Here is a 115,343-nt window from a genome sequence, read left to right as displayed (position 1 = left end):
AGATTCTGTTCAATAATCCGCCGGTCAATGCCATTACGCGGGAATTGATGGACAGTTTTCTGGCAATGCTCAGGCAGGCGGGACAAGACAGCGAAGTGCGGGCTGTCATCATTGGTAGTGCCATACCCGGACGGTTTTGCGCTGGTCAGGATTTGGGTGATTTCCTGAGAAGTTCTCCGACGCAATTTCATGAAGCGGTGCAAAAGCTTTACGTCGAGTTGTGCGATGTACAGTTCAATCTGGGCAAGCCATCGATTGCGGCGATTGCGGGTACGACGCGCGGCGGTGGCATGTCCGTGGCGATCACCTGCGACATGATTGTTGCAGCGGATACTGCCACCTTTGGCTATCCGGAATTGGATATCGGGTTGCTACCCGCTGTCCACTACACCCATTTGCACCGGCTGGTGGGACGCTATCGTGCATTCGATCTGCTGTTCACCGGTAGATCGTTTGATGCACAGGAAGCCTTACAACTGGGCTTGGTTAGCCGCATTGCTCCGGCCGCTGATTTGCTAAACGAAGCACGCAAGCTGGCAAAGGTGTTGGCGGACAAATCACCAGAGCTGATGAAGCTCGGGAAAACCGCGTTCACCCGCGCCATTGATGGCGATTACCGACAAGGCGTGGCGGCAGCGGTGAATCTCGCCTGTACCGTCTTTGGCACCGACGATGCGAAAGAAGGCCTGTCTGCATTTGTAGAGAAACGCAAACCAGTGTGGAAAAAGCCATCATCAGGTCGCTAAATAAGCAGCTAAACGACGACTGCTGATGCATTGTCAACGAGCTTAATGGTCGCCTGCATCAAGTACCCAACCCTTTTTAAGCCTTTGGTCTGCGACGGCAATTGGTCCATCTATAAGTTCTTCGAGCAAAGGCAAGCATGAAGCAAGCTGAAAATTCCTCCACCGGTGCTAAAGGCGCGCTTGATGGCGTGCGCGTCCTGGATCTGTCACGGGTTTTGGCAGGACCGTTGTCGGCGCAGGTGCTGGCCGACCTCGGCGCGGATGTGATCAAGGTCGAGCGTCCTGACAGCGGCGACGACTCGCGCCAATGGGCACCTCCTTTTGTGGCAGGTGCGCCGCAGACACCACTCGATGAATCGGCTTATTTCTGGTCCTGCAATCGCGGCAAACGCTCCATCGGCATCAATCTCGCCACGCAAAGCGGCCGTAAGCTGATTGCACGCCTTGCAGCCGAAAGTGATGTACTCATTGAAAATTATAAGGTTGGCACGCTGGAGCGTTACGGCTTAGGATATGCCGCTCTGTCAAAGATTAATCCCAAACTTATCTACTGCTCCATCACTGGCTTCGGTCAGACCGGCCCGTATAGTGCGCGGCCCGGATATGACACCATCGTGCAGGCCATGGGCGGATTGATGAGCCTGACCGGCAATCCGGACGGCACGCCGGGCGCTGGCCCGCGTAAGGCTGGTGTGGCGGTCTCAGACCTGATGACCGCCTTGTATTCTTCTGTCGCCATTTTGGCGGCCCTGAACGAGCGCCATAGTTCTGGCCTGGGTCAATACATCGACATGTCACTACTCGATGTACAGGTTTCGGCGCTGTCTAATCTCGGCATGAACTACCTGGCCACTGGCGATGTGCCACAACGTGCCGGCAATCGACTGGCATCGGTGTACCCGAGTGATAGCTTCGCCTGCAGTGATGGGGACCTGATGCTAATTGTAGGAAACGATGGGCAGTTTCGAAACTTTTGTAAGGCAATGGAAATGCCGGGTGTGGCCGAAGATCCCCGTTTCTGCAGAAACGAATTGCGTATGCGCAACGCAAATATCCTATCCGGACTGGTTTCCGCAGCAATGGCCAAACGCACAATGGCAGAATGCCAGGCCTTGCTGGATGCAGCCGGTGTTCCGGCAAGTCCGATCAATAATTTAAAACAGGTTTTTGCTAATCCACAGGTCATCGCCCGCGAGATGGTGCGCGACCTTAGCACGACGGATGGCCGTCAGGTGCGTGCGATAGCGAGCCCTATCCGGATGTCACGCACGCCGCCGACGTATCGCCGCGATCCGCCCAAGCTCGGTGAGCACAACGCTGAAGTTCTTCGTGACGTACTTGGATTGACAGAGCAGGAATGCGAGGACTTAAAGCTGGATGGGGCGATCTGACCGATATCTGGCATCAGGCTGCTGCCTGAGGCCAGATCAACGAATCAAACCGGTCCGGGACAAATCCGCATTCATTCTGCTTCGTTAGTCTACGCTGGCTCGCTCAAGCTATGTCAGCCGTGCCTGTAGCGATCACGATTGTATTGCGATCAGGTAGAAGACAGCGATAATGCAAAACGTCACTGTCTTTCCATATTTCAGTACGAATTGTTTCTCCGGGAAAAACCGGTGCCAGAAACCGAATTCCGAGTGTCTTTAAGGCATCCGCATTGTTTTCGCAACAGACGGCCATGATCGCTCTGGCTACGATTCCATACGTGCAAAGCCCATGCATTATGGGACGCGAGAACCCGGCTGCGCGTGCAGCTTGCGGGTCAGCATGTAGCGGATTCGGGTCTGCACTAAGCCTATAAATCAATGAAGCCTGTGGTAATGAGGCAATGTCGACGGAATAATCGGCGTCACGTTGCAGCCATGGAGCGGTGGCAGGTGACTTCGACAATGGCGAAGGCGCAGATGCTACGGGACTGTGCAAATTGGCTGAATTTGTCGAAAATCCACCATCCGCCCGACACACCGTCCGATGCTCAATAGACGCTAAAAGAACACCGGTATCATCGTTATAAATATCACGCTCAAAGATAAGTAAGGCACCTTTTTCCGGCCCCTTATCAATCAAATCAACGACGCGGCTTTGGCCACGGACGTTTCCTTTTGCAGGAAGCGGCGCATGAAAAATGACTTTGTGTTCGCCATGCACCGCTTTTGAGGCATCGATACCGGTGCGGGGATCGGTGATCCAAAAGCCTGGATAACACAACGTCGTTGCCAAAGTAGGAACCGCCTGCATCCCTTTTTCATATACAAACCGTAGCTCGTCAGGACTATTCGGCTGGCTGCCATACCCTAATGCCAACGCATACAGGATGGCGTCCTTTTCCGAGTAAGTCTGCCGCACCACTGGCGAGGACCAATTTTTTACGAAATCAACGTTGATCGCCATGACAACTCACTTTCAGACCGGGTCCCAATCGAACACATCTTGCGAACGGTCCAGCTTATAAAAGCTTGGACGCATTGCCGGGATCACGCGGTCGGCGAGCGTCTGTGGCGTCCAGCCTTCTTCGGTGTGCATGGATCGCAACGGACGACTTTGGCTCATGAGAAATATCTCGTTCGCACGCACCGCAAACACCTGACCCGACACATCGACGGCATCATCGCTGGCCAGATAGACAGCCAGTGGTGCAATCTTTGCGGTATCCATGCGCTGCAACCGCGCTACGCGTGCCTTCTGTTCCTCTGTCTCAGTTGGCATTCCATCGATCATGCGGCTCCACGCGAAGGGAGCAATGCAATTGGAGCGCACATTAAACCTTGCCATATCCATGGCTATCGATTTAGACAGTGCAGCCAGACCTAGCTTGGCTGCAGAATAATTTGCTTGGCCAAGATTGCCGATCAGGCCCGAGGTTGACACCATATGAATATAAGAACCCGACTGCTGGCTTTTGAAATACGGTGCCGCGGCGCGCGATACAAAAAATGGTCCATTTAGATGAACGTCAATGACCGCGAGCCATTCTTCCTTGCTCATGTTGAAGAAAAACTTATCACGCAAAATACCAGCGTTATTGATGACGCAGTCAATCTTGCCGTAGGTATCCACCGCCTGCTGCACCATGGCATTCGCACCGTCCCAATCGGCAACGCTGTCACCGTTGGCAATGGCCTCGCCGCCAGCGGCAACAATCTCGTCGACTACCGATATTGCACGTGACAAGTCACGGCCCTCGCCTTTAACGGTTGCACCGAGGTCATTCACGACGACCTTCGCACCTTCACGGCCCAGTGCCAATGCAAAGTCGCGACCAATGCCGCCGCCTGCGCCTGTTACCAGTACTACTTTATCTTTAACAAAAATACCTGCTTGCATGTCGCGATCTCCTTCTGTTTTTTTATCTTTTAATTTATCTTCTGAAGACCGCCGCTTACTCCGGCTCAGCATCCGGATTCATATGCGCCGTGGCACGCGCTTCGATCGAATGCCATATCTCTTCAGACATCGGGTTGCGCGACTCTTCGAGGATGTGTCCGACCAGTCCAACAGCGCGACCCATTACGCCCAGACCACGACAAATTTTCCAGTCAAATCCCATTTCGCAGCACAATGCGCCAATGGCACCGGTCGCGTTAACCGGCAAAAGCTTACCGCTACGCTGGGCTGCCTCCTCGGCAATCGCTACAATTAGCTTAAGATAAGGACCATCAAAACCGGTCTCGCGGGCTAGTTCCATGAGTCGTGGCGTACGTGGATCAATGGGTTTATGAAACGGGTGTCCAATCCCTGGCACGATACGCTTTTGCGCACGGAACGACGTCACTGCTGTGACTGCTAGCGCTGCAAAGTCAGCCTCTGCATCGGGCACGGGCATGCTTTCTGAAAGCATTTTTGCCGCGCCTTCTATACTGCCCACAAACACGGACCCCAGACCATTCAAACCCGCCGCGACAGCGCCTTGCAGCGATTCCGGTGCGCCCAGATAAGTCATGCGAGCGACGATCGAACTTGGCGTAAGACCATGTTCTACCAGCGAGACCACCATCGCATTGAACATCCGCGATTCATTGGGATTAGGTATGCGGCCGGTCAGCTCCAGAAAGCCCATATCGCCCAGATTGAGATTTCCCAGAATCTCGGAAACAAAGTCTTTACCAAACAAGGTAATGCTGCTGGCGTTACTCCACCCGATATTGGTGCTGATTGCCTTCTTCTTCCTGCTCATGCTGTTCCGATCTGGGTGTAGGTTGACAATATTGAGGGTCAAATGATGCTATCAGAACCATAGAGTGGTCACAAATCAAATAATCTTACCGATACTTCAAAAAAGACGAGTAATGGATAAGGCTAATTACCACCTGTAAAGTTGCGTACGTCCCAAAATAACTATTCAAGATAACTGAGCAATCCCTAACATAATTTGATTGGACGTAGCCGCAGCCTATTTTTAACATGCATCATCGTCGCGCTAATGCGACACCTATGATCCAAGGATGACATGGCTAATAAACAAATGGCGTTGGTTGCATTCCTACAGGCGCAGAACTGCTCGAATCTGGTCGCCTCTTGGCGCCACCCTGAAACCAATGCCGGATATCTGACACCTGAGTACTATCAAGACATCGCACGCACGCTGGAAGCGGGGAAATTTCATCTCGCGTTTTTCGATGACCGACTCGCAATGCCAGATGTCTATGGCGATAGCCATGCCGACACGGTGCGTAACGGCGTGCGGGCGGTAAAACTGGACCCGGTAGTTGTGCTCACCGCGATGGGTCTGGCGACCAAACAGTTAGGACTCGGTGCGACTTATTCAACGACTTATTACGAACCGTTTCATGTCGCTCGTGTGTTTTCCACACTGGATGCCATGACGCGCGGCCGGGTGGCCTGGAATGTCGTTACTTCGCTCAACGATTCAGAAGCCAACAACTTCGGCGTGAGCAAGCATCAGGAACACGATTTGCGTTATGACCGTGCCGATGAATTTCTTGAGGTTGTGCTTGGTCACTGGGATACGTGGCATGAAGGGGCGCTGGTCGGTGACAAGGCAGCGAATCTGTTTGCCGATCCGGACAAAGTGCGCCGCCTCGACCATCATGGAGAATTTTTCAACTCGCGTGGACCGTTCACCGTACCACGTTCAGAGCAAGGGCATCCGGTATTGATACAAGCTGGCCAAAGTGGGCGCGGTAGTGAATTTGCTGCACGCTGGGGCGAGCTGGTATTCGTCATTCAGCCCAATATCGAGGTTGCGCGCAAACGGTATCAGGAATTCAAAGCAAAACTTGCCGCGCATGGCCGGGACCCGGACAGCGTGAGGGTTGCTCCCGCAATTTATGCCGTGGTCGCATCCAGTAAAGCCGAAGCCGAAGACCGGCGTGCTGCAATTGATGCGCTGGTGCAACCGATCGATTCGCTGGCACTATTATCCGAAGTGCTGAATTTCGATTTCTCAAGCAAGCGGCCGGATGACCAATTTACCGATGATGAACTTTCATCGATTTCGGGATTGCGCGCCATTTTGGATCGGGTCATTCTGGCGAGTGGCAAAAAGAATCCAACGCTAGCGGAATTCCTCAAATTTAGTGGCCGTGGAACCACCAAGGAATTGCCAACCTTCGTGGGCAGCCCAACGGATGTCGCCGACCAGCTCGAAGAATGGTTCACTGGCGGTGCATGTGATGGTTTCGTACTAGCCGCTACGCACATGCCAGGAACCTACAGAGAATTCGTGCAGCTGGTGGTACCAGAACTGCAACGTCGCGGATTGTTCCAAAAGGAGTACGCAGGCACGACGTTGAGGGAAAATCTAGGCTTGTCGCGCCCTAACTCTGGTGACTGGAAAAAGATGTATCGCTAGATTCTGCGCTCAGCAATCGTGACCGCAATTGCGGTCACGTGAAGTGCGTATTCCGTATCCGCATATTGCCGCATTTTGTGCTTCTTACAAAGCCACACCTTCGGGCAAGCTGGTAAATTTTCCACGAAAATAAACAAGCGGTTCGTCTTCCGGGCCCTTGCTGCAAGCACGTACGCGCCCAATGAAAATCGAATGCGTCTCGTACTGATGTTCATTGATCAGTTCGCAATCGAGACTCGCCAACGTATCGGCGAGTACCGGTGCGCCGGTCTGCAACGTGGACCAGGTTCCGAATGCAAAACGCGCTTCGGCTTTCAAACCGGTCCCACCCGAAAAGCAATCCGCGATATCTTCCTGTTGCGCCGACAGAAAGTTGACCGAAAAATGGCCCGCACTTTTAATCAGGGCGTGTGCACTGGCGTTTTTATTGACGCACACCAGAACCATCGGAGGCGTATCGGACACGGAGCAAACGGCGGTGGCGGTCATGCCAGTGCGGCCACCGTCGGCACCGGCCGCGATCACCGCAACGGCACCAACCTGCTGTCTCATCGCCTGACGAAAAATGGTAGAGTCCATCGCATACCTTTCAAACTGGGTTAATGCATCCATGTTAGAAAAGTGCATTCAATAAGTCTAATCAAATTATGTAAGGCATTCATTAGCTTAATTGAATAATTCGAAATCCCGCCGCGATCTACCGGATACTGAAAACACACTGAACACCAAGACGACATGGATGTTTGTAATGATTACTTAGCGTTCGCGTCATCCATCGGAAGCATGCGTTCGACGAACGACACCAACCGGGTGGCCGCAGGAGAAAGCGTGTGCGCGTTGATCGAGATGATACCGATTTCACGACTGATTTCCGGCTCGACGATCCGCAATGCGCGCAGTGTCGAACGCTTAGGAAGAGAAATTTTCGGCAACAGAGCAACCCCTAATCCCACCTCCGCCATTGCGATCAGTGTCGTCACTTGCATCATTTCAAATTTTGTTTCAAGGTCAGGAAAGCGCGATTGCAACACCATATCAATATGCCCGCGCAAAGCCGAACCAGCACTTAACTTCAGCAGTGGCAACTTCCCTAACTCTTCAACTGTGATGCGAGTCTTGCGCGTGGTTTTGTAATTAGGTGGAACCAGCGCAAAGTATTCATCCTCAAGAATCGATTGAAAATTAAAGCCATTCATTTTTTCGGTTTTCGGACCAATCCCGAAGTCGACATCACGGCGTCTCACGGCCTCCATTAACTCTTTTGCGGCAAGCTCTCGCAACGTAATCACGATCCCTGGATAAGCCTCCGCAAAGGCAGCTAAGATCGCGGGTAAACGCGTACTAGCCACGGTGGGGACGCATCCAAACGTGATTTGGCCAGTTTGAATATCCACGGCGCTTTTCAATTGCATCAGTCCCGCTTCGATTTCTGCCAGCGATTTTCTCACGCTAATGACCAAATGCTCACCTTCACGCGTCAATTCGACGCGTCGCGTAGTGCGATGGAACAACACCACGCCGAGCTGACTCTCCAGCTGCTTGATTTGCATGCTGATAGCAGGCAGTGATCGATTCGCACGTTCGGCCGCTTCGCGGAAACTGCTATGGTCAGCGACCAGCAGAAATGAGTGAAGCAGCTTCAAATTAATATTCATTTTTTCTTATTAATGTCTCGGATTAGCACTATTGTAATTGATACTGAAGTTTTAGATGACCTGCGTGATAAGAGTCTTTAGTTGGCGGAAACAGTGATTTATGCGCCTGTTCCTAATCCACGCCTCGATCCATCCCATTGTTAAGAAAATCTTCAGAATCGATCAGTTAATTGCGCTTGTCTAAGCAAGTCGGCTGTTCGTACACTTGCAATGAGATTCCGGACCGGTATTTTGTTGCACTTGTCCGCCTGTTCACATTGCACTGCTAACCGCCGCTGAGTGACGCTATGGCAGCTTTTACGCATCGGCCGGAATCAATTTCAAACCCAGTGCCTTCATCGATTCGAGGAAAATATGTCTGCAACTATCATCCAGCCCAGAACCAAACGGCTGCAACGCTCTGAACTGGCTGTTCCCGCCACGTCCGAACGATTCTTTGTAAAGGCGGCAAATAGTGCAGTCGATACCTTATTCCTCGATCTGGAAGATGCGGTGGCCGATCATCGCAAGGATGAAGCCAGAAAAAATGCAATTGTGGCCCTGAATAACATCGACTGGCGTAACAAGACCGTGGCGGTGCGCATAAATGGTCTCGATACCCCATGGGCATTGCGCGATTTGATCGATATAGTGACGCACTGTCCACGCCTGGATATGATATTGCTGCCGAAAGCTGGTTCTGCATTTGATGTCCAGTTTGTAGCGCAAATCCTGACCGCAATCGAACGTGAACAGAACCGCGCCAAACGCGTCGGTATCGAAGTATTGATCGAAACATCACAAGGTGTCGCCCATGCCGAAGAGATCGCGGCCTCCTCCGACCGGCTTGAGGCGATGATTTTTGGGGTCGGCGATTACACCGTCGATATGCGCACTAACGATGTGGTGTTTGGCACGTCTAGTCCAAATTATACGGTCCTTACCGCGCCCGATCAGAATGGCTTGCGTCAGCGCCACTGGAACGACCAATGGCATTTTGCTCTAGCGCGCATCGCCAACGCCTGCCGTGCCTACGGTTTGCGGGCGATCGATGGGCCTTATGCAGACTTTGGCGATGTTGAGGGTTATCGGGCATCTGCCGTGCGCGCGACAGCGCTGGGCTTTGAAGGTAAATGGGCTATCCATCCAAGCCAGGTCGACATCGCAAACGAGGTGTTTTCTCCTGCCGCTTCCCAATTATCCTGGGCCTCCAACGTGCTTGAAGAGCTTGCGCTGTCAGCGGCCCAAGGCAATGGTGCTTTCGGCTCGAAAGGCGTATTGATCGATCTGGCGCATGCAAAATTAGCGCGTTCGATCCAGCAACGTGCGGCTTATATTATTGAGCAGGCCTCTCCTGCAGTGAACGTCGCACGATGAATACCGTAAGCAACGCTGGGGCTAACAGTCAATCGCAACCGATGCAAGGCATACGCGTGCTCGACATCGCCACGTTTCTCGCCGCCCCTTTCACCGGCACGATATTGGCGGATTTTGGCGCGGAAGTGATCAAAATCGAACAACCGGGCACTGGCGATCCGCTGCGCAAATTCGGCACCCCGACCGAATGCGGGGATACGTTGATCTGGCTCAGTGAAGCGCGTAACAAACGCTTTGCAACAGTCGATTTACGGATTCCCGAGGGTCGGGACCTGTTCCTGAAACTGGTCGAACAATCCGACGTTATTTTGGAGAACTTTCGTCCCGGGACGATGGAAAAATGGGGCCTCGGATTTGAGGTTCTGCGTGCGGTAAATCCACGCATTGTGCTACTGCGTGTAAGCGCCTATGGCCAGACCGGACCGTACCGCGAGCGGCCGGGTTTCGCTCGCGTCGCACATGGATTCAGCGGACTGGCCGAACTGGCTGGCATGGCCGACGGTCCGCCTGTGGTACCCGGTTCTACCTCGTTAGCGGATTACATCAGCGGCATGTGGGGCGCGATTGGCGTTCTACTGACATTGCGCACGGTCGAGCAGTCCGGCATCGGACAGGTTATCGATGTCTCTTTGTATGAATCGGTATTTCGCCTGCTCGACGAACTGGCACCGGCGTATGCAAAATTCGGCCACGTGCGCACGCGCATGGGTGCGGATGTCGGGCACGTTGTACCGCATGGCCACTGGCAGACCAAAGAAGGTAAGTGGGTGGCACTGGCCTGTTCAAGCGACAAGATATTCGAACGTCTGGCAATCCTGATGAAACAACCTGAGTTGGCGCGGCCGGATCGTTATGCGACCAACCCCCAAAGGCTTGCCGGACGCGGCGAGATCAACGCCACCATTGCACGCTGGATCGGCGACCACAGCTTGAAAGACGTGATAGCGCGATGCGACGGGGCGGGCGTGCCTTGCGGTCCGGTAATGGGTATTGATGACATCTTTTCAGATCCGCAATACGCTGCCCGGGGCGATTTGGTCACCGTTAATGACGCCCGCGTCGGGGAAATCGTGGTGCCAGTGTCGGTACCGATGTTGTCGGAGACGCCGGCAGTTTTGCGTCACCTCGGTGGCGCTTTGGGTGCTGATACAGACACCATCTTGCGCACTTTGCTCGGACTCGACGCGCGAGCGATTGCCATGCTGCGCGAACAGCGGGCGATTTGAACGTGACTTTGAACGTAATGGCGAAGTGCACAAACGTAATATTTAATTTATCGACGAAAGAATAAAAGATGGAATCTTCCATGCAAGCTGACCAAACTAGCGTCAGTATTGCCGCGCATCCTGCCACGGCATTATTTGCAGGTGAAAAGTCTGTACCGGTCATCGCGTCCTGCGAACACTATGCTGGCAGCGAAAAGCTGATGGTCAAAGCGCTGCAATTGCAGCAAGACTATGGACCGGTATTCGACGTCACCTGTGATTGTGAAGATGGCGCCGCTGCGGGAGAGGAACAAAAGCACGCTCACATGGCCGCCAGCCTCATCAATTCGGCGGCCAATCGCCATGGCATGGTCGGTGCACGCATCCATGATCCGTCATCACCGTTCTGGCGCGATGATATTGATATTCTTATCGGTGAGGCCGGTGAGAGGCTGGCCTATCTGACTTTGCCGAAAGTAGGCAGCACCGGTGATGCATCCGAGATGATCGACTATATCGAACAACGCCGTGCTGCGGTTGGCTTGCATCGTGATATTCCCATCCATATTCTGATCGAAACGCACGGCGCTTTGCGCGATGTATTTGGTATCGCCGCGTTGCCCGGCTTGCAGGTGCTGGATTTTGGGCTGATGGATTTCGTCAGTGGACATCAGGGCGCTATCCCGTTTTCTGCAATGCGAAGCCCGGAGCAATTCGAACACGCGCTGGTAGTACGTGCCAAATGCGATATCGTCGCCGCTGCTTTGTCGTATGGCGTAGTGCCAGCCCACAATGTGTCGTTGTCGATACGCGACCCCGCAGCAACGGGACAGGATGCCCACCGCGCTCGCCACGAATTCGGTTTTTTGCGCATGTGGAGCGTACATCCCGGACAAATCATGCCGATCGTGACGGCTATGCGTCCAGCATCGTCGGAGGTGCAGAAAGCCAGTGATATTTTGCTCGCCGCCAGCGACGTCGCGTGGGGACCAATCAGCCATGAAAATGAATTACATGACCGCGCAACCTACCGTTATTTCTGGACCGTGCTTCAGCGCGCCCGGGCCAGCGGGCTTCCGTTGCGACAGGAAATCATTGACCGATTCTTTTCCTGACGATCCGATGTGCTTTTAAGGTTGAGGATCGGTTGTATCAGTCACTGAGCGGATTTTGTCAGAGCGGTGCTTGCGTTGATCAATTCGGCTTTCTGCATCGTTCGCCAGCATCTGAGACGACATAGACACTAGGCGCAGCAAGCGGTCCGTATCTGCAACATCCAGCATTGGCGTTGTATCGCTACCTCTATCCATCGTACTGAAATACGCGAGATCAACGCAGGTCTGAATGCCTAGGCAGACATCCGTGGTCATCGCAATAAATTGTGCGTGTGGATCGGCTCTAAGGTGGAGCGGTAACCATGAAAATGCTTGATGGAGTGCCTCGGGAGCAGTTGACGAGGTGGGTTGGGTTGGGTTGGGTTGGGTTGGCATGTCTGCTTCTTGGATAATGTTTACTCCGCGCCCTGCTTCCAATTAGGGTGGGCGGCAAATAGCGGAGTTAGAAGACCAGTATCCAAAGCAACGGGCAGGCCGAAGTCTCACCACTATTGCCACCCGTAAAAGGCGCAACAAGTTGAACGTACGTTAAATGACCCTTTCGCGGTCTGTGCGCTTTGGATATATCAGGCTTCTAAACCTGTTCCCTTTCTCTATAGGGCCAAGAGATTATGGACATCACGCGCTATTTGGTGAAGGTTGATTGTCGCGCGATGACTTTCATACAATGATCCATCGCAGAGCTTGTGCGATACGGGCTTTTACCGATAGCGGTGACGAAACTTCAATCAGGATCATATCTTGCCCACGTTGTTCCTCATCCCGCTGTGCATGGTGACAACATTGGCCTTGATTGTGCTGCAAAGCATTTTTATAAGATACCTTTAAGATACTTAAAGAGTATCTATTAAGTAGCATAACGGTATTTAGTATAATGATGATGCTCATCATTCACAGGGAGGCCAAAATGGTTAAAGAAGTACAAATGTCAATCAAAATGGAGTCCGCATTACGGGACCAGTTTATGGCTGTCGCGGCAGATCGTCATCGTCCTGCCGCCCAAATTATTCGGGATTTGATGCGTCTTTACATTGCTGACTATGAAACCCCAAATGCGTTGACCGCTGAAACGCTACGTAAAAGCCAAAGAGGCGAAGATATCTTTAGCGCGGCCGATGCGACCGATCTGTTTAAACAGCTAGGTATTTAATGCGGCTGCCAAAGTATTCCGGACAATTCAAACTAGACGTAAAACAAGCGGAAAAGCGCGGCAAGGATATGCAAAAGCTACGCGATGTCATTACTTTGATTCTTTCGGGAGATACCCTTCCGCGAGAACTGGGTGACAATCCTCTAAAAGGTGAATGGAAGCCAAACCGTGACCTTCATATAGAGCCGGATTGGGTATTGATTTACACCCCAAACGCTGAGGCGGTTTACTTCGAGCGTACCGGCACGCATTCCGACATTTTTAGTAAGTAATGATCTTTGTGAATGCGACCCTTCTGTAGGTCGAGGTCACAATAGCAAATTCCTTGAAATATTCGAAAACGAAGACCTTTCTGCAAGAAAATCAAAACAGATTCGTAAATAATTTTATGTTCCAAAAAATAGGCTGACTCTGACCGTGAGGCACTATTGATAGGACCACCACTTCTGAATATTTGTAGTTAAACCTGCTCAAACATAGCGGAAAGCCGATCCCTGCAATTAAGGGGTAAATTAGTTGATGGCAACAGATACCCGCAATCAAAGCCCCAGACAAATCGCCCCAACCGCAACAATCACGCACGCAAACCAGCGCTTGCCATTGACTGCTTCCCCCAGAAACACGCGCCCCATCAGCACGGCGAACACCACGCTGGTCTCGCGCAATGCCGATACCGCGCCCATCGCACCGGACTGCATGGCCCAGATCACGATGCCATACGCCGCGATTGACACCAGGCCGCCAGCGACAGACGAACTGACCGACATGGGTGCCGTCCGTAATGGCGTCCAGATCGCCGCAAGCCCCCGCTTTGCGACGAACAGCACCGGCATCATCCAATAGAACAGGAACATCGCCGCAGTATAGGCGACCGCGTGGCCGTCGGATAAGCGCACGCCGATGCCGTCGATCACGGTGTAGAGTGCGATCGTCGCGCCAGTTGTCAGCGCGGCCAGCACACCCGCGCGCGACACGTGACGCCCTTGCAGCGCGAGCGCGATGATGCCGCCCGATATCATCACAATCCCGAGAACGTGCAAAGGGCCAATGGCCTCGTGTGCGAACAGCGCCGCGCCAAGCGTAACAAGCAATGGCGACGAGCCGCGCGCAATTGGATACGCTTGCGCCAGATCACCGTGGCGATATGACCGCACAAGGCTGACGTTGTAGGCGATATGCACAAGCCCCGATGCGACGATGTACGGCCACGCTGCGACGGGCGGCCATGGCATGAACAGGACGACAACCGTGGAGACCGCTCCGATGGCGATGCTCATCCACGTCATGGACAGGAACCGGTCACGGTTGCCGTGCAACATCGCGTTCCAGCTCGCGTGCAGCAAAGCAGCAAAGAGGACGAGACCACCGGTATAACTGAGCATGCGGGTTCCTGAAAAAAAGAGCGCGCTGGCGGGTGCGCCAGCCGTAAAAGTGCCATCAATTAGCGCGAGATAGCTGCGAATGAGCCGCGAACGCAAGGATGTCCCTCCGCTTTCTTTCGCCATCTCATCGCTATTTACGCCGATTAGGCGTGATGTAAGTAGGATATCTATCTTGCAGCAAGCTGACAAACCAGATAAATTGGACGTTCACGTTAAAAAAACTATCCTGAATGAAGCGAATATTGCCTCCACTCAATGCATTGCGTGCCTTTGAGGCCGCAGGTCGGCTCGGTAGCTTCAAGGAGGCAGCTACGGAATTGCATGTGACGCAAGGTGCGATAAGTCAGCACGTGCGCCTGCTGGAAGAGTGGCTTAGCGCACCATTGTTTGAACGACACAACCGGCGCGTGGTGCTCACTCCGGCGGCGAAGACCTATTTAGCGGAAATCGGCCCCTTGTTCGAGCAGCTTTCACGGTCAACCGCACAATATGGCTTTCCCACAACAGCCTCCCGCACACTATCCGTGAATGCATCCGCGACATTCACGCTGCGCTGGCTGGTGCCGAGACTGGCCAAGTTCCGCGCTGAGCATGTCGACGTGGACGTTAGGGTAGAAACGTCGAACGAGTCAGTGGAGAGTCTAAAAGATATCTACGACATCATCATCCGCGGCGGTCCGGATACCTTTTATGGCTACGCAATGCGACCTTTTCTGTCCGAGGAGAGAATGCCGGTTTGCAGTCCGGCACTTTTGCAGCGACTGCCGCTATGCATGCCAGAGGATTTGCGGCAGCATACGTTGCTGCACACGTCGAGTCTTCCCCGGCTGTGGCCGGACTGGTTAGTGAGCGCACAGATACCGGCGCTCAAGCCCGCCGCCACGCTGACCTTCGACCACTTCTATCTGACATTACAAGCTGCCATCGATGGAATAGGCATCGCAATGGGACCGACGGCGCTAGTCTCAGACGATCTCGCCGCTGGCCGACTTGTCGCGCCGTTCACCGGCCCGCGTTTGCCATCGCGCAGCTATTGCACCTATGTTCCGGATGGGAAATCCGCAGATGATCTTGTTATGTTGTTCCGCTCATGGCTTGAGAGTGAAGGGGCGGCGTTGTGAATGGAGATGGACCAAAAGTAGGACCATCGGTCAATCATCACTTTTGATCACTAACCACCTTCAGCCAAAAGAGAAGCGTATAGGAACATATGCCAGCAGAGAAAAATTCGATCAGCAGTAATCAAGCACTGCCACAACCGCGTGTATCGTCACGGTTGCCACCTATGCTTGCATTAAACGCCAAGACGCCAGAGGACGCTATCGCCAAAAAGCAGGCGCAAGAACGCAAGGATGCGCTGGTTCGCGGAATCACTTCAGTACAAGAAGTGCGTGACGCGATACGGCGCATCGGACGCGCGCTTCCGTCTATTTCCGCGGTGCCTCGAATTGGCATACTTGATACTGCGGCGTTTCGCAGGCGTGCCGCACAAGGCTTACCATTTGTGATCACGGGACTTGTCCGAAGGTGGCCTCTGTCCACTCTCACACCGCAAACGCTGCGCGACCACTTTGGCGACTTGCCAGTGCGCGCGAGGGTGGGCGACTATGTCAATACTGCATTCGCGTCTGATCGGGCCATGCAGGATATGTCTATGCTTGCGTATCTTGATCTTGTCGCCACTGACCCGCAGGATCTGCCGCCTTATTTGGGTAATTTGGAGTTACGCGCGTTAAACAAGCTGTGCTACTGGCCGACATATTTTGGCAAGATGGGTCCACCTCGCTTTTGGCTTGGCCCTTCAGGAACGGTGACACCGCTGCATTGCGACTACGACGATAATATTTTTGCGCAGATATGGGGCACCAAACGAATTTTTCTATCCCCGCCTCATCACGATGAATTTCTTTATACCAGCGAGGCGAATGCCATCCTGTTTGGCTCGCCGTTTAACCCAGAAGCACCGGATTTCGACACATTTCCGCTAGCGCGTAAGGCGACAATGATCGAATGCATTGTCGATGCTGGCGAGCTCCTGTATGTGCCAGCCGGGTGGTATCACCAGGTTCGCTCGCTGACGTTTTCGCTTTCCGCCAATCGCTGGGCCCGTGCTCTGCCGTTTGCACTGAACGGCGACCCATCCCTTCTGCGCCAGACCTGATAGCAAAATACTGTCAGCAGACTGTTGCACGCCCTACCATTGCGCGAGCCATTTTCTTAGGTTCGTGCGGGTATTTCCTGCGGCGTCTGTGGGAAATACAGGCTAAAACGGATCAGTCCCGCCGCCGAACAACTCACCTCGGCCCTGCCGCCATGCACCAGCATGATGGCACGCACAATCGCCAATCCCAGACCGTTCGATTCCGTGAATTCACTGCGCGATTTGTCGCCGCGATAGAAACGGTCGAACAAGCGGTCTAGCTGTTCTTGCGGGATCGGGTCTCCCTGATTTTCCACTTCAACGCATGTGCCCTGTGCCTGTGGCTTGGCGCTTAACCGCACGGTGCTTCCCGGCTGCGCATAGCGTACCGCGTTCACCGCCAGGTTGCTGACCGCGCGGCGCCACATCACCGGACTGACTTGCAGCTCGCCGCTGGCGTCCACCACCAGTCTGATATCGCGCTCTTCAGCCATACCCTCAAAATACTCGGCGATCTTGTGCAGTTCATCGGTCAATACCAGCGGTGTTTTTTCGACAGCGAGACCGGCATGGTCGGCATGCGCGAGGAACAGGATGTTTTCCACAATACGGCTGAGGCGCTGTAGCTCTTCCAGATTCGATTCCAGCACCTGCTGGTATTCACTGACACTGCGTACCTTGTTCAGGGTCACCTGAGTCAGTCCCATCATGGCGCCGATCGGCGTACGAATCTCGTGCGCGAGGTCGGCAGAAAACTGCGACAGGTGTTCATAGCCGTCGGAAAGCCGATCCAGCATGGCATTGAAGGATGCAGCTAGCCGCCGCAACTCTTGCGGCGCGTCCTCTTCGCGCAGGCGTACCGCGATATTGGTCGGACTGACTTCGGCGGCGCGCGCTGCCATCGACGTCAACGGCCGGAAGCCGCGCTTCAGCACCAGGAAAGAGAGCAGCGCTGCCAGCAACACCGATGTTGCAGCGGCACCAATCACCTGCCAATAGTATCGAGAAAGCATATGCGATTCTTGCGTCATCACATGGGCACCGACGATCACTACTTTGGTGCCATCACTCCCCACTTCGGCCTCGGCCGAGATCCAGCGCACACGCACGCCATCGGCGCGTTCACCTGTTTGCAGTACTGCTAATTTTAAGGGTTGATTCAAGCCCACCGGCAACATTGGCGGCGGCGTCATGTTATCCGGATTGACACGTACGAACGGTGCCTGACCCGGATAGGCGAACATCAGCACATCGCTCTCGCTGCCCAGCATGGTTTCAAACAATGTTGGCCGATCTTCCATCTGCTTGACGTTATAGAGATCGTGCAGCAACGTGCGGAAATGCTCTACCCTGCCAATCAGCGAATAATCGGCGCGGGTTTCCAGCGCGTGGCGGGCCGACGAATACAAGTACATGCCGAGACTGGTAACAATAGCGCAGGCAATCAGCGCGAACAGAAAAGAGACACGTGCGGTCAGTGAGCGGGTACGCCAGAGATTCATGGATTTTCAGAAAACATATAGCCGATACTACGCACCGTATGGATCAGTTTGTGGTCAAAGGGATTGTCGATCTTTGCGCGTAGCCGCTTAATGGCGACATCGACCACATTGGTGTCGCTATCGAAATTCATGTCCCACACTTCGGAAGCAATGACGGTGCGCGACAAGGCCTCGTCCTGGCGTTTAACTAGCAGATGCAACAGAAGAAATTCCTTGTTGGTGAGAACAATATCGATGCCCTGACGCGTGACCTTGCGCCGCAACAGATCAAGCTGCAAATCGGCAACCTGAAAAAAATCCAGCGCATGCGCCTCACGCACCACGCCGCGACGCAGCAAAGTGCGAATTCGCAGCAGCAGTTCGGTAAACGAAAATGGCTTGACCAAATAATCGTCGGCGCCCAACTCTAGCCCGCGTATACGGTCGTTTACATGGTCGCGCGCGGTCAGGAAGATGACCGGCAAATCACGGCGAGCGCGGATCGCAGTCATGATCTTCCAGCCGTCGGTACCGGGCAACATAACGTCCAGCACGACCAGGTCGTAGGAATTCTCCAGTGCCATGTGTAAACCGTCGCTGCCATTGCGAATCAAATCGACCGCATAACCTGATTCGCGCAGGCCTTTTTTGAGGTAGTCGCCGGTCTTTGGGTCGTCTTCGATGACGAGGATAGCCATGCTCATTCCTTGATGGTGATGAGACTATTCTATCAATTCGCACGCCACGAATAATGACAATATTGTCATTCAACTGTCACCGATAAGACACTTCGGCACGCCTACTATGAACTTCCCAGCAACTACCGAGACTATTCCCATGACAACTGCACAATTTTTACGTCGGCTTGTTCCCGCCCTGGCCGCAACGACTTTGCTCGCCTATGGCAGCGTTGCCATCGCCCAGACTACCGCTACGGCAGCGCCGGTGCGGGTGCGCGCCACCATTCAAAAAGTGACCGCCGATACTCTCGAAGTCAGCACCAAAGCCGGTAAGAAACTGACCTTGAAACTGGCACCTGACGTGGCGGTGATGTCGGTTAGCCATGCCGCCATCACTGATATTAAATCTGACAGTTTCATCGGCAGCGCCGCCATACCGCTACCTGACGGCACGCTGAAGGCGCTGGAAGTAACCGTCTTTCCGGCTGGCATGAAGTCGGGCGAAGGTCATTACGCCTGGGATTTGGGTAAGAAAAGCACGATGACCAACGGTACGGTCGGCGACGTCGTCGTCACCAGCGGCCGCACCATCACCGTCAAGTATCCCGATGGTGAAAAGAAAATCGTCGTACCAGCCGACGTCCCAATCGTGAGCCTAAACAAGGCTGACCGCAGCTTGCTGGTTGCTGGCGCCCATGGCGTATTTGTTGTTACCAAAGCCGCCGATGGTAGCGAAGTAGTAAGTCGCGCCCTGGTTGGAATCAACGGCGTAGTGCCGCCGATGTAAAGCTGTATCGCGGGAAGTCGGCGGTCCGGCGGTCCGGCGGTCCGGCGACCCGCCGACCCGGCAGCCGGGCTGGCCAGCTGACCGTAACGATTTTTGATAAGGTGTATTCATGGCGACTGCCGATAACCCCCGCCGCATCATTCATCCGTTGCTGGTGCGCATAGTGCACTGGATCAACGCCTTCGCCATCGTCTGTATGGTAATGAGCGGCTGGGCGATTTACAACGCCTCGCCGCTGTTCGGCTTTGGTTTTCCGCATTGGGCCACTCTCGGTGGATGGCTGGGCGGCGCGATCGCGTGGCATCTGGCGGCGATGTGGCTGTTGGGTGTGAACGGCCTGATCTATCTTGGCTACGGCCTGCTCGCTGGTCATTTCCGCCGTCATTTCCTGCCGCTACGATTCAGTGCCCTGCTGCGCGATGTAAAAGATGCGTTGACCTTAAAGCTGGCGCATCAGCCAGGCGTCTATAACACCGTGCAACGTCTAATGTATATCGGCGTGTTGCTGCTTGGCGTGCTGGTGGTAGCGTCCGGTTTATCGATCTGGAAACCGGTGCAGTTGGATGGTCTGGTCGACCTATTCGGCGGCTATGACATTGCACGCCGCGTGCACTTCATCGCCATGGCCGGTATCGTCGGCTTCGTGGTGGTGCATCTGGCGCTGGTGCTGATCGTGCCGAGCACGCTGCTGCCCATGCTAACCGGACGGGCACCCCGCCACTCCAGCAAAAAACTTATCAAGCAGGAGCAGCAATGATGAGCGAGAAAAAAAACAAACTGCTGAAAAACAGTGAGCTACAACCTGAACTGGTGCAACTGCAGCGCCGTCTGTTCCTGCGTTCGGGTTTGTCACTGGGCGCGTTATCGCTACTAAGCGGCTGCAACCTGCAGGATGGCGATCAGGTCGACAAGGTATTGTGGGCAATGTCACGCTGGAATGATCGTGTGCAAAGTATGTTGTTTCGCGCCAATCATCTGGCGCAAACCTATCCGGCCAGCATGATCACCAAGCCGTTTCCATTCAATGCTTTTTATGACGCAGATTCCGCACCGGAGATCGATGGTGATACCTATAAGCTGGAAGTCTCTGGACTAGTGCGTAACAAGGACAACTGGAACCTGGCGCAATTAAGGGCATTACCACAGGAGTCGCAGATCACGCGCCATATTTGCATCGAAGGCTGGAGCGCCATCGGCCAGTGGGGCGGCGTGCCGTTTCGCACTTTCCTGGCCCATATCGGTGCTGATACGACGGCAAAATATGTCGGCTTTAAATGTGCCGACCGCTACTACTCCAGCATCGACATGGCAACCGCATTGCATCCGCAAACTTTGCTGGCATTAGATTTTGGCACTTCACCGCTACCAACCGAGTATGGCTATCCGTTAAAACTGCGGGTGCCGACCAAACTCGGCTTCAAGAACCCCAAGCACATTGCAGCGATCTTCGTCACCAACGAGTATCCCGGCGGCTATTGGGAAGACCAAGGGTACAACTGGTACAGCGGTTCTTAGCCTGTCACCATCGTACCAGTTCAGCGAGACTTGCCCTAGGTGGAAGGGGCAAGCTTGTCTTCAGTGCGGAGGTCGAAATCGCTGGCGTCATGACGCTCGAGTAGTTGGTCGGAGGGTTCGCCCCACGCGCGGTTAACCTTGCGTCCGCGCACGACAGCTGGACGCAATGCAATCTCATCGGCCCAGCGCAATACATGCTTGTACGCATGCACGCTGAGGAACTCACCGGCCTCGTAAAGTTGACCTTTGACCAGCGCGCCGTACCATGGCCATACCGCCATATCAGCGATCGTATAGTCGTCGCCCGTCAGGAAGCGGTGCTCTGACAGTTGGCGATCCAACACATCAAGCTGACGTTTCACTTCCATCGCGTAGCGGTTGATAGGGTACTCGAACTTTTCAGGTGCGTAAGCATAAAAATGACCAAAGCCTCCGCCTAAAAAAGGCGCACTGCCCATTTGCCAGAATAGCCAGGACAAGCATTCGGCCCGCGCCGCGCCGCTGCTGGGCAGGAAGGCACTAAACTTCTCGGCCAGATACTGAAGAATGGCGCCGGACTCAAACACCCGCACCGGTGTTTCACTGCTATGATCCATCAGAGCCGGGATCTTGGAGTTGGGGTTAGCCCCAACAAATCCACTGCCGAACTGATCACCATCATTGATACGAATCAGCCAGGCGTCGTATTCCGCACCGGCGTGGCCCAAGGCCAGCAACTCTTCAAGCATGATCGTCACCTTGACGCCATTGGGTGTGGCGAGCGAATAAAGCTGCAACGGATGGCGTCCCACTGACAGGTCCTTGTCGTGCGTGGCACCAGCGACAGGGCGGTTGATGCTGGCAAACTTGCCGCCGCTTTCCTGATCCCAGGACCAAACTTTGGGTGGGATGTATAAATTTGCATTGCTCATTAGATAGCCTTTATAAGATCGCGCAGTTGGGGCGCGGAATACTGTTTAGTGTACCCAGAAGTGAAGACCCTCTCCCTTGGCGGTCAATTAGTCGAGCTGTGCCTCGTTCAGCCTCATTTGATCGAATACCCCGGTTTTTGGACTAAGTATTTTTTTTCGGCGAACTCGGGGCCTTCAAAATAATCAACAATGTGCCAAAAATCATCGTCAGGATGAGCGCTCAAGTGATCGTTGAAGCTGCCGGATTCAGGACCATCATTCATCAACTACATATCTGAAGCTAAAAAGGTTTAAGCAATTTTTGGAGCTGGGTGAAGTGATTCCAAACAGTAAACTTCGCCGACATCAACGGTATCGGGATTAGATAGTGCCCCGAATAGCGTAGTTAAATATCAATAAATTAATATTTTTCACATCACACACTTCCATCAATAAACCGAATTTGGGTTTGACTTTATCAAATTTTACGATCTTTTCATCATCTGTGATGTTACCCACCGGCCGCGACGGATCGTTAGCGACTTGTGGCGATTGGCCGGTAAAGACTGGAAGCAGCCTCACCGTTTATATTGATCATCATCAGATTTATCTAAAAGTGGTCATTCATGATGCTGTCAATGATGAAATAATTATTTCATACTCAACACTTCATCTTTATACTTAGCTTGCAACTTTTGCAACTAACGCCTGAATTCCGACTCCACCGCGCAAGCTTTATTAATCTTGGGATTGACTTTCGTGATTCAAGAAAGTGCGGTGCACGCCGTTCGCGTCTCCCATAAGGAACGATTTAGATGACTTTTCCAATCCAACTAACTGCGCAAATTAGTAGCCATAATGGTGAAATTGCTAGAACTTTAACCCTTCATAAAGGCCTGACGGTTCTTTTAGGCCCAAATGGTTCAGGTAAAACGCATCTTCTTCGAGGGCTAAAAAAGAGTTTTGGAAGCCATTTGATAGGCAAAAAGGTTCGTTTTTTATCTGCGGGCCGAATGGGCATGTTGGAACAATTCCGGTCAGACTACGACGGTCATCGTGGTGGCAGTCCTGGATATGATCAAGCCGTATATGGAAACAAAGGCGACTCCCACCGCCGCCATCAAATGGAGACCTTAAATGGTGACTTCCAAACTCTTGCCGCGCGATCAGATATTCTTATAAAAATCCAAGAACGCCTTAAGAAGCTTTTTAAGCGAGATATATTGATTGATTGGGATGGAGGAAGCCTAAAGATTCTGTTCTCTCATTTGGATAATCAATCTCAGCCCTACTCATCAGGACGGGAGGCATCGGGCTTGATGCATTTGGTAGGCATACTTTCCGCACTTTATGATGATGAAGTCGGCGTTCTGCTATTAGACGAACCAGAAGTTTCGTTACATCCCCAGTTACAAGCATTTCTTCTTAAAGAAATTATCAGCGTTGCTGGCTACCCTTCAGATAGTGGCAATAAGAAAATTGTTGTAATTGCGACGCATTCTACTGAAATGGTTCAATTAGCATGTCCTGATGACTTGCTATCGCTTGTATTTTGTTATGACCTCAACTCAGACCCTGTTCAACTGCCCGCAGGCGCAGGAGAACTTAGTAATACAAAAATTCGGGGATTAATTGCTCGCCTCGGACAAGAGCATAAACTATCATTGTTTTGCAAACGTCCGCTTTTAGTCGAAGGGCCTTCAGACGTCATGGTCTGTAGCGCTCTTTCAAGCAAGGCCGGAATTCATTTAGAGGCGGCTGGCTCGCAACTTCTTCCAGTAATTGGTAAGGGGCAGATGCCCATTGTCACAAAATTATTTCGTCTCTTAGGCAAGGAGCCCGTTGCTCTGGCTGATGCAGATGGAATTGCCGATGGCCTTACTTTGGTCAATCAATTCCTTACTGATAGCCGAGTGGCTGATCAAGATGCAGCTAAACACGGCTTCGCCTCAGCTAATGCCATGGCGACCGCAATTTACAATGACTTCTGCAAGCTTGTACTAGAGAGATGGGCTGAGATATCAGAAAAAGCAGAATTACATTCATATTGGGTCAACAAAAAAAATGGCGAAGATAATACTGCTAAACGTCGAGCTGTATTTTGTAGCCTTTTTTTATACCCTGATAGCGAGTTATCTACGTTATCGACAGACAACGCATGGAGCACTATTAAGCAAAGAATTTCTACTTTATTGGATATGCTAGAGAATTCTGGATTATTTATTTTAAGGAGAGGTTCTATTGAATCTTATTATCAGACATCAGATCAATTCACATCGTTAGGAAAGCCAAGTGCCGCAGCTGAGGAAATAGAATTCATCAGCCAACTTGATAAAAATCATATTCAAGAAAAATATGCCGATATTCTTAGATGCTTACAGTTTGCGGCTAACACGGAATCAATTTGTGAGGCAGACGCCTTGAGAGACCTTTTGCTTTCTGTTGCGGCACCGGCACATGCAAGATTAAAGGGAGGGGATCAGGCGAGTAACCCCAACGTTTTAGCTAGATCAATATTGGGCGATCGTTCAAAAATATTTGAGCTTGCCATCGAAGGTGACACTTTAGTCATCGACGTTGCCAGCAAAATATTAAACATCACTGGCTTCCCGCTTAAAATTAGCAAAGATGAGGACATCGTTAAACTCATTAGTGCGACACTAGCAAACAATGCATAGGTTAATCCGCCACCCATACAAATGGTAATTGTCGGTAACTAACGATTACTTTAATAATTCAAATCTTTTGATGTATATAGATCTGACCGGAAATGTTTGCTGCAATCGAATGTCGGCTTAAGGGTATTGATCTTCGATCTTAAAAAATACGAAAGTCTGCAATCGCTGCATTGCCGCCGCTCGGGACACTTTGGAGAATCCTCAAACCAGTTCGGTCTGAAGTAAAAAAGCCCGCGCACCGCGAAAGGGATGCACGAGCTTTTAAAAAGAAAAAATTCCTGCTGATTAAGCCTTACAGCCCTTCAGAAAAGGCCGACACGGATCAACGAATCTATACGGGGAGAACTTTCTTAATTGCAACTTTTCCAGTTTATGCATCCCAAACTGCCAACTTATGGGTATAGCTAAAAACATCAAACGTCAATATTCCCAGCCTGCAAAGCATTCATCTCAATAAACGCACGACGTGGTTCCACGTCATCGCCCATCAACGTCATAAAGATTTGATCGGCGGCAATCGCGTCGTCGATCTGGACTTTTAGCAAGCGGCGTACGGTTGGGTCCATGGTGGTTTCCCATAGTTGGCTTGGGTTCATTTCGCCCAGCCCTTTATAGCGCTGCTTGCTGACGCCGCGCTCGGCTTCGTCGCGCAGCCATGCCATGGCTTGATGGAAGTCGGTGATGGCGAATTCTTTGACTTTTTCGCCGGTTCCGCGACGGACCATTGCGCCCGGGCCAATGAGGCCTTTGAATGTGGCAGCGGCGTTGCATAGAACTTTGTAGTCCGAACTGGCGACAAAATCGCTATCGATGATGCTGGCTTTGACATTGCCGTGATACATGCGCTGGATACGTAACTGATGTTTTTCTGTTAGCTCGTCGGACCTGACGACGACTGTGACCGCAGGATCGCCGATTTCTTTGGTGAGCGCCTGCGCTGAAATTTCAGCATTTTCTACGGTGTCGAGTTGGAGCGTGACGCCGGTCATGATGGCGGTCAGGGCCGCACCGTCAATGGCGCGGGTCAGGCGCGTGATGATGGCGTTGGCGGTGTTGTATTGACGGACCAATTCTGTCAGGGCTGGGCCGCTGATTGGATCGGTGCCGGTACTTGGAATCAACGATGCATCGTTTAAGGCGACTTGCATCATGTACTGGACTTCTTCAACGTCATCTTTCAGATAACGTTCGTCTTTGCCGTGCTTGACCTTGTACAACGGCGGTTGCGCGATGTAGATGTGACCGCGCTCGACCAGTTGTGGCATTTGCCGATAGAACAATGTCAGCAGCAAGGTACGGATGTGGGCGCCATCGACGTCCGCATCGGTCATGATAATGATGCGGTGATAACGCAGTTTGTCGGCGTTGAATTCGTCTGGTCCGATACTCGTGCCTAAGGTGGCGATCAGGGTGGTGATCTGTTCCGACGAAAGCATTTTTTCGAAGCGTGCTTTTTCGACGTTCAGGACTTTACCGCGCAATGGCAGAATCGCTTGAAATTTACGGTCGCGGCCTTGCTTGGCTGATCCGCCCGCTGAGTCACCCTCGACGATATAAAGTTCGCAGAGTGCTGGATCTTTTTCCTGGCAATCGGCCAGTTTGGATGACAAGCCGAGTCCGTCCATGACGCCTTTACGACGTGTCAGTTCACGCGCTTTACGCGCAGCATCACGCGCGCGAGCGGCTTCGACAATTTTGCCGCAAATAATTTTGGCGTCGTTTGGTTTTTCTTGCAAATAGTCGTTGAGTGTTCTGGCGACGATTTCTTCTACAGGCAAACGGACTTCGCTGGAGACCAGTTTATCTTTGGTTTGCGAGCTGAATTTTGGCTCTGGCACCTTGACCGATAAGACGCAAGTTAAGCCTTCGCGCATATCGTCGCCGCTGGTTTCAACTTTGGCGCGTTTGGCGAAATCGTGTTCTTCGATATACTTGTTGAGCACGCGCGTCATTGCTGCGCGTAATCCGGTCAAATGGGTTCCGCCATCGCGTTGCGGAATGTTATTGGTGAAGCATAAGACTTGCTCGTTGTAGGCGTCGTTCCATTGCATGGAAACATCGACTGTTACGCCCTCTTTTTCGCCGGTTGCCTGAAAAATCGTTGGATGTAATACGCTCTTGTTTTTATTGATGTATTCCACAAAACCACGCGTACCACCTTCGAAGGCAAAGAGTTCTTCCTTACCGGAACGTTGGTCGGTTAACTTGATGCGTACGCCATTATTCAAGAACGATAATTCGCGGATACGCTTGGCTAGAATTTCATAGTGAAATTCAACGTGCGTGAAAATTTCTTCGTCGGCCCAAAAGTGAACTTCGGTGCCACGTTTGTCGGTGTCGCCAATGACTTTGATCGGCGATACGATCATGCCATTGATGGTTTCGATTTCACGATCTTGTGGGACGCCACGGACAAACTCCATGTAATGCACTTTGCCATCCCGACGAATCGTGAGCTTCAATAGCTTCGATAAACCGTTGACGCAAGAGACACCCACGCCATGTAAACCGCCAGAAACTTTGTAAGAGTTCTGATCGAATTTGCCACCCGCGTGTAACTCGGTCATGACGATCTCTGCGGCGCTGCGCTTAGGCTCGTGCTTGTCGTCAAACTTGATGCCGGTTGGTACGCCACGACCATTGTCGGTGACGGAAATCGAATTATCAGAGTGAATCGTGACGTTGATTTCGGTGCAATGACCGGCTAACGATTCATCAATCGAGTTATCTAATACCTCAAATACCAGATGATGCAAGCCGGTGCCGTCTGAAGTGTCGCCGATGTACATCCCCGGACGTTTTCGTACTGCTTCCAGACCTTCGAGGATCTGAATTGAGGACGCGCCGTACGTATCTGGTACCGGCTGATTGGTGTTGTCTTGTGGGATTGATGACATGGCTACCTTCTGAATAGACTGCTACAAAAACGTGAATCCAAGCGGAAATCCGCAACGTGCAGATTTCTTAAATGTGGCAAAGGGGCCGAAGCCCCAACGTCACGATGGCATTACTTTGACGATTTTTTGCGACCCGATATAACTTGCGATGCGACTTGTGATATGACGCGATATCGCATCATTTCACATAATGCTAAGTGGCACGACGCCACAATATCCTTTGCAGACACTAAATCCGCATTGGCATCACGACATACTTAAAATCAACATTTTCCGGGACAGTGATCAGCGCGGATGAATTAGCGTCACCGAGGGCAATATTAACGTTCTCGCCCTTCAAATTGTTCAATACGTCGAGCAAATACGTGACATTGAAACCAATGTCCACACTGTCTCCGCCGTAGTCGATTTCTAGCTCTTCAATCGCCTCTTCCTGATCGGCATTGGTTGAGCTGATTTTGAGACTGCCTGGTGTGACAACCCAACGCACGCCCTTGAACTTGTCGCTGGTCATAATTGCAGCGCGTTGCAACGAGCGCAGCAGACGATCGCGGCCGATGGTGAAATCGTTCTTATAACCTTTTGGCACCACGCGGGTATAGTCAGGAAATTTACCTTCAACCAATTTCGAGATCAACTCAATGTCAGCGAACGATAATTTGACCTGATTGTTGGCGATTTCCAACTGAACCGGCTCATCGGTTTCGTCCAGCAGGCGTTGCAACTCAATGATGGTTTTGCGTGGAATGATGACTTCCTGACGGGCAAACTCTTGCTCTGTCGCGACCTGGCAAAACGCCAGACGGTGACCGTCGGTGGCGACAGCGATGACATTATTGCCATCCAGCACCAATAGTAAACCGTTGAGGTAATACCGAATATCTTGCTGCGCCATCGAAAAATGGACCATGTTGAAGAGATGCTTCAAGGTCTTTTGCGGCAACGTGACGGTGGCGTTGTAATGCTCAGCTTGGGCGACGGTCGGAAACTCTTCAGCTGCCAACGTTTGCAATGCAAATCGGGACTTGCCGGATTGCACTGTCATCCGCTTATTGCTCAGTGTCAGCGAGACTTCACCGGACTCCGGCAATGCGCGCAGAATATCGAGAAGTTTACGTGCAGCAACAGTCGTTGCGACAACTTCTGAGCCAGTGCCAACATTTGCATTGGTCGTAATTTGCACTTCAATGTCAGTAGACAGAAAAGAGACTTTTTCGCCGTCCTTGCGAATGAGGATATTGGCCAGAATCGGCAATGTGTGCCGACGCTCGACAATACCACTCACGATCTGCAGTGGCCGGAGAAGAGTATCTCGGTTAGTTTTGACCAATTGCATAGCTATATCCTTATTATCTAAAATTCAACAAATATCGCTTCATTTTAACCATTCTGAGTGGCCTTGAACCAACCTAACAATGTAACTTACTTCGACTACTTATGAATGACATCAATAAGAAAAGTATCGGAGACTTGTACATTATCATCCGGTTTATGGTGCTATTTTACGTTTCCGACAGGAAATTCACCCACACTTATCGATTTAAAATCGCACTTTTGCATTTTTTCAATGAGATTGGAGCAGTATTTCGCACTGTAAAAAAACCACACTTGCGCGGACTCTACCATCACTAATCTCCAGGTTATCCACAGGCTGAAAGGCACAAATGTGGATAACTCGCCAACTGCATCATTATTCGTAGCCCTAACCTTTTAAGGTTTGCTCTAAAACGTGCAGTTCGTGGTTGCATTCGGGGTTTTTGGTCCGGTCGCCGGCGATTTTGCGTACGGCGTGCAATACAGTGGTGTGATCCCGGCCACCGAAAAGTTCGCCAATTTCTGGCAAACTTTTTTGCGTAAGCTCTTTTGCCAGATACATTGCAATCTGACGTGGCCGCGCAATGTTCGCAGGGCGCTTTTTGGAATACATGTCGGCGACCTTGATGTTAAAGAAATCCGCGACCGTCTTTTGAATATTTTCGACAGAAATTTGGCGATTTTGTACGGAAAGCAAGTCTTTCAACGCGTCTTTGACGATGTCAATGGTGATGTCTTTGCCATGAAAACGTGAGTACGCCAAAATCTTGCGCAGCGCTCCCTCTAGTTCACGGACGTTTGAGCGCAGATGTTTTGCAACAAAAAAAGCAACGTCATCCGAGAAGGTAACGCCTTCAGATGCCGCCTTCTTAAGCAAGATAGCGACACGCATTTCTAATTCCGGTGGCTCAATGGCTACCGTCAAACCGGAGTCAAAGCGCGAAATCAAGCGATCATCCATGCCTGTGATTTCTTTTGGGTAGGTATCACTGGTGATAATGATTTGTTTCTTTGCTGCAATCAATGCTTCGAAGGCGTAAAAGAATTCTTCCTGCGTGCGACTCTTGCCGCCGAAGAATTGAATATCATCAATCAACAACAAATCGAGAGAATGATAGTAACGCTTGAAGTCGTCAAAACCCTTACGTTGGTAAGCGGTCACTACGTCGCGAACGTATTGCTCAGCGTGGATGTAGCGAATCTTGGACGAGGGATTATCCGCTAGAAGCTGGTTGCCGATCGCATGAATCAGATGCGTTTTACCAAGACCGACACCACCATATAAAAACAATGGATTATAGGAAACACCCGGATTATTCGCCACCTGGATCGCTGCGGCACGGGCCAGCTGATTGGCTTTGCCGGTTACGAAACTATCGAAACTTAACTCCGTGTTAATCCGCGATTGGTCGCGACGCGCTATGACGGCGCTCGATTCTGCCTGCGCTTCAGGCATACGATCAAAGTGGTTGCTGCTGCCACCATGTCCAAATGTCGGCGACGAATTCGGATGCGCACCGTCCAGCGCTACCGGCATCGTCGAAACACTTGGTTTGCGGGCAACATTGGTGCGCGGGTCCAGCATGAACTGAACATCAATAGGCGCCTCCCAAAATTCTGCCGCCAACGTCGTGATGCGACTGGCGAATTGTGTTTTGACCCAATCAAGCTTAAATCGATTTGGCGCTGCGATACGTAGCTTGCCATCCTCATAATCAATCGGGGATAACGGTTTTATCCACGCACTAAATTGTTGAGGCGTCAACTCCTGCTCCAACTGAGCGGAGCAACTTTGCCAGAAATTTTCCATGAATCGTCTAAGTGAAAGAATGTGGAAGGAAGATCATTGCGCTCCAGGCCGGACCTTTTAATACCTGCTTTGGATCCTAGCCACAACCATGATCGGGACTTCTGTTCTATACGAACCAATATTTACGTTGGTAAATGTCGGTTCCTGTGTGGCTCTTTTTGCTCTATCGACGGCTGCTTTTACTAAGCGCGCAGTAAATAAGCGAGTGATTAAGTCAGATTCAGCCCATTATAGGGTTCTGAAATATCGCCAATAGAGAGAGCGCATGCCACAATAAGCTTCTATTCTACCCTTGCTGAGGAAAGTTATCCACAGGCACGGCGTTTACTTTCTGCGTTGTCGGGTCAACGCGTTGCGCATCAAAAATACGCTAAGTGATTGACAAACAAGCAGAAAATGCGTTCTAATCCAAGGTTCACCGCACGTTGAATTGCGAGATTGCAAACTTAACTGCTCGAATTGACTGCTCCGACACTGCGTTAAAACAGTAATTCGGTTCGGACCAGCTCGAACGGCTGGCAACGCGCAAAGTGTAAAGATCCGATTTCCGATTTATTTCTGCTGATTAGCGAGACCATAATGAAACGTACTTACCAACCTTCCGTCGTACGTCGTAAACGTACCCACGGCTTCCGCGCACGTATGGCAACCCGTGGCGGCCGCGCTGTGCTGAATGCACGTCGCGCCAAAGGCCGCAAACGTCTAGCAGCTTAAGCCGTATTCTCGGCGCAGCTTGCGTGACAGGCGACCGTTCAGAGAACTCTTCATCGAGTTCTATACTGAGCTTTCCCCGTGACCGACGCATCGTTAAAACGGATGAATTTTCATCCGTTTTTCGTTTGCGCCCAGTCTATAGGACTGCCCATTTTGTTTTGTACACACGCGTCAATCCCTTGCCTGATGCTAAGGCGCGATTAGGCGTAGTTGCCGCAAAACGACTGGCACCGAGAGCTGTTACGCGTAACACCGTTAAACGGGTTACGCGTGAGTTGTTTCGCCTGACATCTTTGCCGCCCATCGACTGTATTGTGCGTTTATCCAAACCGGTAAACACCAAAGCAGGTCCTGCCACGACTGCAAATCTGAAGCGGGAGTTGCGGAGCGAATTAGTCAAATTATTCGCCTCACAATGTATTGTCACCGCCGCTTAATAAATAGGCGACGGACGATAGACGATGGGCACGCGATGCGCATCTTAAGATTCAAAAGTGCTACAAAATAAGATGCCGAAAGAGATGCGGAAAGCAATCATGAAAGCGACTTTACTGTTCCTGTTGCGATGTTACAAATTGGGAATAAGCCCATTTTTGGGCCAGAACTGTCGTTTTTATCCAAGCTGTTCCGATTACGCTGCCGAAGCAATTCGTACACATGGTGCCTTAAAGGGCAGCATTCTGGCCGCCTGTCGGCTGGGAAAATGTCATCCATGGCACGCTGGTGGAATCGATCCGGTACCGTCCTCTCCGTCTGCATCCGCCGCATCCTGTGCATCCTCTGCCAAACCCTCTGCAACTTCCGCTGAACGACCATGCGGATGCAGCCATTCCTGAATCTTAGAGAACTACTCTTATGGATATCAAACGTACCGTCCTGTGGGTTGTATTTTCCCTGTCGCTGCTGTTCCTTTGGGATAACTGGCAACGTCATAATGGCAACGCGTCAATGTTTTTTCCGAACGCGAATCCGACAGCACCTGCTGCGGGCGCTGCCGGTGCTGCCGGCTCCACACCGGTTGCTGGTGCAACGACTCCTGGCGCGGCTGGCAATGACGTGCCACAAACTGCCGGTGTTGCCGGAACCGCTTCATCAGCTAGCGCTGTGCCTGATACGGCAGCCGCTTCAAAAGGCGAAACGATCACCATCACTACCGATGTTGTCAAAGCCGAAATCGACACAATTGGTGGTCAATTAAAGCGCCTCGAGTTGCTCAAACAACGCGACACGGTTGATCCTACCAAGAATCTAGTGTTGTTCGATTCAAGCCCTACGCGCACTTACCTGGCCGACACTGGTTTAATCGGTGGCAACTTCCCCAACCACAAATCAACTTTTGTTGCTTTGCCCGGTGCCCGGTCGTTGGATAATGGTAACCAGGTTCAACTGGTGCTGGAGTCCACGCAGGGTGGCGTCAAGCTGACAAAAACCTTTACATTTAAACGCGGCGATTATGCGATTGATGTGAAACACACGATCACCAACGAAAGCACTGCAGCAATCACGCCTTCGTTGTATCTGCAATTGGTACGTGACGGTAACAAGCCCGAGGGCGAGCAACGCTTCGTCAACACCTTCACTGGTGCGGCAGTCTATACCGAAGCGAACAAGTTTCAGAAATTTGCTTTCGAAAAGATAGAGGAGAAGAAAGCAGAGCATGCAACCAAGTCTAACGACGGCTGGTTCGCTATCATGCAGCACTATTTTGTTTCAGCATTTATTCCACCAGAAAACGCACCACGCGAAATTTTCACCAAAAAAGTTGCTACGAATCTGTATGCAATTGGTAACGTTCTGCCACTCGGCACGATTGCACCGGGTGCCAGCGTCACCATGGATTCACGCTTGTTCTCCGGACCTGAAGAATCGGCTGTGCTTGAGGCCACTGCCCCAGGCCTGGAACTGGTGAAAGACTATGGCTGGCTGACGATCATCGCTAAACCGATTTTCTGGTTGATGACGAAGATCCATAAAGTCCTGGGCAATTGGGGTTGGACCATTATCGCGTTGACAATCATGATCAAGCTGTTGTTCTTCCCGCTGTCGGCGGCAAGTTATCGCAGTATGGCAAAAATGAAAAAAGTCACGCCGAAAATGACGGCCATCCGCGAACGTCATAAAGGCGAGCCGCAAAAAATGAATCAGGAAATGATGCAGTTGTATAAAACCGAGAAGATCAATCCACTCGGCGGCTGTCTCCCGATCGTGATTCAGATTCCGGTATTCATTTCTCTATATTGGGTATTGCTCGCCAGTGTGGAAATGCGAAATGCGCCGTGGCTCGGCTGGATTCATGATTTGGCTGCACCAGATCCTTTCTACATTTTGCCGGTTGTGATGGCCATTTCCATGTTCATCCAAACCAAGCTGAATCCGAAACCGCCTGATCCAATGCAAGCTAAAGTGATGATGTTCATGCCGCTGATTTTCTCGGTTATGTTCTTCTTCTTCCCATCGGGTCTGGTGCTCTACTGGATCACCAACAATGTGCTGTCAATTGCGCAGCAATGGGTGATTACCAAAAACATGGAAAGCAAGAGCTAAACCAAAGCAGCGGTACGCTGAGCATGATTGTTAGCGACACACTGTCGTAAAAAAGCCCGTGAATATTGATTCACGGGCTTTTTTGTTTCTGCGAACCACTATCGGCCAAGTATCAAACGTACAATCCATCAATGTCACTAAATTCCTCTCCTATCGCTGCAATTGCTACCGCCCCTGGCCGCGGTGGTATCGGCGTCGTCCGCATCTCCGGCAAACAATTGGGCACAATCATACAAGCCGTCTGCGGCGTGGACGAAGCCCAATTGATGCCACGTCACGCCACCTATCTACCATTCAAAAATGCCGAAGGCGGTATTATTGATCAAGGGCTGGCGATCTATTTTAAAGCGCCACACTCTTATACCGGCGAAGACGTGCTGGAATTGCAAGGTCACGGCGGACCGGTCGTGATGCAGATGTTGCTGGCGCGTTGCCTCGAAGCGGGCCAGGAAATTGATCTGCGCATGGCGGAACCGGGCGAATTTACACAACGCGCCTTTCTGAACGATAAGCTTGATTTAGCGCAGGCAGAAGCTGTTGCCGACCTGATCGAAGCATCCACAGAAGCGGCGGCCAAATCGGCATCCGAATCGCTCTCTGGTGCTTTTTCCAAAGTCATTCATAGTCTGGTGGAGCAGGTTATCAACCTGCGAATGTTGGTCGAAGCGACGCTCGATTTTCCTGAAGAAGAAATCGATTTCCTCGAAAAATCCAATGCACGCGGCCAGTTAGAAAATATCCGTAGCACGCTTGATAATGTCTTCAGTCAGGCCGCCCAAGGCGCATTGCTGCGCGATGGGTTGAATATCGTGCTGGCGGGTCAGCCTAACGTGGGTAAGTCATCACTACTCAACGCGTTGGCTGGCTCGGACGTGGCCATCGTCACACCAATCGCCGGAACCACGCGCGATAAGGTGACAGAAACCATCCAACTCGAAGGCATACCGCTCAACATTATCGATACCGCCGGTATCCGTGATGCAGAAGAGGCCAACGATGAAGTCGAGCGCATTGGTATCGAACGTACCTGGACGGCGGTCGAAAAAGCCGATGTCATTCTGCATATGCTGGACGCCAATCACGGCCCGGCTTTGGCTGACGAGCGAATTGTCGCGCGTTTCCCTCAGGCCGTACCTGTGATTCGAATCTGGAACAAAATCGATGAGTCGGGACATCGTCCGGCAGTCGATCTGATGGGCGATACAACGCACATTTACCTCTCTGCAACAGATAATCTGGGCATGGATCTGCTGCGCATAGAACTACTTCGCATTGCTGGCTGGCAACAAACCGGCGAGTCGCGCTATCTAGCCCGCGAGCGCCACCTGATCGCGCTCAAAGCCGCCCGCGAACATCTGAAGTTCGCCTCGGAACACGCTACTTTAGACAACGCTGTCAGTGATCAATCGCTGGATTTATTTGCCGAAGAGTTGCGATTGGCACAAGATAAACTGAACAGTATCACCGGCGCCTTCACGCCTGACGATTTGTTAGGCGTTATTTTTTCACGATTTTGTATTGGTAAGTAATTGTTCAAGGTTGCCGTAAATCTCGCTTCCTGGACTATAGTTCCGCCGCTTTTCCAATGCTCACCAACATCACCTCTGCGTCCGTAGCAGAAAGGATGAGTTCGTCGTCTTGTGTCGTCAGCAAAACAGCATCGCCGGGTGCCAATCGTGATATGACTTGCGTTGGATGGTCGATATTTAGCCCACCTCGCATTACATACACAACGTTAATCTGATCAAGATGAGGGGCGGGAACGCGAAGCTGACCTGACACCGCGAGACAGATTAACTTGTGCGTGGGCTGTTGTCGTCGGGTCATGACATTAAAATCAGTCGCTGGCCCCGCAGTGAGCGACGAATCCACCTGCTCTTCCCATCAAATTCAAAAATCGGTGCCTTGGCCATCACCACAACAATGTCCGCCACCTCGCGCGCAAAACCCATTTCGTGCGTGACGACCAGCATTGTCATGCCTTCATTAGCGAGCGCCTTCATGACTTGCAACACTTCTCCGACTAATTCTGGATCAAGCGCTGACGTTGGCTCATCGAACAGGATGACTTCAGGCTTCATGTCTAATGCGCGGGCTATCGCAACCCGTTGTTTCTGACCGCCCGATAAGGTCGCAGGCATCGCGTCGGCCTTGTGCGCAAGGCCGACTTTTGCTAATAGTTCACGGGCTAACGTTTAGGCGCTGTGGTTATCCATGCCGTTGAATTTTGCGCGGCCCAACCGTTACGTTTCCCCGTAGGGATAAATGCGGGAACAGATTAAACGATTGAAACACCATCCCGACTTGCTCTCTGAGATGGTTCAGATCATGGTTCGAAAGCATCTGGCTATCGCGCAACAGTTTTTTGCCGCAGATTTCAATATCGCCCTCTCTGCTACTTCCAAACCGTTGCAGCAGCGCAGTAAGGTACTTTTCCCTGAGCCGCTCGGCCCGATGATGACGATCACCTGAGAGGGCTTCACTTCAAGATTGATGCCATGCAAAATACGATTGCCTGAGAATGATTTGGCTAAACCATTTAGTTTGATGATGGATGTCATTGCACTGCCCCTCCAGCTCTTAGATGACGTTCAATCTTTTGCAAGGCCACGATGGTGAGACTGGTTAGCACCAGATATACCAGCGCGATTGCCAAATACACTTCCAGCGAACGATACGAGACGCTGATAATTTTTTGCCCTTCGTGCATCAGGTCGGCGATCGTCAGCAGCGACACTAGCGCCGAGTTCTTGATCAATGCGATGAACTCGTTACCCAAAGGGGGAATCATGCGCACGACGGCTTGTGGCAGAATAATGGTGCGCATTGCCGTGGCGGAAGACATGCCAAGCGAACGGGCGGCTTCCATTTGCCCCTTTTCAATCGATTGAATCGCGCCGCGAACAATTTCCGAAATATAGGCGCCAGAATAAATGCCCAGCCCTAAAATGCCGCAAGCAAAGGCCGGTAGCAGGATATTAAGCTCAGGCAAACCAAAGAACAGCAGAAACAATTGAACCAGCAATGGCGTGCCCCGAATGACCGTGACATAGGTTGTGCATAATCCATAGCGGAGTCGTTTGCTCCGATCAAGTCGCCCCATTCCGACCAATAACCCAAGTACACAACCCATCAGCAGCGACACTGCCGTAATTTCGATCGTGACCAATGCGCCACGCGCCAAATCAGTCCACCCGCTCAGCACTGGTAAAAAATCAAGGCTCAATGGAATTTCTCCTGTATTTCAGTCTGCATTTCATTTGTTATAAATTTGTTTGGCTTGCTGTTATTGCTTGCTGGGCATAACCAACCATTTTTTGACCAATTTGTCATAACTGCCATCCAGCTTCGATTTCTTGAGTGCAGCGTTCAACGCCAGCGTCAATTCCGGCAAGTCTTTCCGCACCGCGAAACCATACAATTCGACGCTGACCTGCTTATCGATGACCTTCAAACTCGGACGTACTTTGACGTATTCCAACGCGGCCGGTTTTCCTGTGACCGCTGCATCGGCGCGTCCGATTTCGACCAGATTAAACATCTCCTGATTTTTCTCGACTTCAACGCGCTGCGCCTGCGGATAGTATTCCTTGAGATAGTTCACCGATTTCGTCCCTACCTGAACCGCGACTTTCTTGCCTTTCAGATCGTCTGGTTTAAGAATGCGGTTGTCGCCGCTCTTGACCACCATGACTAACCCGCCAGGATAGTAAGGGTCCGTCAAATCGACTACTTTACGTCGTTCACTAGTGATATAAATCGCCGAGGCGGCAACATCGAAGCGTTTAGAAATCAATCCCGGAATCAGGCCTTTAAAGTCGATGTCGGTCCATTCGACTTTCTTACCCATTATCTTGGCCAGCGTTTCTATTAATTCGATGTCGAAGCCGGTTCTTTTTCCGTCCTTGAAAAATTCAAAAGGAGGAAAAGTCGAATCGGTAACGACACGAATAACAGCTGGCGATTGGGCGCTAGCCAACGTTGGTACGATAAAATTAACTGCGAATAAAAGTGCGATAAAGAAGCGACGATGATGCATTTTTTTCCCCTATAGAAATACCTGTCAATACAACTTTAAGCGCTCGCTGATCGCGATCGCGGTATTGACCGTCAACCCCAATCAATTTTTGTTGCTGGTCCGCGGCGCGGATGGCAGGCGACATCAATGTGATCGTGCCGACCATGTGATCTGACTTGCTAAAAATGGGCGTACTAATACCCCAAACGCCCATATCGCCCTCTCCTTCACTTACGGCATATCCCTGAGCGCGTATTGTCGATAACTCATCACGTAACCGGCTCTCTTCTTTTGGTTGACTAGATAACTGCACAGCAATGACTTCATCGACTATCGACAGCGGCAAATGCGCCAGCAAAGCTTTGGCGGAGGCACTGCGCAGCAAAGGTTGAGAGCGCCCTTTAGAAAAAGAAGAGCGCAGGGATTGCAGGCTCTCCACCATGTCGAGACACACGACCTGATTATTGACGGCAACCATCAGCCCAACACTTTCGTCACACAGTTTCATCAACTTCTCCATCTCGGTTCGCGCATTGATGACGAGATAAGAGGTGAGATTGAAGCCCCATGCAAGTTGCACACTGAGTGGACCGGGAGCGTAAAGATTGTCTTGCTCTTGTATTAATTCCCATTTTTTTAGAGGAAGTAGCAGGCGGTATAGCGCCCTTTGCGGTAGTTTTGTTGCTTCCTTCAATTCCTTGACGGTAATCGGTTTTCCGTGCCATGCAATGACTGACAGCACCATTAATGGCCGCTCACGCGTCGCCGCAGCTTTCGGCGATGAAGTGGACGGTTGATTGTCAGGGCCAGGGAGGAAAGTTTCACTCATGCACTAATCATTGACCAAAATTCTCAACTTTCAAAATATTATTCCCAAATAATGGGAGCGCCATATTCCTCAGATCAAAACATCGGCATCAACAAGCGCGCTTCAGCATATTTTGTGTAAGAAAAATAATGAAAAACACTATTACAAGCTTGAGGTATTGGGAAATTTGCTGCGATAAGCCAGTGACTTGCTGGCGATGGCCGGTAATTAAACGACCAACCAATAACGATTAGCGTTTTGGTACTGTACGCAAAAGCGTCAGATTGGCCTCGAACGATCGGTCAGGCGAATTGGCGTTGGCCTTTGGCGTGTTGTATTCCAGCTTTAAGTTGTTATCGGTAGAAATCCATTTCTCACGCTGCACGCTGAAGCGGTTCAACAATGTATCCACCATATTTGGCGATAACAACAGGTCATCGGCAATACTGGCAAAGTGCCGCCCGGCCAATTCACGCACTGACTGGAGCTGCGGTGAAGTGTCGAGCGCAGCCGTGATGGCCGGTGATGCGTGTGACCGGGCAGCATCGTTGGTAGCGATTAAGATCCCCTGACCACCCACTACGTATAGCGACACGTAAGAAAATTCAGCGCGGAGCGTGGCGATGATGGTTAGCAAATCGGTCGACGCCATGTGGTGCAGTTGTACCCATTGCTGCAGAACGCCTTCAGGACGTAACCGTGAGCGCGCCAGTTGATAAAACTCACGGTTATAGAGCGACGCCGCGCCAGCGAACCAGATCGAGGTAATTTCAATACTAATAACGTCATACTTTCTGGGCGTTAGCAATAATAAATTACGACCGTCGGTAATGTGCGTCTGGACCCGCGCCAAATACGACACGCCACCGTTAACACCCGAAAAATAGCGATTAGCCATTGCCACGACATCACGGCTAAGTTCTGCGATATCGATGTGCGCAAATCCGGCGTCATGTAAAACCCGGCTCGTGGCACCAGTGCCGTAACCAATGACAAGGGCGTTGTTTCGCAAATTCTGATGTAACAAAGGTAAGGCAGCAAAGCCTATTTGGGCCTGGACTTCGCCCTTCTTCGCATCGTTTCCCTGAAATTTTCCATTGGTCAGCAATGTGGTCACCACGCCACCATTTATGGCATGGTTGGCGTGACGGGTTACCATGGTTAAGCCGCCATCAATACTTTCAGCGTGATCAATTACAGTGCCCCAGTTTTGCGCGGTAAAGTAGACGTTGGCACCTTTACTCAACGTGTTGTAATCCAGCCGACTCGGGCTGATCAAGATCAGCACGATAACGACCGCCAAGCCCGATCCTAAACGCTGTCGCGTTCTATGTGTGGCAACAGATACGGTGACCACCGCCGCAATCAGGAGCGCACTTCCAGCGACTATTTTGCTCACTACCAAGCCGCCAAGCCATGGCAACAAAACGAAACCGAACAATAAAACGCCCGCGATGTTACCAAGCGTATTGAGCGCCGCGCTCAGCCCGAGCATGGTGATACCACGCCGTGAGGACGTGGACGAAGTAGCAAGGTCCATCGCCAGTGTATAACTTGCGCCAATGCAGACCGTGGGAGGAATCATGACCAGCGCGCACACCAATCCCCGTACGATCTCACGCGATTCAAAAGAAGCGAATGCCGGAATCTGACCAAACCCAATAAACCATACGGGAATCATGTCCCAACCCCACGCTCCCAGCGAAACCGTCGCTGCTAATGCAATCTGGGTCACGGCAAGCCATGCCGGGCGATCAGTGCCAGAGCGTTCCAGTAACCGTCGTCCGCATTCACCGCCGATTGCCAGGCCGACAAGAAAAGTCGCCAACATCAGACCAAATGCATACACACTGTTACCCGCGACGATGGATAGCAAATGCACGTACACCACCTCAAGCCCGAGGGAAAGTACGCCACCGAGACCCAACGCCACTAACGCACCGGCAAGGATGCCTGAACCGACAGGGACAATGTCTTGATGCTCGCCGGCTTTTGCAGGATGCGTTACATCACTGTTTGGTGTGTTAACAATGGGTAGAGCACGAGATGCCGTATGCAGCTTTTTTGCGAGTTCGAGTGCCGCCAGTGCCACCAACAGATTCAAGATAGCGGCGATGATTGTTGTCATGCGCACCCCAAAAAATGGAATAACCGCGTAACTGGTCAACAGCGCGCCGAGTGCTGCACCTGTCGTGTTGCAAGCGTAAAGCCAGGCCACCGCTTTACCCAAACGGTTACCTAGGGGATTCAGCGCCTGCGCCAATAAAGGAAGCGTGATACCCATCAACACTGTGGGTACCAATAACACCCCCGCACCGAGTCCTACGCGAAGCACTAACAAGCTCGGTGCCTCCGGTGATAAATCGGTAGCCAGCGCCACATAAATCCATTGAATGAAAGAAAATAGTGTTGGTGTGGCGACACAATAAACCCCAATTGCCAACTCGACCAAGGCGTATACCAACACGGGGCGCTTTACCCGCGCAGCAAGTGCGCCTCCAACCAGAGAGCCAATTGCCATGCCGCCCAAAAAAGTTGCCAACACGGTAAAGGTCGCCGCCGCAGTGCTGCCGAACACGAGCGCCAACTCTTTGGCAAAAAGCACCTGATACACCAGCGCGGCTGCACCGGAGATAAAAAACATCAAGCCCATCCGGCGCGACAATCGAAAGTTCAAGTTGGCTGTCATGAAACTGCGTGCATCCTATAGTTGGAAATATCGACGTCGGAGTGTTCCCAACATCATGATCACCGACTTTGCTCTTTTTTCTCGATACAAAAGAGGGAAGGCAAAGTGATAATGCCACAGCAACACGCATTCCTCGCGAGCTTGATTGGATCGCCCTCTTCTTATTCCCCTTACTCCCAAATCTGGAGCAAGAATACGACTACAGCACAGGACTAATAGGGTCGGAACCGCGCTGATTATCCAAGATGGGATGCCGTGATTCTTTGCATCACCCCCCGTAATTACGTACGAACAACTGAGAAAGATGTTTATTTTTAGGAAGCTTAATTGGTGTTTTTCGAAGATTCTGACGCACGATGTTATCCTATCGCTATGGCAAAGATGTTGAACCGCATGGACGGACTATTGTTCCGGATCAACTATCCCTGATAAACAATGCAGGAATAAACGACTAATTTATCGAAAGCAGAAAAATGAAAAAACTTTTTGCAGCTTGCATTGCAGTACTCCTATTAGCCAGTTGCACGACCGGAAACGATTGGCAATCTCAACCGAACGACAGTGGCCTGAGATTTACGGCCAAGGCGCGCTCATACGACGACGTATGGACCGCAGCGATCCGTAGCGTGACACGCAACCTCACAATAATGGATGAAAGCAAGGCTCAGGGCCGCATTCGCGCTCAAAGTAGTTCCGGGTTGATGAGTGGCACAGAAGTGATCAGCGTGACGATATCGCCAGCCGGACGCAATGTGCCTTCTTATTTGATTGAAGTACGAAGCAGTCGGTCGAAAAGCTTGATTTCCGGCCCCGATCAGACCCGTAATATTGTCGCCAGCATCAAAGCCGAATTGGGTGATATGGCTAGCGAAGCACCGGTATCAATCAAGGATTCTCTCAGCCCATCGGAAGAAATCATCACGATGCCGCTACCTGACCGCTCCAGTCAACCAAACACGACCAGTGCAACAAGTACAGTAACTTCAGGCGAAATGGGGGCGCAAGTGGAACGGTTAGCACGTCAGAGCGGCTGCGAGCCGACAATGAGTGCTAAATTAATCGCCAGGACAACGGGTGTTGAGACATATCAAACTTCCTGTCAAAATGGACAACAGGCGCTGTTCAAATGTGAAATGCGCCAATGTCGACGATTGGACTAATTCCAGCTTCAGCTCAACCTAAAGGGGAACCGATTATGAAGGCTACATTCGCTATTTTAGTACTGTGCTCCCTGCTGACTGGTTGTTCAGCGGCCCATTTTCGGTGCGACGATCCCGATGCCCGCCCGGCTTCGTGTAAATAGATAGAAAGTCCGCACTTTATGACTGGTGAAATGGCGTCTTCTTATTCGCATAGCGGGTGTAAGTATCAGCGAGGATGCGTGGGTCGCACCAAAAGACATCGCATGCTTTAAAACGTTGACGTTAAATTTTTAATAACGATCTGGAGTCAATAAATCATTCGCTTAGAGGTTCAAGCCATTTTGATCCCGCATTGCTAGCGGTATTTAGTCGAACGATAAGAGGGAAGAAGTGGGGAGGTGTTTCACCTCCCTGAGAAATTTCTCTACTCCCATTTTCATAGTTTATTTTCAGCAATCTGAATAGTGCATGATCACATGTGACACATTTCCACTACTCAAGCAATTGTGCCGACTATCGCTGTAATGTGGCGTAACGAAAGACTCTTTTAATACCTGCTATTTGCGCCAGCCTTAGACAGCATATCGACTGCTCTTCGCATGATTTTATTTAGCGATGTTTAAGTTTCGTCTTTAACCAGCGCACTCAGCTATCGGCTATGAACCATTTAATTGCTGCCAGCTTCGAGGACCACCGTCGCCGTGGCGATCATCGAACCGCCTTAATACGGCTTCACGCACGGAATCTGAAAGACTGGGATATTTATCACCCTGCTCAATGGCAGCGTATTCCTTGCCAGCTTTTGAAAGATCATCTGAAATGTGAAAGCCAGCAACAAAATCCTGCTCCCATTGCTCGGTAACCTTCTGCACCAGGGCTACGCGTCCGGGATGACTTAAAAGTCCGAACTCGTCGGCCCCGGCATTAATTTTTTGTACGGTCTCGGTCAATCCCTCTTCGGTCGGCGGAGCCTTTGTAAACTCATTGACTGCATGTGAACCACTAGTTTTCGACATTTCACTCTCCTTAAATAAATGGCGCGATGGGAACGCCACTTTTCCAAAAAAACTGTACAGCGATTCGATAAAGCTATTACGTTCCTAGGTTATGAAACCTAATACTAGTGAGCGTCGGGATTGTCGAGATTAAAATAAAATATCTTTTATCCAATACATTACTTTCGACGATTCCCCGTCACTCTACAACAAAGTTAGCTTTCAACTTGTCCGACAGGCAGTGTAAAAAATCGTTCCTGCATTTCTTCCAACCCGAGAGTCTGCAACACTTCTTGCAACCGTTGTATGGGTCGAGCACGCGGTAAATCTTTGTAAGTCGCGATAATTAATTCATTTTTCATGGAATGCTCCCAACCGACAAGCTCTGTCACGTTGACCTGGTATCCATGCGCTTCCAGTTGAAGACACCGTAAAACGTTCGTCACCTGGCTTCCAAATTCACGTGTGTGTAATGGATGCCGCCAAATTTCTGTAAGCGCTTCCTTGCCGAGAGATTTGCCCTTATTTTTCTTCAATACCGCGGCCACTTCGGCCTGGCAACAAGGCACAAGCACCATGAAGCGGGCCTTCTTTTTTAAGCCGAACTGTATTGCATCATCTGTCGCAGTATTACATGCGTGTAATGCGGTCACCACGTCAACGCGCTCGGGGAGCAATCCCGACTCGGTTGAGTCAGCCACGGACAAGTTAAGGAACGACATTCCAGGAAATGCCAATTTGCGTGCTAATTCTTGCGATTTTATAACGAGCTCTTCACGCGTCTCAATGCCGTAAATATGCGAGCCGTCCTTCAACGTCTTAAAAAATAAGTCATACAAAATAAATCCAAGATAGGACTTACCGGCGCCATGATCCACCAGTTGAACACTCGCATGCTCACGTTGGATTTCTTGCAATAAAGGCTCGATAAACTGATAGAGGTGATACACCTGCTTGAGTTTGCGACGACTATCCTGATTCAACTTGCCGTCGCGGGTCAAGATGTGCAACTCTTTTAACAGTTCAATGGATTGACCAGGTCGAATCTCATGCTTGGACTGCGACTGTGATTGACTATTCGATGCGGAATCTTGCTTGATACTATTCATTTAATTCTGATTTCCTGGCTGCTCGATACGACGATTGGACGGTGATAAGACCAAGTATAGCGATTTCAGCGAGGGTGAGAGCCAATTTACGCGTCGCCCACCTAGTTGCTTAATTAGTTGCCCACTTTATCGCTTACTTATCCGCTTGCTTATCTACAGTCGCAATCAGTGATCAAGCCTCCGGCACAGGAATTTTTTAAGCTGACACGAACTTGCCTAACTTAACTTATAGACAACCAAAATTCATACCGCATCAATAAAAAATCGTCGGTTAGCAATACATTAAATGAAGTTGTCAGGGGTTATCCCGCCACTTGAATAGCGTCCCAGTTCCACGTCATTACGCAGACCAACTTTTCGCATCGCAGAGGTTTTTTGTAAGGCAATGGTTTTCACACTTTTGTTCAAGCGTAGCGCTATCTCCTGCATTGTATGGCCATCGGCATACATTCTTAATACTTCCGTTTCGCGCTTTGTTGGCATTTGCCCAACCGGACCACCACGCAAAATCTCGCGCACTGATTTACCGATATAGCGCGTGCTATTCGCGGTCCCCTCGATTGCATCCCGGATAGATGAAATTTCATCATTCATATGCAATACAGCGTCAGCGCCGCTTTTTATAATTTGATACAACACGGCTGGCATCATATTCATCGTAAGAACGATTAAACATATCTGCGGATGATGCCGCTTAATGTAGGAAAGTAGTGTCAAACCATCACTCATACGGCGCATCGGCATTGAGATGTCGGTGATTAAAATATCGCATTCAGTATCCTTTAATCGCGCCAGTAACTGATCAGTCGAATTAGCAATTGCGGCCACCGAAAGATCTGCACAGCGATCAATATAGCCACGCACGCCGGCAATAATGACGGGATGATCGTCGGCTAAAATTATCTGTTGTTGTCGCAGTCGGATCTTTCGCATGCTTTCTCCTTAAAATCAAACATTGAAAATCAAAGATCGCTTCGATTTTCCAAATAAATATCAAATGGATAATTTTGTGACTATCCGTTTTAATATTGATTTCCTAGGAACTAAGGTTAGCTATAGATGCGCCTCCGAGATATGAGAACTTTCCCAAAATGAGGGTAACAATTCTGATAATGATGCTTAAGCGGGCAATTTTAAGAAATTTCCGGCCTACTTTGACAACATTTCATACCAAAACGAGACGGTGGCGGGATGAAGCAAGGTACATTCAGTATCGCTTACGCATTTAATCCGGCGGAAAATTGGGATAGGTTGGATGCGAAACGAACGGATAACCGGTGCTCAAGTAAATTGAAGAGTCGATTGAACACTGCATTTTGATATTAATACGACATCATTTATACTCGTTAGATGTCCACCGGATCGACTTCCAGCGACCATTTGGCGCGCGTCTTGATGGTCCGCAAGACAGCCATCCAATCAGTAAGAAAAGCTTGTAAGCCCGGTCTTGAAGGGCATTCAATCAAGAGCTGCGCCCGATCCACATTAGCAACACGCGTCATCGTCATGGGGATCGGATCATTCATCGTAATACCGCCATGCTCCAGGCAGGTTGCGGCCTCTTGCAAAAACGCTATCGCTGTTTCAAGCTCCTTTGCCTCAGCGCGTAATAGCGCTTGATAAATATACGGCGGCAAATGCGCTTGTTGCCGCTCAGCCAAAAGAGAGCTGGCAAAGTGATCATAATCATGCGCGATCACCGCCGAATACAAAGGATGCTGCGGATAACGCGTCTGAATCAACACCTCACTGACGCTGCCACCCTCTTTTTGTGCTGCCCTACCGGCGCGACCGGCAACCTGCATTAGCTGGGCAAACAAGCGCTCACTGGCGCGATAATCATGGGAGAACAAGGCCGTGTCAGGATTCAAAATTCCGACAAGGGTCAGATTTTTGAAATCATGCCCTTTAGCGACCATTTGCGTACCGATCAAAATATCGACCTCGCCCCGATGCACGCTATCGAAGGCGCTTTGAGCGCTGCCTTTGCGACGCGTTGAATCAGCATCAATCCGCAAAACCCGCGCTTCCGGAAACATCGCCTGCAAACCCTCTTCCAGACGTTGCGTCCCGCGCCCCAATGGTTGCAAATCAACATTGCCACAGGTCGGGCAAGACTTGGGGATGCGCAACTCGAGGCTGCAATGATGGCAGCGTAGTCGATGTTCAGGCTTGTGCAACACCATATACGCAGTGCAGCGCGTGCAGTTGCTGACCCAGCCGCAAGCATCACAGGCAATCACCGGTGCGTAACCACGTCGGTTGAGGAATAACAGCGATTGCTCACCACGTTGCAAGCGCAGCTTTAAAGCGCTGATCAACGTAGAGGTCAGACCCTCAATCGGTTTGTCGTGCTCCATATTCACCAGTTTCACAGCCGGCAAAACAGCATTCTTCACTGCGCGTTCACGTAATTCAAGTTTTCGATAGCGCCCTGACTGCGCGTGATGCCAGGTTTCCAGCGAGGGTGTCGCCGAGCCTAGAACGATAGGAATTTTTAACTGGTGTGCACGCCAGACAGCCAGATCGCGAGCCGAGTAACGCAAGCCTTCCTGCTGTTTATAGGATGGATCATGCTCCTCATCAATAACGATCAGGCGTAAATGCGGCAACGACGCCAGCACCGCAAGTCGGGTCCCGAGAATGATGCGGGCTTGCCCTAAATGAGCAGCGAGCCAGTGTCGCATGCGCTCGCCTTCGGCCAGTCCGCTATGCAATGTTGCGACCATGACACCAGGAAATCGCGCACGGATATTGCCCTCTAATTGCGGCGTCAAATTGATTTCAGGAACCAGGATTAAAATTTGGGCAGGATTGTTCTCACCATTACCATGCGACAATATTTTTTCTGCCGCCTGCAAATACACCTCGGTTTTGCCACTGCCGGTAACGCCATACAACAATGTTGGCGCAAAGCCGGTAGCACTGGCAATTGCGTCGGCGGCGCGTTGTTGCGCTGGGTTCAACGGCGGAACATCGATTGGCGTGGCATCGTGCGCAACGCTGACCTGATGTAGTTTCTTTAAGCCGCGGTCAAGCGCAACTGTGGTTAAAGCGCGCAAATTTTTCGGCAAACCCGGCAACGCCACCTCTCCCAATGGACGCTGATAATAATCGGCCGCAAATTGACATAAAGCCAACCAATGAGGCGACAGCGCCGGCAACTGATATCGTACGGCTTGCACATCCTTTAATTTCGCGGCTGGAACCTCACTATGCGCGCTGCTGCCAACGATCATCCCAACCACCTCACGTCGACCGAACGAGAGTTGCACAAGTTGACCTATCTGCGGGCGGGCGTCTGCATCACTCGTTGACTGCCAGCGATAGTCAAAACTGCTGTCAAGGGGGGTGTCAAGGACAACCTGAAGAATGCATTGTTTCACGAAGTTAATGTGAATCCTGAGGAAAGAAGCTAACTGCCGGTTTCATAAGCGCTTTTAAAACTATCCACAGGTTCTGTGGATAACTTTGTGGATAACATCCACTTGACAGCCGCAAACGCAGTATATACGCGGGACTCGATGAATTGCCCAAACTGAGTGCACTAAAAATGACCTTAAAAATCAATGACTTACAAAGTCCTCGATTCACAAAAAATATATTTTTATATTTTTTCCCAACATCCACCGCAACCGATAATTTGTGCACAAGTCCACTATGTTCGCAATAAAAAAGAACCGAACTGAATAAAATTGCAAGCACGAATAGCGCATATCAATATCAACCTCAAAAAAACTTGATGGCTAACACCGCGACCATCGCATCCAGATATCTTTTCGGTCTTGTGTACTTACCTCATGCAAAACATGAGGAAACGCGTTAAGTACTGGTTTCATAAGCACTTTTTTTTAGTCACGCAGTGCCTGTGGATAACTTTGTGGGTAACCCTTCTAAAAAAGGTCCTAGCGTCATATCCCGCGCCAGTTCTCACAAATAATCGAAAGTAATTGCAAAAAAAAACTTCTTATAATTCAATGACTTACAATTTTAAAAATACGGCAAATTAAAAATATTGATACGCAAAATTTCTGCGATGCAACAAATAATTATTGTGCATAACTAGTCTAATTCGACGCTAAATCTGTGTTAAGGAAAAATATTTCTAGCGTAAAACAGCACCAAACCGGAGCGCTGACTATCGCTAGCCACTAAACCAATATCCTGATCGGGCAATTTAGTCGTTCACAATGTACAAGGAAAGAATGACTGGTTCGCGTAAAAAAGGCGTTCGAAATTTTCAATCCCACACACCCTTGTCTTGACGCTACTTATCAGCGCATCTTACGACTCATCTCGTGCACCGCCTCGACCATCACGGCGACTGATTCCGGCGGTGTGAACTGGGAAATACCATGACCGAGATTGAATACATGTCCATGCCCAGCAGAAGGCGGTCCATAAACCGATAACAAACGACCCACCTCAGCGCGAATCTGTTCAGGATTCGAGAACAGGACCACCGGATCAAGATTGCCTTGTAGCGCTACTTTATGTCCTACGCGAGCGCGCGCCTCGGCCAAATTGACGGTCCAGTCCAGTCCGACCGCATCAGCCCCGATATCCGCGATCTGCTCAAGCCACAAGCCGCCGCCTTTGGTAAAGACGATTGCAGGAATAGGCACACCATCTTTTTCCCGCTTTAACTGACTCATCACCTGACGCATGTAATTTAATGAAAACGACTGGTATGCACCATCTGCAAGCGCGCCACCCCATGTATCAAAAATCATCACAGCCTGCGCACCGGCGTCAATTTGGGCGTTCAGATAGGTTGCCACAGCAGCAGCGTTGATCGCGAGAATGTGGTGCATCAGATCAGGGCGGTTGTACAACATCGTTTTAACCGTGCGGAAATCATCCGAACCGCCGCCCTCAACCATATAACACGCCAGCGTCCACGGACTGCCAGAGAAACCGATAAGTGGAACCTTGCCGTCCAATTCCGTCCGAATTTGCGTCACAGCGTTGAAAACGTAGTCAAGACTGCCCATCTCGGGAGCAGACAATGCCATCACCGCTTTTTCATCCCGTAACGGACGTTCGAACTTTGGCCCTTCGCCATCGGCAAAGAACAATCCCAAACCCATTGCGTCCGGCACTGTCAAAATATCGGAAAATAGAATCGCAGCATCGAGAGGAAACCGATCCAGCGGCTGCATCGTGACCTCGGTGGCATAGTCGGGATTCTTTGCCAGGCCCAGAAAAGACCCTGCGCGCGCGCGCGTTGCGCGGTATTCAGGCAAATAGCGTCCCGCCTGACGCATCAGCCACAACGGCGTGTAATCCGTTGGTTGACGCAACAATGCACGTAGGAATGTGTCGTTCTTAAGAGGGGCAAATTGGGGCATCGAAGGCAATCTCAAGCTTTTGGAATGCGGCATTATCTCATTCTAATCACAGCCTGCGGCATTGATGCTGAGGTTTTCTGATACGTTCACTGACCAGCTAGAAAGGGGATGACCGTCAAATGCTGGCTAAACTAGTCGCCAGCAGTCATTGCCAAACCACTTGTGCGTCCAATAGATGCTGACCACAGCGTAAGGGCGAGCGCCATTAACACCATGACAACGCCGGCATATGGCAACACCGTTAATTGAAAACCGGCCCCAATCGCCATGCCGCCAACCCAGGCACCTGTCGCATTGCCAAGATTGAATGCACCTTGATTCAACGTGGCCGCAAGATTGGGGGCTTCGCTGGCACGATCCACGACTAACACCTGCAACGGCGGTACGATGGCGAAAGCCAGTACACCCCATATGAAAATCGTCACTACCGCTGCAACCGGCGTATGCATGGTGACGGAAAACACGGTCAGCACAATCGCCAGCGCAATCAAAAATCCAATCAAAGAGGGCAACAAACGCCAGTCTGCCAATTTGCCGCCCAGCGCGCTTCCAACGGTTAAGCCAACACCAAAAATCAACAACACCAGCGTTACCGCATGCGGTGTTAAGCCTGTGACATCTTCCAGTATGGGCGTAATGTAGGTGAACACCGAGAACAAACTAGCCGACGCCAGCGCGCTAATTGCCAGCACCATTAATACCTGGCGATCAGCAAGAACCCTAAACTCTTGAAGCAAACTACTTTTTTGCATAACGATCTGCTTTGGCAGCCATGCTGCCAGTGCGATCACCGCCAAGATCCCGATGACCGTTACCGCCCAGAAAGTTGACCGCCAACCCAACAACTGGCCGAGAGCGGTGCCGAAAGGCACGCCCAACACGTTGGCGAGAGTTAGTCCCGCAAACATTAACGCAATCGCCTGCGCCCGCCGATTCGGGGCAACTAGGCCAGCGGCCACAACGGAACCAATACCGAAAAACGCGCCATGACAAAACGCAGTGACTACGCGCGCGACCATTAACACTGTGTAATTTGGCGATAACGCGCACAACACATTGCCGACAATGAACAAACCCATGAGGCTTAACAATGCGTTACGGCGCGGCATGTTAGCGGTAACAATGGCGATAATAGGTGCGCCGATAGTGACCCCAAGCGCGTAGCCGGTGACCAGCATTCCGGCAGCCGGAATCGATACCCCCAGATCCCGTGCCACGTTGGGCAGCAATCCCATAATGACGAACTCAGTGGTACCGATACCAAAAGCGGCAACGGCCAGGGCGAATAAAGGCAAGGACATCATGTGAGGATCAATCTGGAAACGGGGTCACAATGATAAGTAACGCAACTGGAAACAATGATCGCGACCGCCGAAGGCACACCAGGAAATTGGTGTAAGGCACGATTATAGCAACGCAAAAAGATTTCTGCTGCGCACGAAAATATCATTTATGGAGTGGTGCTATATCAACGACATGACCTTGATAAAATGAATCAAAAAAGGATCGACAAATCGATCCCATTTTTTCCGGATTATTAGGATACGTATTTCAACGAATCACATTCCGCCCATGCACAAATACTTGATGACCTGATAGTCTTCGATACCGTATTTCGAACCTTCGCGGCCCAGACCGGATTGCTTGACGCCACCAAATGGCGCGACTTCGGTAGAAATCAGACCAGTATTGATACCGACTATGCCACTCTCAAGCGCTTCCGCCACCCGCCAGATACGGCCGATATCGCGTGAATAAAAATAGCTGGCCAATCCGAATTCGGTATCGTTGGCCATCGCCACCACTTCGTCGTCAGTGGTAAAGCGAAACAAGGGTGCCATCGGGCCAAACGTTTCTTCGCGCGCCACCACCATATCGGAAGTAACATCGGCCAAAATAGTTGGCTCAAAAAAACTATGTCCCAACGAATGACGCTTGCCACCCGCAAGGATGCGCGCGCCCTTGCTCAAGGCATCCGCAATGTGATGCTCGACTTTTTCAACTGCTTTTTGATCAATCAACGGCCCTTGGGTCACGCCCTCTTGCTGACCGTCCCCGACTTTCAACTTGGCAACTGCCGCTACCAGTTTTTCAGCGAATGCATCGTACACGCCAGCTTGCACGTACAAGCGGTTGGCGCAGACGCAGGTCTGTCCGGCATTGCGGTATTTGGACGCCATTGCGCCCTCGACAGCGGCATCCAGATCAGCGTCGTCGAAGACGATGAATGGTGCGTTCCCACCCAGTTCCAACGATAGTTTCTTAATGGTTGGCGCACATTGCTCCATCAACAAACGTCCGACGCCGGTTGAACCGGTGAACGTCAGCTTACGCACAATCGGATTGCTGGTCATTTCTGCACCGATGACACGGGCAGCGCCTGTGACAACGCTAAACACACCCGCTGGAACACCGGCGCGCTCCGCCAGTACTGCCAGCGCCAACGCTGAAAAAGGTGTGGATTCCGCAGGTTTCAGCACCATCGGACATCCTGCAGCAAGCGCAGGGCCAACTTTGCGGGTAATCATCGCTGCGGGAAAATTCCAAGGCGTAATCGCCGCGCAAACGCCAATCGGCTCCTTGATCACAACAATACGATTATTTGGCGAGGTCGATGGAATGGTGTCACCGCCAGCGCGTTTACCCTCTTCAGCAAACCATTCAATAAAAGAGGCTGCATAAGTGATTTCACCCTTGGCTTCAGCCAGCGGCTTGCCTTGTTCCAATGTCATGATCAGCGCCAGATCATCCGCATTCGCCAACATCAGATCATTCCATTTACGCAAAACCACGCTGCGCTCTTTGGCCGTTTTACGACGCCATGATTTCCAGGCCGCGTTAGCGGCAGCAATCGCACGTCTGGTTTCGGTCGTACCCATTAGAGGAACCGTGCCGATAGTCTCGCCGGTAGCGGGATTAGTGACAGGAAAAGTCTCACCGTTATCGGCATCGGACCAGACACCGTTGATATAAGCTTGCTGGCGAAATAAAGAAGCGTCTTTTAATTGCAACATAATGAACTCCTGTCAGGAAATGCAGGTGCGTTGCCAGCCGCAATATTAAACATTGCGATCACAACAGCACAAAAGAATAACGTTACCACGACCTTACGTAACGAGTTGGGTCACACCAATTTGCGCAGTAGACAATGCAAAGAGTCAAATAGGAATCGCACAACGCGCTAAAATAGTTTGCATGGTTTTAATTGGCAAGGAACCAGTTGTTTATCTCGCTTTTTTTCTACTTCTTACCTGTCAACGATATGCCCATCACTCCGGAGAGTTTGTGAAAAAAACGTATTTTTACGCACTGACGACATTTACTGCAATGGTTGCCATCTAGCTGTCAGCGTCCGCATTGGCTGCGTCCGATACGCCTCCATCACGTCTCGATCAAGTTCTGCAGACCGGCAAACTACGCGTATGCATGACTGGCGACTATAAGCCATTCACGTTTTACAAAACCGACCAGACCTTCGAAGGAATAGATGTTGATCTGGCGCAATCATTAGCAAAAACTCTAGGGGTTCAGGCCCAATTCGTCAAGACATCCTGGTCAACACTCACCAACGACTTTCTGGAAAAATGCGATATTGCGATGGGCGGCGTTTCAGTCACATTTGATCGGCAGAAAAAAGTCTCGTTTTCAGTCCCTCACATGGTCGATGGCAAATCTGCGATTGCACGCTGTACAGATGTGGCGAAATTTCAGTCGCTGGCGGCAATAGACGTTCCCGGGACACGCGCTATTGTCAATCCTGGTGGAACCAATGAGCGCTTTGCCAAGACCCACTTCAAGCAAGCCCAACTCATCGCGCATCCTGACAATGTCACTATTTTTGATCAAATCGTCGCGGGAAAAGCGGACATCATGGTAACCGACGCCAGCGAGACTTTATGGCAGTCAAAATTACATCCTGAGTTGTGTGCAATTAATCCCGACAAGCCACTCCAGTTTGCCGAAAAAGCGTTCATGCTGCCGCGTGGCGACGTGCCATTTAAAGAGTTTGTCGATACCTGGATGCATCAATTGAAAGCCACTGGCGACTACGATCAGATATCAAATCACTGGCTCAAATAGAACATTTTTTGCCCTGCACAGACTTATTTTGAGAACTGCTACGGACAAGGTAATGCTTAAAAAAAACCGCCTTACTCTGCTCCGTTGGCTGTCGCCACTTCCGACGTTTTTTTACTCCGATATTGTAGACGTGGGGCCACCGCGGCAGCTAACTGGCGCCCCCAAGTCGCAGCACCGATGACCGACGGATGCATCCCATCAAACGCCAGCAAAGCGGGATCGGTCATATTTTTTAAAGTCGGCACGCGTGTCACGTTCATGTGCGGCGACAATTCGACAACGATTTTCTCAGTCGCAATATCCAATTCTTGCGCTTTAAGGCCAAGCACAAAGCGTAACGGTTGCGGCAATGCGGGAAATAAATGAAGCGGCGGTACGCCAGCCACGACGATTAGACGCGGTGATAAATGCAGTTGTAGTTGCAACAAAAGATATTTCAACTCAGCCGCGTAACGACGCCGCGATCGAAACGCTGTGCTGTCATTAACGCCAAATGCTATGAGCACCACATCGACATGTTGCAGCGCCGTTCTTTCGGTAATGCGAGGTAATAAGATTTTGATGGCGCTATGCAACGTCGCCCCATTCTTTCCCATCGCCTGCCATGCAACCGGACGCTCCAACCGTATCGCCAAGGCAGCAGCGAACTGACCAGTAATCGCCTCATAGTGCGTTGCAACGCCGACGCCAGCCACCGGTGATTCACCAAAAGACAGTAACTGCAAGGCTGGTGGTCCCGGCTCCGACTGGTTGCTGGCAAATACTTCTGACTTTGCCAAGCCAGTGGTCGGACCGACCGCCTCTGGCAAACGCGGCGTAATCTTGCGCGTACGTCGGCCTTGAAAAATCAGCCAAGGCAACAGCGGCAGCGCTACTAATTCGGGTAACCATCGTCGCACCTGGATCCTCCTGAAAGCAACACCCTACACGATTTTGAGGCCAACCAACGCTGGATTGGCTGCGGGTGGCTTAAGTTTCAATGTTTGTAACGTCTCAAGCACGATACTCGCTATCGCCACATTACGGTGGGTCTTGGAGTTGGCTGGAATCACATACCACGGCGCGTGATCGGCATCAGTTGCCTGAATAGCGCGAGAAAATAAATCCTGATATGTATCCCAGCTTTTCCGCTCCTCCATATCTTGCAGATCAAATTTCCAGTTTTTTGCCGGATCATCAATACGCTCTTGCAATCTACTAGCCTGTTCGTCCTTCGAGATGTGCAACAAAAATTTAATAATGGTCGTGCCGGTCTCAGACAACATCCGTTCAAAATCGCGAATATGCGTATAACGCCGTTCGCATTCGGCATCATCAATCCAGTCGTGCACCCGCGTTATTAAAACATCCTCATAATGACTACGGTTAAACACCGCTATTTCGCCGGATGGCGGCACTTGCTGATGGACGCGCCATAGATAATCATGCGCTTTTTCAATCGGACTTGGTGCTTTAAAGCCAACAATATTTATGCCCTCAGGATTGACCTCGCTGAACACACCTTTAACCGTTCCATCTTTTCCGCTGGTATCAATTCCCTGCAAAACAACCAGCAATTTGTGATGTTGACCGGCATACAGCAAATCTTGTTGCAGGCCGATTTCAGTCGCCAACGACAGTATCTTCTGCTTGTCTTTATCCTTGTCACCGCTAGAAAGCGGCTTTTTGCTGGCATCCCCATCTTTAAGCTTAGTCTTTTTACCAGCGCGAAATTCACTCTGAGCGGACATCGAATACTCCTTTATTACGCCATATTCATTTTATATAAACGAGCAGCACACTTCAGACTGCCGCATTTCATTCCGAATCCGGCGGTCATCCAACCATAATCGTTGATTTAAGGAAAACATCCAGGTCTTTAATAAAGGCCCGATACCAACAGTAAATTAATTTTTTGATATTCTGAAAAAATTACAATACGCCGTGTAAATTACCCAAGGCATGCTCGATCTTAATACAACGATCCATCACAACGGTTAATCCAGCCTTGATGGCTTTGTCGGCGGCATCCTGATTAACGATGCCAAGTTGCATCCAGATGGTACTCGCCCCGATCATGATAGCTTCACCAACAACGGGGGGAATATCATTCGCTTTGCGAAAACAATCAACAATATCGATCTTTAAATTGTCCATGGTTAAAGCGCCCGCAGCAGCATAAAGATCTTTATAGCAGAGCTCTCCAAGGATGTGAGTACCTACATACATAGGATTGACCGGAATAATCCGATAACCATGCTCTTGCATATAGCGGGCTACACCATAACTCGGGCGATCAGGTCGATTGGACATGCCGACTATCGCAATGATGGGTTCGGAAGACAGGAATAACGATATGGGTGCTGCTGGCATGGAGGATTTTCCTCTTCAGGTTAGCGCGCTGATGGCATCGAATGCTGCTACTTTGGTGCAACAACTTTAATACGGCGTGAATCCAGCGTTAATCGGGATTTCTCGTTATATCTCGGCATATCTCGGTATATCTCGGTATATCTCGGTATATCTCGGTATATTTTAGACAAGACAGTGATGACCCTATCTTACTTGAGTCTGCTCTTATCTGTATCGGGATAGAAACACGAAGTCTATTTCGCGCCCGATAAATACTTACCGCTCATTAGCAACCACATTGCGTGCAAGGCACGGGCAACAAAAAAGCAGCCGAAGCTGCTTGTTTGCTACCATCGTCCAAATCGGAACAATCTCTTGTACCGATTGCTGAATTAACGGCCTTTTGAACGCAATCTATGGATCGCTGCCAACTGCGCAATTGCTGTCGTCAATTCTGACTGGGCTTTTGCATAATCGATCTTCGATTCCTGATTGGTTAATGCTTCTTCTGCCAAACGCTTGGCTTCTGTCGCTTTCGCCTCATCCAGATCGGCACCGCGAATCGCAGTATCGGCCAGAATGGTGACGGTATCAGGCTGCACTTCCAGCAGGCCACCAGCAACGAAAACGAATTCGTCTTCCGCCTGACCTGGCACCTTGATGCGTACCGCACCCGGCTTGATACGCGTGATCAGCGGCGTATGACGAGGATAAATCCCCAACTCGCCTGACTCACCCGGCAACGCGACGAATTCAGCCTCGCCAGAAAAGATAAGCTCTTCTGCCGAAACCACGTCAACGTGAATAGTGTTTGCCATGTTAGACCCTTATGTATAGAAGTTGCACAAAATCAGCCCGGCGGCGTTGTGCTGTCCTCGCCGTACTAGCGTACTGTCTACGTCCGCGCGTCTTGCCGGGACAATTTTGCGTCAGTCCTCATTTACCCGTTCAATCAAACTGTCATAACAGATGCCAACTACGTTACTTACACGCTTACACTGCCCAGACATCGACCTTACGGTCAATCCCTGTGCTCGAGTAACGTCACGCAACCAACATCGCTATGCTTTAGTTGATTTTCTTGGCTTTTTCGATTGCTTCTTCAATTGTACCGACCATATAGAACGCTTGTTCCGGCAGGTGATCGAGTTCGCCGCTAGCGATCATTTTGAAGCCCTTGATCGTATCTTTTAGCGAAACGTATTTACCTGGTGCACCGGTAAATACTTCAGCAACGTGGAACGGCTGCGATAGGAAACGTTGCATTTTACGTGCACGTGCTACCAACAGTTTGTCTTCCGGTGCCAACTCATCCATACCTAGAATCGCAATAATGTCGCGCAATTCTTTGTAGCGTTGCAGAATACCTTGCACAGCACGTGCTGTGTCGTAGTGTTCCTGACCAACCACGAGTGGATCCAACTGACGCGAAGTAGAATCAAGCGGATCAACCGCTGGATAAATACCTAACGAAGCGATATCACGTGACAACACAACGGTGGAGTCCAAGTGAGCAAACGTCGTTGCTGGCGAAGGATCGGTCAAGTCATCGGCAGGAACATACACCGCTTGAATTGATGTGATCGAACCAGTTTTAGTCGACGTAATACGCTCTTGCAAACGGCCCATTTCTTCAGCCAGTGTCGGTTGATAACCCACAGCAGAAGGCATACGACCCAACAACGCAGATACTTCGGTACCAGCCAATGTGTAACGATAGATGTTATCGACGAAGAACAACACGTCTTTACCTTCGTCACGGAAGCCTTCGGCAATCGTCAGACCAGTCAACGCAACGCGCAGACGGTTACCCGGCGGCTCATTCATCTGACCGTAGACCATGGCAACCTTAGAGTTCTCTGGATTTTCCAGATCGACCACTTTTGCATCAGCCATTTCGTGATAAAAGTCGTTACCCTCACGAGTACGCTCACCAACACCGGCAAACACGGACAAACCACTGTGCGCTTTAGCGATGTTGTTAATCAATTCCATCATGTTGACGGTCTTACCAACACCAGCGCCACCGAACAAACCAACTTTACCACCCTTGGCAAACGGGCAAACCAAGTCAATAACCTTGATACCTGTTTCCAACAACTCTTGCGATGGCGACAAATCGTCATACGCAGGAGCTTTACGGTGAATAGAAGCTGTTGTCGCGTGACTTACCGGACCGCATTCATCAATAGGATTACCGAGTACGTCCATGATGCGACCAAGTGTTGCTTTACCGGTAGGAACCATAATTGGCTTACCAGTATTCTTGATCATCATGCCGCGGCGCAGACCATCAGAGGTGCCCAACGCAATAGTACGAACGATACCGTCGCCTAGTTGCTGTTGTACTTCCAGTGTCAGTTCCGAACCTTCCATCTTCAAGGCATCGTAAATCTTAGGCATCGCGTCACGTGGAAATTCAACGTCCACAACAGCGCCGATACACTGAACGATTTTGCCATCAGCCATTTTCGTTCCTTCAATATATAAAATTAAATTCAGTTGAACGCTTGCGCGTTATGGTCGTTGCGTGCGGCGACCTCTAAAAACCTGTTACACGAACCAATGTCGAACCTGCGATCCTCACCGTGCCCATTGCGGCTTCCGGATTTGTTGCATCGACGACCTGGCTTTGATTCGTTCACTGCGGCTTTTTGAGGAGCCCTTAAAATCGTTGACTGTGTGACCTAAACTGCCGCCGCACCGGAAACGATTTCCGACAATTCCTTAGTAATCGCAGCCTGACGAGTCTTGTTGTAAATCAACTTCAACTCACCAATCACGTTACCGGCATTGTCGCTTGCCGACTTCATTGCGACCATCCGCGCTGATTGCTCAGACGCCATGTTCTCTGCAACCGCTTGATAAATCAGCGTTTCTACATAGCGCAATAACAAATCGTCAATAACACTTTGTACGTCCGGTTCATAGATGTAATCCCACGCGTGGGCACCATCATTGTCGGCCGCGAGACGTTCGTTTGACAGAGGCAGCAATTGCTCTAGTCGCGGTTCTTGTCTCATCGTGTTAATGAATTTGGTGTACACCAGGTACACCGCATCCAGACGACCTTCTTCGTATGCATCAAGCAATACCTTGACCGGGCCAATTAACTTGTCCAGATGCGGCGTATCACCGAGTTGCACCACGTGCGATATGACTTTTGCGCCAACCCGGTTCAGAAAACCCAGGCCTTTATTACCAATTGCGACTGCTTGAATCTGATTACCCGCTGCTTCCAGTTCACGCATTTTGGCAGTAACAAGACGCAAGGAGTTGGTATTCATACCGCCGCACAAACCTTTATCGGTTGTGACAACGATAAAACCAACCGTCTTGGCATTGTCCTGCTTAGTCATGAACGGATGCGTGTATTCCGGATTCGCTTGCGACAAGTTAGAAGCAATATGACGAATCTTCTCACTATAGGGACGAGCCGCCAGCATCCGTTCCTGCGCTTTACGCATTTTGGACGCCGCGACCATTTCCATCGCCTTCGTGATCTTTTTCGTATTTTCTACGCTTTTGATCTTGCCGCGTATCTCTTTGCCTGTAGCCATGAGTTATTACTCCTTATAGCCCCAGAGAATTAATACGCGTCGGATTTTTTGAAATCAGCAACTGCAGCAGACAACGCAGCTTCAGCATCTTTGTCGAGTTGCTTGGTTTCTTCGATCTTTTGCAACAATGGCGCGTGGCTAGTTTTCATGAAGTCATGCAAAGCTGCTTCGAATGCCAGCAATTTCTTCACTTCAACATCATCCAGAAAACCCTTGTTGACCGCGAACAACGTTACTGCCATTAACGAGATCGGCAATGGCGAGTATTGTGCTTGCTTCAACAGTTCAGTCACACGTGCGCCACGATCCAGCTGTTTGCGGGTTGCCGCATCCAGATCAGAAGCAAACTGCGCAAACGCAGCCAATTCACGATACTGTGCCAAGTCGGTACGAATACCACCGGACAGGTTCTTGATAACTTTAGTCTGAGCAGCACCACCAACGCGCGATACCGAAATACCAGCGTTAATCGCAGGACGGATACCAGCGTTGAACAACGACGTTTCCAGGAAAATCTGGCCGTCAGTGATCGAAATAACGTTGGTTGGAACGAAAGCAGAAACGTCGCCAGCTTGTGTTTCAATGATTGGCAAAGCAGTCAATGAACCAGTCTTGCCCTTGACTTCACCTTTGGTGAAAGCCTCGACATAAGCTGGATTCACGCGTGCTGCGCGCTCTAGCAAACGGCTGTGGAGATAGAACACATCGCCAGGATACGCTTCACGACCCGGTGGACGACGCAGCAACAACGATACCTGACGGTATGCAACAGCTTGCTTTGACAAATCATCATAGACGATCAGTGCATCTTCACCACGGTCACGGAAGTATTCACCCATGGCGCAGCCAGAGTAAGGCGAGACGAATTGCATCGCGGCCGACTCAGAAGCCGACGCTGCGACAACGATTGTGTATTCCATCGCGCCGTGTGCTTCCAGCGAGCGTACGATGTTTTTGATCGATGATGCTTTTTGACCAATCGCAACATAAATACATGTAACGTTTTGACCCTTTTGATTGATGATGGCATCAATCGCAACAGCAGTCTTACCAGTTTGACGGTCGCCAATGATCAGTTCACGTTGACCGCGACCAATCGGGACCATCGAGTCAATTGACTTGATACCGGTTTGCATCGGCTCAGAAACTGACTGACGGGCAATAACGCCTGGTGCAATCTTTTCGATTGGCGCTGTCAACTTAGCGTTGACCGGGCCTTTGCCGTCAATTGGCTGACCCAGCGCATTGACAACACGACCACGTAGTTCAGGACCGATCGGCACTTCCAGAATACGACCAGTACATTTGACTGTATCGCCTTCAGAAATGTGCTCGAAGTCGCCCAAAATAACGGCGCCGACAGAATCACGTTCCAGATTCAGTGCCAGACCAAATGTATTGCCTGGGAATTCCAGCATCTCGCCTTGCATCACGTCAGACAGACCATGGATACGGCAGATACCGTCGGACACGGAGATAACCGTGCCCTGATTTCGAATCTCAGCGGTATCGCCAAGGCCTTGAATCCGGCTCTTGATCAGTTCGCTGATTTCAGACGCGTTGAGTTGCATACTAACTCCTAAAATTTTTCTCTTTGGCTTACGCTAAGGACTCGGGCCACTCAGTTTGACGCAATTGATGCAGTTGCTATAGTTTAGCTACCGCGGCTGTTACCGCAATAGACTTTTTCGGAACCTGCTGCGCCTCGCGAATAATGCGTTGCGCGGTGCTCACAATCCTCATGGTCTAAGACCGTTCCGGTTGCTCCACTCCGTGCGCCCTATCTTCACGACGCTCGCTAAGGCTCAGTAAAAAGTCTGCTGTCTTATGCCGTTAACGCGACATTTAACTGTTGCAGCTTGGCGCGTACCGATGTGTCCAGCACTTCATCGCCAACCACCACGCGCACTCCACCAATTAACGTACTGTCAACCTTGACAGAAGGGTTGAGCTTGCGACCGAATTTCTTTTCCAACGTGACCAGCAGTTCTTGCACTTGTGCAGCAGACAGCTCAAAAGCACTGGCGATTTCAACATCGGCGGCACCTTCCTCGGCATTTTTCAGCACGTGGAATTGTTCAGCGATTTCTGGCAATGCTATCAAACGGCCATTGGCAACCAATGTGGTGACGAAGTTTTTGGCTTCGACAGACAATGGTGACGTCAATAACGAAAGAAAGATGTCAGTAACTTGCTGATGTGTCACCGCAGGATTACGCGCCAGGGTAAGCACATCAGGATGGGCGGCAACTTGCGCCATCTCAATAATCAAACCAGACCACGCAGCCAAATCTTGCGTTTTGGCTACACGGAACAGCGCATCTGCGTAAGGGCGGGCAATCGTTGCGATTTCAGCCATGATTACAGCTCTGTTTTCAGTTGATCCAACAAGTCGGCATGTGCCGCTGCATTGACTTCACGCTTCAAGATCTGTTCTGCACCTTTGACGGCCAGAGTAGCAACTTCGCCGCGCAAACCTTCACGCGCTTTGGTTACTTGCTGATCTGCATCGGCTTTGGCATTCGTGATAATACGCGCCGCTTCGTCTGAAGCCGTTTTTTTGGCTTCATCAATAATTAGCTGCGCACGCTTTTCGGCTTCGCCAATACGCTTCTGACCTTCGTCACGCGCTGTCGCCAGTTCTGCCTGTACCCGCTTTTCAGCGGCTGCCAGATCTGCCTTGCCGCGATCAGCGGCTGCTAGGCCGTCCGCAATCTTCTTGGTGCGCTCATCGAGCGCTTTCATCAACGGCGGCCACACGAATTTCATCGTGAAGCCGGCGAGGATAAAGAAGACCACGAACTGCGCAAACAATGTTGCATTTAAGTTCACGGTAATTTCCTTCTCAGAATAACGTGTGCTGAAATAATTTCAGCAAAATGAGAATCGGCTATGTTGCCCGAATTACTTAGGGACGAATGGATTTGCGAAAGCGAACAACATGGCGATACCAACACCGATCAGGAACGCAGCGTCGATCAAACCAGCTAGCAAGAACATTTTAGTTTGCAAAGTGTTCATCAGTTCTGGCTGGCGTGCGGATGCCTCAAGGTATTTACCGCCCATGATAGCGATACCGATACAAGCACCGATTGCGCCCAAACCAATAATCAAACCACAAGCCAAAGCAACAAAAGAGAGATCCGTCATGACAATTCCTTCAAAGTTAAAGTTAATACAAAAGGCAAATCAAAAAAATAAAAACTACAAAACCTACCAACCGATGTGGATCCCCGCTCGTGACGCTTGGCTAAATGCCTGCGCGCCTAGAGCGGATTTACCATCCAAAGCTTAATGTTTTTCGTGCGCCTGGCCGATGTAGACCAACGTCAGCATCATAAAAATAAATGCTTGTAGCAACACGATCAAGATATGGAAAATCGCCCAAATCGAACCGGCAATTACGTGTCCGACGAAACCAAAAGTGGTCGCCGCAGAACCCAGCAATGCAATCAACAGGAACAACAATTCGCCGGCATACATATTGCCGAACAGTCGCATCCCCAGAGATACGGTTTTTGCAGCGAATTCAATCAGGTTCAAAAGTAGGTTAAACGGGGCAAGCCAAATACCGAACGGTGCAGCCAGCAATTCGTGCACAAAGCCGCCAACGCCCTTGATCTTGACGCTGTAATACAACATCAGAACCAGAACGCCCAACGCGATACCCATTGTGCCGTTCAAATCGGCAGTTGGTACGGCGCGATGGTGGGAAATAATGCCATCCAGACCAACCAGTTTAAAGAAGCTCGAAAACATATCGACCGGCAAGAAGTCGAGCGAGTTCATCAAAGCAACCCAAACGAATACGGTCAATGCAAGTGGCGCGATAAAACTGCGATCACCGTGGACGATTTCTTTCGATTGGTTTTCTACCATCTCAACCATCATCTCGACGAAAGCCTGAAAACGTCCAGGTACACCGGCGGTCGCGTTACGCGCTGCCAGAAACATCAGCACGCAGCCAACGACACCCGCAAAAACGGACCAAAAAACGGTGTCGATATTAATGATTGAAAAGTCCACAATCTTGGATTGGTGACCGGTGGCAAGATGTCCGAGGTGATGGACAATATATTCGGAGGGGGTAAGTTGTGCGTCGAGTACAGCTGCAGTCATGATTGGCGTCTAAATAGTAAGATAAAGTAACTTTTCAGCACCACGATGAAGCTGACGACAAAAGCCAGCCAATTAACACCGTGGTACAACCATACAACTGCGCCCAAGAGCGCAACCGTCGTAGCAATTTTGATAAATTCACCGATAAAAAAAGATATCGGATCAGCGCCGCCAGGTTTCCGCGCGCTGAAAAAAAGTCGTAATGCAAATAATCCGTTCGGTACCGCGCAACACAATCCACCGAGCAGTGCAGAAATAAATCCCGTCATACCGCCCAATAATCCTGCTACACCGGCCACAAACACAGTGACAATAAATTGCAAGAGCACAATACGCAACATATTGATCCCATGTTATTCAATGCCGTGCGTCAGAAAGGTGCGCTTACGGCAATTTTAGAAACCCGCGGATTATACGATCAGCGTGTTGTTTTCGTCAAACTTTTGCAAAAGAATCATGAGCTTATATGATTCTATACAACAGATTGCATGCGACCAACTTGCGCCAACCACGTCCGACCTTGTTGCCAATCACGCAACCCGCTCGCCGCGTTTAGGTGACCAAGTGCACCAATATTGTGAAACGTGGCCTTCCAGTCGGCCGAAAAACTTTGTATTTTGGTTATTTCACACCAAGAATCGTTGTCCGATCCAACGACGATGGTATCAAACGGCAACGCCATCCTTGGCATCGGCCCGAAGTCACGTACCGAGGCTGGGAAGTCGGCGCGCTCCACGTCCGGCGGCGCGACCAGCAGCGCACCTTTGACCATTGCTGCACTCCCTTGGCAATTACCATGCTCCGCTACCCACCACGCCACCAGTGCACATCCCAGACTGTGTGCAGCTAAAACCACGGGACCGTTCGATGCCTGAATTGCTGCGTCCAGAGTATTAACCCAATCTTGACGGCATGGGGTGTCCCAATCTTGCTGCTGCACGCGTTGAGCAGTTGGCAACATCTGCTCCCAATATGTTTGCCAGTGACCATCGCCAGAATTATTAAGTCCCGGCAACAGAAGAATGGTTGGCGCTGCGGCAGCTGATACGGCGGATGGCACGGGCATAATAAAGCCACTTCTTTATCAAGACTAGAATGCAGGATATTAAATGGTAAACACGCAATACGACGATCACTATATCCAAGAGGCACCGAAGATACCGAAGATACCGAAGATATTTTTATTCGGGGCCTCTCAACCGTGCAATTAATCCATCCAGCGTATCAAGATCGGAGAAATCGATAATCAATTGGCCGCGATTCTTTGCGCCGGTCTTGATTGCCACCGTCGTGGCAAGCATATCCGACAGTTCTTCTTCCAGCCGTGCGATATCGCGAGATTTTTCCTTGCCTTTGCCGACCGGTCGCGCAATAGCATTCTGTTCGGCTGTCGTGCGCGTAACCAGTTTTTCCGCGTCTCGCACCGACATCCGCTTGGCCACGACCTGATTCGCCAACGTAATCTGTGTAGCGGCGTCGACAGCCAGCAATGCACGCGCATGGCCCATGTCAATGTCGCCCGCCATCAGCATGGTTTGAACCGGCTTGGCGAGATTGAGCAAACGCAGCAGATTAGAGACCGCACTGCGTGATCGGCCTACCGACAGCGCCGCCTTTTCATGGGTGAAATCAAAATCGGTAATCAGACGATGGATACCTTGCGCCTCTTCTAGTGGATTCAAATCCTCTCGCTGGATGTTTTCGATCAACGCCATGGCTGCGGTGGTCTGATCGTCGACATCTTTGACCAATACCGGCACTTCGGTCAGACCAGCAATTTGCGCCGCACGAAAACGTCGTTCACCGGCAATAATCTCATAATGCTGCGCACCATTGCGCAAGGCAATTGGCCGCACCAAAATCGGCTGCAGCAAACCTTGTTCTTTTATCGATGCGGCCAGTTCGGTCAGTGCGCCTTCGTCCATGCGGGTACGCGGCTGATACTTACCGGCCTGCATCACCAGAACCGGCAGCACCGAGGGCGCGCCTGCGATGGTTGGCACCGCTTCGGTAATATCAGTGGAACCGCCTAGCAACGCATCCAGACCGCGCCCCAAACCTTTTGATTTTTTCGTAACCATATTAATTTACCTTGCCAATCACATTGTTTTGATGCGCTCGACCATCTCGGCACCAAACGCAATATAAGCTTGCGCACCTTTGGAGGCGGGATCAAAGCAAACACCGGGCATCCCATACGATGGCGCTTCGGCCAGACGCACATTGCGCGGAATTACCGTTTTAAAAACTTTATCGCCAAAGTGTTGCTCAAGCTCTGCCGACACCTGCTGCGACAACGTCATACGCGGATCAAACATCACGCGCAACAAACCGATTATTTTTAAATCGGTATTCAAATTGGCATGCACTTTTTTGATGGTATTCACCAAGTCCGACAGCCCTTCGAGGGCATAGTATTCGCACTGCATCGGGATAATTACACCGTTTGCTGCGCACAGTCCATTTAACGTCAACAACGATAGTGCCGGTGGACAATCAATCAGAATAAAATCATAGTCATCCGCAATGCTGGCAATCGCATCCTTGAGACGCTTTTCACGATTTTCCAGCTCAACCATTTCGACTTCGGCACCAGCTAACTCGCGATTGGCGGGCAGCACATCAAAATTGCCGGTTTCCGACACAACGCGAACACTTTTGATATCAGCCATCCCGAGTAATACCTCGTAGATCGATCCTTTTAGCGTGCCTTTGTTGATGCCGGCACCCATTGTTGCATTGCCTTGCGGATCGAGGTCAGCCAACAATACACGCTGATTTAGTTGCGCCAGGCCAGCGGCTAGGTTCACAGCAGTGGTGGTCTTGCCAACTCCGCCTTTTTGATTGGCGACGCAGAAAATTTTTGCCATAAGGTGATATTTTTTTAGTATGTAGTGCGTTAAGGCTTGCGCAAAATTGTTCCGACAACGCACTTGTAAAATTGCATTAACTTGGATCACCTATAAAAAACATCCAGGCCCGGTCAAGGTAACAATCCGACTATCGTTGCTGGAGCAATTTTGCGTACGTCCACAAAATGTATTTAATTCGTCGTGATTTTAATGCCAAAACCTATCAGAAAAATCCCTGCCGCTTTGGAAGCGAACGCAGCGAGAAGGCGGTGACGCGCCAAATGTTTAGCCGCTGCATTTCCCAATACCACAAGTAGACTACCGTAAATCAAGCTGCAACTGGAAATGATTGCACCCATCGTCAGAAAAGTAATGCTGCCACGTTGTGAGACCGGATCAATAAACAACGGAAAAAAAGCCATATAAAAAATGATCGCCTTTGGGTTGATCAAGGTCACGAAAAACCCGCGACGCCAATCCACGGTATGGGAAAAAGAAACACCGGCATCGACAGTCACTTTTCTACTTTCGGGCTCGCCCTTCCCTTTTGCGCGCAATAATTTAATGCCAAGATAGACAAGATAGATGGCCCCAATAGCTTGCACGCCTTTGAATAACAGCAGATTCGCGTGCAACAATGCCGCAACCCCGATCGCCGCCAAAAACATCAGTACCGCATCGCCCACCATCATCCCGATCAAGGCAGCAAATCCGCCACGCAAACCATTCTTGGCAGCGCTCGTCAGAATGCAAAACGTCCCTGGTCCCGGCAACATCAAAAACACCGCCATCGCAGCAATTAAATGCCACACTTCAGTGATACCAAGTAGGTGAAAATAAGCGTTCATAAAGAGCTCAGTCTTGCTTGGTTTTAACGAGTTGGCTCACGTCGAACCCTTGCCTCGCAACCTTCTGAATCGCGGCCTGATAACTGAATTCTGGCAAGCTGGGTGATCGCGAAAGTATCCATAAATAATTACGCCCGGGTTCACCCACTACCGCATAAGAATAATCGGGTGCCAAATCCAATACCCAATAATCACCCCAAACAAACGGCAACCATGACAACCACGCTGGCGCAAAGCGCACTTTTAATTTGGAATTGGTAGCGCTACCTGAACTATCTGCGAGACGAGCAACCCCAATGGCTTCATCCACCGAGCCGTCATTTTTTTGACAGCGATTTATCACGTCAATACGCCCGTCCACGCGCGTGCGATATTCAGCGGTAACGTTACCGGCACAGGACTTTTGAAAGCGATTCGGAAAACGTGCAATCTCATACCACTTACCGGCGTACCGATTTAAATCGATGGACGGCACCGCCACCACATTTTGGGCGAGGGTTACTGAAGGTGTTAATATGGCAAAAAATGAAAAAGATATTGAAAATATAATATTTCTCATCATCCTATCGCTCGCTTAATGGTAATCAAATGACGTTCGGCGTCCAGCCCCGGCACCGCGATCCGACGTACCTCGGCGACTTCCCATCCTGCTGGTAGCCGCTCAATCTCTGCGGCTGGTTGCAGACCCTTAAGGGCGATAAACTGACCACCGTCTGCCAATAAATGCGCCGACCAGTTGATAAAGTCAGACAGTTCAGCAAAGGCGCGCGATGTAATGACATCAAACTTATGTGGTACTTCAAGCTCTTCAACTCTGGCAGTGTGAACACGGACATTTTTTAGTCCCATTTCTGCCTTAACTTGCGTCAAAAATGCCGTTTTTTTATGTACCGTATCGATCATGGAAACGCGCATATCCGGCTGCGATGTCATCGCCCAAATCGCCAATATCATCCCAGGCAAGCCACCGCCGGCCCCAACATCCAGCACGTTTTGTGCACCAGAAAAGGCAGGAACCACCGCCAGTGAATCCAGCAAGTGATGCGTCATCATCTGATCCGGCGCGCGAATTGACGTCAGGTTATAGGTTTTGTTCCACTTCGCCAGCATCGCCAGATAGGTCAACAATTGCGCTTGCTGAAGGCCATTGAGCGCTATGCCCAAAGTCTTCGCTCCATCACGCAAAGTGGCGGCGAGCGCGCCGCAAGCGCTGGTATCTACTTCACTCATCCTGACAATCCTTCAGTATCTCGACCATGTTGCGGCAATAATGCATAGCGATTAAGCGTGAACCAAGCATGAACCAAGCACGAATCAAGCATTAATTCAGCCTTGATTAAGCCATAAGTCCTAAGCCGCCTGATCACTTTTATCAGCTAGCTTGTCCATTTTTTTCATGGTGCCTTTTTTTACGTGTACCAGCAACAAGGACAACGCGGCTGGCGTCACACCGGCAATGCGTGAAGCCTGGCCGAAGGTTTCCGGACGATGCTGATGCAATTTTTGGCGCACTTCCATCGACAGAGACTGCACTTGCATGTAATCAAAGTCTGTTGGAAATTTAAGATTTTCACTATGCTCGTGGCGCTCTACTTCACGCGCCTGACGGTCAATGTATCCAGCATATTTAAGTTGAATTTCGACCTGCTCTTTGACCGTACCATCCGCAACGCCGGGCCCACCCAAGACCTGACCGTCAATGCCCGTCAGCGTCATTAATGCATCGTAAGAGACGTTGGGACGACGCAGCAAATCTGATAGCGCGTACTCGCGCTGAATTGCCACTCCAACAACTCTCTCAGCTTCTGCATCGGATAAAATGCGTGGGTTCACCCACGTGGAACGCAGCCGCTCCATTTCAAGCGCGACGGCTTCGCGTTTTTTCTCGAATTGCTCCCATTGCGCATCACCAACACAACCCAACCGGCGGCCAATCTCAGTCAAACGTAAATCGGCATTGTCCTCACGCAGACTTAAGCGATATTCGGCACGGCTGGTGAACATACGATACGGCTCAAGTACACCTTGCGTAATCAAATCGTCGACCAGCACGCCTAGATAAGCCTCATCCCGTCTTGGGGTCCAGGCATCACGCTCTTGCGTCTGCAAAGCCGCGTTTAAGCCCGCCAGCATGCCTTGGGCGGCCGCCTCTTCGTAGCCTGTTGTGCCATTGATCTGACCGGCAAAGTAGAGTCCGTTGATGAGTTTTGTTTCCAATGATGCTTTAAGGCCGCGTGGATCGAAATAGTCATATTCGATGGCGTAACCGGGACGCAAAATGTGGGCATTTTCCAGTCCCTTCATTGATCGGACCAATGCCAGCTGTACGTCAAACGGCAAACTTGTAGAAATCCCATTCGGATAATATTCATTGGTCGTCAAGCCTTCTGGCTCCAGAAAAATCTGGTGCGAGTCCTTACCTGCAAAGCGATGAATTTTATCTTCGATCGATGGGCAATATCGCGGGCCGACACCCTCAATGACTCCGGTGTACATCGGGCTACGATCAAGGCCAGCACGAATAATGTCATGCGTCTGCAAATTGGTGTGCGTAATCCAGCAAGGCATCTGAGCTGGGTGCATTGCCGCGTTACCCATCACCGAAAACACCGGAACGGGATCCAGATCGCCTGGTTGCGGCTGCATGACCGAAAAATCGATTGTGCGGCCATCAATCCGTGGCGGCGTACCGGTTTTTAGCCGGCCTTGCGGCAGCTTCAATTCTTTCAAGCGAGCTGATAGTGAAATCGCAGGAGGATCACCCGCCCTGCCCGCCGCATAGTTATTTAAGCCAACGTGAATTTTTCCATCGAGAAACGTTCCGGTGGTCAGAACCACAGCACGACTAAGGAAGCGAATACCAACTTGCGTGACCGCACCTATCACACGATCGCCTTCAACGATCAGATCATCAACAGCCTGCTGGAATAGCCATAGATTCGGCTGATTCTCGAGCCGCGAACGTATCGCCTGTTTGTATAGTATGCGGTCTGCCTGAGCACGCGTGGCGCGCACTGCTGGGCCTTTGGATGAATTTAATATCCTGAACTGAATACCAGCCTCATCGGTCGCGATCGCCATCGCCCCACCCATTGCATCAACCTCTTTTACGAGGTGGCCTTTACCAATGCCACCAATGGAGGGATTGCATGACATCTGACCCAAAGTCTCGATATTATGGGTTAGCAGCAAGGTTTTTTGACCCATACGCGCAGAGGCCAAGGCAGCTTCGGTACCGGCATGACCGCCACCGACAACGATTACATCAAAATTTGTAGGAAAGAGCATAATGCGCCTCGATGAGAGGGTGAACAGAGGCGTGATTATAAATCCATTTCACGTTGACCGCCCACTTGTTGACTCGGTTGTGGTAAAGCAGCCGTGTTCGCACGACACTTGAGCTTTTACCACAATTCAAACATTAGTAAGTAACAAACTTATTCGAGAGATATGTTCAAACGATTCGCGAAAATATGTAAAGGCGGATTTACGGATGGTTCCACGTGAAACAATTGCGACTCGTTTTGACGTTCACTATCTTAAACCAAACAAATCTTTCGTTTTTGAAACCCCGTTGTTCCACGTGAAACCATTTATTATTTTAAAAACGCATCGTAAGCTGTTTTTAATATTAAGACCGATACCACCACCAAAAATAATTTACGAACAAATCCACTGCCGTGCTTTATGGCCAATCGCGTACCCACTAGCGAACCTGCGACATTACAGATCGCCATTAGCAACGCGAGTTGCCAAAGAATATGTCCGCTGTAGCCAAACCAAAGCAATGCCGCAAAATTGGTCGCGACGTTCACAACCTTTGATACAGCAGAGGCAGCGAGGAAGTCAAATCCAAAAAACCGCACAAATAAGAAAATCAGGAAGCTACCTGTGCCAGGACCAAAAAGACCGTCATAAAATCCGATTCCACAACCAATCAGTATCGCAATGACCAATTCTTTAGATCCATTATGGCGGGGCGCATGAATACTGCCGAAATCCTTCTTGGCAAAGGTGTATGCCGCAACCGCTAGCAAAATAAATGGCAGACTTTTACGGATCGCATCCGTCGGTATATGAGTGACCGTATATGCACCCAGAAATGCAAATACAAAAGCGGCACCTGCTGCGGGCAACGCTGCCCGCCAGGCCAAACGAACTCTTCGCCCATAGTTGATGGCAGCAGCAGTCGTGCCAAAGATACCGGCCAACTTGTTGGTTCCAAGTACCGTCGCTGGCACGGTGTTAGGCAACATGGAAAATAAAGCCGGGATTTGGATCAATCCTCCTCCACCCACCACGGCGTCAATTAATCCAGCGAGAAATCCGGCTATGGCGAGAAGCCCAAAGTTAAATATTAAGTCAGGCATGTTCAATCCCTATTGTGGCCGCGATTTGTCGCATGATACGGATATAAGATGATCCAGTACACGGCACGTAAATGTAAATGTAAATGTAAATGTAAAAAATCTTTACCAGGTCACAGCCCACAATTTTACCTATACACAACAATAACCGCCCTTCTTTACTACCCGTTCGCTAAAAGTTGATGTCGCAAACAGACAGTCACATACACCAACCTGATCGACTTAACTTCAGGCCGCCACGGACAACGGAAACCTTGCAAATAGGAATTATTCTCATCTATAATGATTCTTCATTAGTCTTGTAGCGACTTCCTGCTCACGCAAGCTTCCATTCCCGCAACTTATCTAAGCCAGCCGCAACATACCGTCGCCAGCCAATAAGCTTTTTATTGACCTTGGAGTACGTATGTTTGCCTCTTCATCCCAGCTTCCTTTATCGAAGCCTACCGCCGCCATGCGCGCGGGCACAAGCCCTTCTACTCGCGCTGTTATTCGCTTTATCGCTTTCGTTGCCACTGTTTACTCGTTACCGAGCTCAGCGCAGTCGCTGCAAACAAGCCCCGCCACAACATCAACGCTAGCCGCCTATAACTCTCATCCCGATCTTGCTCTGGAAGAAATATCAGTAACAGCTTCACGATCCGCAAAGCCTTTATCCAGAACGCCGAGCAGTATTTCAGTCATAAATGCCGCCGCCATGGAAGAGCAGCAAGCCAAGGATATTAAGGATTTGCTACGATACGAACCCGGTGTTACGGTTCGACGCGGGCCTTACCGCCCCGCATCCGCAGCCACTGCTGGCGGTCGTGGCGGCAACGAAGGCATCAATATTCGCGGGCTAGAAGGCAATCGTATCTTGCTAATGGAAGATGGCATTCGTTTGCCGAGTGCATTTTCCTTCGGCCCTTTAGAGGCCGGGCGCGGCGACTATGGCGAGATGGATCTCTACAAACGGGTGGAAATATTGCGCGGACCCGCCTCGTCCATGTACGGTAGCGATGGCCTGACCGGTGCGGTCAACTTCATCATCGAAGACCCCGGCGACTTTCTTGATATCTTCAAAAAACCAACATATTTTTCTATCAAACCATCCTACAATTCCATTGATGGCAGTATCTCTACTACGGCGGTAGCGGCGTTCGACGGTGAACGCTTTGAAGCCATGTTAATCGCCAATAAAAGACAGGACCATGAAGTCACAAACCAGGGCCAACGTCATATCCTCGGGCCGAATCGTGATGCCGCAACTCCTCAAGACAGTGACAGCAATTCATTACTCGGCAAAGTGGTCTTCACAGCAAGTCCACGCGACAAATTGACCCTTACCCTTACCCATCAAGAAGGGAAGACTACTTCAGACGTCTTGTTAGCCATTACGCCGACCACTTTGGCCCTGCGCGCAAAAGACAGCGTCGAACGCAATCGTGTCAGCTTTGATTACGAATTCAGCGATAACAAAGAAAATGGCAGTTGGCTGCTCCAGAACGCCCACGTGAAATTCTATTATCAAGACGCCAACAATCATCAAACTTCGTATGAACAGCGCAGACCTACTGCTGATCGGACCCGCGACAATATCTATAAAGAGAACACAATCGGCGGTTCGGCCCAGGCAAAAAGTGGATTCAGCACGGGCAGCCTGCAGCATAACTTAATCTAGGGCGTCGACACCAGCATGGCCCGCATCAGCGGTGCGCGTAACGGTACCGTACCGGGCGTTGGAGAGGCTCCTTTTCCAAACAAAGCCTTCCCTGACACGGACTACGGATTGTTTGGCGTTTTTTGCAAGATGAGATTGCACTCACTCCATATGATGGTTTGACGCTGGTACCTGGATTGCGCTTTGATTCCTATCGGCTAACACCCAAAAGCAACGATCCGGCTTACACCGGTCACGCCACGCCCGCAAGCGGCAACACCATCTCGCCGAGACTGGCTTTGATGCTTGAAATTAATCCATCACTCGTACCCTACATTCAGTACGCACGCGGCTTCCGCACTCCGACGCCAGATCAGGTCAACAATAGCTTCGGAAATCCGATGTTCGGTTATGCCACTGTCGGCAATCCTGATCTAACACCTGAAACCAGCACTACGATAGAGATTGGGTTGCGCGGCAAAATCTATGGCGACTTAGGCAACGTGCTGCGTTACAGCACGGCCGCATTCACTGGCCGGTATCAAAACTTTATCTCACAGGAAATTGTCAGCGGCAGCGGTCGTCCCTACGTCGATCCTTACATTTTTCAATACATCAATCGCGGTGAGGCCCGAATTAGCGGATTGGAAGGAAGACTCGATTGGCAGTTTCCGAACAGCATCGGTATCAAAACCGGTATGGCTTACACCAAAGGTTCGACGCGGTCCAACGGCCAAAGCAATCCGCTCGACACCGTCAATCCCTTCATGGCGGTGCTCGGATTGCGCTACGAACCAAGCGAACGTTGGTTTGTGCAGGCAGACATCAACTATCAGTGCGGCAAGCGCCGTAAAGATATTTCTACGCCGACCTATTTCGCGCCACCCTCCTCTACTATCGCCGACCTGCGCGCCGGATTGAACTTCAGCAAATTTGCCACGCTGTACGCAGGAGTAAGCAATTTATTCGATAGCAAATATTGGAATTGGTCAGATGTACGCGGCTTAGCAGAAAGTTCCAATGTGAAAGACGCCTATACCGCACCCGGTCGCAATTTCACTGTCGGACTTAAATTGCAATACTAAAAAGAAAAATAATCATGCGCGACTCCATTCAATCCAAGCAGACTACGACAGCGTTTTTAAACGCCGACACATCTCAGGCAGAAGTGATTTCCAATCATCTGCAATAACTGCAATAAAAATTACGTCATCGCGAAGCGGCAGCGGCCATCGGTGTTGCCAGGTTCCAGGCGGCATCGAACGGTATGACTGACAAGCATCAATTTTTCAGCATACTGCGTGATGTTGGTCTGAGCCGCACGCAAGCATACCGTCTGGCAGCGCGGCAAACTGCACGTCAGGTCGACAATGGCGCATTAAAAGTAATCTTAACCGCCGCCGCTGTCAGCGCGTTACCGATTATGATTTTCGTCGGTAATAACGGGATGATTCAAATCCATTCTGTCCCTATTTCAAAGGTCAAAATAATGGGAACCTGGACGATGGAACGATACTGGTACAGGATGCGCCCACCATTACCATGACCTCGGAGACGGTCGAGACTTGTCTCGGAATCCAGGTTGAAGTCATAAAGCAAACGGGCAAACCGCCTTTTGCGATACCCATCAAATACCGATAAAAAAATCATCGACACAAGCTGGTAGCAGCAAACTGACGACCGCACATATCGTAACAATATATCGTGACAATAACAGAGCAAACAGAAACTAAAAAAGCCCGCGCAACTACTCTGCGCGGGCTTTAAACGGTGCAACAGTTTTGTCACCAAAGCTGTTCTGAAACTGTTTAATTATCAGCCACCCGGCGCTTAAACAACGCTCCGATTTCACCGACAATCCCGCGCCGGAACACCAGCACGCAGACAATAAATATAAAGCCAGTCACAATCGTCACCGATTCACCTAAACCATTAAACCAGTCGACATGCGTCACTACGGCCAACCAACTGCCGATATCACCCAGCTTATTTTCAAGCACAATGATAATCACAGCGCCGACAATAGGCCCCGTCAGCGTACCAAGGCCACCAACCAACGTCATCAATATCACAAGGCCAGACATGGTCCAGTGCACGTCTGTAAGCGTCTCAAAGCCCAACACAAGCGTTTTGGTTGCACCCGCCAGCCCAGTAAGTCCCGCCGATAAAACAAACGCCAGTAATTTGTACCTGTTCACATCGTAGCCAAGTGAAATCGCACGCGGCTCGTTTTCCTTGATGGCCTTCAGCACCTGACCAAAAGGTGAATTAATCGTCCGTACGATCAACGCAAATCCAAGTACCGCAATCGCCAGCACAACGTAATATAAAGTTAAGTCGCTATCAAGACTGATCAAGCCTAGTAACTTGCCACGTGGCACGCCTTGCAGACCATCTTCACCGCCAGTAAACGGTGCTTGCAGGCAAACGAAATATGCCATCTGTGCCAGCGCAAGGGTGATCATCGTGAAATAAATACCTTGTCGCCGAATCGCCAGACTACCCATTACCAAGCCAATCAATGCGCCCGTCAAGGTGCCAAGTATCAGCCCTACTTCTGTTGGCAAGCCCAATTTCGTCAACGTATAACCAGCAACATAACCGGCACCGCCGAAGAACGCAGCATGACCGAACGACAGCAAACCAGTAAAACCAATCAGCAAATTGAAAGCACATGCAAACAATGCAAAGCACAATACTTTCATCAAAAATACGGGATAGATACCAAACGGCGCGGCCAGCGCGGCGATCAATATCACACCATAGAGAACTTTTTTATTCATGCTGACCATCCTTGCATACGATTAGCGTCGTTGATAACTTGTTTGTTATAGCGTTTTTTTACCGAGAGGTAATAGCGCACGGAATAGCTCATTTTCTATTTTTCCTTGCCGAACAAACCAGCAGGACGAATCATCAAAACGATTGCCATGACAATAAAGACCACGGTAGCCGATGCTTCGGGATAAAAAACACGCGTCAGACCTTCAATGACACCCAACGCTAATCCAGTAATGATAGAGCCCATGATTGAACCCATGCCGCCAATCACTACCACCGCGAAAACAACGATAATAAGATTGGAACCCATCAACGGAGAGACTTGAATGACCGGCGCCGCCAGCACGCCGGCAAAGGCAGCCAACGCACCACCGAAACCGTAGGTGAGTGTCACCATCAATGGCACGTTGATACCAAAAGCCTCAACCAGTTTTGGGTTCTCCGTACCAGCACGCAAATAGGCGCCAAGCTTAGTTTTTTCGATGACAAACCAGGTCGCAAAACAAACGACTAGCGACGCAAATACGACCCACGCACGGTAGTTTGGCAATATCATAAATCCGATATCAGTCGCACCGCTCAGCAAGTCAGGGACCGAATACGGTTGACCGGAAACCCCGTAAAACGAGCGAAAAATACCTTCTACCATCAACGTAATACCGAAGGTCAGCAACAGACCATAAAGATGGTCAAGTTTGTACAGCCAGCGCAACATGGTTTTTTCGATGATGATGCCGAAAACACCAACGATCAACGGTGCCAGACCGAGCATGACCCAATAGTTCAGATTAAAATAAGACAATCCGATCCAGGCCAAAAATGCGCCCATCATGTACAACGCACCGTGCGCAAAATTAATTACATTAAGTAAGCCAAAGATTACCGCCAGGCCGAGCGATAACATGGCGTAAAAAGAACCATTGACCAAGCCCAGCAGTAGCTGACTCATCAAGGCTTGCAGAGGGATGCCGAACAATTCCATGGCAATGTCATCATAAAATCACACTCAATTCGGTCCTGAATTTTCGTCAAATTAATCGAGAATATACCTGACAACAGGTTACTTACCGATTACTTCAGCTAACAGTATCCTTGCTGACGCCTAAGCTCACTTTAAGCATGACGGCAGAAGAATTTTGGACAGAACTGGAATAGTGATGAATCATAAAAAAATACTCAGGCATATGTTTCACGACGCATATTGCGTCAGGCAAACGACATGCCGTGAGTGACGGACTTAGTTGTAATTCAGTTGCAGCTTATTCAGCGACAAAGAGCATCGTATTAACAAATATCAAAAATCCTGCTACCTGCTAATATCAACTACATCAATTATTTCCAAGTCGCGCATTTAGAATCTGCTTTAGACATAAATGCTTTTTCCGCAGGGATTGTTTGAATTTTATTGAGATAATCCCATGGATACTTTGACTCTGCCGGTGCCTTAACCTGATACAAGGTCATGTCATGCACCACGCGTCCGTCAGGGCGCAAGTAGGCGCCTTTGGTGTACATGTCGTTAAATTTTGTCTTGCGCAACTGTGCCATCACTTTTTCACCATCATCGGTACCGATGGCTTTCACTGCATTCAGATATTGCGTGGCCGCAGAATAGTCGGCTGCTTGCAAGCTCGATGGCTCTTTTTTCATTTTTGAAAAATATCGCTTGGCCCAGGCACGTGATTCATCGTTTTGATCCCAATACCAACTATCGGTCAAATACATTCCCTGGGTCTGCTTCAATGTCAGCGAATGAATATCATTGATAAAGACCAGTAAACCTGCCAGTTTGGCAGTCTTGGTAATACCAAATTCGTTTGCTGCTTTGACCGCATTAATGGTGTCGCCACCGGCGTTTGCCAATCCAATAATTTGCGCTTTGGATGCTTGTGCCTGCAACAGGAATGAAGAAAAATCAGATGCATTTAACGGATGCTTGACTGCACCTAAAACAGTTCCGCCTGATGCCTTCACCACGGCTGTTGTATCTTTTTCCAGCGAGTTTCCAAACGCATAATCAGCGGTCAGAAAATACCAGCTTTTACCGCCTTGCTTGACGACTGCAGAACCTGTTCCATTAGCCAATGCATAGGTGTCATACGCGTAATGCACCGTGTAAGGCGTGCACTCTTCGTTAGTCAAACGTGTGCTACCCGCGCCGATTTCAAAAAATGGCTTCTTCTTTTCAGCAGCAATTTTTGCCATCGCCAGCGCAGTGCCGGAATTGGTCCCACCGATCAACATATCCAGGCCTTGCTGATCAAACCATTCGCGCGCTTTGCTTGATGCAATGTCCGCTTTATTTTGATGGTCGGCCACGATTAATTCGATTTTTTTGCCGTTAATGCTTCCACCCATATCAGCGATAGCCATTCTGATTGCTTCTGCACCGCCAGGGCCATCAATATCCGAATACACACTCGACATATCGGTAATAAAGCCAATCTTGATTGTATCGCCAGATATCTGTGCCGTGGCAGATCCAGCGACGCCAAACGCCAGTGTGGAAAATACTGCGAGTGATACTGCTTTCAATTTAATCTTCAATTTGCTCTCCATTTTTACCTGACAATCACGCATTTAGTGTGATCAGCTTATGTATTAGTATTATTTTTACTTTATTGTTTTTGCTTTATTATTTTTGTTTTTTTGTATTGACTACTATTTTTTAAACACCCAGTAACGTATTCAATACGGGCATTTTTTCTTGTAATTGTGAGGCACCAAATGTTTCCACTATCTGTCCATGTTCCATCACATAAAAGCGATCAGCTAACGGCGCTGCGAATCGAAAGTTCTGTTCCACCATAACGATGGTGTAACCCTTCTCTTTCAACAATAAAATCATACGCGCTAGAGTTTGAACAATCACCGGTGCAAGGCCCTCAGAAATTTCATCAAGCAACAGCAGCCGCGCGCCCGTACGCAAAATACGCGCCACCGCTAACATCTGCTGTTCACCACCAGACAACCGGGTTCCCTGACTATTTTTACGCTCCTCCAAATTAGGAAACATGTCGTAAATTTCTGCTATTGACATACCTTTGTCAGTTTTCGAAACAGACGGCGGCAAGAGCAAGTTTTCTTCGGTAGAAAGCGAAGAAAATATACCGCGTTCCTCAGGACAATAACCCAGACCAAGATGCGCAATTTTATGCGTTGGTAAGGAGATAGTTTCAACACCACCGACCTTTATAGACCCTTTACGCGTACCTGTTAATCCCATGATCGCGCGCATCGTAGTCGTCCGACCAGCACCGTTACGGCCCAGTAAAGTCACTACTTCGCCGGCATTTACCGTCAAATTCACGCTGTGTAAAATATGTGATTCGCCGTACCAAGCATGCAGATCGGTAATGCAAAGCGCAGGTGGTTTAACCGAATTACTGGATTTTTCCACTGTATTTTCAGAACCTTGCTGAGACATAACAGACGGCATTAATGCGCTCCTTCGAGTGTGCTTGCTTCAGTACCCATATACGCTTCCATTACAAGTGGATTAGTTGACACGGTTTTGTAGTCGCCTTCTGCCAAAATCGCGCCGCGCTGCAAGACGCTGATTTTGTCGCAAATACCGGCAACTACGCTCATATTGTGCTCAACCATCAGGATGGTTCTACCTGCCGAAACTTTCTTAATCAACGCTGTAACCCGATCCACGTCTTCATGTCCCATTCCCTGCGTCGGCTCATCAAGCAACATTAGTTCCGGATTCATACTTAGTGTTGTCGCAATTTCCAATGCCCGCTTACGACCATAAGGAAGATCAACGGTTAAGGTATCAGCGAATTCCGTCAAATCAACTTCTGCCAGCAGCTCCATTGCACGATCCCGTAACTGGGAAAGACTTTTGCTACTTTTCCAAAAGTGGAAAGAGGTGCCTAAATTGCGTTGCAAACCGATGCGAACATTTTCCATCACCGACAAATGCGGAAACACGGCTGAAATCTGAAAAGAACGAATAATCCCTTGTCGCGCAATTTGTGCAGGCGCAGAAAGGGTGATATCACGATTATTGAACAAAATTTGTCCGGTCGTCGGAATCAAAAATTTAGTTAGCAGATTAAAACAGGTCGTTTTGCCAGCACCATTAGGACCGATCAAAGCATGAATATGGCCGCGCTCAACTTGTAAATTGACATCACTTACCGCCGTAAAGCCTTTAAATTCTTTAGTCAGGCTTTTCGTTTCTAAGATGAAATCGCTCATCCTGTCTCCTTAGGGTTTTTCTTTGCGCCGTGACAAGCCATCGGTACAAATTTTTTATTAGGTTGATAGCAACTGAAACTGGTTTGACGGATAGTACAGAGGACCAGAACACTGAGCAATACGTATAAGTACTAAACTCAAATCAACAACATTTTATGGTAATTTAAGCCACAGAAAATCGCGTGGTTACCAAGATGTTGGTTAAACTGTCGGTAACCCTGATTTGGCAAATCTAGCCGTAAGCCCGATCTATTCAGAAACCTTCTCCAAAATAAATTTAGCCGCCATTTCGGCAATCATAATAGTTGGTGAATTCGTATTTCCTGAAGTAATCGTTGGCATTATTGAAGCGTCTGCTACACGCAGTCTATTTACGCCAATTACACGTAATTTACTATCAACTACCGCTAATTTGTCTGTTACTTTACCCATCATGCAAGTACCGACGGGGTGAAAAATAGTCGTACCCACGTTGCCCGCAGCGCGAATCAGGTCTTCTTCGGTTTGAAAATCGTTACCCGGCATAAACTCTGCTGGTGCATATTTTCGCAATGCGGGGGCCGCAGCAATCTTTCTTGTTAACACTACAGAAGCCGCGGCTACTTTACGGTCAAGCTCGGTAGAAAGGTAATTTAACGTGATTTTCGGGGCAACCATAGGATCACCCGACGCGACCCGAATATGACCACGAGACGTTGGTCGCAAATTACAAACGCTGGCGGTAAATGCAGGAAAATTATGCAGAGGATCGCCGAATTTTTCCAATGATAATGGCTGCACGTGGTACTGCAAATTAGGTGTTTCCTGGGTGGAATCGGATTTAGCAAACGCACCTAACTGCGATGGCGCCATCGACATTGGACCGCTGCGTGACAGCAAATATTCAAATCCAATTTTCATTTTCCCGACCCAATTGCTCGCCATCATGTTGAGCGTCTTCACGCCCGAGACTTTAAATCCCATGCGAATCTGCAAGTGATCCTGTAAATTCTCTCCAACACCCGGCAAATCATGCACAACCGGAATATGGTTTTGCTGCAAGAGCGTGGCTGGACCAATTCCCGAAAATTGTAAAATATGCGGCGAACCAATTGCTCCAGCACACAATAGAACTTCTTTAGCTGCTTCTGCCGACCATTCTTTGCCACCGCCTAAAAATTCAATACCTGTGCATTCCAAACCATTTTCACCGGCATTAATTTGAAGCCGTTTTACATGACAACCGGTCATGATTTCTAGATTTCCGCGGGTCGCTGCGGTACGTAAAAATGCTTTTGACGCATTCCATCGAATTCCACGCTTTTGATTGACATCAAAATAACCTACACCCTCGTTATTACCCTGATTGAAGTCATCCACTTTTGGGATACCCGTCTCAGCGGCGGCATCCCGAAAAGCATCCAGAATTTGCCATGACAATCGCTGTTTTTCCACTCTCCACTCTCCGCCCACTCCGTGAAAAGCGCTTGCTCCATTGTAGTGATCTTCACTTTTCTTAAAAAGTGGCAAAACATTTTCCCAACGCCAGGACGTATCACCAGTAATTGACGCCCATTGATCATAATCACGGGCTTGGCCTCGCATATAAATCATGCCGTTAATGGAAGAAGATCCACCAAGCACCTTTCCGCGTGGATAAATCAGGCTGCGATTGTTCAGTCCAGAATCAGGCTCAGTCCGATACAACCAATCGGTACGTGGATTATTAATGCAATAAAGATAACCTACCGGGATATGTATCCAAATGTAGTCGTCTTTTGCTCCCGCTTCAATCAATAGCACATTGACATTGGGGTTTCGTGTCAATCGATTAGCTAATACACAACCCGCAGTTCCTGCTCCAACAATAATGTAGTCGTACTTTCCTGCTACTTCCATTTGTCATCCTCATTTATAAGCTTGGTCGCTTAGTCTTTAAGACTCGTCCATCAGTTTTGTTGGCGGGCTTTTTATAAGTGGATATTAATTATTTTAATAATATGTTGCAATTAAGAAATATTATTTTAACGACAAGTCAAAGAGACTAATTTGACTCGACCATCAATTTGTAAAATCACATTCATACGATTTGGCAGGCCATCAAGTGTCATGTTTAAAAATCACTAACTTTTCACCTAAAAGAACGTGGGCTCATATCCAGTTTATTCATAAATGCTTATTTATCCACTTTGTTGCTTACTAGGAGCTTACCGACAACAAAAATATAGGCAAGCTATCCTTCTATTGGCAATAAGAAATGATTCCTTAAAGGAATAAATTGTTTTTTACAAACGGAATAAATGCTCGTTTTTGTTTTAAACGTTGCCAAAAAAAGTCGCTTTTACTCTTTTTTTCCTTATGTTTTTAATCTATAGATTTATATATATAAATAGTAGTAGTAGTTAACACCCTACTTTTCTGTGTACAAGTCAGAAATCTCATTTAAAAACAATGACTTAGGATAAGGATAAGTCCCTCTTAAACAATGTATTCATTAACCATAACTGGTGGATAAAAAAATGTTTATTAAGATTTAGTAGGTTGTACCCAACTTATTCATCTCGATATCCAAAGACTTATCCACAGACCTTAAAGCACTGGACCGATATAAGTTGATTCGCTTTCATGCGCTATTACGAATTCACTTAACTTTAATCTTGCCAGACATTTTTTGAACAGACGTTTTTGTCTAATCTTCGTCTTATATCGCTTACTTCAAAGTCGTATTAGTGTTTACTTGTTTATATATATAAATAGTAATAGTAGTTAACGACCACCTTTTCTGTGGATAACGTCAATTTTCTTTTTGTAAACAGCAACGTAGAACAAGGATAACGTCAGAGTAAACGCTGTACTACTTGAGAGCATCTGTTGAATAACAATTGCATATACCAAGAAACCCTCATTTTCCACAATTTATTCACTTGTTATCCACAGCTTTATTCAGAAAATTGCTTTTTTAATCCGGTATTAACCTGAAAAAATGTTTTTTTGATGTCGCTAAAGCAAATTTTATTCTTTTATCCCTTTTTCTACCTCTTTCAAAGCTAGAACAAAGCCATCTAGCGTTTAACTTGCACGGGCTACAGACCGATCAAAGCCAAGCTTTAAGCATATTTGCGAGTAAAACACATTTAAACAAACAGCTTACAAACAACTATTTGCAGAATTAAATTCTCAATAGGTCAGTTAAACGGATTTAACTGAGTGAAACACCTGGTTTTTGCTCTATTTTTTTGAAAAAATCTTTTTTATCTCTTTAGTTAACGATTTATAGATATAAATAGTAGTAATAGTTAACGACGACATTTTTTGTGGATAACAGCATAAATCTGTTTGTAAACATACTGTTAAAGAGTGAATAAAGCTTGAGTAAACGTTGTATGAGTAAAGGATAGTTGCTGAATAAAAAAGAAATGCGTCAACAATAACGAGATATCCCCATTAATAGATCGACATATCCACAGCCTTATCCACATTACTTCTATTCATTTAAAATATTAAGCACGACATCAGCCAGCACATCTGGTTAGTTCGCGTACGGCATATTGCATGTCAATTTGGGCTTTACCCAATGAGGCAATTAGTGCATAAAATCACCTAAGGCGATTCACATTTGGTGCAAATTTGCGAAGTAAGGAATCAAAATAAGGAGTCGAAATAGGAATGAAGCGCTATAGAAGCCAGAATGAACGCTCTAAGCATCCGGGACGAACGATACAATCGCTTTTTGCACCTCAAGAAGCGATTGTCGAGCATTACCTGACCTTGAATTGCGCTCCGAATAGGAAAGCGCCTGACCGTCCGAAGGAAGCGCTTGGCGCGGAGGGTGTTTGCTGCAATTTTTGAAGGCGCTTAATGGAATGATTAGCGACTGCTATTGATAAGCCGAGTAAAACATGCTTAGACATCTAGTGAGAGTCTAGTTGTAAGTTTCAATGTGCTGACGGAGGTATCACAGGTTTAAGTTTGACTTCTGCAAGTAACGACGCGCAATCTGTCTGCTGGGTAGAGCCGATATTCACCAGTGGCAAGATCGCTGCGACCGGAAATAGGACGCCAAGCGCAATCGCGCTGCCAGCCTTTAATGCCAGTACACCCTTATCAACCCCTACATCTGGGTTTTTGAAGGTCCCAGCGACGTATAGAGGCGATCTGAAGGAAATTATGCGTAGACCTTTGCTTTTTGGTTTGACATTCAGCGCCATAACCTCGGTCTTCAGATTAATCTGACCATTGACGGTAATCATTGCATCATCCGTATCCAGTAGGAATGTTCGTGTCTGCATGACGCCATTGACAATCACAAAGTCGCTAGCCAGGCAATTGAGCTTTACCTGTTTATCGCCGAAGAGTTTAGACAGGACAACATTACCGACGTTCAGACCGGCTGCCTCCAGTATGAATTTACTCAGGGTTCCTTGGTTAATCAACGTTTTGAGTTCGCCGTTAGACGTCGCCATTAGCGCTGCAACAGAATTGCCCGTACCCATCAAGGCAGCATCACCATTGATCTCACCAAGGCTGGCGCGGGCTGACTCAAGGGTTGGGAAAAGACGATTAATTTTCAGGTGCCGAGCTGAAAGCGTTATTTTGGCCTTCATAACTTTACCGCTACCGTCCAGCCTGATGGTTGAAATCAGGTTTCCACCCGCTATACCGAAATCTAACGGCGTCAGTGATAGTTGGCTGTCTTTTAAATGGATATTCGTTTTGAGGTCTTGAATAGGCAGGGCCTCAGACCGGATGATTTTTTTAGCGGTAAATTTTACATCAGCATCGATACTGCCCCAACGAGATGTATCAAACTGCTCCGTCGGAAGCACTTTGTCGGCGGGTTGATTTGGTGCTACGCCTCGGTTAGCTTTACTTGCATTGGAATCTGCTCCGATTAACGGACCCAGGTCGACCAGGCGCAACTGATTTGATACCAATGTGCCCTTCAATAATGGTCTTGGATCTCGTGCCATATAATCGAGTGTCCCGGATAAATCGCTTGAGCCGACGTGACCGTTAAAATTCTCGTAACGCCACTCGCCGCCGCTAGGCTTGACGTTGCCGATCAAGCGTCCTTCTGTGGAAAACGGAGGTGTTGCTGGCAATAAAATACCAGTCAACGGATACAAATCAGCCATACTTGTTGCGGATAGTGTTAAACGCAAATCGAGCGCGGCCAGATCGCTCGGTTTGGTTAAACTTCCTTTGATCGCGATGATGGTTTTTCCGATGTGCACGTCCGCTTCTAGTGGATAGGGCGCATTCACATTCTCCAGCGATAATACTGCGCCGGCTTTGCCTTTACCGCTGACTGCTGCTTTGTTAAAACTACCTTTTACACTCCAACCTAACCCATAACCCTCTTTTGTAGTGGTCGGCAGAGTCGCAATATGCGCGTCGATATCAATTTTTTTTATTGGACTCAGCAACCGTATCGTGCCTTGCGTTAACACCACTTTTTGCAGGTTTACTTTCCATTGGCTCGGCCCTGTTGAAGGAAAGGTCCAGTTATTCTTACCATCCGCAGATTGTTCAAGCATGACGACCGGCGTATCGAGTTGCAGGTTCGGAATGATGATGCGTTTTTCAAGTAGCGGTAGCGGCTGTAACGTAAAGGTGACCTGACCCACTTCAACCATATGCAGACCGGTTTTTGCCCAATCGGGGTTGGCCAGCACAATATTTTGCGCCGTAAGTTGTGGCCACGGAATCCATTTGTGCCAACTGGTTTCTTCTGTTTGCGGATTAAACCAATGTAATGACAAATCACCGTTAATTGCAAAGGGGCGGCCTTCAGCATCGCTAACGCGCTGATTTAGCCATGGGCGTGCCAGATTCCAATCGAAAGTCAGCATAAAAACCACGCATAACGCCAGCAGAATAAATAAGCCGCCGAGACACCATGAAAAAATTTTTAACAGGCGAAATTTGGTAGTAGTCATATCAATATGGGGATAAACATATGGGGTTAGACATGCTGCAAATTTCAATCGGAGAGTAAATCGTTAGCGTGGACTTATCACGTGAAAACTAGTCACTTGGTCGATGTGCACACATCAAACTCTCAGGCAGCGAATGCAATATATCTTTCAGCACTACCATGTTAAAAGCATGGTTTTTTGCGGTGCCGTCGTGCGATGTTAGGTAGTAAAAAGAGTATTTTGAGTCTTTATTCAGCCTATTTAACCAGATTAATAGCTTGAAGAAAAGCAATGTTTACGCATGAACCTATTACGATAATATCGGATGTCTACGAATTTATACATGCCTAAATCAGAGATTAGTGTCAGATGGCGTCGCTAAAGTGATTCATAAAAAGATGATTAGCATCGATTCACGCCGCTTAGGTGCATAGCCAGTAAAACAGCGCGGCAATAAAGTTCACGTTTAAAGATGAATGTCACCAATGCCTAATATCGACGTTCTGTGCAATTTCACAAATAAAAAAGGCCATCGCTTTAAACGATGGCCCCGCGAGCACGCAATAAAGCCAGAAGAGGTTGAAGCCTTAAGCTTCTAACGTCATCAAACTGGCATTTCCTCCCGCTGCGGTAGTATTCACGCATAGGGCGCGTTCGGCCACTAATCTCCACAATGGAATTGGTGCATATTCCGATGTTTCAAGTACTGGCACAAGAGCACCTTCGCGGGCAGCCAATAACGGATACAGTCGCTCCAGATCGGCACCATCAACCAGGGCAAAATGTAACGCGATAGTATTTTTATCGGCACGGTCAGTCGTATTGCTAACCGTGTCAATGATACGAATAGTGTCGTGTACAGCTTTTGGTAATCCGCTTGGTATTAAAGCATATGATGCCGCTTCGATGATTGGTGTGTTGCCGGTAGCAAGTACGGCTGCGAGCTGATTTAACATGACTGCGACCGTCCGTGCACTGCATAACACCGCACCGCGGGGTGCGAACGACAGCGTATTACGCTCACCCGTTGGTCCCGGCAAGACCATCGATGTTCCAAGCCAGCTATGATGAATATATTCCTGACCTAACGCGGCAATACGTTGATGGCCGTGCGTTTTTGCCCAGCCCAATAAGGATTGCAATGCTGACGTGCCTTCTTGAACAATCGTATTGGCCTCGTGAATGGTATGCGCGCCTAAATTAGCTTCGGCGTTGCGCTGCAGACGTTTCAGGTATAACGGGCCACCCGCTTTTGGACCTGTCCCTGATTTACCTTCTCCACCGAACGGTTGCACGCCCACTACTGCGCCAACAATATTCCGATTGACGTAAATATTACCGACATGTGCACTGCGTGAAATGAAATCGATAGTTTCATCAATGCGCGAATGCACCCCAAGCGTGAGCCCATAACCGCTCTCATTAATCGCATTAATGAGCTGCGGTAACTGTTCGCGGGCATAGCGCAAAACATGTAATACCGGACCGAAAACTTCGTGTTTCAATTCACCCAGCGAACCAATTTCAATCAAAGTTGGGGATACAAATGTGCCATGGTTTTCTGCCTCAGATAATGGCAATTGAAAGAAGTCTTTTGCTGTCACCTTCATCTTATCAATATGCACCAATAATTTTTCTTGCGCTTCAGCATCAATAACTGGGCCGATATCGGTAATCAGACGATCGGGATTGCCAATACACAATTCTTGCATTGCACCTTTCAGCATATGGATTGTTTTGTCTGCGATATCATTTTGCAAACATAAAACGCGCAAGGCAGAACAGCGTTGGCCAGCGCTATCAAAAGCCGAACTCAGCACGTCAACCACGACCTGTTCCGGAAGTGCACTGGAGTCCACAATCAATACATTTTGACCGCCGGTTTCAGCAATGAATGGCAGATCAACTTTTTCCTTCGTTGCGCGATCTGCAAGCGTGCGATTAATCAATTGCGCAACTTCCGTTGACCCAGTAAAAATAACGCCTTTTACACGTGGATCAGCGGTTAATCTGGCACCCACGGTATCACCACGACCCGGCAATAATTGCAGGGCAGCACGTGGAATACCAGCTCGATGCAACAATTCTACTGCTCGTGTGGCGATCAATGGCGTTTGCTCAGCCGGTTTAGCAAGTACGACATTTCCTGCTGCCAGCGACGCGCTGATTTCACCAACAAAAATTGCTAATGGGAAATTCCATGGACTGATGCACACTACTGGACCAAGCGCCAACGCGTTTTGCGTATGACGAATTTGGGCGGCGTAATAACGTAAAAAATCAACCGCTTCACGCACTTCAGCAACGCCATTGGGTAACGATTTTCCAGCTTCACGGATAGCCAGCGCAATCAATTCAAACTGATTTTCTTCAAACAAATCGGCAGCTCGCATTAACACCTCTGCCCGATCTGCGGGCTTCCTTGTTTGCCAGTCCATGGCGTAAGATGTTGCTACATGCAGAGCGGTTTCAATGTCATCAGCGCTAGCCTCGACTACGGTACCAACGATATCGCGATGATCGGCCGGATTCAAAATTTTCTGGGCTTCGCGTGTTGCCGTAACTGTAGTTTCCTCACCAACTTGATCGACGGCAAGTAAAGGTTTGGCTTGCCATTGATTGCTGCGGAATTGCTGAAATGCGGTATCGATGTCACGCAAAACATCTTCGTTGCTGAGATCAACACCAGCCGAATTTTTTCTTTCAGCGCCATACAATGCACGCGGCAATACGATATTGGCATGCGGTTCACCGCCGAGCTTACGGGATTCTTCCAATGGATCAGCAATCAGCATATCGATGGAAACATTTTCGTCCACGATTTGATTAACAAACGACGAGTTCGCACCATTTTCCAGCAAGCGACGCACCAGATAAGCCAGCAGTGTCTGATGCGATCCGACGGGCGCATAAATTCGGCATGGTTTGTTCAGATTTTGTTTTCCCACGACTTGATCATAGAGCGTCTCACCCATACCGTGCAGGCATTGAAATTCATAATCGTTAATCCCTTTTTCTTCTGCCCAGCAATAAATAGTCGCCAATGTCCGCGCGTTATGTGTGGCGAATTGTGGGTAAAGTACATCCGTTGCAGCTAATAATTGTTGGGCGCACGCAAGGTAGGAAACATCGGTATAGACCTTGCGGGTGTAGACCGGATAGCCGGGCATGCCATCGACTTGCGCACGTTTAATCTCAGCGTCCCAGTACGCGCCCTTAACTAGTCGTACCATAAACTTTTGACCGCTGCGGCGCGCCAGATCAGCCAGATAATCGATGACGAACGGGCAGCGCTTTTGATAACCTTGTACGACGTAGCCAATACCCTCAAAACCGGCAAGGTCAGGATCGAAAGCCAACGCTTCCATTAAGTCCAGAGAAAGTTCAAGTCGATCAGCTTCTTCGGCATCAATATTCAAACCAATGTCGTATTGCTTGGCTAACAGCAACAGCTTTTTTAGGCGTGGCAGTAATTCAGTCAGCGTGCGATGCTTTTGAGCACGTGAATAGCGTGGATGCAGGGCGGATAATTTTACCGAAATCCCTGGACCATCTTTGATCCCACGACCATTCGAGGCGCGGCCGATAGCGTGAATCGCTGTTTCATAGGAAACATAATACGCAGCCGCATCTTCTTCGGTTAATGCGGCTTCACCCAACATATCGTATGAGTAGCGATAACCGCGTTTTTCATTGTCGCGGCTGTTGACGAGCGCTTCGGCGATGGTTTGCCCCGTGACAAATTGGTTGCCCAGCATTCGCATAGCGACGTCTACACCCTTGCGGATTAGCGGTTCACCGCCTTTGCTGATGAGTTTGGTCAGCGCCGAACCGAGACCGCGCTCGCTATTGGTGCTGACTAATTTGCCAGTGATCAGAAGGCCCCAGGTGGCTGCATTGACGAACATTGATGGCGATTCGCCCAGATGACGACGCCAGTCACCTTTGCTGATTTTGTCGGCGATTAATCGGTCTGCGGTCTGATGATCGGGAATGCGTAATAACGCTTCAGCAAGGCACATTAGCGCCACGCCCTCTTCTGACGACAATGAAAATTCATGCATTAACGCGTCTACACCCGACGCACGTGTACGTTTGTCGCGCACCGATTGCACCAGTTTGCTCGCCAGTTGGGCACTCGCCACTCTTGCGCTCGAACTATCTTCCACCTGGCCCAGCAACCATTGCACCGCAAGCGATTCATCACGGCGATAGGCGGCGGTGATCGCTGAACGCAAAGGCGATGGATTGCGAATCACTTCAGCATGAAATTCGGTGAAGGGGATTGCGCCCAGCGAGGAAGTCAACGTGGATTGCGTCGGCATGGTATTTTCTCAAAATAGGTAAAAAAACAATAAAATAAGGGAGGAACGGGTAGAATTGCTGAATAATGCTAAGTGCAGGCGAATCGTTCGATTGTAGGCGGCATCACGATGGATTTATTCTGGTAATACAGGTCTCTATCAAAATTTTGTTATTAATGCGAAAATTTAACCGAATAAAATTCTTCCGGAAACAAGCAAAATGCTAGATAAAATAAGCAAAAAAATTCTATCCGAATTGCAAAACGATGGCCGGATTAGCAATGTAGACTTGTCAGGGCGCGTCAATTTATCACCAGCGGCTTGTCTCGAGCGCGTACGTAAATTGCAGGATGCTGGTTACATCATGCATTACACGGCTCAACTCAATCCCCAACTGCTGGATGTCGCGTTGCTCGTGTTTATTGAAGTGGTCTTGGATCGTACGACCCCGGAGGTGTTTGATGCCTTTAGCAAAAGCGTACAGGTAATCCCAGAGGTTTTAGAGTGCCATATGGTCGCCGGCGGCTTTGATTATCTGGTTAAGGCGCGGGTAAAAGACATGAACGCTTATCGCGAGTTTTTGGGGAAATCGTTATTACAGCTGAAAGGTGTGCGTGAAACCCATACTTACGCAGTGATGGAAGAAGTAAAACATACCACAAAGTTGCCAATTCGATAGTCTTGATACTCTCAGAACTTACGCTAAAACGCCCTGGCGGGGGGCTTTCCCAAAGCACCCACGCTGGCGATTTTTCAGGTGCTTCCTCTAATTGCCAGTTCAAAGCCGAGATCTATTCGGGCTTTTTCTATCGGTTTGCCTTTTAACGTTTTCAGTAAGAGTTCGGCGGCGACGTAACCGATGTCGTAGCGTGGCGTGACGATTGTGGTAATTGCCGGAATGGATTGGGCGGCCCACGGCAGATCATTAAAACCAACGATGGCCATTTGCGCTGGCACTGCAATGCCACGGCGCTGACATTCAAATAGCACCCCAAGGGCCAAGTCATCGTTGCAACAAAATACCGCGTCGCAATTCGGGGTCTGCGCCAGAATTTTGGCGAGTAACTGCGCGCCAAGTTCGATGGTCGAAGGTACTGGCAACAGAATTTCCAGATTCGGATTCAGTCCAGCTTCCATCAAACCTTTTCTAAAACCTTCGCGCCGTTTCATTGACCTGGGATCTAGCTGGGCTGCCATAAACGCGGGACGTTGATAGCCGCGCTCGATGAAATGTCTGGCAACACTGTAGCCCGCTTTTTTTTGCGAAAAGCCGACGGTCAGATCATGACTGCTTTTGCTAAGATCGTACATTCGGACTGCCGGAATATTATTGGATGCCAACATCACTCGCGCAGATTCTTGCTGCTCAATACCTGTGAGCAAAAAACCGTCTGGCGCATGCGCCATATAGGTTGCGATCAGTTCACTTTCTTTATCGGCAGAGTAGCGACTCTCTCCAATTAAAAATTGATAACCTGCTTGTCCGAGGCAATCGCGAATTCCACTGAGCGTATCGATAAAAACCGCATTGGTCAACGACGGTACGATGACACCGATTACGTGCGACTTCGATGACGCCAACGTGCTTGCGGCCTGGTTCGGCACATAACCTAGTTTTTTGATTACGGTGGTAATGCGATCACGTAAATTTTGCTGGACAGAAGCAGGAGATTTGATTGATCGCGACACCGTCATTGGGCTGACATTCGCAGCCTTTGCCACGTCCGTAATGGTCACTCTGCCGGTGGAACGTCCGCGACGTGCGAGGTTGATTTTTGCACTCACCGCTTCCGTATCCTGTTTTGTGGTTTGTTTTGTCGCTTGTTTTTTTGTACTCAAGATACTATTTTTTTCGTTTTTACCTATTATCAGGGTTTCTGCTTTAGTCATATAGTGCGTTCTATTTCTGTGAATTGACCGGTCCGCGCTAACAAGTTTTTTACTTAAAAGTTGATCTTACGCGCTTTAGCACTGGCTTTATCGTCTATTTTCGAGTGTTGTGATGTTGTTGTAATTTTCAGGATTAGATAAATTTTAATACCTGACCAAGAAACGCTTATCGGGGTCATTGAGCGAGATCGGTTTTGTTTTTTATAAGATTCTCTGGAAAGCAAATTAACAGAGAAAATAACCAAACTATTTTCGGACACAATTTGACAGAAAATAACGAGTCGTCCAAGATACGCCATTAAATGATAGCGCTACCAAACTGTACATTAATATACATTTTAGAGCTTATCGTTTTGACCGCAACACAGGTTAGAATTGTTTGATGATGGCTTTAGTGATAGTAATGTTGATAGCAATGGCGATAGTTGACGTGAAAGTAACGGCTATACCATCCGACGCTATTGGTTGAAGTAGATGCTTTTGTGCATTATGAATTAAAGAACAAATTCCGAGGAAATACGATGTCACTCCAATCAACACAGAACACAGCACCTATGGTGCAACGCAATATTAAAAATAATCAAAGAAGTGTTGAGGAAAATACTCAGGAATTTATGCTCGGTGTGGATATCGGCACGACCAGTACCAAAGCCGTGTTGTTCAGGATAAATGGTCAAGTTGTGAGCCAATTTGCGGTGGAGTATCCCTTAATATCAACAGCAGCAGATATGGCCGAGCAAGATCCGGCACAAATCTACGCAGCCGTCTTGACCAGTATCGCGCAGGCCGTCAAACAAGCCGGGATCAGCGCGCATGTGCGTCCTGCGGAAATTGTTCTGGTCTCTTTTAGCGCTGCCATGCATAGCGTGATTGCGATCGACAAAAATGATCAGCCGCTGACCAACAGTATTACGTGGGCCGATAATCGGGCTGGCGCATGGGCCAACAAAATTCGTGACGAAATGGACGGTCATGCGATTTATTCTCGGACCGGAACGCCGATTCATCCCATGTCGCCGTTATGCAAATTGATGTGGTTGCGGCATGATCAGCCGGATGTTTTTTCGCGTAGTGCACGTTTTGTCGGCATTAAAGAATACGTGATGCATCGCATGTTCGGACAATGGCTGGTCGATCATTCCATCGCCTCTGCGACCGGTATGTTTAATTTGTTTGAGATGGATTGGGACAAGGCTGCGCTGGCATTGATCGGGGTTGACAGAGCACAACTGTCGCAACTGGTTCCGACTACACATCGTTTAGACGATTTGCCAGCAACCTTGGCACAGCAACTCGGCTTAATGACCACAACGCCGTTTATTATCGGTGCGAATGACGGCGTTTTGTCCAACCTCGGCGTCAATGCGATTGCGCCCGGACAGGTTGCGGTCACTATCGGCACATCCGGTGCGATGCGCACAGTGGTTGAGCGTCCTGTGACCGATCCGGCGGGCCGTACTTTTTGCTATGCATTGACCGAAAACCATTGGGTAGTTGGTGGACCGATTAACAATGGTGGCAGTATTTTACGGTGGGTGCGAGACGAGTTAGCGACGCAAGAAGCGGCCGAGGCATTGCGTTGCGACCGCGACCCTTACGAAGCGTTAATGGACATCGCGCAACAAGTCAGGGCTGGTGCTGATGGTCTGCTATTTCATCCCTATCTGGCTGGTGAGCGCGCGCCATTATGGAATGCCGATGCCCGCGGCTCATTCTTCGGATTGGCATTGCACCACGGTAAGCCGCAGATGATTCGCGCTGCATTGGAAGGCGTCATTTTCAGCTTGTATAGCATTTTGCCGGGAATCGAAGAGTTGATCGGACCGACCAGGCGTATGATGGCGACCGGTGGTTTCGCCCGTTCTGCGCTTTGGCGCCAAATGATGGCAGATATTTTTGATCGGGAAGTGGTGGTGCCGGAAAGTGTTGAGTCGTCGTGCCTCGGCGCGGCTGTATTGGGTTTATACGCGTTAGGCCGCATATCCTCGCTTGAGGCGATTGCCGATATGGTGGGATCGACCCATCATCATCAACCGCATCCCGAAAGTGTGGCGATTTATAAACAATTATGGCCGATTTATGCCGCTATTCCACAGCAACTTTCACAGCAATATCGTCAACTGGCTGCGTTTCAGCGGCAATAACGGTTGCGGAGTAATTTGTATGACGATTGGCTTGGTCGGATGATGGATGATTTGGAGGTCGCTCTGTACTGTTCGGCGTAATTAAATGGGAACGAGCGACTGCCGAATCTTTACCATCCGTAGGGCAGCTTTATCGTCGATATTCACTGGTCAACTTACTCCGCGCGATGACATACCGCTTCAACGCGATTGCCTGCAGGATCAATCAAAAAGGCGCCGTAATAATCGGGATGGTAATCAACCCGTAAACCTGGTGCGCCATCATCACGACCACCCTGTTCCATTCCTGCGTGGTAAAAGGCACGAACTTGCTCGCGGGTCTTTGCCTTAAAGCACCAGTGGCGTTTGTTATTGAAGTTGGCATCTGGCGATAAATAAATAGCGAGATAGGTGTGAGAATCTTCGCCCGCATGGCAACGTGTTCCATAACCCATGGCATCGTCGAGATCGTAGACCTTCTCGACGCCTAAGGCACACATGATCGCGTCGTAAAAAGGTCTGGCAGTAGCAAAGTCGGGAACCGCAATGGAAACGTGATCTAACACCGACATATTGACCTCAAGCTCTTTTGCCTCAACTATTGCGCGAACAAATAGATCGCTTTTATTTGCTCACTATTGTTGCAATTTATTTGCAGTTTATTTGCAATTACTCGCTATTACTTTTTCTCGACAATTTCCTGCGTAAATTTCGCGTGAGCTGTTGCCGCCAGATGGGCGCGTAACCATTTGTGCGCAGGATTGCGCACGTCGCGCTCATGCCAAAGCATGTCGACATCCACGGCCGGCGTGGCAAAGGGAAGCTCACGTGCCACCAGCACGTCGGTCATTCCGGTGGCGCCAATTAAATGGCGTGGTAATACGGTAACAAGATCTGAACTGGCAACTACCCGGCCAGCCGTGAAAAATTGATTTACCGTGAGCAAAATCCGGCGCTTGCGATTTAAGCCCGTTAATATTTCTTCGATCAACCCATGCGCCCGGCCAGAAAAACTGACCAGTAGATGATGCGCCTCGCAGTACCCATCCAGCGTGAGCGGAACTTGTGCCAGCGGATGATCCTTACGCATGACACACACGTATTCGCCCGTATATAAGCGTTCGTGGTGCACCGGTGAGGCAGAAGTGGTCTGACTACCGGCTAACTGCGCTGTCACGCCGGGGAAAAAACCAATTGCCAGATCAACATCACCACGCAATAACATTTGGCGTGGATCACGTGTGGTTAGCGGGACCATTCTGATATTCAGTTGCGGTGCTTCCTGTTCAATGGTGCGCACCAGCGACGGCAACCATAGTGCTGCTGTTGCATCAGCCATTGCCATTTGAAAGGTAGTGTGCGCGCGCGAGACGTCAAATGTTTCGGGGGTAATTGCCGTTTCCAGATCAGTCAGCGCACGTCGTACCGATGGCCATAGTTCTTCTGCATATTGGGTCGGTTTGACCCCGTGTGCGGTGCGTATCAGCAGTTCGTCATTGAGCGAATAGCGCAAGCGCTTGAGCGCGTTGGAGACTGCTGGTTGTGTCATTGCCAGACGACTGGCGGCCCGAGTGAGATTTTGCTCAGTCATTATTGCGTCGAATACGCGCAGTAAATTTAAATCAAGCGTCAGAAAGCTCATGTTCGGGCCAGGGTCAGTTATCGAGTGTCAGTAATGATAATCCGGTTAATAGCGGGCTATCGTTAGTTTAGATGCAAAATAAGTGCATTCATTAAGTGTATAACTGTTGAGAAAAAGGGGCTAATACAATTTCGAGAGTTTTATAAATATATTGCGATGCAATATGATGCTTATCAAAAGTCTAATATGATTGTTTGATCATCAACGGACTGATGAAAACCTATTGGTGAATTTCTACTTTTCAGCGAAATTTTGCTTAAGAAGGTATACGCAAGAGACATAACAGATATCCAAAATCACGATTGGATCAGTGGTCCGGCAAATAATATACTGCAATGCACAAGATCAATATTATTAACAAGCCAGATATCATGTCATTTTTAGCCTTTACTTCCTCCGCCGCTTTATTAGATTCTCCGTTGATGCGCCTTGCCGGAGAAACCGCCAGCACGTTGGTGTGGCCGATCATCGGATTGTGTGTTGCGATAGTGCTGGGCATGATATTTAAACCGTTATTACGCGGCCTTTTTCGCGCGGCGTTGTTACTAATCAAGCCACGCAAATCGTTGGAAAGTCGCATAGCAGAAAACAAGATGGTCGGCCGCAAGTTGGCGCGGCGCATGGCAAATGATGAGGCGGGTAGCCAACCAAGTCTGGCCGCTGAACTACGTTTGTTAGCAAGTAGTAACTAGTTCTGGAGGCGATATGGGGCGGCACACCTATTCGGATCGAGAGCAACAGTTTGCCTCGATAGATAAGCGACAAATAGCAATTCGCCCGCCCAAGCCTAACGCTAATGCGTGGCCAAAGTCTCGCAGTCTGGCGTCAATGTTGCCTTCTTTTGTTTTATCCTGTGTATTGACCGGCTTAATGTCGGCTTTGATGCGGTTGATGTGGTTTGGTGTTGAGGGACATTTTTTCAGTACCTGGATCGAAAATTGGCTGACTTTATGGCCAATCGCATTTCCGATCATGTATGTGTTGCACGCGCCGTTGCAGAAACTGGCGGCGTATATCTCGCCCCATTTGACAGTCTAAGTTGCTGTTGTAGTAATTTTGGAAGCGTAATTTTTTGATCGTTTTTGCATCATCGTTTTGTACGGTATCTGACACAACCCTAACACTTTTTTTGCCTCACCTAATGTCTCCTCCATCCTCCCCGGGTGGATTCTACCCACCACGCGGTGCGCTGGTGGGTTTTTTTTGCCCGTCTTGCAAGTGTGCGTTGTGATGTGAGAATTGTGGTTTAAGTAATATTTAGTGAAAATATATTAAAAAAATATATATAGATCGCTTTAAAAAGCAAAAAAGCGCAACCGGACCTCGATTGCGCTTATGGGATTACTTTGGCACAGTGGATGCCATCAAACGGTTACTGCGCGAGACGTTTTTCTAGTGCCGCTTTGACCTCTGCCAGTTCCTTTGGCAGGTGATACTTCAGTTTCTCGAATAACTCGGTGTGCAGCGCAGTTTCGGCCTGCCATGCAGCTTTATCTATCGATGTAATTCGATCGAATTGCTGTTCGCTAAACGCAAGACCATCCCATTGCAAATCGCTAAACTGTGGTGTTGTTCCGAATAGATGTTCCACGCCGCCAGCATTGTTATCCAGGCGGTCCAGCATCCATTTCAAGACTCGCATGTTGTCGCCAAATCCAGGCCAGATGAATTTGCCGTCGTCATCGGTTTGGAACCAGTTGACGCAGAAAATCTTCGGCATCTCCGCTGGAGAAGCGGCAATCTTGCGCCCCATATTTAACCAATGCTGGAAATAGTCGCTCATGTTGTAGCCGATGAACGGCAGCATCGCAAACGGATCACGGCGCACCACGCCTTGCTGACCGACTGCCGCAGCAGTAGTTTCCGAGCCCATGGTAGCCGCCATGTATACGCCTTCGACCCAGTTACGCGCCTCTGTAACGAGTGGCACGGTAGTCGAACGGCGTCCACCGAAGATAAATGCAGAAATCGGTACGCCGGCAGGATCATCCCAAGCCGCATCAATGACCGGATTTTGTGTCGCAGCGACCGTAAATCGGGCATTCGGATGAGCGGCTTTCGCGCCAGTTTCTTTGGCGGTTGCCGGTGTCCAATCCTTACCCTGCCAGTCGATCAGATGCGCCGGTGCTTCTTTGGTCATGCCTTCCCACCAGACGTCGCCATCGTCGGTTAAAGCGACGTTGGTGAAGATGGTGTTGTCTCGCATTGACGCCATGCAATTGAAGTTGGTTTTTTCGTTAGTGCCGGGAGCGACGCCAAAATAACCCGCTTCTGGATTGATGGCATATAAGCGACCATCGGCACCCGGTTTGATCCAGGCGATATCATCACCGATAGTGGTGACTTTCCAGCCCTCAAAACCGACCGGTGGAATCAGCATTGCAAAGTTGGTCTTACCGCATGCCGATGGAAATGCAGCGGCCACATAGTGTTTTTTGCCGGCAGGAGACTCTACGCCAAGAATGAGCATGTGTTCTGCCAGCCAGCCAGCATCACGCCCCATGTTCGAGGCGATACGCAGCGCAAAGCATTTTTTGCCGAGTAAAGCATTGCCGCCGTAGCCTGATCCATACGACCAGATTTCACGCGTCTCAGGGTAGTGAACGATGTATTTTGTCGGATTGCAAGGCCACGCCACGTCCTTTTGACCGGCTTGCAGCGGCGCGCCAACTGAGTGCACGCACGGTACAAATTCGCCATCGGTGCCCAACACGTCGTACACCGCTTTGCCCATGCGCGTCATGATGCGCATATTGACCGCCACATACGGGGAGTCGGAGAGTTCAACCCCGATATGGGCGATATCAGAGCCGAGCGGACCCATCGAAAACGGCACCACGTACATAGTCCGACCTTGCATGCAGCCCTCGAATAAGCCTGCCATGGTGATCCGCATTTCAGCTGGATCGGTCCAGTTATTGGTCGGACCGGCATCTTCTTTTTGTGCAGAACAAATAAAGGTGCGATCTTCCACGCGGGCGACATCCGAAGGATCGGAACACGCCAGATAACTATTTGGTCGCTTGGCCTGATTCAGCTTTTTCATGGTGCCAGCAGCGACCATTTCAGCGCACAGTTGATCGTACTCTTCTTGAGAGCCGTCGCACCAATGAATGGCTTCTGGTTTGGTCAGCGCTGCAATCTCGTTTACCCAGTTAATCAGTTTTTGCTGTTTGACAAAGGCTGGCGGCGTAACGGCCAGGGCGCGTAATATGTGAGCGCTGTAAGGGTGATTCATAAAACTACCTCCAATATAGAAATTTTAGAAATGTTTGGGTGCAATGGCAGGCCGCCGCTTCATGATCACTGGCCGGTAATATTCTCGGGTTGGCGGCGACGCTACTTAACTTTGGTTTTTTATCTTTTAAAACAAAAGCATGTGTTTTATCTGTGTTCTATATTCGGTAAAAATGGACTCTTTTCAAACTTGCCGGGCATTAAACTGTGATGCTGTACCATCCCTTTATCGGTGTGTTTATGTTATTTTTCTATGGTGCAGATCGGCAATTACTGGCAAGTAGATATTAATTGTACACTCGAATTGTAGTAAAAATGACCAACTAATGTAGTAAGGTATTTGCGGTTTTGCGTATGCCGTTGCTTTATTACGAGATCGTGAATTTATGACTCCCTCAAATCTTTCCTCGCGAGAAATAATATGAAAATAGCCATACTTGACGATTATCAAGATGCCGTCAGACATCTCGAATGTTTTGCATTATTACAAGATCATGAAGTGAAGGTATTTACCAACTCTGCGCGTGGAAGCGGCCAGTTAGCGATACGTCTCGCCAGTTTTGAGGTTTTGGTTCTCATTCGTGAGCGGACGGTACTTTCTAAAGCGCTACTACAAAAATTACCCCATTTGAAGCTCATCTCTCAAACCGGAAAAGTAAGTGGTCACATCGATGTAGACGCCGCTACAGCGTTAAATATTGCCATTACAGAGGGATCTGGTGACCCGACTGCACCAGCTGAATTGACTTGGGCATTAATTATGGCGGCGGCACGACGGATACCGCAATACGTGCATAATTTACAACAAGGTTTGTGGCAAACGGCATCGTCAGAACCGCAATTCAACGGTCTCGGTGTTGCCTTGAAAGGACGCACGTTAGGGGTGTGGGGATACGGAAAAATTGGTCGTATGGTGGCCGGTTATGGAAAAGCATTCGGTATGCGCGTGATGATCTGGGGCCGCGATGCCAGCCGTGCTGCCGCGCTGGAAGATGGCTATCTGGTCGCCAGTTCAAAGGAGCAGTTCTTTGCCGAAGCGGATGTTTTGTCGCTCCATCTGCGCTTGAACGAGGCAACCCGTGGAATCGTCACAGCAGAAAATTTAGCAGGTATGAAGCCGACCGCGATTTTTGTTAATACTAGCCGTGCCGAATTGGTGGCGACTGACGCTTTGTTGCCAGCACTGCAACAAGGACGCCCCGGTTTTGCGGCGCTTGATGTGTATGAGTCCGAGCCTTTGAAGCACGATAGCCCTTTGCTAAAAATGGACAACGTGTTGGCCTCGCCGCATTTAGGATACGTAGAAAAAGACGGGTATGAATTATATTTCCGTACTGCGCTACAGAACGTCGTGGACTTCGCTAACGATACGCCAGAGAACGTATTAAATCCTGCTGCGTTAGCGAATCGCTAACTATAGACCGCCGCGCTTAATCGTAAAGCTTAAGCGTAATGATATTGTTCTGTATCTCGGTGCGTCTGGCGCCGTGCCACAACCTTGCCCATCCTGGCGGCCACGGCAATGCCGGTCCGCTGTATTCCGGTACTCCGCTACGGACCGGGATAACCGGCAAGCTATCCGGCATGCTTGCAGCCTTTGCCGCGTGCCCGCCTGCGCCGTTCGCATCCCAAGCCAGACTAAACGCATAATCCGGCAATAACGCATCACAAATCGTGGCGAACCAACGCGTGTGCTCTTCATCATCGCCCAACGCTTGTGCAAAGCCTTGCGGGTCGAATTGCGCCAGTGAACTGGCAAGTTCACTGGCCGAGGCACCGGGATTGTCGCCCCATCCCAGAATCGGATTAAAGTTGTAATCAGCGCCCGAGCCATACCATCCCTCGCGTCGTGGTCGCTCCAGCCAGTTATGGCGGCCACAAAATAAATGCCAGCGCCAATGCATGCCGGAGGGTTTCGGCCAAGTGTATAAATACAAACGCTGATAACCGGCGTTGTGTAACTCACGCAGCATCGCCATCAGGCGCGCATGCGGCATCCGATCCGGCGGGGCATGTCGAAACAGTATCGGTTCGCCATCTGCATGTTGGATCTCGTCCGAGGACAAATTTAGATCAAGCGTGCGTATTTCGCTACCGAAACGCGCCGAAATCCAACCGGTCAGCAAATTGACCGTGACGATAACGCCATATCCACGATAGCGATGAAAGATGACTGTGCCGGGGGCTATAGGTTTCATGAACTAAATTGCATTAATGAAAGTCAAAGGGAAATGTCATCTAAAAATGTTAGCAAAAGGTCCCGCAATTAAAAAGCTCCCGTCAGTATAATCGGATCATCCACAAGGCAGAAAGGACTCGCCACATGAAGCCACGTCCAGATCACTCAATCGACCAACGATCAAGCCAACACGGCACGCCAGCCAACAATCAACCAGACGGTCCATCCAATAGTCATTTTGATAATTCGGATAATAATCGCGCTTACCACCAAGGTAGCCATCAAAGCGACCATCAATTCCTCAAGCGTAACCTTCCTGGCGACACGCATGCAACCCCTTATAATGATTTAAGCGTTACTACATCGCCCTATCGCCTGAATCGACGCGATCTGTTTTTGCTGGCGGGTGCGAGCTTTGCCGTGATAAGTCTGCCACGCTGGTTACAGCAAGCCTCGGCGCAAACAACAACTAGCGTCACCACAGCACCTAATCCGAAAACTCAGCAGCAGAGTGATTTTCTTGCCTTATCTGCATTGCTTACCGCCAAACTGAAACCCAATTCGGCAGTCAGCGCGCGCCTTTATGCGGTGCTCAGTGCGCAATTCGTTGAGTTCGAAAAGCATTCCGCTGATCTATGGCAATTTGTGCAGATCAAAAAAATCAATGATGTTGATGCGTTGGTTGGAGCGGTTGCTGATAACGCTGACCTGAGCAAGGTTTTGCATCAAATCGTCAGTGCCTGGTATTTGGGTGTCGTTGGTAGCGGCGTGCAGGCAAAAGTGATTGCATTTGATCAAGCCCTCATGTTTGATCCGGTACGCGATGCCGTGGTGGTGCCGACTTATTGTCGTGCTGCTCCCGGCTATTGGGTGAAAAAGCCCGCGCAACTAGTGGCCATGAAAGCGAGGGTATAAGGATGGCTGATAATTTATCTGCAGACGTCGTCGTAGTCGGTTCCGGCGTGGCTGGCGCGCTGGTCGCGCATCAATTGGCGAAGGCTGGCATCTCGGTGCTGGTGTTAGAGGCCGGGCCACGGCTGGAGCGTTGGCGCATTGTTGAAAACTATCGCAATACTGCCAGCAAAGATGACTTCATCTCGCCTTACCCTTCGACCAAATACGCGCCGCATCCAGAATACTCGCCAGAAAACAATTATCTGATCCTTAAAGGCGAGCATAAATACAACTCGCAATACATCCGCGCGGTCGGCGGTACGACATGGCATTGGGCGGCGGCGGCATGGCGTTTTTTGCCTAATGATTTCAAGATAAAAGATCTTTACGGCGTGGGTCGAAACTGGCCGATCAGCTACGACGAATTAGAGCCTTATTATTATCGTGCTGAAGTAGAACTGGGCGTTTCCGGCCCTAACGATGGCACCGATCTTGGCTCCCCGCGCAGGCAGCCGTATCCAATGGATCATCTGCCGTTGTCGTGGAATGACCAGCGCTTTAGCGCCGTCGTCAATGCTAACGGTCACAAAGTGGTGTCTGAACCGGTGGCACGTAATAGTCGCGTCTATGACACACGTCCCAACTGCTGCGGCAACAATAACTGCATGCCGATTTGCCCGATTGCCGCTATGTACAGCGGCATTATTCACGTCGAAAAAGCGGAGCAAGCTGGTGCCAGAGTGCTACCGAACGCCGTGGTGTACCGTATCGAAGTCGATAGCAAGGACCATGTCACGGCGGTGCATTACAAAGATCCCGATGGCACGACCTACCGAGTGACGGGAAAATATTTTGTGCTGGCGGCAAATGGTATTGAAATTCCAAAGTTAATGCTGATTTCGACCGATGATAAACATCCGAATGGCATTGGCAACAGTTCTGATCAGGTTGGTCGCAACTTGATGGACCATCCCGGTACGGGTGTTACTTTTCTTGCCAACGAAGACATGTGGCCGGGACGTGGGCCGATTGAAATGACGTCCATAGTCGATATGCGAGATGGCGCTTTTCGTTCGGAATATGCAGGTAAAAAACTCCATTTAAACAACATGGCGCAGACCAATCACGCAGCGCAGGCTGCGTTGCAGCAAGGATTGGTCGGCTCAAAACTGGACGCAGAAATTCGTCGTCGGGCAGCCCGCACTGTCAATCTCAACAGTTTCCACGATATTTTGCCTAATCCCGATAACCGCATACGCGCCAGCACTGAAAAACGCGACGCGCTTGGGATTCCGCAACCTGAGATTACCTACGCCATCGATGATTATGTAAAAAAAAGCGCGGTCCTGACGCATGAAACCTATGCCAGTATCGCCGCCATGTTTGGCGGAACCGAGGTCAAATTCGAGGATGATTTCGCCCCGAATAACCATATTATGGGTGCCACGATTATGGGCGGCGATCCACGCGATTCGGTGGTTGACGCCCATTGCCGGTCACACGATCACGAAAATTTATTCATCGCCAGCAGCGCCGTGATGCCGGTTGCAGGAACAGTCAATTGCACGCTGACCCTTGCCGCCTTATCGTTGCGCATCGCTGATACCTTGAGGACAGTCCTATGAAAACGGCTCCTTATGTTAAATCGTTGTTCGCATCGTTATCGATGAGCATCGCTATGGGTGTGGCAACTTACTCAGTCTTGCCTGTGACGATTGCGGCTGTCGTCACGTCGGTACCGCAGGTGGCGGCCGATGTGGTGGTGTCTGACGGGACTTCACGCGCATCGGCGGCAGCGATGGCTACGGCGACCAATCCGGCCAGCAGTGCCGATCAGATCAAGCGCGGAGAGTATCTGGCGCTAGCTGCTGACTGTATCGCCTGTCATACCGTCGACAAAGCCAAGCCGTTTGCCGGTGGCTATCCGTTAGCGACGCCATTCGGCACCATTTACGGGCCGAATATTACGCCTGACAAAGAAACCGGTATCGGCACCTGGACTGACGAAGAGTTTATCCGTGCGCTGCATCTCGGTATCGGAAAGCACGGCGAACACCTCTATCCCGCTTTCCCGTACACCTCATTTACCAAACTTTCACGCGACGATGTTTTAGCAATCAAGGCGTATTTATTCAGTTTGCCCGCCATTAACCAAAAAACACCGGAAAACAAGCTACCGTTTCCACTCAATCAGCGCGAATTGCTGGCGGGCTGGAATTTGTTTAATTTCACACCAGGACGTTGGCAGCCCGATCCCGCCAAAAGTGTGGAATGGAACCGTGGCGTGTATTTAGTTGAAGGACTGGCGCACTGCCAGGAATGTCATACCCCGCGCAATATCACGATGGGCGTCAATAGCAAGCTCGCCTTTAGCGGTGCCCAATTGGGTGGCTGGACAGCCTATAACATTACGCCGGATGCCGTCAGCGGTGTGGGCGGCTGGAAGGACGCCGAACTGGTGCAATATTTGCAAACCGGCGTGGTGCCAGACAAAGCTTCCGCTGGCGGTGGCATGGCCGAGGCGATCGAACACAGCCTGCAATATCTCACCGATGCCGATGTGAAGGCGATAGTGACTTATTTGCGCAGCGTTCCGGCGATCCATAATGAAGGCGATCTCAAGCCGCGCTACGCGTGGGGAGCGCCATCCCAAGATGACGCAGATTTACGCGGTATCGCGCTAGTATCGAATAGTATTGTCGCGTCCGGTGGCGCAGAGTTGTTTAGTGGAAATTGTGCGAGCTGTCACTCAGCCAGCGGTTCCGGCGTAGTGGGTGGTTACTATCCATCGTTATTTCACAACACCGTGGTGGGCGCGCGGGACCCGAGCAATCTCCTCATGGTGATCCTTAACGGCGTGTCACGTAACGGAAAGAGCAACGGAAAGAGCGACGAGGCTTTCATGCCGGGATTTGCCCAACATCTGACTGATCCGCAGATTGCCTTATTGAGCAATTATGTTCTGAAGCAATACGGCAATCCGGACGGTGCGACGATAACGGCAGATCAGGTAAAAATACAACGCCAGGGCGGTCCCAGGTCACCGATAATAGCGTTGCTGCCGTGGGGAATGGGTCTCGGCGGTTTAATATTGCTTTACCTGATTTATCTGTTCTCACGGCGCGGTGGACGTAAAGCCGGTCGTCGTGAAATACAGCGCACTAATACCAATGACCAACATACCCAGCCACCAAAAAAGGAAAGTTAACGCGTATGGCACTCCGCATCATCGCCACCGGCGGCACATTTGATAAGCACTATGACGAAATCGCTGGCAAGTTGACTTTTGCCGCCAGCCATTTACCGCAAGTGATTGCACGCGCGCGCATCACTGCAGACCTAGAACTGGAAGAGTTGCCATTGCTGGATTCGCTCGACATGCAAGACATTGACCGCCGCCGGGTGCTGGCGTCATGCACGCACGCGGTGGAAGAGGCAATCGTCATCATTCACGGCACCGACACGATGCAGGATACCGCCGCGGTGTTGGGTGCTGCCAATCTCGCCAAAGCAATCGTGGTCACGGGTGCCATGATTCCGTACGAGATTGCCAATTCGGATGCGCTGTTTAATCTGGGATTTGCCTGTGGCGTCGCACAATTTTTGCCGCATGGCGTCTACGTGGCGATGAACGGCAAAGTATTTGGCTGGGATAAGGTTCAGAAAAATCGCGTTGCTGGCGTTTTTGAATCGATTTAAGCGGTATTTCGCTCCGCCAATCGTCAATTGGTAAAGCCCGATCAACCTACAACCGGGCTTCCATCAGATACTATAGAGTCAGATTCAAACACTTTCAAAAACATTAACCGTGTTTTCCAGCGGAAGAATTATCTGTTTGATTGGTTTTTAGAAGCGATGTTGAATACCGCCAATCACGCCGGTCTGACTATTACTAAATCCAGCATCGTCGCGAGACACCCCAACCAGTTGGTTGTTTTTGGCTTTGGCGTAAGCGGCGCTAAGGTACAAGTCCGTACGCTTTGACAAGGCATACTTGGCGCGTGCAGAGTACATAATCGGGTCGGCATCTTTGCCGCTCGCGACATTTTTAATATTTTGATAGTAGATTTGACCAATCAGGGTCCACACCGGCGTCACGCGGTAGCTGGCGCCGCCCCAAAACATGTCGCTACGCAAATCCGCACCGTTGTTGGCCAGTGTTTTTTTGTAATTGCGATAGCCGAGGTTCATTTTCCAGTCGTCGTTCAATTGATATAATCCAGCTAGATGAATGCTGGTGGCTTTGTCGTAATCGTTCCGTAATGCCGGAACGGCAGCACCGTTCGAGCGATCATAAGCCGCTGCCAGACTGACCGGGCCAACGACATAACCCACGCCAAGTGCGTATTTAGCGCTATCGCTATTATTGCCAGCGACTTCGCCGAATCCATACGTTGCGCCGAGTTTGACGCCACCAAAAGTACCTTGATATTTAATGATATTGGCCGCGTTGGTAATCATCCCATCTTTGCGACCACCGGTTGCATTGCCGGACGTAACCCAGGAATATTGGCCCGAGTAACCCATCAAATCGAACGGCAGAATAAAGTCGTACGTCGTCGTGTATGAACGACCGGCAATAATCCGACCAAAGGCGCCTTCCAGACCGACGTTTGCCTGACGACCGAACAATGTACCTGGGCTATCAAATTCGCCGGTGTCGACTTTGAAACCACTTTCCAATTGGAATATGGCTTTCAAACCGCCGCCTAAATCTTCAGCACCTCTAAATCCAAGGCGCGACGTGTTCATGGCACCCGAGCTTAGACGGACGACGCCATCTTTTTTTGCATTGGCGTTGTTGGTGTATTCCACACCAGTATCGATCAATCCGTACACGGTAACGCTGCTTTGCGCATAAGCGGTCAGCGCACAGGTATTGAGTACAACTGCGGCGAATAAACTTCTTTTCATTTCGTCTTCCTCTAGTGATTTGCTTAAATTTCTTGCCATCTACAGCGGCAATGATGGGACAACGGTGGGACTACAAAAAAGCTTCATAACATCTAAGGAACCGACAAAATGTCATTTCATTAGCGGCCCTGATTAACAGCGCTCAGTCATTAAAATGCCCACAGCGCCTCTTGCGGCAACTGCAACCAGTACTCGCCCGGATCAAGTCGGTGGTTGGCGTAAGCACGCAGTCCTACGGTGTCTACGGCGTCACCATTCTTAAACAGACATTCCCAGCGATCACCCAGATACATGCACGTGGATAAAGGTAGTTTGATGGCGTTTTCGACTGATTCGCTGGAGATGCGTACCTGCTCAAGGCGAATGATCCCGATTGCCTCTTTGCCGTTGTTGCTACCACGTGCAGTGGCTTTTACCGTGCCGCCCTCCACTTCCAGCAGCGCCAGATCACCGTCACGCTGCAGCACTTTTGCCGGCAATCGATTATTGCTACCCATGAATTCGGCGACGAAAAGTGTATCCGGGGTCTGATACATACTTTGAGGCGTACCTTGCTGTTCGATCTTGCCGTTATTGAGCAACAGGATGCGATCCGAGATCGCCATCGCTTCGGCCTGATCATGCGTGACCATCAGCGCAGACAGGCCGAGTCGCACGATTAGCTCGCGCAAAAATGCACGCGCCTCTTCGCGCAGCTTGGCATCCAGATTCGATAGTGGTTCGTCGAGCAAAATAACTGGCGGGTTGTAAACCAGAGCGCGCGCAATCGCTACCCGCTGTTGCTGACCACCGGAAAGTTGATGCGGAAAGCGTTCGCCAAGATGACCCAGACCCAGTTGCGTTAAGGTGTTGTTAACCCGCTCGGCAATGTCGGTTTTACCCATTTTTCGTAACTGCAAACCGTAAGCGACATTGTTAAATACGGTTTTGTGCGGCCACAATGCATACGACTGAAATACCAGACCGAGATTACGTTCTTCGGCAGGTATTTCCAGCTTGCCGTTGCCATTAAAAACGGTACGTTCACCGATTTGAATCGTGCCGGATTTTGGTGATTCGAGTCCCGCGACAGCACGCAGCAATGTTGTTTTTCCGCTGCCGGATGGGCCCAACAACGCAACGACTTCGCCGCGTTGTAATTCCATCGAAACACCTTTTAAAATCTGATTGGCACTGGCTCCGGTGCCGTAGTCCAGATAGAGATTGTTGACACTTAATTCGCTCATGATACGTTTCCTGAATAAGATGGTTTAATCGTGCAACTTGACGCCGAAGCGCAGCGCGATACCGAGGCCGATAGCCACTAAAAATATATTGATGAAAGAAAGCGTCGCCACCAGATCGACCGAACCCGAAGCCCATAAAGAGACAATCAATGCACCGATCACTTCAGTACCCGGCGACAGCAGATAGACGGCAGTGGAATACTCGCGCTCAAAAATCAGAAACACCATCAGCCATGCGCCGAGCAAGCCGTAACGTACCAGCGGCAGTGTGATATGACGGGTGACCTGACCGCGTCGTGCGCCGACTGCACGTGCGGCTTCTTCCAGCTCCGGTCCTACTTGCAATAGCGCTGTGGTGATCAGGCGCATGCCGTAAGCCAGCCATACAACCGAATACGCAAGCCATACTGAAAAGATCGTCGAGCGTAGTTCACGCATGACCGGAATCACGCTATCTACCATCCAGTGCGCAAAGAAGTTATCGTGACCCTTGAACACATCATTGAGCGCCGAAGGCACGAACAGGAACACCCACAAAAATGCCAGACCAGCCAACAATCCCGGCACGGCGCGTGGGACCAGTACGCTGTAATCGAGAAAGCGTGTAATGCCGTCCGGCTTGCGATGCATTGCCAATGCAATGCAGCAATAACAGGCCACCGTGATACCGCCGCCGATGACGCCGATCAATACAGTATTAAGAATTCCGCGCATCAACGATGGCTGCTCAAAGACATCGATGAAATGTTGCACAGTGAACGCGTCCACCAGTGAGACGCCATAACCCCAATGCGACACAAATGCACGTAAGGCAATGCCCGAAAGAGGTATCACGATAGTGAAAATGATCCACATCGCGATGAGCGCAAATGCAGGCCATTTCCACTTCCCAAGTGGCAGTGCTTTCTGGCGTGCGCCCTTCCCTTTTATAGAGACATATTTGTTGGCTGAACGCAGTAACCAGCGCTGCATCATCACCAGTGGAAACGTCACCGCAACCAGACACACGGCGACTGCCGCCATCAAATGATAAGACGGCGTTCCGAGCTTGTTGGTGAGTTTGTATAAATACGTTGGCAATACCAGATGACCTTCAGGATCGCCCAATACCAGTACCAATCCGAATACTTCAAAGCCCAGGAAAAATACCAAAACACCGGCATACGCCAGCGCTGGCGTGATCATCGGAAGAGACACATTCAGCGCAACCTGAAGCGGCGAGGCACCAGCGACGCGGGCTGCTTCTTCGACATCTGCACCCAAGCTTTTGAGTGCTGCGGACGCATACAGATAAACATGCGGCACATGGGTCAGGCCAGCGATGATAACAATGCTGGGAAACGCATACACATTCCACGGATCGCCTTCAAATCCAACCAGACTCAACAGGTTTTTGACCCAGACGGTATAAAAGCCAACCGGCCCCATCGATACGACATAACCGAAACCGATCACCATCGGCGAGACAAAAATAGGAACAAGCAACAACGGTGCGATCCAGCTACGACCGGGAAGGTCAGTACGGATCATCAAAAACGCCAACATGCCGCCCAATGGCACCGCAATCAACGCAAGACCGGCGGCAAGCATCATGCCATTAGCAAATGCCTGCCGAAAATCCGGATCGTCAAATATAAAGCGATACGGCTCCAGACTTAATTCTTTTATCGGCGCAAAAAAGGGTGCTGACAAGAAGCTTTGATAAAAGATCAGTGACAGCGGGACAAACACGGCCAGCGCGGTCAGTGTCACCACCAGCCCGCGCGGCCAGTTCAGGCGAAAAAGCCACGCTGCCCACGTGCGGCGCGCTAGCGAATGTGAAGCAGAAAGAGTGTGCATAGTGTGTACAGTCCAGATCAGAATGCAGATAAAAAATGAGTGCCAAAAAAGCGTGATCCCCGTGCGAACGGCGTGTGAAATCAGCGCAAATACCAACCGCTCTTCAGAATTTAGACGTGAAGTGACCTTCCGTCCTGCGCCTGGTAAGGGACACGACAGTTGGTCGACTTTCAGAAATCAGTTAGATAGAGTCAGTTAGAGAAAAGTAAAAGTTGGCAAAGGCGCGAGATACCGACCGTTAGCGCAGTTTGCTATTAAATAGTTTGAACAAAATGCTGCGAACAGTCACATTCCAGAGATTACTTTTTACCCGCCGCCGCTTTCCATTGCTTCAGAAAAGCTAGACGTTTGGTTTGATCCAGATATTGCAACAGCGCTGGACTAACAGGAATCGGTTTGAGTGCCGTGCCAAGTTGCTTGGTCAACTCTGACATTGTTGAGGGACCGGTTACGTCGCTACGAATCGCAAATAACTGTGCTTCATTGGCGACGATAGTTTGTCCTCGTTTCGACAATAGATAATCGAGCCACAATTTAGCCGCATTGCTATTTTTCGCCGATTTGTTGATAAACGCCACGCGTGACATCACCAGGTTATAGTCGGTGGTGAACGCCACCCCTAACGAAGGGTCTTTCTTTGCACGGCTGAGCGCGTATGAACCCAACATGTTGTAGCCGATCAGATTTTCACCCGATGAAATCCGTTCCAGCATCGTGCCGGTAGAAGACTGAACCCGCACCGCAACATCGCCAAGTGCCGTAGCAAGTTCCCAGAATTTTGGATTATCTTGTGCGTCTTGGGTAATGAAAGAGAAACCAACGCCCGATTTTTCGATGTCGTAAGTGGTGACTTTATTACGATATTTATCCGCTTTGGTGGTCAGCAGTTTTGTGAATGCCGCGTGTGAAGTAGGAACTTCATCGGCCGGTACCAGACGCTTGTTATAGACGATCGCGATTGGCTCGTAAGTTGTGCCGTACGCCGTGTCTTTATAGTTCGCCCAAGCTGGAATCGCACCCACTTCCGGCGATTTATACACAGCACCGTAACCTTCGGACACTAGTTTGACTTGCAGATCCATTGAGGATGACCACAGCAGATCCGCGGTCGTGCCGCCCGCAGCGGCCTCGGAGATAAAGCGGTTGTAGACTTCGGTCGAATTCATATCGTTGTATTCGACTTTAATACCTGGATAAAGGGCACTGAAATCCTTGATCAGCGGTTCGGCTGCTTTTGAATCAGTGGCGCTATAAATCACCACCTTGCCTTCTTTTTTTGCCGCTTCAATGATCTTGTTATAGTCCGCAGGATATCCAGCGGGCGTCTGCGCCAATACGCTTCCGGTGGCGGCTAGCGAGATTGCTGTGACCAACAAGGTCAACGATTTTTTTGGTGTAAGCATAGGTGTTATCTCCTGATTATTGGTTGTGTAGGCATGGGTGTACCGAGCGAGCATTGTTGCTATTGCAAAAACGATATTTTCTGAATAACTATCAGCCGACGAACTATTGTCCGACGAACTATCAACTGACTACCGCATCAACCCCAGCGCGGTTGCCTGTTGTCCGTATTGATCTACCGTTTTTTTGACATAGTCGGCGAGTGCTTTTCCGGTCAGGGAAAACGGATAAAGTCCGCTCTCAGCGCGCAAACGATTGAATTCAGGCGCCGCCATCATCTGGTCGAAAGCGGTGACCCAGTGCTGATAATCAGCATCGGATATGTGCGGGCCCATATAGACCCCGCGAATGATGGGCCAACTCACATTAATGCCTTGTTCCCGCGCTGTTGGTACGTTCGCCAATGCGCCGGGCAAGCGGTTGTCGGACAGTATCGCTAGAATGCGAATCTCGCTATCCCGCGCGTGCAGCGTCGCTTCTGACGCATCGCCAGATACCACCTGAACATGACCGGCGCGCAATGCGGTAAATGATTCACCACCGCCTTCGAGCGCGACAAAACGTAAGGTTTTCGGATCAATTTGACGTTGTCTGGCGAGTAAGGATACCTTCAGCCAATCTTGACTACCGACCGTGCCAGAAGCACCAATGGTGACCTTGGATGGGGTGTCTTTTAAGGCTTTCATCAGATCGCCCAAATTCTTATAAGGCGAATCACTACGCACGGCAATCATGCCATAATCGGCACCGACTGCCGCCACCCAGCGCACGTGGTCGGGGCTGGCGCGTCCATATTTTCCCTGTGCCAGATTGATCAGCGAACCACCAGAAAATATCACCAGCGTTTGCGCCTCGGCGCTGCGTTGCGTCACGATTGCGTTCCACGCTACTGCACCGATTCCGCCAGGTATATAACTGATACGTAGAGGAATATCGTTTTTCTGATTTTTATAATGAATAGAAGGAAGCAGCAAGCCCTTTTGGATAAGCTTGCACGATAGATCCATGCCACCGCCTGGTTTGGCCGGCACCAGACATTGCGTACCGCTTGGCAGTTTTGTTGACACAATGGTATTGGCAGACACGCCAAAAGCGGTCGATAGCAAGCAGACCGCACTGGCGTATGCCAAAGTTGTTCGAAAGTTCATTGTCTCCACCCACAATCTAGTGTTGTCATCGCATCTCTGTCGCTATTACACCTTCTGGGTGTAAATACAACCGACCTTATTTAAACTTCAAGGACGATTAGGGCAGAAATGGAACAAGGGGTTTTTATAATTAATTGCATCATAGCCGGTCGAATCTTTCAGTTTCCTTTCAGCGCTGGATCGAATCAAAAATGTTGTATTTTTATGCGCCTCTCTGCGCAATACAATATCGGTTAATACTGATGCGCGCTTTTTTTAACTTTTTTCATAGCTAATAACTGCGTTTTGCCAAACTGACCATTCTATGTAAATATTGGCGACTCATTCAAACGGCTTCTGACGATTATGCGTATTCTATTAATTGAAGATCACGTGGAATTATCGCGTTGGCTCTCAAAGGCGTTGCGAGATGCGCATTGGACGATCGAATGCGCGATGAACGGTGCCGACGCGGATTCTCTCTTGCATACACAGCAATACGCGCTGGTAATTTTAGATTTGACCTTACCAAAGATGGATGGACTGGAAGTCCTGAAGCGTCTGCGTGCCCGCGGCAGCAAAGTTCCGGTCTTGATTCTGACCGCGCGCGGCGATGTACAGGATCGTGTGCAAGGTCTGAATCTGGGCGCGGATGACTATCTGGCCAAGCCCTTTGAGCTGGCAGAACTTGAGGCGCGGGTAAAGGCCTTGGTGCGGCGTGCGCAAGGTAACGAAGGTTTGATTTATAGCTGTGGCGCGTTACAGTTTGATACCGTCTCGCGCATGTTCACTTATGGAGAATCGCCTTTAGCATTGACCCCGCGCGAACATGCGGTGCTGGAAGTATTGATGACGCGTGCTGGTCGGGTGGTGTCGAAAGAAAAGCTTTTTGATGAGGTGTTTTCACTCGCTGATGATGCCAATCCGGATGCGATTGAAATTTATATTCATCGACTACGCAAGAAGTTGGCAAGCGATCAAACCGGTCAGGTCGCCATTACCACTTTGCGCGGTTTGGGATATTTGCTGGAGGCGCAAGCAGAATAATGCGTCCGCCAATATTTTCTGCAGAATCCGCTGAAAAAGCGTCGAATAAAGCCTCCCAAAAATCGCTTGGGACCTTGCGTAGTCAATTATTACGCTGGCTTCTTATCCCGTTGTTATTGCTGGTAGCGCTAGACGCTGTCTCGGTGTATCGCAATGCGCTGGATGTGGCTGATCTGGCGTATGACCGGGCTTTGCTGGCCTCGACGCGAGCGTTGGCCGAACGCGTGTCGATCGTTGATGGCAAGGTCGTGGTTGACGTGCCATACGTTGCGCTGGATAGTTTTGAGACCGACACGCTGGGACGGATTTATTACAAAGTGACCGGGACGAAAGGTGAATTTATTTCCGGCTACGAAGATTTGCCAGCGCTTCCACCAAACATCCCGCGTTCAGAAATTTATCCTGCGCTGGTGCGTTTTTATCACGCGATCTACCGTGGCGAACCGGTGCGCATAGCCGCACTTTACCAGCCAGTGTATGACGATTCGATGCGTGGTATCGCCCTCATTCAGGTAGGAGAAACGATGGATGCGCGGAGTGCGCTGACACGACAAATTTTGTTTGGTACTTTGTGGCGGCAGGGCTTGTTGGTGACCGTCACTGCGTTGTTAGTATGGTTCGCGGTCAGAATAGTGCTGCGTCCGTTAATGCAATTGAAGACAGCCGTTGAAGGCCGAACGCCGACCGATCTGACTGATTTCGATGCAAGTCAGGTACATACGGAAGTCCGGCCGCTGGTCGCTGCGATGAATGGCTATATGGGACGTCTACAGACCTTGATTACCGGTCAGCGCCGTTTTATTGCCGATGCCTCGCATCAGTTGCGTACTCCGCTTACCGTATTAAAAACG

General features: G+C 49.8%; 99 protein-coding genes and 1 pseudogene (2 of these 100 cut by a window edge). 36 read left to right on the top strand and 64 right to left on the bottom strand.

Annotated features, from left to right (window positions below; genetic code table 11):
* Positions 1-746: the 3' portion of an enoyl-CoA hydratase/isomerase family protein gene (locus ACXX82_RS11080; RefSeq protein WP_322234629.1), read on the top strand. 40 nt of this gene lie to the left of the window's left edge; 746 of the gene's 786 nt are visible here — the last part of the coding sequence; the start codon falls outside the window, past its left edge; its stop codon occupies positions 744-746.
* Positions 747-883: 137 nt separating this feature from the next.
* Positions 884-2,137, top strand: coding sequence for a CaiB/BaiF CoA transferase family protein (locus tag ACXX82_RS11075; RefSeq protein WP_322234627.1), 1,254 nt, complete (start codon positions 884-886; stop codon positions 2,135-2,137).
* Between the two features lie 103 nt (positions 2,138-2,240).
* On the opposite strand, the gene ACXX82_RS11070 is transcribed toward ACXX82_RS11075, so the two are convergent.
* Genes ACXX82_RS11070 through ACXX82_RS11060 form a run of 3 tightly spaced genes read right to left on the bottom strand, consistent with a single transcriptional unit; the run spans position 2,241 to position 4,923 of the window.
* Positions 2,241-3,140 (bottom strand): MaoC/PaaZ C-terminal domain-containing protein, encoded by a 900-nt coding sequence (locus ACXX82_RS11070; protein WP_322234625.1) that lies wholly within the window; start codon positions 3,138-3,140, stop codon positions 2,241-2,243.
* Positions 3,141-3,152: 12 nt separating this feature from the next.
* Positions 3,153-4,073 (bottom strand): SDR family NAD(P)-dependent oxidoreductase, encoded by a 921-nt coding sequence (locus ACXX82_RS11065; RefSeq protein ID WP_322234623.1) that lies wholly within the window; start codon positions 4,071-4,073, stop codon positions 3,153-3,155.
* 55 nt (positions 4,074-4,128) lie between these two features.
* On the bottom strand, positions 4,129-4,923 hold the full coding sequence (locus ACXX82_RS11060; protein ID WP_322234621.1) for a citryl-CoA lyase: 795 nt from the start codon (positions 4,921-4,923) through the stop codon (positions 4,129-4,131).
* Positions 4,924-5,196: 273 nt separating this feature from the next.
* Here ACXX82_RS11060 and ACXX82_RS11055 point away from each other — a divergent pair, with 273 nt between their 5' ends.
* Positions 5,197-6,561 (top strand): LLM class flavin-dependent oxidoreductase, encoded by a 1,365-nt coding sequence (locus tag ACXX82_RS11055; RefSeq protein ID WP_322234619.1) that lies wholly within the window; start codon positions 5,197-5,199, stop codon positions 6,559-6,561.
* Positions 6,562-6,645: 84 nt separating this feature from the next.
* Here the strand turns inward: ACXX82_RS11055 and ACXX82_RS11050 are convergent, their stop codons facing one another.
* Entirely contained in the window at positions 6,646-7,188 is a 543-nt protein-coding gene (locus ACXX82_RS11050; RefSeq protein ID WP_458562919.1) for a flavin reductase family protein, read from the bottom strand.
* Between the two features lie 125 nt (positions 7,189-7,313).
* Positions 7,314-8,216 (bottom strand): LysR family transcriptional regulator, encoded by a 903-nt coding sequence (locus tag ACXX82_RS11045; RefSeq protein WP_322234615.1) that lies wholly within the window; start codon positions 8,214-8,216, stop codon positions 7,314-7,316.
* A gap of 354 nt (positions 8,217-8,570) precedes the next feature.
* On the opposite strand from ACXX82_RS11045, the gene ACXX82_RS11040 reads away from it, so the two are divergent.
* The 3 genes from ACXX82_RS11040 to ACXX82_RS11030 all read left to right on the top strand — a co-directional run bounded on the left by ACXX82_RS11040 (position 8,571) and on the right by ACXX82_RS11030 (position 11,892).
* Complete coding sequence (locus ACXX82_RS11040) at positions 8,571-9,572, top strand: HpcH/HpaI aldolase/citrate lyase family protein (protein ID WP_322234613.1); 1,002 nt, start codon at positions 8,571-8,573, stop codon at positions 9,570-9,572.
* Positions 9,569-10,798: a CaiB/BaiF CoA transferase family protein gene (locus ACXX82_RS11035; RefSeq protein ID WP_458562918.1), complete on the top strand. Its 1,230-nt coding sequence runs from the start codon at positions 9,569-9,571 to the stop codon at positions 10,796-10,798. Before ACXX82_RS11040 ends, ACXX82_RS11035 begins: the two co-directional genes overlap by 4 nt.
* Positions 10,799-10,878: 80 nt before the next feature.
* Complete coding sequence (locus tag ACXX82_RS11030; RefSeq protein ID WP_458562917.1) at positions 10,879-11,892, top strand: HpcH/HpaI aldolase/citrate lyase family protein; 1,014 nt, start codon at positions 10,879-10,881, stop codon at positions 11,890-11,892.
* Positions 11,893-11,907: 15 nt separating this feature from the next.
* Here ACXX82_RS11030 and ACXX82_RS11025 read toward each other — a convergent pair whose 3' ends face one another.
* The gene (locus ACXX82_RS11025; RefSeq protein WP_458562916.1) at positions 11,908-12,267 is read right to left on the bottom strand and encodes a hypothetical protein; all 360 of its coding nucleotides are present in this window, start codon (positions 12,265-12,267) and stop codon (positions 11,908-11,910) included.
* Between the two features lie 550 nt (positions 12,268-12,817).
* Between ACXX82_RS11025 and ACXX82_RS11020 the strand changes: the two genes are divergently transcribed.
* Positions 12,818-13,042 carry a hypothetical protein gene (locus ACXX82_RS11020; protein ID WP_322234606.1) on the top strand — a complete coding sequence of 75 codons (225 nt, stop codon included), beginning with the start codon at positions 12,818-12,820 and terminating at the stop codon, positions 13,040-13,042.
* On the top strand, positions 13,042-13,314 hold the full coding sequence (locus ACXX82_RS11015) for a type II toxin-antitoxin system RelE/ParE family toxin (RefSeq protein WP_458562915.1): 273 nt from the start codon (positions 13,042-13,044) through the stop codon (positions 13,312-13,314). The genes ACXX82_RS11020 and ACXX82_RS11015 overlap by 1 nt, the downstream gene beginning before the upstream one ends.
* A 267-nt stretch (positions 13,315-13,581) precedes the next feature.
* Here the strand turns inward: ACXX82_RS11015 and ACXX82_RS11010 are convergent, their stop codons facing one another.
* Entirely contained in the window at positions 13,582-14,424 is an 843-nt protein-coding gene (locus ACXX82_RS11010; protein ID WP_323506306.1) for an EamA family transporter, read from the bottom strand.
* Positions 14,425-14,654: 230 nt separating this feature from the next.
* Here ACXX82_RS11010 and gcvA point away from each other — a divergent pair, with 230 nt between their 5' ends.
* Both gcvA and ACXX82_RS11000 read left to right on the top strand, forming a co-directional pair.
* Positions 14,655-15,545, top strand: coding sequence for a transcriptional regulator GcvA (gene gcvA / locus ACXX82_RS11005; protein WP_458562914.1), 891 nt, complete (start codon positions 14,655-14,657; stop codon positions 15,543-15,545).
* Positions 15,546-15,634: 89 nt separating this feature from the next.
* On the top strand, positions 15,635-16,585 hold the full coding sequence (locus tag ACXX82_RS11000) for a cupin-like domain-containing protein (RefSeq protein WP_458562913.1): 951 nt from the start codon (positions 15,635-15,637) through the stop codon (positions 16,583-16,585).
* A 56-nt stretch (positions 16,586-16,641) separates the two neighbouring features.
* On the opposite strand, the gene ACXX82_RS10995 is transcribed toward ACXX82_RS11000, so the two are convergent.
* The gene (locus ACXX82_RS10995) at positions 16,642-18,066 is read right to left on the bottom strand and encodes a heavy metal sensor histidine kinase (RefSeq protein ID WP_458562912.1); all 1,425 of its coding nucleotides are present in this window, start codon (positions 18,064-18,066) and stop codon (positions 16,642-16,644) included.
* Complete coding sequence (locus tag ACXX82_RS10990) at positions 18,063-18,743, bottom strand: heavy metal response regulator transcription factor (protein ID WP_458562911.1); 681 nt, start codon at positions 18,741-18,743, stop codon at positions 18,063-18,065. Before ACXX82_RS10990 ends, ACXX82_RS10995 begins: the two co-directional genes overlap by 4 nt.
* A gap of 106 nt (positions 18,744-18,849) precedes the next feature.
* Here ACXX82_RS10990 and ACXX82_RS10985 point away from each other — a divergent pair, with 106 nt between their 5' ends.
* The 3 genes from ACXX82_RS10985 (at position 18,850) to ACXX82_RS10975 (ending at position 21,027) form a co-directional block, all read left to right on the top strand.
* Positions 18,850-19,512, top strand: a complete 663-nt coding sequence (locus ACXX82_RS10985; protein ID WP_458562910.1) for a hypothetical protein — start codon at positions 18,850-18,852, stop codon at positions 19,510-19,512.
* Positions 19,513-19,621: 109 nt separating this feature from the next.
* Positions 19,622-20,269: a cytochrome b/b6 domain-containing protein gene (locus ACXX82_RS10980; protein ID WP_322234593.1), complete on the top strand. Its 648-nt coding sequence runs from the start codon at positions 19,622-19,624 to the stop codon at positions 20,267-20,269.
* Positions 20,269-21,027, top strand: coding sequence for a molybdopterin-dependent oxidoreductase (locus ACXX82_RS10975; protein WP_322240332.1), 759 nt, complete (start codon positions 20,269-20,271; stop codon positions 21,025-21,027). Before ACXX82_RS10980 ends, ACXX82_RS10975 begins: the two co-directional genes overlap by 1 nt.
* A gap of 35 nt (positions 21,028-21,062) precedes the next feature.
* Here ACXX82_RS10975 and yghU read toward each other — a convergent pair whose 3' ends face one another.
* Positions 21,063-21,938, bottom strand: a complete 876-nt coding sequence (gene yghU, locus ACXX82_RS10970) for a glutathione-dependent disulfide-bond oxidoreductase (RefSeq protein WP_458562909.1) — start codon at positions 21,936-21,938, stop codon at positions 21,063-21,065.
* Between the two features lie 794 nt (positions 21,939-22,732).
* Here yghU and ACXX82_RS10965 point away from each other — a divergent pair.
* On the top strand, positions 22,733-24,595 hold the full coding sequence (locus ACXX82_RS10965; RefSeq protein ID WP_458562908.1) for an ATP-dependent nuclease: 1,863 nt from the start codon (positions 22,733-22,735) through the stop codon (positions 24,593-24,595).
* Positions 24,596-25,008: 413 nt separating this feature from the next.
* Here ACXX82_RS10965 and gyrB read toward each other — a convergent pair whose 3' ends face one another.
* From gyrB to dnaA, 3 genes are all read right to left on the bottom strand, one after another.
* Complete coding sequence (gyrB, locus tag ACXX82_RS10960) at positions 25,009-27,492, bottom strand: DNA topoisomerase (ATP-hydrolyzing) subunit B (protein ID WP_323506316.1); 2,484 nt, start codon at positions 27,490-27,492, stop codon at positions 25,009-25,011.
* Between the two features lie 229 nt (positions 27,493-27,721).
* Positions 27,722-28,828, bottom strand: a complete 1,107-nt coding sequence (dnaN, locus tag ACXX82_RS10955; RefSeq protein WP_322234584.1) for a DNA polymerase III subunit beta — start codon at positions 28,826-28,828, stop codon at positions 27,722-27,724.
* A 366-nt stretch (positions 28,829-29,194) separates the two neighbouring features.
* Positions 29,195-30,616, bottom strand: coding sequence for a chromosomal replication initiator protein DnaA (gene dnaA / locus ACXX82_RS10950; RefSeq protein ID WP_322234582.1), 1,422 nt, complete (start codon positions 30,614-30,616; stop codon positions 29,195-29,197).
* Positions 30,617-31,195: 579 nt separating this feature from the next.
* Here dnaA and rpmH point away from each other — a divergent pair.
* From rpmH to mnmE, 5 genes are all read left to right on the top strand, one after another.
* Entirely contained in the window at positions 31,196-31,330 is a 135-nt protein-coding gene (gene rpmH, locus ACXX82_RS10945) for a 50S ribosomal protein L34 (RefSeq protein WP_061535510.1), read from the top strand.
* A 23-nt stretch (positions 31,331-31,353) separates the two neighbouring features.
* A complete protein-coding gene (locus ACXX82_RS10940) occupies positions 31,354-31,767 on the top strand; it encodes a ribonuclease P protein component (RefSeq protein ID WP_416186794.1) in 414 nt (137 codons plus the stop codon).
* A gap of 99 nt (positions 31,768-31,866) precedes the next feature.
* Positions 31,867-32,166, top strand: a complete 300-nt coding sequence (gene yidD / locus ACXX82_RS10935; protein WP_322234579.1) for a membrane protein insertion efficiency factor YidD — start codon at positions 31,867-31,869, stop codon at positions 32,164-32,166.
* Between the two features lie 19 nt (positions 32,167-32,185).
* Entirely contained in the window at positions 32,186-33,874 is a 1,689-nt protein-coding gene (gene yidC / locus ACXX82_RS10930) for a membrane protein insertase YidC (RefSeq protein WP_458562907.1), read from the top strand.
* Positions 33,875-34,005: 131 nt separating this feature from the next.
* Complete coding sequence (gene mnmE / locus ACXX82_RS10925) at positions 34,006-35,403, top strand: tRNA uridine-5-carboxymethylaminomethyl(34) synthesis GTPase MnmE (protein ID WP_322234576.1); 1,398 nt, start codon at positions 34,006-34,008, stop codon at positions 35,401-35,403.
* Positions 35,404-35,437: 34 nt separating this feature from the next.
* On the opposite strand, the gene ACXX82_RS10920 is transcribed toward mnmE, so the two are convergent.
* From ACXX82_RS10920 to ACXX82_RS10895, 6 genes and pseudogenes are all read right to left on the bottom strand, one after another.
* Complete coding sequence (locus tag ACXX82_RS10920; protein ID WP_323506318.1) at positions 35,438-35,701, bottom strand: hypothetical protein; 264 nt, start codon at positions 35,699-35,701, stop codon at positions 35,438-35,440.
* Positions 35,702-35,763: 62 nt separating this feature from the next.
* Positions 35,764-36,435: pseudogene (locus tag ACXX82_RS10915) on the bottom strand (amino acid ABC transporter ATP-binding protein); the annotation flags it as partial.
* A complete protein-coding gene (locus ACXX82_RS10910) occupies positions 36,432-37,100 on the bottom strand; it encodes an amino acid ABC transporter permease (protein ID WP_322234570.1) in 669 nt (222 codons plus the stop codon). The gene ACXX82_RS10910 and the pseudogene ACXX82_RS10915, both read right to left, overlap by 4 nt.
* Positions 37,101-37,160: 60 nt before the next feature.
* Entirely contained in the window at positions 37,161-37,913 is a 753-nt protein-coding gene (locus ACXX82_RS10905; RefSeq protein ID WP_322240327.1) for a transporter substrate-binding domain-containing protein, read from the bottom strand.
* On the bottom strand, positions 37,870-38,721 hold the full coding sequence (locus tag ACXX82_RS10900; protein WP_458562906.1) for an IclR family transcriptional regulator: 852 nt from the start codon (positions 38,719-38,721) through the stop codon (positions 37,870-37,872). The genes ACXX82_RS10905 and ACXX82_RS10900 overlap by 44 nt, the downstream gene beginning before the upstream one ends.
* Positions 38,722-38,950: 229 nt before the next feature.
* Complete coding sequence (locus ACXX82_RS10895) at positions 38,951-41,389, bottom strand: fused MFS/spermidine synthase (RefSeq protein WP_458562905.1); 2,439 nt, start codon at positions 41,387-41,389, stop codon at positions 38,951-38,953.
* Positions 41,390-41,862: 473 nt separating this feature from the next.
* On the opposite strand from ACXX82_RS10895, the gene ACXX82_RS10890 reads away from it, so the two are divergent.
* Positions 41,863-42,549, top strand: a complete 687-nt coding sequence (locus ACXX82_RS10890) for a hypothetical protein (protein ID WP_322234564.1) — start codon at positions 41,863-41,865, stop codon at positions 42,547-42,549.
* Between the two features lie 638 nt (positions 42,550-43,187).
* On the opposite strand, the gene ACXX82_RS10885 is transcribed toward ACXX82_RS10890, so the two are convergent.
* The 7 genes from ACXX82_RS10885 to gabD all read right to left on the bottom strand — a co-directional run bounded on the left by ACXX82_RS10885 (position 43,188) and on the right by gabD (position 53,000).
* Positions 43,188-43,547: a hypothetical protein gene (locus tag ACXX82_RS10885; protein ID WP_322234562.1), complete on the bottom strand. Its 360-nt coding sequence runs from the start codon at positions 43,545-43,547 to the stop codon at positions 43,188-43,190.
* A 194-nt stretch (positions 43,548-43,741) separates the two neighbouring features.
* Complete coding sequence (locus ACXX82_RS10880; protein ID WP_322234560.1) at positions 43,742-44,635, bottom strand: class I SAM-dependent methyltransferase; 894 nt, start codon at positions 44,633-44,635, stop codon at positions 43,742-43,744.
* 282 nt (positions 44,636-44,917) lie between these two features.
* The gene (locus ACXX82_RS10875; protein WP_322234558.1) at positions 44,918-45,568 is read right to left on the bottom strand and encodes a response regulator; all 651 of its coding nucleotides are present in this window, start codon (positions 45,566-45,568) and stop codon (positions 44,918-44,920) included.
* Positions 45,569-45,981: 413 nt separating this feature from the next.
* Positions 45,982-48,021 (bottom strand): primosomal protein N', encoded by a 2,040-nt coding sequence (locus ACXX82_RS10870; protein WP_322234556.1) that lies wholly within the window; start codon positions 48,019-48,021, stop codon positions 45,982-45,984.
* Positions 48,022-48,909: 888 nt separating this feature from the next.
* Positions 48,910-49,986 (bottom strand): uroporphyrinogen decarboxylase, encoded by a 1,077-nt coding sequence (gene hemE, locus ACXX82_RS10865; protein WP_322234554.1) that lies wholly within the window; start codon positions 49,984-49,986, stop codon positions 48,910-48,912.
* A gap of 131 nt (positions 49,987-50,117) precedes the next feature.
* On the bottom strand, positions 50,118-51,287 hold the full coding sequence (locus tag ACXX82_RS10860; RefSeq protein WP_322240324.1) for an MFS transporter: 1,170 nt from the start codon (positions 51,285-51,287) through the stop codon (positions 50,118-50,120).
* Between the two features lie 258 nt (positions 51,288-51,545).
* Positions 51,546-53,000, bottom strand: coding sequence for an NADP-dependent succinate-semialdehyde dehydrogenase (gabD, locus tag ACXX82_RS10855; protein WP_458562904.1), 1,455 nt, complete (start codon positions 52,998-53,000; stop codon positions 51,546-51,548).
* A 328-nt stretch (positions 53,001-53,328) separates the two neighbouring features.
* On the opposite strand from gabD, the gene ACXX82_RS10850 reads away from it, so the two are divergent.
* Positions 53,329-54,066: a transporter substrate-binding domain-containing protein gene (locus tag ACXX82_RS10850; RefSeq protein WP_458563982.1), complete on the top strand. Its 738-nt coding sequence runs from the start codon at positions 53,329-53,331 to the stop codon at positions 54,064-54,066.
* A 71-nt stretch (positions 54,067-54,137) separates the two neighbouring features.
* On the opposite strand, the gene ACXX82_RS10845 is transcribed toward ACXX82_RS10850, so the two are convergent.
* The 3 genes from ACXX82_RS10845 to ACXX82_RS10835 form a co-directional block, all read right to left on the bottom strand.
* Complete coding sequence (locus tag ACXX82_RS10845) at positions 54,138-54,965, bottom strand: SGNH/GDSL hydrolase family protein (RefSeq protein ID WP_322234550.1); 828 nt, start codon at positions 54,963-54,965, stop codon at positions 54,138-54,140.
* Positions 54,966-54,989: 24 nt separating this feature from the next.
* Positions 54,990-55,796 carry a PPK2 family polyphosphate kinase gene (locus ACXX82_RS10840; RefSeq protein ID WP_458562903.1) on the bottom strand — a complete coding sequence of 269 codons (807 nt, stop codon included), beginning with the start codon at positions 55,794-55,796 and terminating at the stop codon, positions 54,990-54,992.
* 181 nt (positions 55,797-55,977) lie between these two features.
* Positions 55,978-56,358, bottom strand: coding sequence for a CoA-binding protein (locus ACXX82_RS10835; RefSeq protein WP_458562902.1), 381 nt, complete (start codon positions 56,356-56,358; stop codon positions 55,978-55,980).
* Between ACXX82_RS10835 and ACXX82_RS10830 the strand changes: the two genes are divergently transcribed.
* Positions 56,357-56,488, top strand: coding sequence for a hypothetical protein (locus tag ACXX82_RS10830; protein WP_322234544.1), 132 nt, complete (start codon positions 56,357-56,359; stop codon positions 56,486-56,488). The two genes, ACXX82_RS10835 and ACXX82_RS10830, sit on opposite strands and share 2 nt — an antisense overlap.
* A gap of 301 nt (positions 56,489-56,789) precedes the next feature.
* Here the strand turns inward: ACXX82_RS10830 and ACXX82_RS10825 are convergent, their stop codons facing one another.
* The 17 genes from ACXX82_RS10825 to ACXX82_RS10745 all read right to left on the bottom strand — a co-directional run bounded on the left by ACXX82_RS10825 (position 56,790) and on the right by ACXX82_RS10745 (position 72,146).
* A complete protein-coding gene (locus ACXX82_RS10825; RefSeq protein WP_205322637.1) occupies positions 56,790-57,215 on the bottom strand; it encodes a F0F1 ATP synthase subunit epsilon in 426 nt (141 codons plus the stop codon).
* 250 nt (positions 57,216-57,465) lie between these two features.
* Positions 57,466-58,866, bottom strand: a complete 1,401-nt coding sequence (gene atpD, locus ACXX82_RS10820) for a F0F1 ATP synthase subunit beta (protein ID WP_205322638.1) — start codon at positions 58,864-58,866, stop codon at positions 57,466-57,468.
* 218 nt (positions 58,867-59,084) lie between these two features.
* On the bottom strand, positions 59,085-59,957 hold the full coding sequence (gene atpG, locus ACXX82_RS10815) for a F0F1 ATP synthase subunit gamma (RefSeq protein WP_322234541.1): 873 nt from the start codon (positions 59,955-59,957) through the stop codon (positions 59,085-59,087).
* Positions 59,958-59,986: 29 nt separating this feature from the next.
* The gene (atpA, locus tag ACXX82_RS10810; protein WP_322234539.1) at positions 59,987-61,528 is read right to left on the bottom strand and encodes a F0F1 ATP synthase subunit alpha; all 1,542 of its coding nucleotides are present in this window, start codon (positions 61,526-61,528) and stop codon (positions 59,987-59,989) included.
* Positions 61,529-61,782: 254 nt separating this feature from the next.
* The gene (locus tag ACXX82_RS10805) at positions 61,783-62,316 is read right to left on the bottom strand and encodes a F0F1 ATP synthase subunit delta (RefSeq protein ID WP_322234537.1); all 534 of its coding nucleotides are present in this window, start codon (positions 62,314-62,316) and stop codon (positions 61,783-61,785) included.
* A gap of 2 nt (positions 62,317-62,318) precedes the next feature.
* On the bottom strand, positions 62,319-62,789 hold the full coding sequence (locus tag ACXX82_RS10800) for a F0F1 ATP synthase subunit B (RefSeq protein ID WP_322234536.1): 471 nt from the start codon (positions 62,787-62,789) through the stop codon (positions 62,319-62,321).
* Positions 62,790-62,861: 72 nt separating this feature from the next.
* Positions 62,862-63,107: a F0F1 ATP synthase subunit C gene (gene atpE, locus ACXX82_RS10795; RefSeq protein ID WP_038494309.1), complete on the bottom strand. Its 246-nt coding sequence runs from the start codon at positions 63,105-63,107 to the stop codon at positions 62,862-62,864.
* Positions 63,108-63,248: 141 nt separating this feature from the next.
* Positions 63,249-64,076 (bottom strand): F0F1 ATP synthase subunit A, encoded by an 828-nt coding sequence (atpB, locus tag ACXX82_RS10790; RefSeq protein ID WP_322234532.1) that lies wholly within the window; start codon positions 64,074-64,076, stop codon positions 63,249-63,251.
* Positions 64,073-64,417: an ATP synthase subunit I gene (locus ACXX82_RS10785; protein WP_322234530.1), complete on the bottom strand. Its 345-nt coding sequence runs from the start codon at positions 64,415-64,417 to the stop codon at positions 64,073-64,075. The genes atpB and ACXX82_RS10785 overlap by 4 nt, the downstream gene beginning before the upstream one ends.
* Positions 64,418-64,548: 131 nt before the next feature.
* On the bottom strand, positions 64,549-65,142 hold the full coding sequence (locus ACXX82_RS10780) for an RBBP9/YdeN family alpha/beta hydrolase (RefSeq protein WP_458562901.1): 594 nt from the start codon (positions 65,140-65,142) through the stop codon (positions 64,549-64,551).
* Between the two features lie 115 nt (positions 65,143-65,257).
* Positions 65,258-66,157, bottom strand: coding sequence for a ParB/RepB/Spo0J family partition protein (locus tag ACXX82_RS10775; protein WP_322234526.1), 900 nt, complete (start codon positions 66,155-66,157; stop codon positions 65,258-65,260).
* An 18-nt stretch (positions 66,158-66,175) separates the two neighbouring features.
* Positions 66,176-66,946, bottom strand: a complete 771-nt coding sequence (locus ACXX82_RS10770; protein WP_322234524.1) for a ParA family protein — start codon at positions 66,944-66,946, stop codon at positions 66,176-66,178.
* Positions 66,947-67,119: 173 nt separating this feature from the next.
* On the bottom strand, positions 67,120-67,776 hold the full coding sequence (leuE, locus tag ACXX82_RS10765; protein ID WP_323507384.1) for a leucine efflux protein LeuE: 657 nt from the start codon (positions 67,774-67,776) through the stop codon (positions 67,120-67,122).
* 7 nt (positions 67,777-67,783) lie between these two features.
* Positions 67,784-68,338 carry a lipocalin family protein gene (locus ACXX82_RS10760; RefSeq protein WP_323507383.1) on the bottom strand — a complete coding sequence of 185 codons (555 nt, stop codon included), beginning with the start codon at positions 68,336-68,338 and terminating at the stop codon, positions 67,784-67,786.
* A complete protein-coding gene (gene rsmG, locus ACXX82_RS10755) occupies positions 68,335-69,006 on the bottom strand; it encodes a 16S rRNA (guanine(527)-N(7))-methyltransferase RsmG (protein ID WP_458562900.1) in 672 nt (223 codons plus the stop codon). Before rsmG ends, ACXX82_RS10760 begins: the two co-directional genes overlap by 4 nt.
* A gap of 120 nt (positions 69,007-69,126) precedes the next feature.
* Positions 69,127-71,064, bottom strand: coding sequence for a tRNA uridine-5-carboxymethylaminomethyl(34) synthesis enzyme MnmG (gene mnmG / locus ACXX82_RS10750; protein ID WP_323507381.1), 1,938 nt, complete (start codon positions 71,062-71,064; stop codon positions 69,127-69,129).
* A gap of 308 nt (positions 71,065-71,372) precedes the next feature.
* Positions 71,373-72,146: a sulfite exporter TauE/SafE family protein gene (locus tag ACXX82_RS10745; protein ID WP_323507380.1), complete on the bottom strand. Its 774-nt coding sequence runs from the start codon at positions 72,144-72,146 to the stop codon at positions 71,373-71,375.
* 403 nt (positions 72,147-72,549) lie between these two features.
* Between ACXX82_RS10745 and ACXX82_RS10740 the strand changes: the two genes are divergently transcribed.
* The 3 genes from ACXX82_RS10740 (at position 72,550) to ACXX82_RS10730 (ending at position 75,328) form a co-directional block, all read left to right on the top strand.
* Complete coding sequence (locus tag ACXX82_RS10740) at positions 72,550-73,803, top strand: TonB-dependent receptor plug domain-containing protein (protein WP_458562899.1); 1,254 nt, start codon at positions 72,550-72,552, stop codon at positions 73,801-73,803.
* Between the two features lie 122 nt (positions 73,804-73,925).
* A complete protein-coding gene (locus tag ACXX82_RS10735) occupies positions 73,926-74,867 on the top strand; it encodes a TonB-dependent receptor (RefSeq protein WP_458562898.1) in 942 nt (313 codons plus the stop codon).
* A gap of 182 nt (positions 74,868-75,049) precedes the next feature.
* Positions 75,050-75,328 (top strand): ChuX/HutX family heme-like substrate-binding protein, encoded by a 279-nt coding sequence (locus tag ACXX82_RS10730; protein ID WP_322234508.1) that lies wholly within the window; start codon positions 75,050-75,052, stop codon positions 75,326-75,328.
* A 262-nt stretch (positions 75,329-75,590) separates the two neighbouring features.
* Here the strand turns inward: ACXX82_RS10730 and ACXX82_RS10725 are convergent, their stop codons facing one another.
* The 8 genes from ACXX82_RS10725 to putA all read right to left on the bottom strand — a co-directional run bounded on the left by ACXX82_RS10725 (position 75,591) and on the right by putA (position 90,994).
* The gene (locus ACXX82_RS10725; protein ID WP_323507377.1) at positions 75,591-76,565 is read right to left on the bottom strand and encodes a branched-chain amino acid ABC transporter permease; all 975 of its coding nucleotides are present in this window, start codon (positions 76,563-76,565) and stop codon (positions 75,591-75,593) included.
* A 95-nt stretch (positions 76,566-76,660) separates the two neighbouring features.
* Complete coding sequence (locus ACXX82_RS10720) at positions 76,661-77,545, bottom strand: branched-chain amino acid ABC transporter permease (RefSeq protein WP_322234502.1); 885 nt, start codon at positions 77,543-77,545, stop codon at positions 76,661-76,663.
* Positions 77,546-77,895: 350 nt separating this feature from the next.
* Positions 77,896-79,104: an ABC transporter substrate-binding protein gene (locus tag ACXX82_RS10715; protein ID WP_322240320.1), complete on the bottom strand. Its 1,209-nt coding sequence runs from the start codon at positions 79,102-79,104 to the stop codon at positions 77,896-77,898.
* 127 nt (positions 79,105-79,231) lie between these two features.
* Positions 79,232-79,990: an ABC transporter ATP-binding protein gene (locus ACXX82_RS10710; protein ID WP_323507392.1), complete on the bottom strand. Its 759-nt coding sequence runs from the start codon at positions 79,988-79,990 to the stop codon at positions 79,232-79,234.
* An 11-nt stretch (positions 79,991-80,001) separates the two neighbouring features.
* Positions 80,002-80,772 carry an ABC transporter ATP-binding protein gene (locus ACXX82_RS10705; protein ID WP_322234499.1) on the bottom strand — a complete coding sequence of 257 codons (771 nt, stop codon included), beginning with the start codon at positions 80,770-80,772 and terminating at the stop codon, positions 80,002-80,004.
* Positions 80,773-81,021: 249 nt separating this feature from the next.
* Entirely contained in the window at positions 81,022-82,650 is a 1,629-nt protein-coding gene (locus ACXX82_RS10700; protein ID WP_458562897.1) for a GMC family oxidoreductase, read from the bottom strand.
* A gap of 2,036 nt (positions 82,651-84,686) precedes the next feature.
* Complete coding sequence (locus ACXX82_RS10695) at positions 84,687-86,690, bottom strand: AsmA family protein (protein ID WP_458562896.1); 2,004 nt, start codon at positions 86,688-86,690, stop codon at positions 84,687-84,689.
* Between the two features lie 566 nt (positions 86,691-87,256).
* Complete coding sequence (putA, locus tag ACXX82_RS10690) at positions 87,257-90,994, bottom strand: trifunctional transcriptional regulator/proline dehydrogenase/L-glutamate gamma-semialdehyde dehydrogenase (protein ID WP_323507191.1); 3,738 nt, start codon at positions 90,992-90,994, stop codon at positions 87,257-87,259.
* A gap of 199 nt (positions 90,995-91,193) precedes the next feature.
* On the opposite strand from putA, the gene ACXX82_RS10685 reads away from it, so the two are divergent.
* Positions 91,194-91,652 (top strand): Lrp/AsnC ligand binding domain-containing protein, encoded by a 459-nt coding sequence (locus ACXX82_RS10685; RefSeq protein WP_322234490.1) that lies wholly within the window; start codon positions 91,194-91,196, stop codon positions 91,650-91,652.
* A 74-nt stretch (positions 91,653-91,726) separates the two neighbouring features.
* Here the strand turns inward: ACXX82_RS10685 and gntR are convergent, their stop codons facing one another.
* Positions 91,727-92,758, bottom strand: coding sequence for an HTH-type transcriptional regulator GntR (gntR, locus tag ACXX82_RS10680; protein WP_322240316.1), 1,032 nt, complete (start codon positions 92,756-92,758; stop codon positions 91,727-91,729).
* Between the two features lie 719 nt (positions 92,759-93,477).
* Here gntR and gntK point away from each other — a divergent pair.
* On the top strand, positions 93,478-95,007 hold the full coding sequence (gntK, locus tag ACXX82_RS10675; RefSeq protein ID WP_322240314.1) for a gluconokinase: 1,530 nt from the start codon (positions 93,478-93,480) through the stop codon (positions 95,005-95,007).
* Between the two features lie 155 nt (positions 95,008-95,162).
* Here gntK and ACXX82_RS10670 read toward each other — a convergent pair whose 3' ends face one another.
* Both ACXX82_RS10670 and ACXX82_RS10665 read right to left on the bottom strand, forming a co-directional pair.
* Positions 95,163-95,558 carry a VOC family protein gene (locus ACXX82_RS10670; protein WP_323507192.1) on the bottom strand — a complete coding sequence of 132 codons (396 nt, stop codon included), beginning with the start codon at positions 95,556-95,558 and terminating at the stop codon, positions 95,163-95,165.
* Between the two features lie 107 nt (positions 95,559-95,665).
* A complete protein-coding gene (locus tag ACXX82_RS10665) occupies positions 95,666-96,628 on the bottom strand; it encodes a LysR family transcriptional regulator (RefSeq protein ID WP_322234488.1) in 963 nt (320 codons plus the stop codon).
* 371 nt (positions 96,629-96,999) lie between these two features.
* Between ACXX82_RS10665 and ACXX82_RS10660 the strand changes: the two genes are divergently transcribed.
* Complete coding sequence (locus ACXX82_RS10660) at positions 97,000-97,320, top strand: hypothetical protein (RefSeq protein WP_322234486.1); 321 nt, start codon at positions 97,000-97,002, stop codon at positions 97,318-97,320.
* A gap of 13 nt (positions 97,321-97,333) precedes the next feature.
* Positions 97,334-97,666 carry a DUF2798 domain-containing protein gene (locus tag ACXX82_RS10655; RefSeq protein ID WP_458562895.1) on the top strand — a complete coding sequence of 111 codons (333 nt, stop codon included), beginning with the start codon at positions 97,334-97,336 and terminating at the stop codon, positions 97,664-97,666.
* 334 nt (positions 97,667-98,000) lie between these two features.
* Here the strand turns inward: ACXX82_RS10655 and ACXX82_RS10650 are convergent, their stop codons facing one another.
* Positions 98,001-99,866, bottom strand: a complete 1,866-nt coding sequence (locus tag ACXX82_RS10650) for a phosphoenolpyruvate carboxykinase (GTP) (RefSeq protein ID WP_322234483.1) — start codon at positions 99,864-99,866, stop codon at positions 98,001-98,003.
* A gap of 420 nt (positions 99,867-100,286) precedes the next feature.
* On the opposite strand from ACXX82_RS10650, the gene ACXX82_RS10645 reads away from it, so the two are divergent.
* The gene (locus ACXX82_RS10645; protein ID WP_322234481.1) at positions 100,287-101,279 is read left to right on the top strand and encodes a D-2-hydroxyacid dehydrogenase family protein; all 993 of its coding nucleotides are present in this window, start codon (positions 100,287-100,289) and stop codon (positions 101,277-101,279) included.
* A gap of 16 nt (positions 101,280-101,295) precedes the next feature.
* On the opposite strand, the gene ACXX82_RS10640 is transcribed toward ACXX82_RS10645, so the two are convergent.
* Complete coding sequence (locus ACXX82_RS10640) at positions 101,296-102,063, bottom strand: L-asparaginase (RefSeq protein WP_322234479.1); 768 nt, start codon at positions 102,061-102,063, stop codon at positions 101,296-101,298.
* Between the two features lie 125 nt (positions 102,064-102,188).
* On the opposite strand from ACXX82_RS10640, the gene ACXX82_RS10635 reads away from it, so the two are divergent.
* From ACXX82_RS10635 to ACXX82_RS10620, 4 genes are read left to right on the top strand one after another with little or no spacing between them, the layout of a single operon-like run.
* A complete protein-coding gene (locus tag ACXX82_RS10635; RefSeq protein ID WP_323507195.1) occupies positions 102,189-102,959 on the top strand; it encodes a sorbitol dehydrogenase family protein in 771 nt (256 codons plus the stop codon).
* A 2-nt stretch (positions 102,960-102,961) separates the two neighbouring features.
* Positions 102,962-104,563 carry a GMC family oxidoreductase gene (locus ACXX82_RS10630; RefSeq protein WP_323507196.1) on the top strand — a complete coding sequence of 534 codons (1,602 nt, stop codon included), beginning with the start codon at positions 102,962-102,964 and terminating at the stop codon, positions 104,561-104,563.
* Positions 104,560-106,146, top strand: a complete 1,587-nt coding sequence (locus ACXX82_RS10625) for a c-type cytochrome (RefSeq protein ID WP_458562894.1) — start codon at positions 104,560-104,562, stop codon at positions 106,144-106,146. Before ACXX82_RS10630 ends, ACXX82_RS10625 begins: the two co-directional genes overlap by 4 nt.
* Positions 106,147-106,151: 5 nt before the next feature.
* A complete protein-coding gene (locus tag ACXX82_RS10620) occupies positions 106,152-106,637 on the top strand; it encodes an asparaginase domain-containing protein (RefSeq protein WP_323507198.1) in 486 nt (161 codons plus the stop codon).
* A gap of 147 nt (positions 106,638-106,784) precedes the next feature.
* Here the strand turns inward: ACXX82_RS10620 and ACXX82_RS10615 are convergent, their stop codons facing one another.
* The 5 genes from ACXX82_RS10615 to ACXX82_RS10595 form a co-directional block, all read right to left on the bottom strand.
* On the bottom strand, positions 106,785-107,852 hold the full coding sequence (locus tag ACXX82_RS10615; protein ID WP_458562893.1) for a porin: 1,068 nt from the start codon (positions 107,850-107,852) through the stop codon (positions 106,785-106,787).
* A 149-nt stretch (positions 107,853-108,001) separates the two neighbouring features.
* Positions 108,002-109,078 (bottom strand): ABC transporter ATP-binding protein, encoded by a 1,077-nt coding sequence (locus ACXX82_RS10610; protein WP_323507199.1) that lies wholly within the window; start codon positions 109,076-109,078, stop codon positions 108,002-108,004.
* Between the two features lie 24 nt (positions 109,079-109,102).
* Entirely contained in the window at positions 109,103-110,917 is a 1,815-nt protein-coding gene (locus tag ACXX82_RS10605; protein ID WP_322234464.1) for an ABC transporter permease, read from the bottom strand.
* Between the two features lie 299 nt (positions 110,918-111,216).
* Positions 111,217-112,320, bottom strand: a complete 1,104-nt coding sequence (locus tag ACXX82_RS10600) for an ABC transporter substrate-binding protein (RefSeq protein ID WP_322234461.1) — start codon at positions 112,318-112,320, stop codon at positions 111,217-111,219.
* Positions 112,321-112,449: 129 nt separating this feature from the next.
* Entirely contained in the window at positions 112,450-113,475 is a 1,026-nt protein-coding gene (locus ACXX82_RS10595; RefSeq protein WP_322234459.1) for a Bug family tripartite tricarboxylate transporter substrate binding protein, read from the bottom strand.
* Positions 113,476-113,811: 336 nt separating this feature from the next.
* On the opposite strand from ACXX82_RS10595, the gene ACXX82_RS10590 reads away from it, so the two are divergent.
* Entirely contained in the window at positions 113,812-114,492 is a 681-nt protein-coding gene (locus ACXX82_RS10590) for a response regulator (protein WP_323507200.1), read from the top strand.
* Positions 114,492-115,343: the 5' portion of a sensor histidine kinase gene (locus ACXX82_RS10585; RefSeq protein ID WP_458562892.1), read on the top strand. Its footprint extends 651 nt past the window's final position; the window shows 852 of its 1,503 coding nt (coding positions 1-852); the start codon lies at positions 114,492-114,494; its stop codon lies off the right edge, out of view. The genes ACXX82_RS10590 and ACXX82_RS10585 overlap by 1 nt, the downstream gene beginning before the upstream one ends.

It is taken from the genome of Glaciimonas sp. GNP009 (assembly GCF_054343755.1).
The sequence above is the reverse complement of the archived record's forward strand: the minus strand, read 5'-3'. Positions and strand labels throughout refer to the sequence as shown.

Bases quoted from the DNA above. Each gene is read 5' to 3' on its own strand.
- ACXX82_RS10760 (WP_323507383.1), bottom strand. From the start codon at position 68,338: ATGATGAGAAATATTATATTTTCAATATCTTTTTCATTTTTTGCCATA.
- atpE (WP_038494309.1), bottom strand. From the start codon at position 63,107: ATGACGGATCTCTCTTTTGTTGCTTTGGCTTGTGGTTTGATTATTGGT.
- ACXX82_RS10835 (WP_458562902.1), bottom strand. From the start codon at position 56,358: ATGTCCAATCGACCTGATCGCCCGAGTTATGGTGTAGCCCGCTATATG.
- dnaA (WP_322234582.1), bottom strand. From the start codon at position 30,616: ATGGAAAATTTCTGGCAAAGTTGCTCCGCTCAGTTGGAGCAGGAGTTG.
- ACXX82_RS11055 (WP_322234619.1), top strand. From the start codon at position 5,197: ATGGCTAATAAACAAATGGCGTTGGTTGCATTCCTACAGGCGCAGAAC.
- ACXX82_RS10625 (WP_458562894.1), top strand. From the start codon at position 104,560: ATGAAAACGGCTCCTTATGTTAAATCGTTGTTCGCATCGTTATCGATG.
- ACXX82_RS10880 (WP_322234560.1), bottom strand. From the start codon at position 44,635: ATGAATAGTATCAAGCAAGATTCCGCATCGAATAGTCAATCACAGTCG.
- yidD (WP_322234579.1), top strand. From the start codon at position 31,867: ATGAAAGCGACTTTACTGTTCCTGTTGCGATGTTACAAATTGGGAATA.
- ACXX82_RS10840 (WP_458562903.1), bottom strand. From the start codon at position 55,796: ATGTCCGCTCAGAGTGAATTTCGCGCTGGTAAAAAGACTAAGCTTAAA.
- putA (WP_323507191.1), bottom strand. From the start codon at position 90,994: ATGCCGACGCAATCCACGTTGACTTCCTCGCTGGGCGCAATCCCCTTC.
- ACXX82_RS10770 (WP_322234524.1), bottom strand. From the start codon at position 66,946: ATGGCAAAAATTTTCTGCGTCGCCAATCAAAAAGGCGGAGTTGGCAAG.
- leuE (WP_323507384.1), bottom strand. From the start codon at position 67,776: ATGAACGCTTATTTTCACCTACTTGGTATCACTGAAGTGTGGCATTTA.
- ACXX82_RS10965 (WP_458562908.1), top strand. From the start codon at position 22,733: ATGACTTTTCCAATCCAACTAACTGCGCAAATTAGTAGCCATAATGGT.
- ACXX82_RS10920 (WP_323506318.1), bottom strand. From the start codon at position 35,701: ATGACCCGACGACAACAGCCCACGCACAAGTTAATCTGTCTCGCGGTG.
- ACXX82_RS10975 (WP_322240332.1), top strand. From the start codon at position 20,269: ATGAGCGAGAAAAAAAACAAACTGCTGAAAAACAGTGAGCTACAACCT.
- ACXX82_RS10700 (WP_458562897.1), bottom strand. From the start codon at position 82,650: ATGGAAGTAGCAGGAAAGTACGACTACATTATTGTTGGAGCAGGAACT.
- ACXX82_RS11025 (WP_458562916.1), bottom strand. From the start codon at position 12,267: ATGCCAACCCAACCCAACCCAACCCAACCCACCTCGTCAACTGCTCCC.
- ACXX82_RS10905 (WP_322240327.1), bottom strand. From the start codon at position 37,913: ATGCATCATCGTCGCTTCTTTATCGCACTTTTATTCGCAGTTAATTTT.
- ACXX82_RS10650 (WP_322234483.1), bottom strand. From the start codon at position 99,866: ATGAATCACCCTTACAGCGCTCACATATTACGCGCCCTGGCCGTTACG.
- ACXX82_RS11040 (WP_322234613.1), top strand. From the start codon at position 8,571: ATGTCTGCAACTATCATCCAGCCCAGAACCAAACGGCTGCAACGCTCT.
- ACXX82_RS10885 (WP_322234562.1), bottom strand. From the start codon at position 43,547: ATGTCGAAAACTAGTGGTTCACATGCAGTCAATGAGTTTACAAAGGCT.
- gntK (WP_322240314.1), top strand. From the start codon at position 93,478: ATGCTCGGTGTGGATATCGGCACGACCAGTACCAAAGCCGTGTTGTTC.
- ACXX82_RS10685 (WP_322234490.1), top strand. From the start codon at position 91,194: ATGCTAGATAAAATAAGCAAAAAAATTCTATCCGAATTGCAAAACGAT.
- ACXX82_RS10620 (WP_323507198.1), top strand. From the start codon at position 106,152: ATGGCACTCCGCATCATCGCCACCGGCGGCACATTTGATAAGCACTAT.
- ACXX82_RS10710 (WP_323507392.1), bottom strand. From the start codon at position 79,990: ATGTCTCAGCAAGGTTCTGAAAATACAGTGGAAAAATCCAGTAATTCG.
- hemE (WP_322234554.1), bottom strand. From the start codon at position 49,986: ATGCCCCAATTTGCCCCTCTTAAGAACGACACATTCCTACGTGCATTG.
- ACXX82_RS10725 (WP_323507377.1), bottom strand. From the start codon at position 76,565: ATGAATAAAAAAGTTCTCTATGGTGTGATATTGATCGCCGCGCTGGCC.
- atpB (WP_322234532.1), bottom strand. From the start codon at position 64,076: ATGACTGCAGCTGTACTCGACGCACAACTTACCCCCTCCGAATATATT.
- ACXX82_RS10590 (WP_323507200.1), top strand. From the start codon at position 113,812: ATGCGTATTCTATTAATTGAAGATCACGTGGAATTATCGCGTTGGCTC.
- ACXX82_RS10640 (WP_322234479.1), bottom strand. From the start codon at position 102,063: ATGAAACCTATAGCCCCCGGCACAGTCATCTTTCATCGCTATCGTGGA.
- ACXX82_RS10825 (WP_205322637.1), bottom strand. From the start codon at position 57,215: ATGGCAAACACTATTCACGTTGACGTGGTTTCGGCAGAAGAGCTTATC.
- ACXX82_RS10600 (WP_322234461.1), bottom strand. From the start codon at position 112,320: ATGCTTACACCAAAAAAATCGTTGACCTTGTTGGTCACAGCAATCTCG.
- ACXX82_RS11060 (WP_322234621.1), bottom strand. From the start codon at position 4,923: ATGAGCAGGAAGAAGAAGGCAATCAGCACCAATATCGGGTGGAGTAAC.
- ACXX82_RS11070 (WP_322234625.1), bottom strand. From the start codon at position 3,140: ATGGCGATCAACGTTGATTTCGTAAAAAATTGGTCCTCGCCAGTGGTG.
- ACXX82_RS10610 (WP_323507199.1), bottom strand. From the start codon at position 109,078: ATGAGCGAATTAAGTGTCAACAATCTCTATCTGGACTACGGCACCGGA.
- yghU (WP_458562909.1), bottom strand. From the start codon at position 21,938: ATGAGCAATGCAAATTTATACATCCCACCCAAAGTTTGGTCCTGGGAT.
- rpmH (WP_061535510.1), top strand. From the start codon at position 31,196: ATGAAACGTACTTACCAACCTTCCGTCGTACGTCGTAAACGTACCCAC.
- atpG (WP_322234541.1), bottom strand. From the start codon at position 59,957: ATGGCTACAGGCAAAGAGATACGCGGCAAGATCAAAAGCGTAGAAAAT.
- ACXX82_RS10900 (WP_458562906.1), bottom strand. From the start codon at position 38,721: ATGAGTGAAACTTTCCTCCCTGGCCCTGACAATCAACCGTCCACTTCA.
- atpA (WP_322234539.1), bottom strand. From the start codon at position 61,528: ATGCAACTCAACGCGTCTGAAATCAGCGAACTGATCAAGAGCCGGATT.
- ACXX82_RS10665 (WP_322234488.1), bottom strand. From the start codon at position 96,628: ATGAGCTTTCTGACGCTTGATTTAAATTTACTGCGCGTATTCGACGCA.
- ACXX82_RS11010 (WP_323506306.1), bottom strand. From the start codon at position 14,424: ATGCTCAGTTATACCGGTGGTCTCGTCCTCTTTGCTGCTTTGCTGCAC.
- ACXX82_RS11000 (WP_458562913.1), top strand. From the start codon at position 15,635: ATGCCAGCAGAGAAAAATTCGATCAGCAGTAATCAAGCACTGCCACAA.
- ACXX82_RS10615 (WP_458562893.1), bottom strand. From the start codon at position 107,852: ATGAAAAGAAGTTTATTCGCCGCAGTTGTACTCAATACCTGTGCGCTG.
- ACXX82_RS10645 (WP_322234481.1), top strand. From the start codon at position 100,287: ATGAAAATAGCCATACTTGACGATTATCAAGATGCCGTCAGACATCTC.
- ACXX82_RS11075 (WP_322234627.1), top strand. From the start codon at position 884: ATGAAGCAAGCTGAAAATTCCTCCACCGGTGCTAAAGGCGCGCTTGAT.
- rsmG (WP_458562900.1), bottom strand. From the start codon at position 69,006: ATGAGTGAAGTAGATACCAGCGCTTGCGGCGCGCTCGCCGCCACTTTG.
- ACXX82_RS10830 (WP_322234544.1), top strand. From the start codon at position 56,357: ATGCCGACTATCGCAATGATGGGTTCGGAAGACAGGAATAACGATATG.
- ACXX82_RS10780 (WP_458562901.1), bottom strand. From the start codon at position 65,142: ATGCCCGTGCCATCCGCCGTATCAGCTGCCGCAGCGCCAACCATTCTT.
- ACXX82_RS10745 (WP_323507380.1), bottom strand. From the start codon at position 72,146: ATGCCTGACTTAATATTTAACTTTGGGCTTCTCGCCATAGCCGGATTT.
- yidC (WP_458562907.1), top strand. From the start codon at position 32,186: ATGGATATCAAACGTACCGTCCTGTGGGTTGTATTTTCCCTGTCGCTG.
- ACXX82_RS10990 (WP_458562911.1), bottom strand. From the start codon at position 18,743: ATGGCTATCCTCGTCATCGAAGACGACCCAAAGACCGGCGACTACCTC.
- ACXX82_RS10875 (WP_322234558.1), bottom strand. From the start codon at position 45,568: ATGCGAAAGATCCGACTGCGACAACAACAGATAATTTTAGCCGACGAT.
- ACXX82_RS11020 (WP_322234606.1), top strand. From the start codon at position 12,818: ATGTCAATCAAAATGGAGTCCGCATTACGGGACCAGTTTATGGCTGTC.
- ACXX82_RS10705 (WP_322234499.1), bottom strand. From the start codon at position 80,772: ATGAGCGATTTCATCTTAGAAACGAAAAGCCTGACTAAAGAATTTAAA.
- gabD (WP_458562904.1), bottom strand. From the start codon at position 53,000: ATGTTGCAATTAAAAGACGCTTCTTTATTTCGCCAGCAAGCTTATATC.
- dnaN (WP_322234584.1), bottom strand. From the start codon at position 28,828: ATGCAATTGGTCAAAACTAACCGAGATACTCTTCTCCGGCCACTGCAG.
- ACXX82_RS11065 (WP_322234623.1), bottom strand. From the start codon at position 4,073: ATGCAAGCAGGTATTTTTGTTAAAGATAAAGTAGTACTGGTAACAGGC.
- ACXX82_RS11045 (WP_322234615.1), bottom strand. From the start codon at position 8,216: ATGAATATTAATTTGAAGCTGCTTCACTCATTTCTGCTGGTCGCTGAC.
- ACXX82_RS10775 (WP_322234526.1), bottom strand. From the start codon at position 66,157: ATGGTTACGAAAAAATCAAAAGGTTTGGGGCGCGGTCTGGATGCGTTG.
- ACXX82_RS11015 (WP_458562915.1), top strand. From the start codon at position 13,042: ATGCGGCTGCCAAAGTATTCCGGACAATTCAAACTAGACGTAAAACAA.
- ACXX82_RS10895 (WP_458562905.1), bottom strand. From the start codon at position 41,389: ATGACAGCCAACTTGAACTTTCGATTGTCGCGCCGGATGGGCTTGATG.
- gcvA (WP_458562914.1), top strand. From the start codon at position 14,655: ATGAAGCGAATATTGCCTCCACTCAATGCATTGCGTGCCTTTGAGGCC.
- ACXX82_RS10635 (WP_323507195.1), top strand. From the start codon at position 102,189: ATGAAGCCACGTCCAGATCACTCAATCGACCAACGATCAAGCCAACAC.
- ACXX82_RS10805 (WP_322234537.1), bottom strand. From the start codon at position 62,316: ATGGCTGAAATCGCAACGATTGCCCGCCCTTACGCAGATGCGCTGTTC.
- ACXX82_RS10720 (WP_322234502.1), bottom strand. From the start codon at position 77,545: ATGGAATTGTTCGGCATCCCTCTGCAAGCCTTGATGAGTCAGCTACTG.
- ACXX82_RS10660 (WP_322234486.1), top strand. From the start codon at position 97,000: ATGTCATTTTTAGCCTTTACTTCCTCCGCCGCTTTATTAGATTCTCCG.
- ACXX82_RS11035 (WP_458562918.1), top strand. From the start codon at position 9,569: ATGAATACCGTAAGCAACGCTGGGGCTAACAGTCAATCGCAACCGATG.
- ACXX82_RS10890 (WP_322234564.1), top strand. From the start codon at position 41,863: ATGAAAAAACTTTTTGCAGCTTGCATTGCAGTACTCCTATTAGCCAGT.
- ACXX82_RS10670 (WP_323507192.1), bottom strand. From the start codon at position 95,558: ATGTCGGTGTTAGATCACGTTTCCATTGCGGTTCCCGACTTTGCTACT.
- ACXX82_RS10740 (WP_458562899.1), top strand. From the start codon at position 72,550: ATGTTTGCCTCTTCATCCCAGCTTCCTTTATCGAAGCCTACCGCCGCC.
- ACXX82_RS10655 (WP_458562895.1), top strand. From the start codon at position 97,334: ATGGGGCGGCACACCTATTCGGATCGAGAGCAACAGTTTGCCTCGATA.
- gyrB (WP_323506316.1), bottom strand. From the start codon at position 27,492: ATGTCATCAATCCCACAAGACAACACCAATCAGCCGGTACCAGATACG.
- ACXX82_RS10985 (WP_458562910.1), top strand. From the start codon at position 18,850: ATGAACTTCCCAGCAACTACCGAGACTATTCCCATGACAACTGCACAA.
- ACXX82_RS10695 (WP_458562896.1), bottom strand. From the start codon at position 86,690: ATGACTACTACCAAATTTCGCCTGTTAAAAATTTTTTCATGGTGTCTC.
- ACXX82_RS10630 (WP_323507196.1), top strand. From the start codon at position 102,962: ATGGCTGATAATTTATCTGCAGACGTCGTCGTAGTCGGTTCCGGCGTG.
- mnmE (WP_322234576.1), top strand. From the start codon at position 34,006: ATGTCACTAAATTCCTCTCCTATCGCTGCAATTGCTACCGCCCCTGGC.
- ACXX82_RS10605 (WP_322234464.1), bottom strand. From the start codon at position 110,917: ATGCACACTCTTTCTGCTTCACATTCGCTAGCGCGCCGCACGTGGGCA.
- ACXX82_RS10730 (WP_322234508.1), top strand. From the start codon at position 75,050: ATGACTGACAAGCATCAATTTTTCAGCATACTGCGTGATGTTGGTCTG.
- atpD (WP_205322638.1), bottom strand. From the start codon at position 58,866: ATGGCTGATGGCAAAATCGTTCAGTGTATCGGCGCTGTTGTGGACGTT.
- ACXX82_RS11050 (WP_458562919.1), bottom strand. From the start codon at position 7,188: ATGCACTTTTCTAACATGGATGCATTAACCCAGTTTGAAAGGTATGCG.
- mnmG (WP_323507381.1), bottom strand. From the start codon at position 71,064: ATGCTCTTTCCTACAAATTTTGATGTAATCGTTGTCGGTGGCGGTCAT.
- ACXX82_RS10995 (WP_458562912.1), bottom strand. From the start codon at position 18,066: ATGAATCTCTGGCGTACCCGCTCACTGACCGCACGTGTCTCTTTTCTG.
- ACXX82_RS10980 (WP_322234593.1), top strand. From the start codon at position 19,622: ATGGCGACTGCCGATAACCCCCGCCGCATCATTCATCCGTTGCTGGTG.
- ACXX82_RS10785 (WP_322234530.1), bottom strand. From the start codon at position 64,417: ATGTTGCGTATTGTGCTCTTGCAATTTATTGTCACTGTGTTTGTGGCC.
- ACXX82_RS10860 (WP_322240324.1), bottom strand. From the start codon at position 51,287: ATGTCCTTGCCTTTATTCGCCCTGGCCGTTGCCGCTTTTGGTATCGGT.
- ACXX82_RS11030 (WP_458562917.1), top strand. From the start codon at position 10,879: ATGCAAGCTGACCAAACTAGCGTCAGTATTGCCGCGCATCCTGCCACG.